97 protein-coding genes, 6 pseudogenes and 1 riboswitch (1 of these 104 cut by a window edge) are annotated in these 107,778 nt (G+C 59.2%); of the genes and pseudogenes, 44 read left to right on the forward strand and 59 right to left on the reverse strand.

The window, feature by feature from the left end; genetic code table 11:
- On the reverse strand, positions 1–1,112 hold the beginning of the coding sequence (locus A6V37_RS03110) for an efflux RND transporter permease subunit (RefSeq protein WP_064266137.1). It extends 2,062 nt beyond the left edge of the window; only the first 1,112 of its 3,174 coding nucleotides appear in the window; its start codon is at positions 1,110–1,112; its stop codon lies beyond the left edge, outside the window.
- Positions 1,109–2,173 (reverse strand): efflux RND transporter periplasmic adaptor subunit, encoded by a 1,065-nt coding sequence (locus A6V37_RS03115; RefSeq protein ID WP_242665739.1) that lies wholly within the window; start codon positions 2,171–2,173, stop codon positions 1,109–1,111. The genes A6V37_RS03110 and A6V37_RS03115 overlap by 4 nt, the downstream gene beginning before the upstream one ends.
- A 550-nt stretch (positions 2,174–2,723) precedes the next feature.
- Here A6V37_RS03115 and A6V37_RS03120 point away from each other — a divergent pair.
- The 3 genes from A6V37_RS03120 to A6V37_RS03125 all read left to right on the forward strand — a co-directional run bounded on the left by A6V37_RS03120 (position 2,724) and on the right by A6V37_RS03125 (position 4,377).
- A complete protein-coding gene (locus A6V37_RS03120) occupies positions 2,724–3,524 on the forward strand; it encodes a TetR/AcrR family transcriptional regulator (protein ID WP_064266139.1) in 801 nt (266 codons plus the stop codon).
- Between the two features lie 78 nt (positions 3,525–3,602).
- On the forward strand, positions 3,603–3,734 hold the full coding sequence (locus A6V37_RS42740) for a hypothetical protein (protein ID WP_278185264.1): 132 nt from the start codon (positions 3,603–3,605) through the stop codon (positions 3,732–3,734).
- A gap of 289 nt (positions 3,735–4,023) precedes the next feature.
- Entirely contained in the window at positions 4,024–4,377 is a 354-nt protein-coding gene (locus tag A6V37_RS03125; RefSeq protein WP_064266140.1) for a putative quinol monooxygenase, read from the forward strand.
- A 166-nt stretch (positions 4,378–4,543) separates the two neighbouring features.
- On the opposite strand, the gene A6V37_RS03130 is transcribed toward A6V37_RS03125, so the two are convergent.
- The 7 genes from A6V37_RS03130 to A6V37_RS03160 form a co-directional block, all read right to left on the reverse strand.
- A complete protein-coding gene (locus tag A6V37_RS03130; protein ID WP_064266141.1) occupies positions 4,544–6,049 on the reverse strand; it encodes an alginate export family protein in 1,506 nt (501 codons plus the stop codon).
- A 91-nt stretch (positions 6,050–6,140) separates the two neighbouring features.
- Positions 6,141–6,836, reverse strand: a complete 696-nt coding sequence (locus A6V37_RS03135; protein WP_064266142.1) for a YoaK family protein — start codon at positions 6,834–6,836, stop codon at positions 6,141–6,143.
- A complete protein-coding gene (locus tag A6V37_RS03140; RefSeq protein WP_064266143.1) occupies positions 6,833–7,747 on the reverse strand; it encodes a VOC family protein in 915 nt (304 codons plus the stop codon). Before A6V37_RS03140 ends, A6V37_RS03135 begins: the two co-directional genes overlap by 4 nt.
- 40 nt (positions 7,748–7,787) lie before the next feature.
- Positions 7,788–8,234: a DoxX family protein gene (locus A6V37_RS03145; RefSeq protein ID WP_064266144.1), complete on the reverse strand. Its 447-nt coding sequence runs from the start codon at positions 8,232–8,234 to the stop codon at positions 7,788–7,790.
- 1 nt (position 8,235) lies between these two features.
- On the reverse strand, positions 8,236–10,137 hold the full coding sequence (locus A6V37_RS03150; RefSeq protein WP_064285774.1) for an amidohydrolase: 1,902 nt from the start codon (positions 10,135–10,137) through the stop codon (positions 8,236–8,238).
- Positions 10,138–10,174: 37 nt separating this feature from the next.
- Positions 10,175–10,342, reverse strand: a complete 168-nt coding sequence (locus A6V37_RS03155) for a DUF1427 family protein (RefSeq protein WP_064266146.1) — start codon at positions 10,340–10,342, stop codon at positions 10,175–10,177.
- A gap of 201 nt (positions 10,343–10,543) precedes the next feature.
- The gene (locus A6V37_RS03160; RefSeq protein WP_064266147.1) at positions 10,544–11,230 is read right to left on the reverse strand and encodes a hydrolase; all 687 of its coding nucleotides are present in this window, start codon (positions 11,228–11,230) and stop codon (positions 10,544–10,546) included.
- Positions 11,231–11,511: 281 nt separating this feature from the next.
- Here A6V37_RS03160 and A6V37_RS03165 point away from each other — a divergent pair, with 281 nt between their 5' ends.
- Positions 11,512–11,787 (forward strand): XapX domain-containing protein, encoded by a 276-nt coding sequence (locus A6V37_RS03165; RefSeq protein ID WP_064266148.1) that lies wholly within the window; start codon positions 11,512–11,514, stop codon positions 11,785–11,787.
- A gap of 49 nt (positions 11,788–11,836) precedes the next feature.
- Complete coding sequence (locus A6V37_RS03170; RefSeq protein WP_064266149.1) at positions 11,837–13,417, forward strand: cation:proton antiporter; 1,581 nt, start codon at positions 11,837–11,839, stop codon at positions 13,415–13,417.
- A 160-nt stretch (positions 13,418–13,577) separates the two neighbouring features.
- Here A6V37_RS03170 and pcaQ read toward each other — a convergent pair whose 3' ends face one another.
- Positions 13,578–14,561, reverse strand: coding sequence for a pca operon transcription factor PcaQ (pcaQ, locus tag A6V37_RS03175; RefSeq protein ID WP_064266150.1), 984 nt, complete (start codon positions 14,559–14,561; stop codon positions 13,578–13,580).
- 108 nt (positions 14,562–14,669) lie between these two features.
- On the opposite strand from pcaQ, the gene pcaH reads away from it, so the two are divergent.
- On the forward strand, positions 14,670–15,374 hold the full coding sequence (gene pcaH / locus A6V37_RS03180; RefSeq protein ID WP_064266151.1) for a protocatechuate 3,4-dioxygenase subunit beta: 705 nt from the start codon (positions 14,670–14,672) through the stop codon (positions 15,372–15,374).
- Between the two features lie 3 nt (positions 15,375–15,377).
- Positions 15,378–15,965 (forward strand): protocatechuate 3,4-dioxygenase subunit alpha, encoded by a 588-nt coding sequence (gene pcaG / locus A6V37_RS03185; RefSeq protein ID WP_064266152.1) that lies wholly within the window; start codon positions 15,378–15,380, stop codon positions 15,963–15,965.
- A 181-nt stretch (positions 15,966–16,146) separates the two neighbouring features.
- On the opposite strand, the gene A6V37_RS03190 is transcribed toward pcaG, so the two are convergent.
- A complete protein-coding gene (locus tag A6V37_RS03190; RefSeq protein WP_064266153.1) occupies positions 16,147–16,410 on the reverse strand; it encodes an H-NS family nucleoid-associated regulatory protein in 264 nt (87 codons plus the stop codon).
- A gap of 362 nt (positions 16,411–16,772) precedes the next feature.
- On the opposite strand from A6V37_RS03190, the gene A6V37_RS03195 reads away from it, so the two are divergent.
- From A6V37_RS03195 to A6V37_RS03205, 3 genes are all read left to right on the forward strand, one after another.
- Complete coding sequence (locus tag A6V37_RS03195; protein WP_064285775.1) at positions 16,773–17,408, forward strand: LysE family translocator; 636 nt, start codon at positions 16,773–16,775, stop codon at positions 17,406–17,408.
- A gap of 297 nt (positions 17,409–17,705) precedes the next feature.
- Positions 17,706–17,909 carry a cold-shock protein gene (locus A6V37_RS03200; RefSeq protein WP_064266155.1) on the forward strand — a complete coding sequence of 68 codons (204 nt, stop codon included), beginning with the start codon at positions 17,706–17,708 and terminating at the stop codon, positions 17,907–17,909.
- 291 nt (positions 17,910–18,200) lie between these two features.
- Complete coding sequence (locus A6V37_RS03205; RefSeq protein WP_064266156.1) at positions 18,201–18,425, forward strand: hypothetical protein; 225 nt, start codon at positions 18,201–18,203, stop codon at positions 18,423–18,425.
- A 75-nt stretch (positions 18,426–18,500) separates the two neighbouring features.
- On the opposite strand, the gene A6V37_RS03210 is transcribed toward A6V37_RS03205, so the two are convergent.
- A complete protein-coding gene (locus A6V37_RS03210; protein ID WP_064266157.1) occupies positions 18,501–20,132 on the reverse strand; it encodes an acyl-CoA synthetase in 1,632 nt (543 codons plus the stop codon).
- Between the two features lie 168 nt (positions 20,133–20,300).
- Between A6V37_RS03210 and A6V37_RS03215 the strand changes: the two genes are divergently transcribed.
- Positions 20,301–21,047 carry a Crp/Fnr family transcriptional regulator gene (locus tag A6V37_RS03215; RefSeq protein ID WP_064266158.1) on the forward strand — a complete coding sequence of 249 codons (747 nt, stop codon included), beginning with the start codon at positions 20,301–20,303 and terminating at the stop codon, positions 21,045–21,047.
- Between the two features lie 18 nt (positions 21,048–21,065).
- Here A6V37_RS03215 and A6V37_RS03220 read toward each other — a convergent pair whose 3' ends face one another.
- From A6V37_RS03220 to gcvA, 3 genes are all read right to left on the reverse strand, one after another.
- Entirely contained in the window at positions 21,066–21,419 is a 354-nt protein-coding gene (locus tag A6V37_RS03220; RefSeq protein WP_064266159.1) for a transposase, read from the reverse strand.
- A 205-nt stretch (positions 21,420–21,624) separates the two neighbouring features.
- Positions 21,625–22,758, reverse strand: coding sequence for a porin (locus A6V37_RS03225; RefSeq protein WP_064266160.1), 1,134 nt, complete (start codon positions 22,756–22,758; stop codon positions 21,625–21,627).
- A 1,038-nt stretch (positions 22,759–23,796) separates the two neighbouring features.
- Positions 23,797–24,705, reverse strand: coding sequence for a transcriptional regulator GcvA (gcvA, locus tag A6V37_RS03230; protein ID WP_064266161.1), 909 nt, complete (start codon positions 24,703–24,705; stop codon positions 23,797–23,799).
- A gap of 184 nt (positions 24,706–24,889) precedes the next feature.
- Between gcvA and A6V37_RS03235 the strand changes: the two genes are divergently transcribed.
- Positions 24,890–25,669, forward strand: coding sequence for a hypothetical protein (locus tag A6V37_RS03235; protein WP_064266162.1), 780 nt, complete (start codon positions 24,890–24,892; stop codon positions 25,667–25,669).
- A gap of 26 nt (positions 25,670–25,695) precedes the next feature.
- Here A6V37_RS03235 and A6V37_RS03240 read toward each other — a convergent pair whose 3' ends face one another.
- From A6V37_RS03240 to A6V37_RS03255, 4 genes are all read right to left on the reverse strand, one after another.
- Entirely contained in the window at positions 25,696–26,019 is a 324-nt protein-coding gene (locus A6V37_RS03240; RefSeq protein ID WP_064266163.1) for a hypothetical protein, read from the reverse strand.
- Positions 26,020–26,030: 11 nt separating this feature from the next.
- A complete protein-coding gene (locus tag A6V37_RS03245) occupies positions 26,031–27,089 on the reverse strand; it encodes a sugar-transfer associated ATP-grasp domain-containing protein (RefSeq protein WP_064266164.1) in 1,059 nt (352 codons plus the stop codon).
- A 75-nt stretch (positions 27,090–27,164) separates the two neighbouring features.
- Entirely contained in the window at positions 27,165–28,547 is a 1,383-nt protein-coding gene (locus tag A6V37_RS03250; protein ID WP_064266227.1) for an undecaprenyl-phosphate glucose phosphotransferase, read from the reverse strand.
- A 40-nt stretch (positions 28,548–28,587) separates the two neighbouring features.
- Positions 28,588–30,102, reverse strand: a complete 1,515-nt coding sequence (locus A6V37_RS03255; RefSeq protein ID WP_064266165.1) for a mannose-1-phosphate guanylyltransferase/mannose-6-phosphate isomerase — start codon at positions 30,100–30,102, stop codon at positions 28,588–28,590.
- Between the two features lie 627 nt (positions 30,103–30,729).
- Between A6V37_RS03255 and A6V37_RS03260 the strand changes: the two genes are divergently transcribed.
- Positions 30,730–32,019, forward strand: a complete 1,290-nt coding sequence (locus A6V37_RS03260; protein ID WP_082902607.1) for an O-antigen ligase family protein — start codon at positions 30,730–30,732, stop codon at positions 32,017–32,019.
- Here A6V37_RS03260 and A6V37_RS03265 read toward each other — a convergent pair.
- The 6 genes from A6V37_RS03265 to A6V37_RS03290 all read right to left on the reverse strand — a co-directional run bounded on the left by A6V37_RS03265 (position 31,985) and on the right by A6V37_RS03290 (position 40,644).
- Positions 31,985–33,175 (reverse strand): glycosyltransferase family 4 protein, encoded by a 1,191-nt coding sequence (locus tag A6V37_RS03265; protein ID WP_064266166.1) that lies wholly within the window; start codon positions 33,173–33,175, stop codon positions 31,985–31,987. The genes A6V37_RS03260 and A6V37_RS03265 overlap by 35 nt on opposite strands.
- 53 nt (positions 33,176–33,228) lie before the next feature.
- Entirely contained in the window at positions 33,229–34,545 is a 1,317-nt protein-coding gene (locus tag A6V37_RS03270) for a lipopolysaccharide biosynthesis protein (protein WP_082902608.1), read from the reverse strand.
- Between the two features lie 28 nt (positions 34,546–34,573).
- Positions 34,574–35,584, reverse strand: a complete 1,011-nt coding sequence (locus tag A6V37_RS03275) for a glycosyltransferase family A protein (protein ID WP_064266168.1) — start codon at positions 35,582–35,584, stop codon at positions 34,574–34,576.
- A 120-nt stretch (positions 35,585–35,704) separates the two neighbouring features.
- Entirely contained in the window at positions 35,705–37,165 is a 1,461-nt protein-coding gene (locus tag A6V37_RS03280; RefSeq protein WP_064266169.1) for a hypothetical protein, read from the reverse strand.
- 3 nt (positions 37,166–37,168) lie between these two features.
- Positions 37,169–38,284: a glycosyltransferase family 4 protein gene (locus A6V37_RS03285; RefSeq protein WP_064266170.1), complete on the reverse strand. Its 1,116-nt coding sequence runs from the start codon at positions 38,282–38,284 to the stop codon at positions 37,169–37,171.
- Between the two features lie 23 nt (positions 38,285–38,307).
- Complete coding sequence (locus tag A6V37_RS03290) at positions 38,308–40,644, reverse strand: polysaccharide biosynthesis tyrosine autokinase (protein ID WP_242665741.1); 2,337 nt, start codon at positions 40,642–40,644, stop codon at positions 38,308–38,310.
- 1,076 nt (positions 40,645–41,720) lie between these two features.
- Between A6V37_RS03290 and A6V37_RS03295 the strand changes: the two genes are divergently transcribed.
- From A6V37_RS03295 to A6V37_RS03310, 4 genes are all read left to right on the forward strand, one after another.
- Positions 41,721–42,635 carry a helix-turn-helix domain-containing protein gene (locus tag A6V37_RS03295; protein ID WP_064266229.1) on the forward strand — a complete coding sequence of 305 codons (915 nt, stop codon included), beginning with the start codon at positions 41,721–41,723 and terminating at the stop codon, positions 42,633–42,635.
- Positions 42,636–42,689: 54 nt separating this feature from the next.
- Positions 42,690–43,697 (forward strand): ATP-grasp fold amidoligase family protein, encoded by a 1,008-nt coding sequence (locus A6V37_RS03300; RefSeq protein ID WP_064266171.1) that lies wholly within the window; start codon positions 42,690–42,692, stop codon positions 43,695–43,697.
- A gap of 69 nt (positions 43,698–43,766) precedes the next feature.
- The gene (locus tag A6V37_RS03305; protein WP_064266172.1) at positions 43,767–44,885 is read left to right on the forward strand and encodes a glycosyltransferase family protein; all 1,119 of its coding nucleotides are present in this window, start codon (positions 43,767–43,769) and stop codon (positions 44,883–44,885) included.
- A 94-nt stretch (positions 44,886–44,979) separates the two neighbouring features.
- Positions 44,980–45,921 carry a hypothetical protein gene (locus A6V37_RS03310; RefSeq protein ID WP_064266173.1) on the forward strand — a complete coding sequence of 314 codons (942 nt, stop codon included), beginning with the start codon at positions 44,980–44,982 and terminating at the stop codon, positions 45,919–45,921.
- Between the two features lie 130 nt (positions 45,922–46,051).
- Here A6V37_RS03310 and A6V37_RS03315 read toward each other — a convergent pair whose 3' ends face one another.
- The gene (locus tag A6V37_RS03315; RefSeq protein WP_064266174.1) at positions 46,052–47,611 is read right to left on the reverse strand and encodes a hypothetical protein; all 1,560 of its coding nucleotides are present in this window, start codon (positions 47,609–47,611) and stop codon (positions 46,052–46,054) included.
- A gap of 773 nt (positions 47,612–48,384) precedes the next feature.
- Here A6V37_RS03315 and A6V37_RS03320 point away from each other — a divergent pair.
- Positions 48,385–49,218, forward strand: coding sequence for a PAS domain S-box protein (locus tag A6V37_RS03320; RefSeq protein ID WP_242665742.1), 834 nt, complete (start codon positions 48,385–48,387; stop codon positions 49,216–49,218).
- A gap of 292 nt (positions 49,219–49,510) precedes the next feature.
- Here the strand turns inward: A6V37_RS03320 and A6V37_RS03325 are convergent, their stop codons facing one another.
- The 3 genes from A6V37_RS03325 to A6V37_RS03335 form a co-directional block, all read right to left on the reverse strand.
- The gene (locus A6V37_RS03325; protein WP_064266176.1) at positions 49,511–50,164 is read right to left on the reverse strand and encodes a response regulator transcription factor; all 654 of its coding nucleotides are present in this window, start codon (positions 50,162–50,164) and stop codon (positions 49,511–49,513) included.
- Between the two features lie 34 nt (positions 50,165–50,198).
- Positions 50,199–51,137 carry a S1C family serine protease gene (locus A6V37_RS03330; RefSeq protein WP_100249351.1) on the reverse strand — a complete coding sequence of 313 codons (939 nt, stop codon included), beginning with the start codon at positions 51,135–51,137 and terminating at the stop codon, positions 50,199–50,201.
- Between the two features lie 140 nt (positions 51,138–51,277).
- Positions 51,278–52,087 carry a mechanosensitive ion channel family protein gene (locus A6V37_RS03335; protein WP_064266177.1) on the reverse strand — a complete coding sequence of 270 codons (810 nt, stop codon included), beginning with the start codon at positions 52,085–52,087 and terminating at the stop codon, positions 51,278–51,280.
- A 229-nt stretch (positions 52,088–52,316) separates the two neighbouring features.
- Here A6V37_RS03335 and A6V37_RS03340 point away from each other — a divergent pair, with 229 nt between their 5' ends.
- From A6V37_RS03340 to A6V37_RS03355, 4 genes are all read left to right on the forward strand, one after another.
- Positions 52,317–53,093, forward strand: coding sequence for an SH3 domain-containing protein (locus A6V37_RS03340; protein ID WP_064266178.1), 777 nt, complete (start codon positions 52,317–52,319; stop codon positions 53,091–53,093).
- A gap of 702 nt (positions 53,094–53,795) precedes the next feature.
- Positions 53,796–54,506 (forward strand): SDR family NAD(P)-dependent oxidoreductase, encoded by a 711-nt coding sequence (locus A6V37_RS03345; protein WP_064266179.1) that lies wholly within the window; start codon positions 53,796–53,798, stop codon positions 54,504–54,506.
- Positions 54,507–54,912: 406 nt separating this feature from the next.
- Entirely contained in the window at positions 54,913–55,413 is a 501-nt protein-coding gene (locus tag A6V37_RS03350; protein ID WP_064266180.1) for an Ohr family peroxiredoxin, read from the forward strand.
- A gap of 632 nt (positions 55,414–56,045) precedes the next feature.
- Positions 56,046–57,083, forward strand: coding sequence for a LysR family transcriptional regulator (locus A6V37_RS03355; protein WP_064266181.1), 1,038 nt, complete (start codon positions 56,046–56,048; stop codon positions 57,081–57,083).
- 156 nt (positions 57,084–57,239) lie between these two features.
- On the opposite strand, the gene A6V37_RS38710 is transcribed toward A6V37_RS03355, so the two are convergent.
- The 15 genes and pseudogenes from A6V37_RS38710 to A6V37_RS03425 form a co-directional block, all read right to left on the reverse strand.
- Positions 57,240–57,638 carry a DUF3331 domain-containing protein gene (locus tag A6V37_RS38710; RefSeq protein WP_082902609.1) on the reverse strand — a complete coding sequence of 133 codons (399 nt, stop codon included), beginning with the start codon at positions 57,636–57,638 and terminating at the stop codon, positions 57,240–57,242.
- Between the two features lie 135 nt (positions 57,639–57,773).
- Positions 57,774–58,397 (reverse strand): TetR/AcrR family transcriptional regulator, encoded by a 624-nt coding sequence (locus A6V37_RS03360; protein WP_207547583.1) that lies wholly within the window; start codon positions 58,395–58,397, stop codon positions 57,774–57,776.
- A 282-nt stretch (positions 58,398–58,679) separates the two neighbouring features.
- Positions 58,680–58,943, reverse strand: a pseudogene (locus A6V37_RS42010) (LysR family transcriptional regulator); the annotation flags it as partial.
- Positions 58,944–59,122: 179 nt separating this feature from the next.
- Complete coding sequence (locus A6V37_RS03370) at positions 59,123–59,617, reverse strand: carboxymuconolactone decarboxylase family protein (protein ID WP_064266184.1); 495 nt, start codon at positions 59,615–59,617, stop codon at positions 59,123–59,125.
- 187 nt (positions 59,618–59,804) lie between these two features.
- Positions 59,805–60,686 (reverse strand): RNA polymerase sigma-70 factor, encoded by an 882-nt coding sequence (locus tag A6V37_RS03375; RefSeq protein ID WP_064266231.1) that lies wholly within the window; start codon positions 60,684–60,686, stop codon positions 59,805–59,807.
- Positions 60,687–60,716: 30 nt separating this feature from the next.
- Positions 60,717–61,721 (reverse strand): DedA family protein/thiosulfate sulfurtransferase GlpE, encoded by a 1,005-nt coding sequence (locus tag A6V37_RS03380; RefSeq protein WP_082902611.1) that lies wholly within the window; start codon positions 61,719–61,721, stop codon positions 60,717–60,719.
- A 43-nt stretch (positions 61,722–61,764) separates the two neighbouring features.
- Complete coding sequence (locus A6V37_RS03385) at positions 61,765–62,310, reverse strand: carboxymuconolactone decarboxylase family protein (RefSeq protein ID WP_064266185.1); 546 nt, start codon at positions 62,308–62,310, stop codon at positions 61,765–61,767.
- Between the two features lie 108 nt (positions 62,311–62,418).
- Positions 62,419–63,690 carry a patatin-like phospholipase family protein gene (locus A6V37_RS03390; protein WP_064266186.1) on the reverse strand — a complete coding sequence of 424 codons (1,272 nt, stop codon included), beginning with the start codon at positions 63,688–63,690 and terminating at the stop codon, positions 62,419–62,421.
- A gap of 10 nt (positions 63,691–63,700) precedes the next feature.
- A complete protein-coding gene (locus A6V37_RS03395) occupies positions 63,701–64,483 on the reverse strand; it encodes a 3-hydroxybutyrate dehydrogenase (protein ID WP_064266187.1) in 783 nt (260 codons plus the stop codon).
- Between the two features lie 17 nt (positions 64,484–64,500).
- Complete coding sequence (locus A6V37_RS03400) at positions 64,501–65,280, reverse strand: acetoacetate decarboxylase (RefSeq protein ID WP_064266188.1); 780 nt, start codon at positions 65,278–65,280, stop codon at positions 64,501–64,503.
- Between the two features lie 292 nt (positions 65,281–65,572).
- Complete coding sequence (locus A6V37_RS42015) at positions 65,573–66,076, reverse strand: hypothetical protein (RefSeq protein ID WP_242665743.1); 504 nt, start codon at positions 66,074–66,076, stop codon at positions 65,573–65,575.
- Between the two features lie 368 nt (positions 66,077–66,444).
- The gene (locus A6V37_RS03410; RefSeq protein WP_064266190.1) at positions 66,445–67,452 is read right to left on the reverse strand and encodes a bestrophin family protein; all 1,008 of its coding nucleotides are present in this window, start codon (positions 67,450–67,452) and stop codon (positions 66,445–66,447) included.
- A 95-nt stretch (positions 67,453–67,547) separates the two neighbouring features.
- Positions 67,548–69,101, reverse strand: coding sequence for a DHA2 family efflux MFS transporter permease subunit (locus A6V37_RS03415; protein WP_064266191.1), 1,554 nt, complete (start codon positions 69,099–69,101; stop codon positions 67,548–67,550).
- Positions 69,102–69,192: 91 nt separating this feature from the next.
- Positions 69,193–70,506 carry an HlyD/EmrA/EmrK family protein gene (locus A6V37_RS03420; RefSeq protein WP_064266192.1) on the reverse strand — a complete coding sequence of 438 codons (1,314 nt, stop codon included), beginning with the start codon at positions 70,504–70,506 and terminating at the stop codon, positions 69,193–69,195.
- A gap of 34 nt (positions 70,507–70,540) precedes the next feature.
- Complete coding sequence (locus tag A6V37_RS03425; protein ID WP_064266233.1) at positions 70,541–72,058, reverse strand: efflux transporter outer membrane subunit; 1,518 nt, start codon at positions 72,056–72,058, stop codon at positions 70,541–70,543.
- 383 nt (positions 72,059–72,441) lie between these two features.
- On the opposite strand from A6V37_RS03425, the gene A6V37_RS03430 reads away from it, so the two are divergent.
- From A6V37_RS03430 to A6V37_RS03445, 4 genes are all read left to right on the forward strand, one after another.
- A complete protein-coding gene (locus tag A6V37_RS03430; RefSeq protein WP_064266193.1) occupies positions 72,442–72,921 on the forward strand; it encodes a carboxymuconolactone decarboxylase family protein in 480 nt (159 codons plus the stop codon).
- A gap of 65 nt (positions 72,922–72,986) precedes the next feature.
- Complete coding sequence (locus A6V37_RS03435; RefSeq protein WP_064266194.1) at positions 72,987–73,394, forward strand: cupin domain-containing protein; 408 nt, start codon at positions 72,987–72,989, stop codon at positions 73,392–73,394.
- Between the two features lie 112 nt (positions 73,395–73,506).
- On the forward strand, positions 73,507–74,715 hold the full coding sequence (locus A6V37_RS03440) for an NAD(P)/FAD-dependent oxidoreductase (RefSeq protein WP_064266195.1): 1,209 nt from the start codon (positions 73,507–73,509) through the stop codon (positions 74,713–74,715).
- A 191-nt stretch (positions 74,716–74,906) separates the two neighbouring features.
- Positions 74,907–75,365 (forward strand): GNAT family N-acetyltransferase, encoded by a 459-nt coding sequence (locus A6V37_RS03445; protein ID WP_064266196.1) that lies wholly within the window; start codon positions 74,907–74,909, stop codon positions 75,363–75,365.
- A 49-nt stretch (positions 75,366–75,414) separates the two neighbouring features.
- On the opposite strand, the gene pdxR is transcribed toward A6V37_RS03445, so the two are convergent.
- On the reverse strand, positions 75,415–76,944 hold the full coding sequence (gene pdxR / locus A6V37_RS03450; RefSeq protein ID WP_064266197.1) for a MocR-like pyridoxine biosynthesis transcription factor PdxR: 1,530 nt from the start codon (positions 76,942–76,944) through the stop codon (positions 75,415–75,417).
- A 188-nt stretch (positions 76,945–77,132) separates the two neighbouring features.
- On the opposite strand from pdxR, the gene A6V37_RS03455 reads away from it, so the two are divergent.
- A complete protein-coding gene (locus A6V37_RS03455; RefSeq protein ID WP_064266198.1) occupies positions 77,133–77,885 on the forward strand; it encodes an SDR family oxidoreductase in 753 nt (250 codons plus the stop codon).
- A gap of 139 nt (positions 77,886–78,024) precedes the next feature.
- On the opposite strand, the gene A6V37_RS03460 is transcribed toward A6V37_RS03455, so the two are convergent.
- On the reverse strand, positions 78,025–78,669 hold the full coding sequence (locus tag A6V37_RS03460) for an EF-hand domain-containing protein (RefSeq protein WP_165614406.1): 645 nt from the start codon (positions 78,667–78,669) through the stop codon (positions 78,025–78,027).
- 420 nt (positions 78,670–79,089) lie between these two features.
- Here A6V37_RS03460 and A6V37_RS40415 point away from each other — a divergent pair, with 420 nt between their 5' ends.
- Together A6V37_RS40415 and flgE are read left to right on the forward strand one after the other, a co-directional pair.
- On the forward strand, positions 79,090–79,704 hold the full coding sequence (locus A6V37_RS40415) for a hypothetical protein (RefSeq protein WP_131799826.1): 615 nt from the start codon (positions 79,090–79,092) through the stop codon (positions 79,702–79,704).
- A gap of 3 nt (positions 79,705–79,707) precedes the next feature.
- On the forward strand, positions 79,708–80,940 hold the full coding sequence (flgE, locus tag A6V37_RS03465; RefSeq protein WP_064266200.1) for a flagellar hook protein FlgE: 1,233 nt from the start codon (positions 79,708–79,710) through the stop codon (positions 80,938–80,940).
- Positions 80,941–81,130: 190 nt separating this feature from the next.
- On the opposite strand, the gene A6V37_RS38720 is transcribed toward flgE, so the two are convergent.
- Positions 81,131–81,685: a YbhB/YbcL family Raf kinase inhibitor-like protein gene (locus A6V37_RS38720; protein ID WP_207547584.1), complete on the reverse strand. Its 555-nt coding sequence runs from the start codon at positions 81,683–81,685 to the stop codon at positions 81,131–81,133.
- 193 nt (positions 81,686–81,878) lie between these two features.
- Between A6V37_RS38720 and A6V37_RS43085 the strand changes: the two genes are divergently transcribed.
- The 9 genes from A6V37_RS43085 (at position 81,879) to atzF (ending at position 92,241) form a co-directional block, all read left to right on the forward strand.
- On the forward strand, positions 81,879–82,004 hold the full coding sequence (locus A6V37_RS43085) for an MEKHLA domain-containing protein (RefSeq protein ID WP_131799827.1): 126 nt from the start codon (positions 81,879–81,881) through the stop codon (positions 82,002–82,004).
- Positions 82,005–82,029: 25 nt separating this feature from the next.
- Positions 82,030–82,347, forward strand: coding sequence for a hypothetical protein (locus A6V37_RS41205; RefSeq protein ID WP_165614405.1), 318 nt, complete (start codon positions 82,030–82,032; stop codon positions 82,345–82,347).
- A gap of 49 nt (positions 82,348–82,396) precedes the next feature.
- Positions 82,397–82,496: riboswitch (guanidine-I (ykkC/yxkD leader) on the forward strand.
- Positions 82,497–82,554: 58 nt separating this feature from the next.
- Positions 82,555–83,625: a putative urea ABC transporter substrate-binding protein gene (locus A6V37_RS03470; protein WP_064266201.1), complete on the forward strand. Its 1,071-nt coding sequence runs from the start codon at positions 82,555–82,557 to the stop codon at positions 83,623–83,625.
- Between the two features lie 34 nt (positions 83,626–83,659).
- Positions 83,660–84,475: an ABC transporter permease gene (locus A6V37_RS03475; protein WP_064266202.1), complete on the forward strand. Its 816-nt coding sequence runs from the start codon at positions 83,660–83,662 to the stop codon at positions 84,473–84,475.
- Positions 84,472–85,263, forward strand: coding sequence for an ABC transporter ATP-binding protein (locus A6V37_RS03480; protein WP_064266203.1), 792 nt, complete (start codon positions 84,472–84,474; stop codon positions 85,261–85,263). Before A6V37_RS03475 ends, A6V37_RS03480 begins: the two co-directional genes overlap by 4 nt.
- 16 nt (positions 85,264–85,279) lie before the next feature.
- Complete coding sequence (locus tag A6V37_RS03485; protein WP_064266234.1) at positions 85,280–85,984, forward strand: urea amidolyase associated protein UAAP1; 705 nt, start codon at positions 85,280–85,282, stop codon at positions 85,982–85,984.
- A 15-nt stretch (positions 85,985–85,999) separates the two neighbouring features.
- Entirely contained in the window at positions 86,000–86,641 is a 642-nt protein-coding gene (locus tag A6V37_RS03490; protein WP_064266204.1) for an urea amidolyase associated protein UAAP2, read from the forward strand.
- Between the two features lie 175 nt (positions 86,642–86,816).
- The gene (uca, locus tag A6V37_RS03495) at positions 86,817–90,416 is read left to right on the forward strand and encodes an urea carboxylase (RefSeq protein WP_064266205.1); all 3,600 of its coding nucleotides are present in this window, start codon (positions 86,817–86,819) and stop codon (positions 90,414–90,416) included.
- Positions 90,417–90,435: 19 nt separating this feature from the next.
- The gene (atzF, locus tag A6V37_RS03500) at positions 90,436–92,241 is read left to right on the forward strand and encodes an allophanate hydrolase (RefSeq protein WP_064266206.1); all 1,806 of its coding nucleotides are present in this window, start codon (positions 90,436–90,438) and stop codon (positions 92,239–92,241) included.
- Between the two features lie 93 nt (positions 92,242–92,334).
- Here atzF and A6V37_RS40425 read toward each other — a convergent pair.
- Positions 92,335–92,454 (reverse strand): annotated as a pseudogene (locus A6V37_RS40425) (IS66 family transposase); the annotation flags it as partial.
- 1 nt (position 92,455) lies between these two features.
- Here A6V37_RS40425 and A6V37_RS43090 point away from each other — a divergent pair.
- A pseudogene (locus A6V37_RS43090) lies at positions 92,456–92,659 on the forward strand (integrase); the annotation flags it as partial.
- A 505-nt stretch (positions 92,660–93,164) separates the two neighbouring features.
- On the forward strand, positions 93,165–93,368 hold the full coding sequence (locus A6V37_RS03505; RefSeq protein ID WP_064266207.1) for a DUF2970 domain-containing protein: 204 nt from the start codon (positions 93,165–93,167) through the stop codon (positions 93,366–93,368).
- 93 nt (positions 93,369–93,461) lie between these two features.
- On the opposite strand, the gene A6V37_RS03510 is transcribed toward A6V37_RS03505, so the two are convergent.
- From A6V37_RS03510 to A6V37_RS03520, 3 genes and pseudogenes are all read right to left on the reverse strand, one after another.
- The gene (locus tag A6V37_RS03510; RefSeq protein ID WP_064266208.1) at positions 93,462–94,889 is read right to left on the reverse strand and encodes an aminotransferase-like domain-containing protein; all 1,428 of its coding nucleotides are present in this window, start codon (positions 94,887–94,889) and stop codon (positions 93,462–93,464) included.
- Between the two features lie 172 nt (positions 94,890–95,061).
- A pseudogene (locus tag A6V37_RS39855) lies at positions 95,062–95,300 on the reverse strand (transposase); the annotation flags it as partial.
- Positions 95,301–95,456: 156 nt separating this feature from the next.
- Positions 95,457–95,849 (reverse strand): annotated as a pseudogene (locus tag A6V37_RS03520) (RNA polymerase sigma factor region1.1 domain-containing protein); the annotation flags it as partial.
- A gap of 524 nt (positions 95,850–96,373) precedes the next feature.
- Between A6V37_RS03520 and A6V37_RS03525 the strand changes: the two are divergent.
- Complete coding sequence (locus A6V37_RS03525) at positions 96,374–96,676, forward strand: hypothetical protein (protein ID WP_064266211.1); 303 nt, start codon at positions 96,374–96,376, stop codon at positions 96,674–96,676.
- An 827-nt stretch (positions 96,677–97,503) separates the two neighbouring features.
- Here the strand turns inward: A6V37_RS03525 and A6V37_RS03530 are convergent.
- The 3 genes from A6V37_RS03530 to A6V37_RS38745 form a co-directional block, all read right to left on the reverse strand.
- Positions 97,504–97,704 (reverse strand): hypothetical protein, encoded by a 201-nt coding sequence (locus tag A6V37_RS03530; protein ID WP_064266212.1) that lies wholly within the window; start codon positions 97,702–97,704, stop codon positions 97,504–97,506.
- 842 nt (positions 97,705–98,546) lie between these two features.
- Positions 98,547–98,900 carry a BON domain-containing protein gene (locus tag A6V37_RS03540; RefSeq protein WP_064266214.1) on the reverse strand — a complete coding sequence of 118 codons (354 nt, stop codon included), beginning with the start codon at positions 98,898–98,900 and terminating at the stop codon, positions 98,547–98,549.
- Between the two features lie 492 nt (positions 98,901–99,392).
- Positions 99,393–99,851, reverse strand: a complete 459-nt coding sequence (locus A6V37_RS38745) for a universal stress protein (RefSeq protein ID WP_075643405.1) — start codon at positions 99,849–99,851, stop codon at positions 99,393–99,395.
- A 953-nt stretch (positions 99,852–100,804) separates the two neighbouring features.
- Here A6V37_RS38745 and A6V37_RS03550 point away from each other — a divergent pair.
- Positions 100,805–101,125: a DUF4148 domain-containing protein gene (locus A6V37_RS03550; RefSeq protein ID WP_064266216.1), complete on the forward strand. Its 321-nt coding sequence runs from the start codon at positions 100,805–100,807 to the stop codon at positions 101,123–101,125.
- Positions 101,126–101,281: 156 nt separating this feature from the next.
- Here A6V37_RS03550 and A6V37_RS03555 read toward each other — a convergent pair whose 3' ends face one another.
- Both A6V37_RS03555 and A6V37_RS03560 read right to left on the reverse strand, forming a co-directional pair.
- Complete coding sequence (locus A6V37_RS03555) at positions 101,282–101,512, reverse strand: hypothetical protein (protein WP_064266217.1); 231 nt, start codon at positions 101,510–101,512, stop codon at positions 101,282–101,284.
- Positions 101,513–101,666: 154 nt separating this feature from the next.
- Positions 101,667–101,993 (reverse strand): annotated as a pseudogene (locus tag A6V37_RS03560) (amidase); the annotation flags it as partial.
- 741 nt (positions 101,994–102,734) lie between these two features.
- On the opposite strand from A6V37_RS03560, the gene A6V37_RS03565 reads away from it, so the two are divergent.
- Together A6V37_RS03565 and A6V37_RS03570 are read left to right on the forward strand one after the other, a co-directional pair.
- A complete protein-coding gene (locus A6V37_RS03565; RefSeq protein WP_064266219.1) occupies positions 102,735–103,316 on the forward strand; it encodes a carbonic anhydrase in 582 nt (193 codons plus the stop codon).
- A gap of 348 nt (positions 103,317–103,664) precedes the next feature.
- The gene (locus A6V37_RS03570; protein WP_064266220.1) at positions 103,665–105,191 is read left to right on the forward strand and encodes a CoA-acylating methylmalonate-semialdehyde dehydrogenase; all 1,527 of its coding nucleotides are present in this window, start codon (positions 103,665–103,667) and stop codon (positions 105,189–105,191) included.
- 66 nt (positions 105,192–105,257) lie between these two features.
- On the opposite strand, the gene A6V37_RS03575 is transcribed toward A6V37_RS03570, so the two are convergent.
- The 3 genes from A6V37_RS03575 to A6V37_RS40440 form a co-directional block, all read right to left on the reverse strand.
- Entirely contained in the window at positions 105,258–105,782 is a 525-nt protein-coding gene (locus A6V37_RS03575; RefSeq protein ID WP_064266221.1) for a hypothetical protein, read from the reverse strand.
- 364 nt (positions 105,783–106,146) lie between these two features.
- Positions 106,147–107,400 (reverse strand): DUF3734 domain-containing protein, encoded by a 1,254-nt coding sequence (locus A6V37_RS03580; protein ID WP_064266222.1) that lies wholly within the window; start codon positions 107,398–107,400, stop codon positions 106,147–106,149.
- 10 nt (positions 107,401–107,410) lie between these two features.
- Positions 107,411–107,554 carry a hypothetical protein gene (locus A6V37_RS40440; protein ID WP_242665744.1) on the reverse strand — a complete coding sequence of 48 codons (144 nt, stop codon included), beginning with the start codon at positions 107,552–107,554 and terminating at the stop codon, positions 107,411–107,413.
- Positions 107,555–107,778: the final 224 nt, after the last annotated feature.

Raw genomic sequence — 107,778 nt, forward strand, 5'->3', positions numbered from 1 at the left:
ATTGCTACCGCTTCGGCGACCGACTTTACGAACTCGTCCACGGAGTGCTTGACCGCGTGAGGCATGCTCGAGACGGGAGCCAGCTTGAGTCCCGCCGGCATGGCCGCCTGCAGTTCGGCGGTTTTCGCGTCGAGCGCCTTGCCGAGGCTGATCACGTCGCCGCCCTTTTGCATCGTCGCGCCGATACCGAGCACTGCCTGTCCGCCGACCCGCATCTGGGTGGCGGGCGGATCGTCGTAGCCGCGTGTGATCTTCGCGATGTCACCGAGCCGGAAAGTCCGTTTGTTCACGGTGATGAGCGTGTCGGCGAGCGCCTGCACGTCCTTGAACGCGCCGCTCGGTCGCACGAACACCCGGTCGTCCGCCGTCGCAATGGTGCCAACGGGCGCAACGGTATTTTGTGCGTCAATTGCCTGGGCGAGCTGCTGCGGCGTGATAGAGAGCCCCATCAGCTCCGCATTCGATATCTCGACGAAAATGTGCTGGTCCGGGTCGCCAAAGTAGTCGACCTTGGCGACGCCGGGCACGCGCAGCAGGATGGTGCGCAACTGGTCCGCGTAGTCGCGCAGTTGCGCAGGCGTAAAGCCGTCGCCTTCAAGCGCATAGATGTTCGTGTAGACGTCACCAAACTCGTCGTTGAAAAACGGTCCAACCGTCCCCTTGGGGAGCGTCGCGGCGATGTCGCCCACTTTCTTGCGCACCTGGTACCAGGTTTCGGGGACTTCCTTGACCGGGGCCGAGTCCTTCATTGCAAAGAAGATCATCGACTCGCCGGGCCGCGAGTAACTCTTGATGTTGTCGACGTACGGCGCCGCCTGCAACTGACGGCCGATCCGGTCCGTGATCTGTTCCTGCACCTCGCGGGCGGTCGCGCCCGGCCAGTAAGTCTTGACCACCATGGTCCGGAAAGTGAACGGCGGGTCCTCCGACTGCGCAAGCTGCGTATAACCGATCACGCCGAACAGGGTTGCAAGCCCGATCAGAAAGATCACGAGCTGCTGATGGCGCAACGCCCACGCGGAGAGATTAAAGCCGCCTTCGCCATGTACCTCGGCGTCGGACGGGGTGACGGGCGCGCTGTCACACGCGGTTTCACGGTCGCGTGCGTTCATGACGAAAAATCCTCGGGATGCAACGGGGCCACCACCTGTACATGTTGGTCTGCGCTCACTGCGTGCACGCCCTGCATCACGACGCGGTCGCCGTCGTGCAGGCCGCCCGTGACGGAGACCGTGCGCTCGTCGTAGCGCGCGATGCTGACAGGGCGCAGCTCAAGGGTGTCGCTACCGGTGCGCACGACCCACACAGCGGGGTCCTCGCCCTTGTGAAAAAGCGCCGTTTCAGGCAGCGCGAACGAACGCGCCGCTGGCGCGTCGCCGACGGCGTCGAATGTGACATTTGCCGTCATGCCGAGGCGAACTTCGGGGCTCGGCGCGGCCAGCGTGAGCTTCACGCGCCAGGTGCGGCTTTGCGGGTCGGCAGCCGGTGACACCTCGCGCACGCGCGCCTCGAAGGTCTTACCAGGCAGCGCAGACAGGCTTACGCGCGCATTGCTGCCAACGGTCAATGCACCAAGCGTCCGCTCGGGCGCGTCGCAGACAACATCCACGTCTCCAGTCCAGTCGAGGTGATAGACGGCTTGATCTGCCTGAACGTTCTGGCCGGTGTCTGCGTCCTCCGACGTGATGACGCCGTCGTGGTCCGCCGTGAGCGTGGCGTAGCGCAGGTGATCCGTGGCGAGCGCCATTTGGGCGAGCGCCGAATCGCGCTGCGCGAGGGCGGAAGCGTAGGCGTCCTGGGTCTGCTCCAGCTGCGCCGTTGCGATCAGGTTTGCCTGCGCCTGAGCGCGGTCGCGGTCGAGCTGCTGTTTGGCGTACAAGAGACGATGTTCGGCGGCGTCGAGCTGCGCGCGCGCGTTGACCAGGTTATTGCGCAGATCGGTAGGGTCGAGCAGCGCAACGGTCTGTCCCGCCTTGACGGTATCGCCGATGCGCACCCGCCGTTCGGTGACCTTGCCTCCAACCCTGAACGAAAGAGGTGTCGAATACCGCGCCTGTATCTGAGCCGGCAACGAGGCGCTCGCTGTACGCCCGTCTGGATGAACCGTGACTGCGACGACGGGCTTGGGCTCGGGAGCGACGGTTTCGCGCTGGTGGCAGGCCGCTACCAGCATTGCGCCGCAAACCACAATCAGAAGACGTCCTCGGAGCGATGACCGGACAACGGACGGCAGGAAGGAACGCGCAAGCGTCTGCGCGCTAAGACCGAAAAGTTTCACGATGTTTACAAGGCAAATGATGGTCCAGCAATAAAATGGGCGAGGCATCGGAAGACACGGTGTGTCTGACAGCATGCTTTGCGAAGCGCGGGAGCGCTCGATCCGGCATGCCTGTAACTTAGTATTCCTACTCGCTGCGTCTGATACAAACCGCTTGCAACTCTTCATACTTCGTCAGCGCACGCGGCCACTCCCCACGAAACAGCTAGAGAACGAGCGTCAAAGAGATCCTCGTCGCGAGCCCGGCGCTCATGGATCGGAACGGCAGTGGACGACTCGTCTTCAGCGCTGTAACACCCTGTTCCAGGCACCGTCGCGACTCAATTCGTCTGTCCATGCGGTCGCTGATCCGCTCGCGACAGTGACATTACATCCCATAACTGATGATATTGTCAATCATGACGCAAAAATCTACAATACACCGCTACAGAAACCTGGACCCGAGATGCCTGATACCCCGAACTCCCGTGCAACTCGGCAGCGCACACGAAAGCTGCCAGCCCCTGCCGAGGCGACCCAGGGGCGCCAGCCGCGCGGCGTCCGCCGCAAGCGGGAGACTCGTACCCGCCTGCTCGACGCGACGCTCAGGCTAGTGGCTGAAAAAGGGATAGGTTCAGTGGCCATCAACGACATTACCGAGGCCGCCGACGTCGGTTTCGGCTCCTTCTACAACCACTTCGAATCGAAGGAAGGGATCTTCGCCGCGCTCGTCGAGTGGGTGTTCGAGGAGTTCGCCGATTCGCTTGACCGTCTGGCCAGCGGACTTTCCGACCCGGCCGAAGTGGTCGCGGTCTGTGTGCGCCATACGCTGATGCGCGCCCGCCGCGAGCCGGTGTGGGGACAGCTCCTGATCCGCGAAGGTTTTTCGGTGCATGCGCTGAACTGGGGTCTCGGTCAGCGACTGCTGCGCGATAGTCAAACTGGCATTTCCGCGCGACGCTTTGTCGTCCCGGATCACTTCCTGTGTCTCATTTCCGTTACGGGGATCATCTTCGCGGCGATCGCCGCTGAGTTGCACTTTTCCGCCTCCGTCACACCAGCGGTCCAGCGGCAGAAGGAGACTGGACTCGGAGAACAGAACTTCGCGGAGCGCGCTGCGACGGTCGTGCTACAGGCACTTGGAATCAAGCGCGCGGAGGCTGAGAGCATTGCGCGGTTGCCGTTACCGGGTAAGCCGGCATCTTTGTCGTCTGGCCGCCAGGATCGCATCCTGCTCGAAAGGTTCGAGTCCTCACTGAACTGCTGATCGAGCATTTCGGATAGTTGCCAGTTCTCGGACAAGCCCGCAGAAGAACAATGACTGCATCCCGGACGAATAACGGATGTGTCGAGCGTACTGCCGTTCGGTGCGTGCCATACAGTCGCGTCACGCACGCTCAACGAACTCGTGCGAGCTGACCTCGCACGCCATGCGCGCCTGCACCGTGAACTGCTCGACGCGTGGAAAGGTCAGTGACAAGGCGAGTAGGCGTAGTAACCGGAAACGTCCCTCATAACGTTTTCCGACGAAATATCGGCGGTTCCGGCTTACACGCCCACATCGTTTAGCCGCCTGCCAGATCGCACATATACTGAAACGACGCGCGGCCATGCGAAAACGGGTTGCGCAGTTCCAGTGCCAGCGGGCCTGAGCGCGAGCATCGCGGCCGCTACTCTTATTGGACTATGGTCCAATACCGCAGTTGGCAGTTGCGCCGGTTGTCTGCGTCGCGTGAGCCTTGAGGTACCGTACCATGGAGGCAGTGATGCAGAGCGAACAGGTGTACTGGGTTTTCACCGTTACCGTCGATCAGATGGACAAGTTCACGCCGCTGATACCAAAGCTTGTGGCCGAGACAGAGAAGGAGCCGGGCGCGCTGCAATTTGAGTTCAACATCGCGGACGACCAGAAGACGGTTGACATCTTCGAACGCTACTCGGATTCGAAGGCAGCGCTGTTCCACCAAGCGGAAAGCTTCGTCCCATTGTCGGAGGAGTTCTTCGCTGTGGCCAAGCTCACTCGCTGGGTGATCTATGGCACGCCCTCGGACGAGTTCAAGAAGGCGAACGCCGACTTCCATCCGATTTATATGACGCGAACCGATGGCTTTGTCAGGTGACGGGATCGGCTCCTGGGCTTAAGGTCGGGAGGGAGGTAGCGGGTATTAAACTGGCCCGTGTTACGTTCCGAGCGCAGCGGTAGCAATATCTCTTTAGGGTCTCGGCCGTGCATACTTGCAACGGTCAACCGCGGACTAGCCAGCTTACCCATTAAAATTGGGTGACCTACCACCCGTACTTGAGCTCGATGCCGGCGTAGTCGGCGTTGTGCCCGCCCGCCTGACGAATCGAATTCCCCACCTGGAAATGCACGGCTTCGATCGCACCGATGAGGTTCGCCGCAATCGTCCAGTCAGCGCGCAACTGCACATACATCCCCGTCCACAGGCTGCCCCTGCCCGCCGTGCCGGGTACAGCCTGATTCGCCTGCTGATACACGGCGTCGCCGGTAGTCTCGCGCCACTGGAAGCCGAGCGCGCCGAGCAGCGCGAGACTGGCCGTCGGCTTGAGCGTGATGGACGGTTTGATATGAATGAGGTTCGCATAGCCCGTATAGCCCGCGAGCGTGAAGTAGTAGCCGTTTGAAAACAGCGAGTTGAAGGTTTCGATTCTTCCGTCGTGCGGGTGCCGGTCGCCTGAAGCCGCGTCGACCTGCACGGCAACTTGCGGCGACCAGGGCATATCGAGCTTGTAGCCGGCGATCGAGCCGATCGCCCACGCGAATATCGTGTTGTCTCCCACCGTTCCGGTCTGCAGCATTCCTTCGAAGTCCCAATTGAAGCGACCTTGTGTGCCGGAGTAGCGCAAATCCCAGACATCGCGGCGCTCGGCGCCGCTTGCATCGAGGAATCGCGCGTTGCTGCGGTTGTAGCGGGACCAGTAGCCGGACAGATCGCCCGGTCCTACGGACTGGCGCTCGAAACGCACGCCGCTGAACGTGAGGCCGCGATTCGAGACGTCGTCGAACACGGTTGCGTCGCGGTACTGCACGGGCTGCGTCGCGTAGGCGATAAAGCGCCACTTCTGATATTCGTAGTCGGCCCAGACGGCATCGTACGCCTGGCGCACGTTCGGGCCGTCACGCACAGAAATGAAACGCTGCAGGTCGAACGCCATTTCCTGGCGGCCGACACGAAACTTGAAGGTGCCGCCGCCGAGCGCGCCGGTGTAGGTGACAAACGCCTGTTCGAGATCGAGCGGGTTCTTGTCCACCGGCGTGACCACGTTCTTGCCCCACGCGCGTGCATCCTCGATCTGCACAAAAAACTGCCAGTGCTCGCCGAGATGCGCGTCGGCATGAACCTCGACGCGCTGGATCAGATACGTATCCGACTGCGTGCCGATGCCGAACAGCGAAGCGTTATTGCTTTCGACGCGCTCGCGCATATTCACGCCGAGTGACAGATAAGATGCAGGGTCGCCGCCGAGCGGAATGTACTTGAGGCCGTCGAGCGGTTCGCGCGGCACGCACGGATTCGCGAGCACGGACCAGTCTTCCTGCCAGCGGTTGAACATGACGACGGGCCGCTTCGCAGTGCAGGCGCCTGCCGCTGTGCCACCGCTCGCAGGCGCTGCTGTATCGGCGGCATCCGCCGCGAGGCTCATTGCGGTTGCGGGTTGCGCGGCCGGATCCGCGAAGACCGCGTCCGCAGCCGTCAGCAAAAGACCCGTGAAGGCCACGACATGGGTGGCCTTTTCGAATCGATGCCCGCGCATTGCAGTCGACACCATGATTCCCCTCGCCATTGTCCGCGTGGGATTATCTCTATCCGCCGGTCACGACGGCGGGCGAAGCTGAGGCCGTTTCCGCTGGCCCGCCATATCAGGCGTGCCCTGGCGTGACGGCGCGCTCCTGTTCTCCAGTGGTCAATGCGAGCACGACAAGCGCGCACGCCGGCGCAATCAGCGCCCAAAATCCCGCGTAGCGGTAACCCAATGCACCAACCGCCGCGCCGATCGCGAATGCAACGATGGCGGGCATCATCGTCGCGAACCTTGCGCGCGCCGTTGCGCGCATGCTCTCGGTGGTGCCCGCCGAGAGCATGTCGACCACGTCCAGGATTGCTTGCGTGACGTTGCCCGTCATCACGGTACTGGGCACGCTGGAGCGCTTGATGAGCTTCGGATGCGCGTTCTGCATGCCCATCGCGAACGCGCCGACGATACCGGCCACCGTCACCGAAAGGCTTTCAGGCTGGCTGATTGGCGTCGCCCAGACGCCGGCGAGGCAGTAGCCGAACATGAGCACGGCCTGAACGGCATGAAGCAGGCGCGCGCCGTGGCGCGCATGCTGTTCGGACAACGACCGTATGAGCATGGCACTGACGACCACTCCGCCGATGAACGCGGGAAACACAATCAGCTTCAGGAGTACGCCGCGGCCAAAACCCGCAATGCCGGCGCCAATTAGCACGAAGTTTCCCGTCACGTGCGCGGTGAACAGCCCGAACAGCGCGACGAAACTCAGCGTATCGACAAAGCCGGCGATCGCGGCGAGGATCGTATCTTCGGATTTCATTGCGCCGATTTCGCGTGAATCTCGGCGATATAGCCGCCCGGGAACTCGACGATCGCGGCGTCGCGCCCGTCCGAAGTAAACGCCGGCACGAGCACCTGCACGCCCGCGGCCTTCGCCTTCTCCAGCGTTGCGGCAAGATTCGGCACTTCGTAGCCCGTCACTTCCCGCCCGAACGGATAGGGCAGACGGCCATCGGTCACGAGCACGGTCATCTTGCCGAAGCCCGATTCGATACGAACGCGGCGATATGTGTCGTTCGGCCGGCCAATCTCGATACCGGGCGCATTGGCGACATCGGACACAACCTTGCCGTGCGAGAACTTCACGAAAGCGTGAACCAGCTTGCGCATGTTTTGCGGCGACACATAGACACGGTTCTCGGGAATGGTTTGCAGCGCATCGTAATGTGGCGCCTGGGTATGCCAGTAGAGCTGCATCTTGAGGCCGCCTGGCCACGAGATGATGGCGTCGCGGCCGATCGGATCGGGGAACGTATCGACGATCACGTCCGCGCCGAGTGCGCTCGCGGACTTCATCGCCGCGTCCATGTCGGTCACGAGGTAGCCGGTGCGCTCCTCGCCGAAGGGATACGGAATGGGCGTCTTGAAGCCGAACACGGAAATCGTGCCCGACGGCGTAAACACGAGCTGCGAAATCGTCTGGCTCGGCGTTGGTGTAACCTGGAATACGCCCTGCTTCGACTTGCTGCCGCCAAACGTTGCCACGAAGCTGTCGGCGAAGCGATCAAAGTCGTCCGCCGCAACGTACACGTGCGTCGTATCGTATTGCGGACCGACTGCGACGTACGGCGGCAGGACCGCCTGCTTGGGTGGTGTCGCGAATGCAACTGGCGCGGCGACAAAACTGCTCGCGATCATCACGGCGAGCAGAGCAGAGCGAATCGTGTTCATGACCGTATTTCCTTGTTGTTTCATCGTGCTGTCTGATCAATCAGGTGTGGCTTTCGCCGGCCGCACCTTTGGCGTCGCCGAGCATGGTCGCGAGCACGAGCGCCGCGATCAATCCCAGATGCTCGAAAAAACTGTTGAGCGCCATGAAGCGCGCAGCGCCGGTCTGGTTCCAGAAGTCATTGGCGACCAGCATGGCGACGACCGTCAGCACGCCCAGGCCGCCCGCGCCAATCCACGTGAAGCGGCGAAATACGACGCATAGCGATCCGCCGATCTCGATCGCGACCGCGAGCGCCGCCCAGAGCGCGGGCGGGTGCAGGCCGAAATGCGCCTGCTCCGCGATGGCGCTGTCGAAATGCAGCGCCTTGTTAAAGCCGCCGACCAGCCACGCGGACACGAGCGCGAGGCGCACGAGCGGCCCGACCCATGGCTGCGCAAGCAGCGCGCGGACCCACGCCGGGTTGCTGCGGCCGGACCATGCCGTCATGTCAGATGGCCCAGCAGGAGCAACCGAGCGCGCCCCAGAAGCCCTTCGCGTCTACGGTCGGCAACGCGCGGTCCCATGCGAGCGCGTGCGCGTGGCCATGCAGATTGCAGGCGCTCGCGCACCCGCACAACGCCGTGGCAGCCGCACGCTGAAGCGGCGCGCCTTCGCTGCGCTGACTTGCGTCCCCGCGCCCCCAGCCGGCAAAGCCGCCGTACTTCCGCACCGGTGACCAGTCCGGCATCGCCGCCGGAATCGGCGCATCGTGCTGCGAGAACGGGCCCGCGCCCCAGACGATCTTGCCTCCCACCACTGTGAGCAACGCGGTGGTGCCGGCGATGTCGTCCTCGGCGCACGCGAAGTAGTCGCGGTCCGGCACCATCAGGTCCGCGAGCTGGCCGACCGCGATGCGGCCTTTCTTGCCTTCTTCGTTCGAGAACCAGGTGACGTACTCGGTCCACATGCGCAGGGCCGTCTCGCGATCGAGCAGGTTGCGCTGCGGATACATCCGCAGGCCCGCGACCGTCTTGCCGGTCACCAGCCACGCGAGCGACACCCAGGGGTTGTACGACGCAACGCGCGTCGCGTCGGTGCCGGCGGAGACCTTGATGCCCTTCTCCAGCATCTTCGCGACTGGCGGCGTGGCTTGCGCCGCCTCCGCGCCATAGCGCTCGACGAAGTACTCGCCCTGGTAAGCCATCCGGTGCTGCACCGCGATGCCGCCGCCGAGCGCCGCGATACGGTCCATCGAACGCTCGGAGACGGTTTCCGCATGATCGAAGAACCAGTTGAGGCCGGCGAGCGGAATGTCCTTGTTCACCTTCTCGAACACGTCGAGCGCGCGGCCGATGGTTTCGTCGTACGTAGCGTGCAACCGCCACGGCCAGCGATTCTGCGCGAGCACGCGCACCACACCTTCAAGTTCGCCCTCCATCTCGGGCGCCATGTCGGGTCGCGCCACGCGAAAGTCCTCGAAGTCGGCAGCCGAATAGACGAGCATCTCGCCCGCGCCGTTATGGCGGAAGTAGTCCGTGCCGTCGTGATAGCGGGACGTGCTGGTCCAATTCACGAAGTCTTCCTTCTCGGCCTTCGGCTTTTGCGTAAACAGGTTGTAGGCGACTCGCACCGTCATCTCGCCCGCTTCATGCAGCTTGCGGATAACCTCATAATCCTCCGGGAAGTTCTGCGAGCCGCCGCCCGCATCGATCGCGCCGGTCACGCCAAGGCGGTTGAGTTCGCGCATGAAATGGCGCGTCGAGTTGTACTGATACTCGGGCGGCAGCTTCGGCCCTTTGGCGAGCGTCGCGTAGAGAATCGATGCGTTCGGATTCGCAAGCAGGAGGCCGGTGGGATTGCCCGCGCCATCGCGCAGGATCTTGCCTCCCGGCGGCTCCGGCGTGTCCTTCGTATAGCCGACCACGCGCAGCGCGGCCGCGTTGAGCAGCGCCCGGTCGTACAAATGCAGGATGAACACGGGCGTATCGGGTGCGACCGCATTGAGTTCCTCGATGGTCGGCAGTCGCTTCTCCTCGAACTGATGCTCGGTAAAGCCGCCCACCACGCGCACCCATTGTGGCGCGGGCGTGATCGCGATCTGCTGCCTGAGCATTTCCATCGCCACGGCGAGCGAGCCCACGCCGTCCCAGCGCAGCTCCATGTTGAAGTTGAGGCCGCCGCGGATCAGATGCAGGTGATTGTCGATCAGGCCCGGCAGCGCGGCCCGGCCGCCCAGGTCGATGACCCGGGTCGAGCCGCCCGCAAGCGGCATCACGTCGGCATCGCTGCCGACCGCGACGAAGCGGCCATCGGCCATGGCCACCGCGGAGGCGACCGGGTTCGAACGGTCCAGCGTCGTGAACCGTCCGTTATGCAAAACTAGATCGGGTTGGGTGCCGGTAGCGCTCATGTGCGTTTCCTCCCTGTGCTCACTTTGCTCAGTTCAATCAGAAGCCCAACAACCGCCGCAGTGTCGGAATGGCCTGCACGCCGATCACCATGCCCAGCAAGCCGATGAGGGCAATGAGTGGCGGGGCGGGCGAACGGACCTTGATCACGCTGTAGATCACGCCTATCAGTACGCCCGCACCCAGTGACACCAGATACGGTTCCATATGATTACTCTCTGATAAATCCATAAGGGGAACAGGGCGGTTCAGTTGCTCGGCGAAGTCAGGATCTGTGACAGCGTGGCGCCTGCGTCAAAGCGCTCGAACTCCACGGCGTCGTGCTCCTGAATGCCCCAACGTCGTTCGGGCCGGGCTTAACGCACCGCGCGCGTCGCGGCGGTGCGCAATCTTCTCGACAGGCGCGTCTTACTTCGCCGGCACGGCCGGCAGCGCCTCATGCGGCGTAGCCGTGCGCTGCGGCGCCTTGTGGACCATCGTGTAGGCATAGTCGATGCCCATACCGTATGCGCCCGAGTGTTCTTTCGCGATGGCCATGACTTCGTCATAGGTCTCGCGGCGTGCCCAGTCGCGCTGCCATTCGAGCATGACCGGTTGCCACGTGACCGGCACGACGCCCGCCTGGATCATGCGCTGCATCGCGAAATCGTGAGCGTCCTTCGACGTGCCGCCCGACGCATCGGCCACCATGTAGATCTCGTAGCCGCCTTCGAGCATCGCGCTGAGCGAAAATGTCGCATTGCAGACTTCCGTCCACAGACCCGACACGATCACCTTCTTGCGCCCGTTCGCGGCCAGCGCGTCACGCACTTTCTGGTCGTCCCACGAGTTCATCGACGTGCGCTCGAGGAGCTTCATGCCCGGAAACACGTCGAGCAGTTCGGGATAGGTAAACCCCGAGAAGCTTTCCGATTCGACGGTCGTGATAATGGTCGGAATCTTGAACACCTTGGCCGCCTTGGCCAGCGCGACAACGTTGTTCTTCAGCACCTGGCGGTCGATCGACTGCACGCCCAAGGCCATCTGCGGCTGCTGATCAATGAAGATGAGTTGGCTGTTCTGCGGGGTGAGTACTTCAAGCTTCGGATTGCTCATGACGTGTATCTCCTTCAATGCGGAGAAAATGAAGGCCCCCTCGCCGGCGTGAGCGCGAGGAGTCCGAGATCCATTGCGCTGGGGCATACGTCAACCAGCCTTAATATTTAATACCAAAGCCGGCGAAAGAACACCCCAAAAATTGAGTACGATTCCGAGAATTGCACCTTTAAGTGAACTTAACTACTCTGCCCTTACTCGATCGGACCCGAAACACCTTTGAACCATCTGTTGCGCAGTGCCTGTCGCCGTCCGACCGTCAAGTCAGGGAGACTCGCATCATGAAACCGTATCTCTTCTCGTTCCTTGCCGGCATTCTTGCCGGCATCGTTTACAGCGCGATCGGCGTGCAGTCGCCAGCCCCGCCCACCGTCGCGCTGGCGGGCCTGCTCGGCATTCTGGCCGGCGAGCAGATTCTTCCCGTCGCACGTCGAATGCTATTGGGCGTCAAGCTCAAGGCGGCATGGAGCGAAGCGAAATGCAGCCAGCACATGTTCGGCCCACTGCCCGGCGGTCACGTTGCCGATGCAGCCGCCAAGGACAAGCACCCATCGTGACTCATCGTCCTGCACACCATTGCGCGCTGCGCAATCCGCCTGCACGCGCATGAACAACGTCGAACTCTTTCATTACCTGCTGTTGTTGATCTGCGGCGCGGGCGCGCTCACCTGGCTCGCCGAGCGCGTCGCGATCCCCCCCGCCGTCGTGTTGCTGCTCGGTGGCTGCGTAATCGCGGTCGCGGGCAAGCGCGCGCCCGACATGGACCCGAACCTGCTGCTCGCGGCCGTATTGCCGCCACTCCTTATGTCGAGCTCGTTCTACACCGCATGGAAGGAATTCCGCGCGGAGCTCGGCACGATCGTTTCCCTCGTGCTGGGCGCGGTCACGGTCACGACCGCCGCGGTCGCCGTTGCCGTGCATGCGTTCAACCCGGGCCTGCCATGGGCCGCCTGCTTCGCGCTGGGCGCGATCGTCTCGCCGCCCGATGCGGTGGCCGCGAAGGCGATCCTGCAGCGCCACCCGCTGCCGGCGAGGCTCGTCGCCGTGCTCGAAGGCGAGAGCCTCGTGAACGACGCGTCGGGCCTGCTGCTCTATCAGGTGGCGGTCTCGGCCGCGCTTGCCGCGACTATCACGGTCGCGAGCGCAACGGGCCTGTTTTTTTCGCTGACACTGATCGGCGTCGTGGTCGGCCTCGCGTGTGGGGAGGCGATGTGCTGGGTGCTGCAGCGCCTCTCCGATGCCATGCTCGGCATCGTCGTGACCTTCGTGATGGCCTGGGCGAGCTACGGGCTTGCAGATGCGGTCGGCGGCTCGGGTGTGCTGTCTGTCGTGACCTGCGGGCTCGTGTTAGGCATCCGCCAGCATCGCGTGTTCGATGCCGCCATGCGCATCAAGGCCAAGGCGACCTGGGAGGCGATCGTGTTCGCGCTCGACGCGCTCGTCTTTATCCTGATCGGCCTCGCGCTGCACGGCATCCTCGCGCGCGTGAATTATGAAGTCGCCGTCTTGATGGCCGGCTTGCGGGTCGCGCTGCCTGCCACAGTGGCTGCGATTGCAGTCCGCCTTCTGTGGGTGTTTGCCGCGATCTGGCTGCCGAGCCGCATGCTCGCGAAGCGTACGGGCAGCCAGCCGTGGTCGGCCGGCGAGGCCGTCGTGCTGGGATGGGCCGGCATGCGCGGCGTGGTAAGTCTCGCAGCCGCGCTCGCGTTGCCGGGCAATTTCCCGGGCCGCGACCTGATCGTCTTCAGCACCTTTCTGCTTATCATTGCGACGCTCGTCGTGCAGGGCGGCAGTCTTGCGCCGCTCATCCATCTGCTGAAGCTGCGCCCGCTCGCGCGGCAGACCATGTCCGAGCACGAGACGCGCGCGCGCACCTTCGGGGCTTCGCTCGCCGTACTCGAAGAGATGGACAAACAGGCGTCCGGTTTCGAGCGCGTGGCGCTCGAGCGCCTGCTCGCCGAATACCGGATCCGCGTCACAGCGAATGAAGACGCGTATGCGCTGGGAGCGGAACGGGTCGAAGGCCGCGCGCACTTTCTGCGTATCGAACTGAAGCTGGTCGGCACGTCACGCGAGGCGCTCCTTGGCCTGCATCGCGACGGCAAGGTCGATGATGGGGTCTTGCATCGCATCGAATCCGAACTCGATCTCGAAGAGCTTCGCCTGTTGCGCCTACTCGAACCGTAAAGGCTACGCGCCGGGCGCGTCACCTTCGGAGCTTCAATGCACGGACTGCTTCGACGCAGCCGTCGCCCGAAGCGCGCCGCGGCCAGGTTCATGGATTGAGCGGTCCGTGGGTCAGAATTCGGCGGAAATCAACACACCGCCCTTTGAAATACCAGACGCCCTACGTGCGGCTCCGTTTTCGCGACCCTTTGCCCTCGCGCTTCTCCGCGGCTGCCGCCATGCGCTGTCGTGCAACGTCGCGCACGGCTTCGATAAAGGCCCGGCCGACGGGCGACGGCTGCGTATCCGAGCGGCGGATCAACCCAACCGGTTCACCGGTTCCAGCAAACGGCAACGGCAAACGCACCAGCATGCCGTGCGCAAGCTCGTACTCCACGGCGCTCAGCGGCACGAACCACACCGCGCCGTTTTCCAGCGTCAACGCCCGGCCTGTGGAGACCGACAGCACTTCGACGAACGCCGACAGGGGCGGCACGCCCCACGCACTCAACAAGCTCTCCGCCGATTGCCGGATCAACGTGCCGAAGGGCGGCAGCACAACGGGAAAATCTTCCAGCGACGTGGCCGGCAAACCCGCACCGGACGCCAGCGGATGCCCCGCCCGCACCACCGCGATCAACGGCTCGCTGAACAGTTGCTCGAAACTGAGCCCGACCATCCGCTCCGGATCGGCCAGACGCCCGATTGCAAATTCGATCGCGCCCGCTTTCAGGCGCTCGAGCAATTCCGGGTTGGCGCCCGTCGCCAGACGCACAATCACGCGCGGCCAAAGCGCGGCGAACTGCTTCAGCGCCGGCGGCATCAACGCCGCCGCGACCGTTGGCAAGATGCCGATCTCCAGTGTGGCAGCGGCCGCGCCTTCCGCTCGCGCGAGCAGGTCGACGCCTTGCCGCAGCGCGCTCACGCAGGCACTGGCGTGCGGCATGAAGAGCTGCCCCTCGCGGGTCGGCACGGCGCCGTGGCGGCCGCGCTCGAACAGCTTCACGCCGAGAATGTCCTCGAGTTCGGTGACTGTCTTGGAGACGGCAGGCTGTGTGATCGACAGGCTGTCAGCCGCTCGCTGGACGCTGCCGAACTGCGCGACGGCCAGAAAGCACTGAAGATGACGGAATTTGACGCGGCTGTCCGCGAGGCTGCGTTGCATAACGGCAGGTTATACGAAAAGGGTGAAAACGTCATTTTTCATAACCTTCCGGGTTGGTTAAAGTCCTTCCATCACGTCGTACCCCACAATTCCTCGAAGGAGACACTGATGGACGATTCCCTTCTCAGCGCGCGCGACTTCGCGTCCCACCCGGCCTATATCTATCCCGGCTACGGTTCGTCGGTTAAACGCGGCCCCACGCGTCCGCTGATTCCGCTGAAGGAAAAGCTGCGCGACCAGCACGTGCCGGTCTATGGCACGGAAGATCTCGGCGAACTCGACCACGATCTCACGCGCAATGCGGTGCGCAACGGCGAGCCGCTTGGCGAACGCATCATCGTGACGGGCCGTGTGCTCGACGAGGGCGGCCGCCCGGTGCGCAATACGCTGGTCGAAATCTGGCAGGCGAACGCCGCCGGCCGCTATGTGCACAAGGCCGACCAGCACGACGCGCCGCTCGACCCGAACTTCCTCGGCGCGGGCCGCTGCATCACCGATAACGACGGCCGCTACCGCTTCCTGACGATCAAGCCAGGCGCGTATCCGTGGGGCAATCATCCGAATGCGTGGCGCCCGAACCATATCCACTTTTCGCTGTTCGGCGACCATTTCGGCTCACGCCTCGTCACGCAGATGTATTTCCCTGGCGACCCGCTGCTGGCCTTCGACCCGATTTTCCAGGGCACGCCGGAGCACGCACGCGACCGCCTGATCGCGAATTTTTCGCTGGACACCACGCAAGAGGCCTATGCGCTCGGCTACGACTTCGACATCGTGCTGCGCGGCCGCAACGAAACGCCGATGGAGCGCTAAGCCATGACCACTCTCAAGCAAACGCCTTCGCAAACCGTTGGGCCCTACTTCGCGTACGGTCTGTGCCCGCAGCAATACGACTTCGACTTCAAGAGCCTGTTCACGCCCGTTCTGGCCGACCGCGAGGCGGCCGGCGAACACATCACGATCGTCGGCCAGGTATTCGACGGCGACGGCAAGATAATTGGCGATGCGATGCTCGAAGTCTCGCAAGTGGACGCGAATGGCCACTACCCGGAATCGCGCGAGGAAGTCCTGAAGACAGGTTTTCGCGGCTTTGCGCGCGTCGGCACCGGTACGGATCCGCACAAGCGCTTTGTCGTGGAAACGGTGAAACCCGGCCGCGCCAGCCCGGACGAAGCACCGCATTTGAAGGTAACGCTGACGATGCGCGGCATGCTGCTGCACACCTTCACGCGCATTTATTTCGAAGACGAAGCTGCGGCCAACGAGAAAGACCCCGTGCTGGCAGCGGTTCCAGCGGACCGGCGCGGCACGCTGATCGCGCGCCGCGAACCGGATGTGGCCAACGTGTACCGCTTCGATATCCACATGCAGGGCGATAAGGAAACCGTATTCTTCGACCTGTGATGCGGTTTTTCTATACTTTCAGATAGCTTTCACCTACACTGGTCATGATCCGTCTTGCGACTGGATCGCGAAACTCCGAGTAGTTGAGCCCGCCTTGCGCGGGCTTTTTTTCGGCTTTTGTGTCTGCAGCAGCTCGCCCATCAGTTGGGACATCGAAGCAATCTGACGCCCCACTCCCCATTCAACAGCGGAAATGTTCGATGTTCTGTCCGGCGTACGTGGCGCGCTTAAGCCAGTCCGGCTTCTCGCCACGACCGTCCCACGTATTTCCGTAGGCGTCGCGGTACATGATCACCGGGACCGCGGCTGCGTCGGCTTCGATCGACTCGGCAAGCGCTTCCAGCGTAATGCCGTATTCGTCCATGCGGCGGCGGATCCAAACGACCAGACGCTCACGCGCATTCCCGTCGAAGTCGAACGACTGTTGTTCTTCTCGCTTTTTCATAACGTATCGGTATCGCGGCTACTCAAGCTCGCGTTGGAACCAACAAAGATATTGTTAAATAACTCGAAACCGAGGCTTAATTCAGACGGCTCGAATGCAAATCGGACTCACGACGCCTTTCCTGATGCGGAGCGAATCGCACCTGGAAACATGCTCAGTCAATCTTGGATAATGGGGATTCGCCGGCAACCGGTTCGAACAGCGCCCGTCGCTCGTGTTTCGCCCCGTGCCCCGAGGCTGCTGCAGCGTATGGAAAGTCATTCTAGCATTCAAGTTCTTTTGCTTGACGTAACGGATTGTTGTCTACAGTGCCGGGCTTTTCATTTAGCATTGGACGCATTAGCGCATAGGAGACCCACGACATGCCCGCTTCAACCGCCATTATCACCATCCTTGCCGCGCTCCTGCTGGGCGCCATGAGCCCAGGACCGAGCTTTGTCATCGTCGCGCGCAACTCGATCGGACTATCGCGCGGCGACGGCCTCGCCACCGCGCTCGCCATGGGCATTGGCGGCGTCTTCTTTAGCGGTATTGCGTTGCTCGGGCTCTATACGCTGCTGGCCACCGTCGAGTGGCTCTACATCGGCCTGAAAGTGGCGGGCGGTCTCTACCTGATCTATCTTGCGTCGAAAATCTGGCGCGGCGCCGCCAAACCACTCGCATTCGACGCGGCACAAGCCGCCACGACCAACGCACGCAAATCGTTCTGGATCGGTTTGAGCACTCAACTCAGCAACCCGAAGACAGCGGTCTACTACGGCAGTATCTTCGCGGCCCTGCTTCCGCAACATCCGCCGCTGTGGTGCTACTTTGCCTTGCCGCCGGCCATCTTCACTATCGAAGCGGGCTGGTACACGATCGTGGCGCTGTGCTTTTCGAGCAAGCGTCCCCGCGAAGTCTATCTGCAATGGAAAGCCTGGATCGATCGCGTCGCCGCGAGCGCAGTGACCGCGCTTGGATTGCGCCTGATCCTGACGGCGCATAAGGTGGGTATCTGAACTAGCGCTGCCGCCTGGCTGTCCGCTTGCCGCGTCGCGGCACGGCAAGCGGGCAACCAGGGCCTTACCGTCATGTGCCTGGCGCAGGAACTTCACGGCGCTTGAAAAAACAGTTACAAGTTATTGGTTGACGCCAACACACCGTGGCAGTTATCGTGTCGCCAGAGTTTCAAGAAGTCCGATAGCTGTTCATCAATGTCTCGCTCCCCCCAGCGGTATTCGTTGTCCTCTCCCTCCTTGACGCTTCTTCCGCTCGTTCACAGAGCACATCATTCTATTTTTACTCAAGGTTTCATCATGGATACCGGTACCGTTAAGTGGTTCAACGACAGCAAAGGCTTTGGCTTCATCACCCCGGACAAGGGCGGCGACGACCTGTTCGCGCACTTCTCCGAAATCGGCGGCAGTGGCTTCAAGACGCTGGCTGAGGGTCAAAAGGTGAGCTTCGAAACGAAGCAAGGCCCGAAGGGTCTGCAAGCGGCTAACATCACGCCGCTGTAAGTTTGAAGGGCTCGGTGTCCGGCAACGGACACCGGGTTGCAGCGACATCCTCGCGGAGCTTTGTCTCCCACAGTTGGCGCAATCGCTTTTTAGCCGCGTTTTATGCGAGCGGCTTGCCTAAGCGCCAAACGCCTCGTTGCACCTCATTCTCCCCTCCGGCTTCAACGCCCATTTTTCGCTTTTCCGACTGCGTCACGATTCGGCTCGCAATGGCTTGAATCTGCTTGTCCGCGTGACTCGTGCAAGGGTCCGCAAGGCAGCTGCGCACTCGAACACTATTAAAAAATTAAAATGCAAAACAAATCTGCTCACTACTACAACGGCTATGCCGTCAAACCCTCGGCGCATCGTTTGCCCGACGGTACTTTTTCATCCAACCTGCTGCTCGAACGCGCCAACAGTGCGCGCACCGATGGGCGCTACCAGTTCTATTCGCTCGACTACTTCACGAACGAAGAACAGGCCCTGCAGCATTCCGCACGTTGGGCCCGGCACTGGGTCGATACGCGCGGCTGAGCGCGCATTGCGCCGAATGACACGTCGGACGTTGCGCGCCATGCAGCGCGCCACGCCGTCACGCGCGCTGCGGCGCTACGATTTTCCTTCTGCCTTGAGCCGCGCGCGTAGTTCGAACTTCTGAATTTTTCCCGTCGACGTCTTCGGCAATTCGCCGAAGCGCACCGCTTTCGGCAGCTTGTATCCCGCAAGAAACTGCCGGCAATGCGCGATGATCTCTTCGGCGCTCACCTGGGCGCCTTCCCTGAGTTCGACGAAGGCGCAGGGCACCTCGCCCCATTTCGGATCGTCCATCGCCACCACAGCGGCCACCGACACCGCAGGGTGCCGGTACAGCGCGTCTTCGACCTCAATGCTCGAAATGTTCTCGCCGCCCGAAATGATGATGTCCTTGCTGCGATCGCGAATGCGGATATAGCCGTCGGGCATCCGCACGCCTAAATCGCCGGTATGAAACCAGCCGCCCGCGAAGGTGGCTTCCGTAGCGCGTGCGTTCTTCAGATACCCCTTCATGCAGATGTTGCCGCGGAACATGATCTCGCCGATCGTCTCGCCGTCGTCGGGCACGGGTGCGAGCGTGTCCGGGTCGAGCACGGTCACCGCTGCCTGAAGGTGATAGCGCACGCCTTGCCGCGCATTCAGCTCGGCGCGCGCGTTGTCGTCGAGCGCCTCCCACGCTTCCTGCTTCGCGCAGACGGCGGCGGGGCCGTAGGTCTCGGTGAGTCCGTATACATGAGTCAGGTCGAAACCGATCTCTTTCATCTTCGCGATCACCGCGGATGGCGGCGCCGCGCCGGCGACCATGGTCGACACGCGATGCGTGATGCCCTCGCGCCATTCGGCCGGCGCATTCGCGAGCGCGCTCTGCACAATCGGCGCACCGCAATAATGCGTGATGCCCTCGCGGCGAATCAGGTCGAACACGGTCTTCGCGTCGAATTTGCGCAGACAGACGTTGACGCCCGCACGCGCGGCAACCGTCCACGGAAAGCACCAGCCGTTGCAATGGAATAGCGGCAGGGTCCAGAGGTAGACCGCATGCTTGGGCATGTCCCATTCGAGGATGTTGCTGAGCGCATTCAGATACGCGCCGCGATGATGGTAGACCACGCCCTTCGGGTCGCCGGTCGTGCCCGAAGTGTAGTTCAGCGCAATGGCGTCCCACTCGTCGGCCGGCGTGGTCCATGCGAATTCGGGGTCGCCGGATTGCAAAAACGCTTCATAGTCCGTCGCGCGCGTAAATTGCGCGGCGTCGGCAGGCATGGCGTCCGCCACGCTGATCACGCGTAGCTCCGGGAATTCCAGCGTGGCGCGATGAGCGACCTCGCCGTATTCCGTATCGACGATCAGCGCCTTCGCCTCGCCATGCCGCAGCATGAACAATAGCGACGACACGTCGAGCCGCGTATTCAGCGTATTGAGCACCGCGCCGGCCATCGGCACGCCGAAGTGCGCTTCTATCATCGGAGGAATATTGGGCAGCAGGGCGGCGACCGTATCGCCGCGCTCGATGCCCGCCTCGCGCAACGCACTGGCCAGACGCCGCGCGCGCTCAAAGGTCTCGCGCCAGTTGCGGCGAATCTCCCCATGGACGACCGCCGGCCGCTCGCCGTAAACTTGCGCGGCACGCACGATGAAATCGATTGGCGTTAGCGGAATATAGTTGGCCTCACGGCGCTCGAGGCCCTCTTCGAACATGTGCTTCATCGCATCGTCTCCTAAGGCGCCGACCGCGCCGTCGATTATTCTGATTGATGAACTAGCCTACCAAGCGTCATGGTGAACTGTCTGTCATTCAAATGACAGAGTGGCGTGCCCGAACGCTTCGATGCGCGCCTGAACCCACCCACACCCCACTCGCCCTGCAAGCCGCTTATGACCGACGCACCGCTGACCGCCTCCGTAGACGCCCGCCCGCACCGGCCGGAACGCGTCGCGCACGCCGATCTGCCGCGGTTGTTCGGCACCTGCGCATGGTTTCGGGCACTTGCTGCCGAGCATCAGGCGATGGTGCTGGCGAGCGCGCACGCGGAGCATCTGGAAGGCGGGGCGTGGATCGCGCGCCGCCAGGAACCGTCGGACTACTGGATCGGTGTGCATTCCGGTCTCATCAAGCTTGCCATCTATAGCGCCTCGGGCCGCAGTTGCACGCTGTCCGGCGTGCCGCACGGCGGGTGGTTCGGCGAAGGCAGCGTGATCAAGCGCGAACTGCGCAAATACGACGTTGCGGCGATTCAGCCTTCCCTCGTCATGTTCGTGCCGTCAGACACGTTCCATGCTTTGCTCGAGTCGAGCCTGCCGTTCACCGGCTTCGTGATCCGGCAACTGAACAATCGGATGGGGGAATTCATCGCGTCGATTCAGAATAGCCGGTTGCTGGATGTGGACGCACGAGTCGCGCAGTCGCTCGCGCAACTGTTCAACCCGGATCTCTATCCGGACACGGGGCGCACCCTCACAATTTCCCAGGAAGAAGTCGGTCTGTTGGCAGGTGTATCGCGCCAGCGGATCAATCAGGCGCTGCAAAACCTCGAGCGGCTGCAGATTCTGCGCCTCTCGTACAACCAGATCGACGTGCTCGATCTCGAACGCTTAGGCGCGTTCGGCCGGGAGCAGATCTAGCCGTTCAGAATGAACGACCTAAACGGCGCGCGCATCGCTCCTGCGCGTGATGGGGCGCTCCAGCACCGCATCTGTGCCGAACAGCGCGAAGGCAATGCTGGCCAGCACGCCTGACTTCTTCCAGCGCAGGTAATAGCGGTGCGCCGTTTGATACGGCGCATATCGGTCGGGCATCGCGCTCCAGGGCGCGCGCGCGTGCAACACCCACATCACGCTATTCATCACCCAGCGGATATCGATGCTGGGGCGGCCGCGCCGCGGGCCGTGCTCCTGCATTTCGGGCAGTAGCGGCGCGATGCGATGCCATTGCTCATCGGTCAGATCCCGAATGGGCGGCGAGTGGGGCGAGGGATTCGAAGCGGGAATATTCATGCAGTGAACATGCACACTTGCCGCGCTCCTTGCTGGCAACGCGGCGAGACAGGGTCGATCAATCAATGAATTTCAGACTAACCCAAGCACGCTTTCGCGAAGGTTAACTCTTGTTAGAAGAAGTCTCCGCAGCGAAATCCGCGCGCATAAAAAAAGGTGCCGCGAGCGGCACCTTTTTTGCACTACAACCAGCTTCTGTTAAAGCTTAGAAGCGGTGACGCAGACCGACCGTAGCAGCCGTCTGGTTCTTCGACGACGACGGCAGTTGCGTCACGTCGCCGCTGTAGATCGAAGCGACACCGCCGTCGCCCATTGCGTGCTGGTACACGGCTTGAGCGTAGACGTCCGTGCGACGCGACAGCGCGTAGTCAGCCTGCAGGCCGATCTGGTGGTAGCGCACCGACTCCGAACCGCCGTTTGCGCCAACGCCGTAGCCCTTGCCGTCCGTGAACGTGTAAGCAACGCCCAGGCCCAGAGCCGGGGTCACGTTGTACTTGCCGTTGACTTCGTAGTTGTTGGCGCGCAGCGATTGATGGCCAACCGTGAAGTTGTCCGAACGCGATTGCGTCCATGCCAGACCGACGGTAGCCGGGCCGAATGCGTACGAACCAGCAGCGCCGAATTCACGCTGACGGAAGTTGCCGACGTTGCCAGCCAGCGCGTTGACGTACGAGCCGTCCGAAGCGCCGTTGTTAGCCGCGCCCGGGTTGTTTTGCTGTGCGTAAGCCGCGCCCAACTTCAGGCCTTGCCACTGGTATGCAGCACCGACGCTGTATTCGCGGTTGTTTGCGAATGCGCCAGCCTGGTTCGAGAAGCCGTACGTGCCGCCGAACTGGAAGCCAGCGTAGTTAGCGCTCGCGTACTTGATCGAGTTGTTGACTGCGTAGCCGCCGTTCGTGCTCAGGTTGTCGTTGTTGAACGGGTGCGCGAAGTACGTACCGCCCCAGCTGCCCGTTGCGGTCAGCGGTGCCAGGTAGTCTTGAGCTGCGTCGTATTGACGGCCCAGCGTGACCGTACCGAATTGCGCGCTCGACAGACCGACGAACGCTTGACGGTTGAACATGCCGTTGTTGTTAGCGAACTTGCCGTTGTTGATGTTGAAGCCGCTTTCCAACGTGAAGATTGCCTTCAGACCGCCGCCCAGATCTTCCGAACCGCGCAGGCCGAACATGCTCTGGTTGATGCCGCCGCTACCTGCTGCCCACTTTGCGTTGTGGTTGACGTTGCTCGTGTACGTCAGGCCCGCATCCAGCAGACCGTACAGGGTCACGCTGCTTTGTGCGTGTGCGACGGAAGCGAACGATGCGGCAACCGCAACGACGATGAGACTCTTTTTCATGCGTGGTACTCCTGTTCGATAAATTTACGCGGGGAGCGGGACTTGCCTCAGCAGCGCGTGCATCACACACTCAGCCGCCCTGATTGCTGAACCGCATCGGCTCAGCCGGGCACCCTCGAAACGAAGCGTGAGTGTAGGGGGACACCCTGGTACCAACGCCCGCAATTCACGCAACAGGATTTTTCGGAATTAGCAACAATCCTTGAGGCTTTGCTATTAAGCCTTTGTTTTTGCACCATTTATTGCAAGATACAGCGCATGCAGCACATGCTCTTAACACAAGTATTTTGCAACTTTTCAATATTGCGAGTTGTGTGCATGCAACAGTGTTTTAATATGCCCGACGTAATCGGGTCGGAACCACTAAAAATCAGAAGGCACTGATTGCTCGAAAATGAGGCAATTGCTGCGGTTCATTTCCGTGTGGAGTAAATTTATTTTAGAAATTCGGGAACTTAATCGGATATATATTGTCACGTTTTGCTGCGACATTAATCTTTCCCGGTACGTCGCCAATGGGCGTCCCTAATGGAATTCGGCCAATCAAGTCTTTCAAGGCGTGAATAACGTAATTGGTTCGCTTCAACTTCACGCGCCACAGCGGTCTGGCTCAACGGCACGTCTGCCTTGCGGATGCGGGCCACGACGGAATGCGTGTGACGACTCCCTCATTGCCGGGCACGCCGATATAAATTCCGCCGTCAGGCCGTCTGATGGAACGCACACAGCAGCCCAATTCCATTTGCGGCAGCGTGGCCAATTTCGTGCGCCATTAGGGGAAGCTTTCAGCACGGGCTTTGTCCGGTGGTGAACTGCGGCGCCGGCCGCCGCGTGACATGACTCGTGCTGAAAGCGGATGGCAATTAAATCAAACAGCCTTCCGTATTTAGATAACGGCGCGGTCATTCCTCTTTTCACACGGAGTTTCCCTAATATCCAGCGACCTCGGCCTTGCCCTTCGCCGCGCGATCGCCGGACCACCCGCTCGTTCCCGGTAGAAACGTCTGGCGTGGGCGGATCAGTTCGCGCCTACGGCGATCAACTTGTTTGAGCGAGGAACAGCCGGATTTCCTCGGTAAGCCATTCGCGCAGCGCACACACCTTAGGGTCGTTCCTGCTTCCAATGCGATAGACGAGGTCATGGCCGCGCTCGGCCTTGAGGCGAAACTGTGGGAACGGCGCTACCAGACGTCCGGCGGCAATGTCATCGGCGACGATCACGCTGCGCCCCAGCGCCACGCCTTCGCCGCGGATTGCCGCCTCGATGGCCATGCTCCCGTGACTGTAGGTCGGACCACGAGCGCTACGAATGCCATGCACTCCCGCCAGCGCAACCCATTGCTCCCAGTTGGCCAGCATGCGGTCCTCGTGCAGCAAGGTACAACCGGCGAGGCTCACCACGGACGACAAGCCGCCCATTTTCGCCCGGTACCCGGGACTGCAAACCGGGGTCACGGTCTCTTCCAGAATCCGCTCAGCAAGGACGCGCGGATACCGGCCGCTCCCGTAGCGGATGGCCACATCCACCTCGCCGTCGTTCAGATCGACATACGTGTCGGTCACGTCGAGGTGAACGTCGAGTTCAGGGTGAAGCGCCTTTAGCCGATGCAGTCGCGGGGCGAGCCACTTATTCGCAAAGGAAACGCTCGCGTTGATCTTCAGACGCGCCACCGGCTCGCGGGCACGAAGACGTTCGGACTCCTTTGTCAGTTCTCCCAGCACGCGGGTAACGGCCAGCAGAAACTCGGCGCCCGCTTCGGTCAGCACGATGCGCCGGGTCAGGCGCTGAAACAGCGCGACGCCAAGATGGCTCTCGAGCGTCTTGATGTGCCGGCTCACCGCGCCGTGGGTGACGTGCAGTTCCTCGGCAGCCAGCGTCATGCTCAACAGCCGTCCGGTAGCTTCGAAGGCACGCAGCGTTTGCAAAGGAGGGAGGCGGTCGAACACAGTCGAAACACGTGTGAGTTGTACTCACGCATTATATGACGACAAATGGTTTGTCAGCCGCGGCGGCAGCCGTCAAGATTTGCTGGCAGCCGCGAGGTGCCAGTCGCAGGAATGCGCGGGGTGGCGCTTCAATTATGTTTGCGGTGGGAATCTCATTGCCATTCTTATTGATGTTTCTCCGATCATGGATCTACTAATTTTCAAACTTGTCTTTACGCCGCTGTTGCTATTGGGTGCGAGCATCGCCGCGCGCCGCTGGGGCGAAGCGATCGGCGGGTTTCTGGTGGGGTTGCCGCTCACATCGGGGCCGATTTCGGTATTCCTGACACTGGAACATGGACCGGCGTTCGCCGCTCAGGCCACGGCGGGATCGCTTATCGCAACGATTGCGCAAGCGGCTTTCTGCTTTGCCTATTGCAGACTGGCGCCCCGCGGATGGTGGGTGGCTCTCGCTGGCAGCAGCGCGACGTTCGGCGTGGTCGCGAGCTTGCTTCAATGGAGCGAGCTATCGCAAGCGGGGCTCTTTCTCATTGCTGTCCTGGCCGCCGTGCTCGTGCTCAATCTCATTCCCAGCGGCACAACCAGAACCAGCAAACTCAATCCGCCGTGGTGGGACTTGCCTTCGCGCATGACGCTGATTGCCGGCCTCGTGATTGGCGTGACACTGATCGCGCCTTACGTGGGACCGGAAGCGAGTGGCGTATTCGCGTCGTTCCCGTTCATGGCAATCATTCTTGCGGTGTTTGCTCACCGCATGATCGGCCATGAAGCGGCGCAGCAGTTGATCCGCGGCATGCTGGCGGCACTTCCTGGCTTTGCGGCGTTTTTCTATGTGCTAAGCCTGACGTTGCCGCGGCTTCACGTGCTTGCCGCGTACGGCTGCGCGATTCTCTGCACGCTCGCAATACACGCCGTCTCCTTGTACCGGATGCGGCTCCCGGCCCCCTTGCCCGCAGCAGAGTAGCCATAGACAACAGACGCGCCCGGGCGTTATTTGCCACGTGCTACAGACACCAGCTTTTTCACGCGTCGCGCCATGTTCACGAATACGCCATCGGACTCGTGCACAGCCTGTCGTCTGTGCGGCATCTGCTGAACGTCATGCCAGTCTTCTTGCAGCGCGCGCGCGTGATCGGCGGGGTTGAATGGCCATTCGACCACCACCGCTCTCAAAACGGCCGCGCGCTGGCCCGTCTCGGCGCCGTCTATATAAGCGTTGATTGCCAGCGCCTCGCGCTCAGCCGCTCGCTGGGAATCGACCGCAATAAAGTCGTTGAGTCCTTCGATATGGACGCACCATAACTGTTCGCTCACGTCCTGTCTCCCTATATCACGCGTAGCCGCTCCCACTTCAGATCTGAAAAGCAGGGACCTTGCGTGGCTTCACTGAACTTCACGTCATTGTGTTCGCCGTTCCATTCCATGACCTGAACGTTTTCATCCGCGTCGACGGTCACATCCCATCCTATGCATCGTGCGAAAGGAATCTTCTGGTGCAGGTCGAGCACCATCGCAACACATTGAGAAAATGCGGGGATTTTCACGCCGGAGAAGCGGACTCCGGAATCGGGATGCATCTCGGTCGCACCCCAGTCATTCATATAACCCTGACGAGCCAGTTCACCGGTAGTCAGATCAACCGGCACACAGATATCGTGATCGCTCTGAACGTGGGTATCGTTCGCTCGTCCCAGCCGAAAAAAGCAGGCCCGGATAGAGATACGGCCGGCGTCGTCAACGACCGTCGTAAAGCGCAGCGTGGCTACCGGTTTTGAAGCAAAAGCATCGAACGCGTGGTGCTGCGCGATGAATTTTTGAATCACTCCGTTGCCAAGCGATCTGATGGTTTCGCGGTCGAAATTCCCTTTATCAAAGATGTGGACGCCCTTGCCCTGCCCCGAGCCGTCCAGCTTGAATACGATTCTGTCGCACTGCCCAAACACGAAGCTCTCGAACTCACGCGCTGGAATCACGATGCGTTCGTCCGTGAAAAACAGGCCATTGGCAAAATAGGCGATATCCGGAAACGCATCGCTGCCGAAGATCAGCCGCGACATCGACTTCAGGTCGGACAACTTGCCGTAAGACCCCTTCATGCTCGGCACTACCACGCTCCCGTAGTAGTTGTCCGGGATCCAGCCTTCCTTGAACGTTCCACTGAACACCGTATAGACGCGAAGCCACGGCGCGTAGATAGCGCTTCCGAACACATCGCGCGCGTAGGTATCGGCCAGCTTCAAGTTCTCCGGATCGGCCTTGCCGTTCTTCTTCTCCAGACATTGAAGGACTCGCCCGGCCTGGGCGCGATGATCCCGGTGAAACTTGAATTGTCCCGCCCTTTTTAGCGACCGCCTGACCGCGCGCTCAACATCGAATGACATCATCTCCACCCTGCGACTATGGCAGCAGATTCCAATGCGCTGCTCGCTGTACCGTAATACTGAGGCCTCGATCTAAGCTTAGTAAGCGTTAGGATGATGCAGCCCCTTGAATACGGTCGCTAATATGATTTTTACGTCGAGTCTGAATGACCAGTTCCTGAGGTAATAGAGATCATGCGCGACACGGCCCTCCATCTTCTCGATGCGATCGGTCTCGCCACGAAAGCCGTTGATCTGCGCCCACCCGGTAATGCCAGGCTTGATGCGGTAACGATGAATGTAGCCGGAGACAATGTTCTGATAGAGATCGTCGTGCTCAAGCGCATGAGGCCGAGGTCCCACCACCGACATGTCGCCGCGCAGCACGTTGAAGAACTGCGGCAGTTCATCAAGGCTCGTGCGGCGAAGGAATCCTCCCACTTTGGTGATACGCCGGTCGCCGCGTGTCGCCTGCTCGAGCACGCCGTGCTGCTGTTCATGCAGACGCATGGTGCGATACTTGTAGATCGTGAAGACGCGCCCATCCGCGCCTTTGCGGCGCTGCTTGAAAAATACCGGTCCGGGTGAGCTCAGCTTGACAGCAATCGCGCAAGCCAGCATGACAGGCGATACCGCGATCAAAGCGCCAAGTGCAAAAAGACGGTCAAACAATTCCTTCTGCACCAATGCATTGGGCGGCAACGGCGACGCCGCTAAATTGATGGCCGGTACACCCAGCAGGTCCGTGACACTTCCTTCAAACAGAGCCAGCGTACGCACGTCGGGCATAAAGCGTATGTTGATCAGATCATTGCGAAACTCGTTGACCAGCTTGAGTATCGTGCGCTCCTCGGTTAGCGGCAGCGCGAGCCACACTTCGCCAATGTGCTGTTCACGAACGTAACGGGCAAAGCTTGCATGCTCATCGAAGACACGCACCGCTGCCGTGGGAACAGCCGTGGTATCGGACCGCACCTTATACAGCGCGTTGGGGCGAAAGCCGGCGGCCGGATTCATCTCCATCTTGCGAATGATCTCATCGCAATGGTCTCCGCACGCCGCCATGGCCACCCGCTGCAAATTCAGGCCAGCGTTACGCGCCCGGCCGAGCAACACGTGCGTGGCCATGCGGCAGGCAATCATCAACCCGCCGGAAATACCTGTCCAATATACAAACCAGAGACGCGAAACGAAGTCGATACGATGCAGCGAGAACATCAGTGCCATCGCACAAGCCTGTACGATCAGCCAGCCGAGGGCGACTTGCCCCGTCAACACCCTTTTGGATCGTCCGCGCCAGGATTCGTACACGCCGACTGCCGGAAACACAGCCAACGAAAACGCTGCGGCGAAAGCCACGAACGCAAAATAGAACCCCCGTTGAGAAGCATCGTCGAAGCGAATCCTGGAGGCCACGAGTGCGCCAGCCAGGATCATCGTCACGTCGAACAGTCTTGCCATCAGGCCCGTAATCAATCGCATCGCAGCCCCCTGGAGCATGCACCGGTTAACCGGCGCTGATTTAGCCGCAACGTCCGTACTGATCGTCAAATCTGACGATGTCGTCTTCGCCGAGATACGTTCCCGACTGAACCTCGATAATCTGAAGCGGAACGCAGCCAGGATTTTCCAGCCGGTGACGTATGCCGAGCGGAATGTAGGTCGACTCGTTTTCACCGAGAAGGAATTGCTCTTCCCCACGCGTGACCATGGCTGTGCCGCTCACGACGACCCAATGCTCCGCGCGGTGGTGGTGCATCTGCAATGACAGGCGCGCGCCTGGCATCACGACGATTCGCTTCACCTGAAAGCGGTCACCATGATCGATCGAATCGTAGAAACCCCACGGCCTGCGGACTTTTCTATGCGCGTCGGCTTCCGGCGACTTCTCGCGCTTGATGCGCGAAACCAGTCCCTTGATGTCCTGCACGTGCGAACGGTCGACCACCAGCACGGCATCGTCGGTATCGACCACGATCGTGTTGTTCGTGCCGACACAGGCAACCAGCCGGCCCCCCTGCGAGCGTGCGTAAGTGGCGGTTGCGCCTTCGAACAATACGCGCCCGTTCGAAGCATTGCCGCACTCGTCCTTTTCCATCGCCTGCCAGACCGCATCCCACGACCCGAGATCCGACCAACCCGCTTCAAGCGGTACGACGATGGCGCTGAATGGCGGATCGGGCTTTCCTACCTGCTCCATCACCGCGTAATCGATCGAATCGGATGGCGAACGAAGGAAATCCGCGGCCTCGGGAATGACGCATTCATCCGTTTTCTTGGCGCCTCGATATGCTTCGACACACGCAGCGTGCATCTCCGGCTGGAACCGCTCGATCACGGCGAGCCAGACGGACGAACGAATCACGAACATGCCGCTGTTCCACCAGTAGTTGCCGGAACTGACATATTGCGCGGCGAGTTCCGCGGCAGGCTTCTCGACAAAACGCTCCATGCGACGCGCGCCATCCGGAAACGCCTCACCCAGGCGGATATAACCGAATCCCGTGTCGGCGTGATCGGGTGGAATGCCCAGCGTGGCGATCTCGCCCTTCAACGCATGACGTGCCGCAATTTCGATCGACCGATGAAGCGCCTCGAGATTCGCAATCGCGTGGTCCGCGGGCATGGCAACCAGGATGGCATCCTGCCCATCCTCGCATGCAGCGAGCGCGGCAAGCGTGAGCGCGGGCGCAGTGTCACGACGAGCGGGCTCGACGATGATGCGAGCATTCACCCCAATTTCGCGAGCCTGCTCGTAGGTCGCGAAGTAATGCTCCGCCCCGCATACGATGAGAGGATCCGCCGCGATCTCCCATGTCGTGCTGAAGCCCGCCATGCGTCCCATGGTGGCCTGTAGCAATGTCTGGTTGCCGATTACGTCGATCAGCTGTTTCGGAAACTGCTCGCGCGACACCGGCCACAGGCGAGTACCCGATCCGCCTGCAAGTATCACCTGCACGAGTGGGGGATAGTCCGCGACAACCTGATCCGCCACTTCGTTATCCGTCTGGTCAGCAACTACCGTAACCTTGCTCATTTAAAGCTCCTTTACATTGAATCCAGGCGGCGAACAAAAAACTCACGTCCGTGCACAATGCATTGCACTTTCAATTGCGCCGTCGGCTTCTTGTGTGATCAATGACAGGACAACCGTGTCAGGCGGGCAAAGCCCGCCATTCAGTTCACGGTGACTTAGGTGCACGCGCCGTGCCACCCATCAAGCTCGACGCGCAAAGCGTGGACAGCATCGCGGTTCGATCGCAGCGGCATCATGTTCAACAGCAACGACGCGCATCGACGTTCTACCGGCAAGCTGGTGCCACAGAGCAGTACTTGATGATCTCCATCATAGTCACGACTACGTTGCACCACAGCATTTCTGGCGCGAACCGTTGATGTTTTGGCTCTGATCGTTAGAGTTCCTTTTCTCAAGCGAACTAAACAGGCGTGATTTCGAGGCTTGATGAGATAAGCAGGTTGGAGATTCACCAATAACCGTGGTACCTTTCACGTGACCGAGTTGATGCTTTGCTTCGAAAAACAAAGCATCATTTTCTTCTGTTGTCCGTAATATGCTGGTTTTTGGCGTTCAGTTCCATGTTCCCCCTGCGAGCGTGGAAAGTTCTTCAACAAACTGTGCGCCATCCGCTTATCTGGAGCCGCAATGGCTTATATATCTCTATTCGCACTATTCCTGACGGTCACCAATCTGGTGCCAGTGAGTGCGGCTGGGTTGGTCCCTCTCGTCTTTCTTCCGTGGCGATTTTTTGGACGCACCTACCCCACGTTTATGACGCCGCTTGCCGCGTTCACCGTTTTTGTGGTGATTTCAACGCTGCTCTACGATCCCGGCTCGTTCCTGGAATTTGATTTCTATCGGCGCGACGGCAATTATTTCATCTCCTATGCGCCCATTTTTGCCGGTTGCCTGTACACGCACCGCTGGGATCTGAATAAAGTTCTTCGCACGTTCTTTGTGTTCGCGGTGCTGATCAACCTGCCGCCCTACGCGTATTACATCATCCACAACGGCCTATTCAGCATCTTCGCGCATGCCGACGACAGTTTCGGCAGCTATTTCATCGCGCGCAATGCGGCAGGTGGCTTCTTCGCCATGCTGTTCTGTTTGGGGGTCGCATGCTATCTGCAGAGGCGCAGCAAGTTGCTGCTGGCCCTGCTCGTCGTCAATGCGCTCATGCTGTTTTCCACCTATAGCCGAGGCTCACTGCTGGGCACGCTTGTCGTCCTGCCCTACCTCTACTTCGGCCGCAAGCGGTGGATACTGGCGACCCTGATCGCCTGCCTTCTGCTGGGCTCCATCGCGATGGCGATCTACCATACGGATCCGAGAGTGGACTATATGGGCTATCCCTTCACCATCGAGAATCAGAACGCCAAAGTCGCCAATCTGGACATCCGCTATGAATGGCTATGGCCGCGGGCCCTTGCGTACTTCCAGCAGAGCCCGGTCGTGGGCCTCGGTTTCGGCTCGTTCGACGATCACATCGGCAGCGTGACTTCCTACTTCAATCTGCTGGGCATCCCTTCGGACATGATCATCGAGCACAGCGACTCGCATGCCCACAATTCTTACCTGAACTTCCTTGCGGAGCTCGGTGTAACCGGTCTTGCCCTCATGCTGCTCTTCTACTGGAGGCTGATTGAATGGAGCAAACACGGCGCAGCCGCCGCTGCGCTATTTGGCGGCGGACAGAACTTCGCCGCGTTCAGGTTCGTTGAGATTTCGTCGGTTTGCCTGCTGGTCATGGCCGCGACCGAACATCGCCTGGTGTCGCCATCGAATGTGCTGATCCTTGCTCTCGTCATCTCCCTGCTGCTGGCAGCGCGGTCGGTCAACGCCGCCGCAATCGATTATCTCCAGCGAGGGGCAAACAATGGATCCGCCGGCGCATTTCCGCTCATGACTCGACGTCAGCGGGGTGACGCTGGTTAACGCGTAGCGGACCCATGGCAGGATAAGGAAGGAAGTGTTCGAGGCCGCCATAGGGAAGCCGCGAGTCGACAAAGTCCGTGAGCGCGGCGCGGAAATTCTCCGAGGAGAAGCGCTCCGCGTTTCTACGGCATGCGCGGGGGTCGAACAAGCCGACATTGCGCTCAAACCGGCTTACCGCGGCCAGCAAAGATTCCGGCGTCTGTTCACCAAAGAACACACCAGTTGGCCGCTCAAGCGGCAGTCCGACAACGGACTCAAGCGCACCGCCTCTGCCGAATGCAATGACCGGCGTTCCGCATGCCTGAGCTTCGACGACGGAGATACCGAAATCCTCCTCCGCGGCAAACACAAACGCACGAGCACGCCGCAAATGATCGATCAGCGCATCGAACGGCTGATGACCCAGGAGTGTCACGTTCTCGCCCGCCACAGCCTTGATCTTCTTCATCTCGGGACCATCGCCAATCACCACGAGCCGGCGCTCAGGCGTCTGTGAAAAAGCCCGTACGATCAGATCGATGCGTTTGTACGGCACCATGCGCGACGCCGTTACGTAGTAGTTGTCTTTCTGCACGCACATCGACATGTTTGCCAGATCGACGGGTGGGTAAATGACCGTTGCGTCACGCTGATAGGTCTTTCTGATCCGCCGGGCGATGAACTGCGAATTCGCCAGAAGGTGGTCCACGCCATTGGCCGAGCGCGAGTCCCATCCACGAATGTAGTGAAGCAGCACGCGCGCCATGAGGGACTTGATACCGGTGTTCAGATGGGCTTCGTTGAGATATTGATGCTGCAGGTCCCACGCATAGCGAATGGGGGAATGGACATAACTGATGTGGACCTGGTTCGGTCCGGTAAGCACACCCTTCGCAACCGCGTGCGAACTGGAAATCACCAGATCGTAGCCGGACAGATCGACTTGTTCGATCGCGAGCGGCATCAGCGGCAGGTATGCACGGTAGCGCTTGCGCGCCAAAGGCAACTTTTGAATAAAGGAGGTTTTGACGGATTTCCCCTTCACACAGTCACGGTCCTCCAGAAAATCGACCACCGAGAAGATGTCCGCTTTCGGGAAACATTCGATGATATTTTTCAGTACCTTCTCCGCGCCACCCGAAACCACCAGCCAATCGTGAACAATAGCGACCTTCACTTCGACCTCCCGTGAGATTTAAAGCTGACATCCTTCTTCTTCCACCATCCGGTTCACTCGCCCTTTGCAGAACGTGTCTCAGGCCGCAGCCCGCATGCCACCCGGACCATGCCCAGCGCTCGCGTGCCTCCCGGCACGAGGCTAATCAGTTCGAGCCGAATCACGACGCCCATCAGCATGACCGATAACATCGCCTCGCCAATCACCCGGGCTAGTGCAATTCCCGTGGCGCCGTATCGAGGCGCAAGAATGAGCGCTGCGACGAGATTGATCAGGCCCGAGGCGATGCCCACGACGGCCAGCTGGCGATCCTTCTTGCGCGGCACGAATACGTAACCCGCCACGAACTCGTTAAACGCCGCGAACGGAAACATCCACGCAAAAATCTGCAGAACGTGCGCGCTGGGTTCAAACGCGGCGCCAAGGATCAAGGGCAGCACGAAAGGCGACAGCGCCATCGCACCGCAGAAAATCAGCAGTCCGTACGCCATCAGCAGGGCCGCGCCGTGCCGGGTCGTTTGGTGCGCACCCTGCACGTCGCCCTGTGCGAGCTGCCGCGTGATGGTGGGAATGAACACCTGAGCGGCCGGCCCCATCAGCGCGAGCGCGATCGTCGCAAAGCGCTCAGCCGCGCCGAAATAGCCGACCTGTTCGGGCGTGGACAATAGGGTCAACAGATAGGTGGACGACGCCGTGAATACGACCGAGCCGGACGAGTAAAGGAAAAGCATCGTCGAGTTGCGCACGAGCGGAACGATGCCTGCCAACCTGAGACGCGGCCAACCCAGTTGATAGATCGTCAGACCGTAAGAGATGACCGAGGACGCCACTCCTGCAACCAGCAGGCTCGCAAGTACCCATACCGCGTCATCGGGTCCTTTTACGAGGGTCAGCACCAGCACGAGGCTCAGGAGAAAACCGAACACCTCAATGACAATAGGAGTTCGAAACTGGTGACGCCCCTGGAACATCCAACCGAGGTTCATGCCGGAGACGATGCCCAGCAGCGTAGCCAGCACGCCGATCAGCGGGCGTTGGGACAGGACCGGTGAACACATCGTAGCAATCAGGCCGATGCAGCCGCCCACCAGGCCATGCACGATGCGCGCGCTCACATGCAGCGAGAAAATGTCGTTGCACTCCTCCACCGATTGCGCTTTCGACACGTCGCGCATACCAACAGGGCTAAAGCCGTAGTTGACGAGCATCCATATCACGTTCATCAGCGACATCGACGCCAGCACGCGTCCGTAGCCGGCCACACCGAGCATCCTGCCGTAGAACGGCACCACGATGATGAGGTACACGTACCTCATCAAATAGCCGGCGTAGACAAATCCGACAATCCGAACGCTCTTTTTTCTATCCATGCAGTCCTCCGTGTACGCGTGCTGAACTTCAGCGCCCAGCCACGCGACGGCGGGCAAGCGGGTTGGCGATATAACGCACCACAAAGTCAGAAAGTGGCGAGTAAGGGACAAGACACATGCTTGAAAGCACAAGCGTGCCGAGTTTCTTCTTGAGGCTCCAGAATGGATTCGCCACGATGGTGTGTAGATAGTGACTGGAATCCCGCATCATCCACCGCCACCGTTCGATGAGCGTCGCCCGATACACACCCGAACAGAAGCGAGCCTTCTCGAGTGCAAAGTCGTGGAACGTTGGCGAAAGCTCCACCTGGAGCCGGGCTCTCGCGATGTTCCGCAGTATTGCCCATCGCTGGTTGACAGCTTCGGGCGCTCTATTGAGTTGCTCGGAGTTCGCGAACGCCACCGTCGCACCTCCCGCGTTGTGTACGCGATAGCCTCCCAACGACTGTCCAACCGCAGCGACACGGCCTACCAGCGCCACACCGTAGATCGCGTAGAAGTCCGCGCCGTAACGATTGATGTCCGCTTCCGGTACCGGAAAAATGCGTCTAAGCGCGCTCACGCTGTAGGCATTGCCCGAGGCAGGCGGCGACGGATACAGCCAGCCGCCCAGCAACAGCTTTCTGCAATCCGCGGGCGGTTCGTTGTGGGGCACATAGGCACCTGTAGGCGCGCCCGTGCCGTCCATGACGTCGAGGCGAAACTGGACCTTTGCACAGTCACCGGCTGCGAAGAACCGCATCACTTCTGAGACGGCACCTGGATACAGGACATCGTCGGAATCGAGAAAAATCACATATTCCGTATCAAGTATCTCGATCGCCTGGTTATAGGCGGAAACCTGGCCACCGTTATCCTTGAGCAGCGACGAGACGCGTGTGCCGAACTTCTCGATGATCGCGCGCGACCCGTCGGTCGAACCATCGTCGATCACCAAGACGTGCGTCGCCGGATAGTCTTGCGCGAGCGCCGACTCAATCGCAGTGGCCAGATATTGCGCGTAGTTGTAGTTGCAGATTACGACAGTGACGTGGTTCATGATATTTCGACGCCATCCAAAGATTCGATCATTCGCCTTTCGACGACGGTGAAACGACTCACACATGCTGCAAGCGTTCAAGCCACTGAGGCTGAACCTCGCCTTCATTGATTCCGTTTTCTACGCAACGCCGCGAATCACCAAGTAGGCAAGATGCTTGGGCGGTTTGTTGTCGGCTCCATTGACTCGATCCGGCACCCTGAAGCGGATCTTCAGCGCCTGGTCTTGCCACGCCAGAGCAACATCGTCGCGAGCGCTCGCCGTACCGGTGAGTGCGTCGACGAACTCCACCCTTGCATTGCGTGGAGACTGCAGCTTGATTCCCCCCACGCTGACGGTTTGCCAACCCGGATCGGCGCTCACCTGCATGACGACGTCGTGGCCCGAACGCAAGGCACTTCCGGAAGCCCCTGAATCGAACTGCAACGGCTTCGAAAAGCTCGCTAACGATCCGTTCGCAATCTGGTTCAGCACGACCAGGCTCCGCCCGGATGCGTTGTATGTCCGCCTCGGTGGACCGCGATGCGTCAGGCGGAAAGACTCATACCCATCCCAGTGGTACACCATCGATAGATACTTGTTCGGGTCGTCCCAGTTTCTATCGAGCGCCCACACCGCGAAGTCGAAAAAATAGCGTGGCAAATAGTGCGGATCCTTCATGTACGCGTCGCCGATTTCCGTTTGCCAGACACCCCGCGCCGGTCCGTTCCTGACGTACTGCTGATACAGCGAATCCAGCTCGGCAACCTGGAGGTAGTGCGTGTCGATGTAATCGACCCAATCCAGCATTCGCTCCTTCAGCGTCGGGCTCCTGTACTCAAGCCATTTCCTGAAGTTATCGAGGCCGCCCTGATCCGGCCAGCCACCGTAGACAACGTACGCGTGATATTTGCGAATGATGCGCGCCGCCGGAATATGAATGCGCTCGACGTAGTCCTGCATGGCATGCTCGTACGGTTTCGAGGTCTTCACGTTTCCGTCGGCGTCCGGGCCATTCCAGAAGGTCGCCTGAGCCAGTCCGCCCGACAACCTGCCCGCTGCCTCATTCCAGATCTGGAAATAGCGCAGGTTGTAAGGCGGCGCCGAATAGGTGCGAACCACTGCGTCGACATAGCGTTCCCATGCCTCCACGTCTACCGGCGCCGAATTGGAATCACCAGGCACACTCGCATTCCAGCCCGGCGTGTAGCCGAGTTGCAGGAGCGAGCCGATGCCATGGCGGTCATTCGCGATCAATGCGGGCGGCAAGTCACTGTCGAATGCGGAACTGGTCTTGTCGATGCGCATAACGTCTTGTGGGCCATCTGGCTGACCAGGACCTACCGAACCGCGCCCCCAGCTAATACCCATTGCGCGCCACATCTGAACATCGCCGGCGGCGCCCGCCCAGCCGTTCGCGCCGATCAACTCCGCTATCCTGCGGCCACGCCCGCCGGGAAAGCGGGACTCGGGCGTCAATGACGGCGCTGTCTTACTACGAGCGAGTGGAGTCCACGCTCCTGCGAGTGCCGCAAGTGCGCGCAACGCTCGCCGTCTGCCGGCGATGCTCGTGAATCTGTCCCTCCGCCTCACTCTAAACATGGATTAGCCCGTCGACGCGCTGGGTGCAAAGTTCGACAACTGATCGCCGGCACGGCCGTACAGGATCTGCAGTACTTTTCGCGCCGAGTACTCCCAGCGAAACGCACGCGCATGAACCACGCCCAGTGTTCGATAACGTTGCCGCAACTTCGCATCAGCCATCATCTCCGAGATCTTCGCCGCGATATCGTCCGCCGACGTCGCGTCGCAGTACATGGCGGCATCGCCGCACGCTTCCGGCATGGATGTCCGCGACGAAGCGATCACCGGGCATCCGCAGTACATCGCTTCGAGTGGTGGCAATCCAAATCCTTCGTACAACGATGGGAAAACGAGGCAGGCTGCATTCTCATACAGCGACTTCAACTCGCCATCCGGCACGAAACCCGCCCACACAATCTGGCTGGAATGAGCCCGTTGCTCCACTTCCTCGCTATTGAAAATACGCTTATTGCGGCCACCAACAACGACGAACTTCAGATCCCTCAAGTGCCCAAGCTTTTCGGTCGCGTCCAGAACACGCTGCAGATTCTTTCGCGGATCGAGGCTGCCGACGATCACGCAATACGAGTCCCTTTCCAGAGCCAAACGCTCGAGGACTGCTGGATTCGCTATGACCCGGTCCAGATGATCCGCGCCGGGCGTGATTACCGCGACACGTGACTCATCGATCTTCAGGTGATGGCAGATCCGCTTCTTCGAGTAATCCGAAACCGTCAGAATCAAAGGCTTCGTTCGACGCAGCATGGCGAAGCAAACGCGGTACCAAAGCCTGAACTTCCGCGAGAAGCCTTGAGGTACATCGTAGATCGCCATGTCGTGAACCATTACGACCTGTCCGCGCTTGAACATCGGATTGGTATTGCACAGATTGAGAAGCGTCATCCCTCTCGCAGCAATGGGCAGCGTGATCTGCTCCCAAAGCGTGCCGCGCAACCATGGATAGCACCGCTTGCGCTTAAGGTGTGCGCCCGGCTCAACAACGTTCTGCGGCACAAAGACGTCCAGTTCTCCTCCAGGCGCTGTGCTCATCTGCATCGCCCTGGCAAGTTCATACGCCACGCGTTGAACGCCGGTGACCGCCTGTGAGGTGAACTTTCCATTGATTGCAAAGGCCATCAGTTTTCTCCGTTCGACGGCCATCAATGCGTTGCTTCGGCATCGCCGAAATCGCTGGCATAGTTCGTCACGTAGCTGTAATTTCTCGTGCTTCTCAGGACAGGGATGCCATTGAAAACGGCACCGGCAATGCGCCCTTCGGCGCGCTCCATCTTCTTGATGGTGTCCGAGATTTCCTGCTCGCCTTGCATGCCCGAGCGCAACACGAGCAGGGACGAACCCGCTTCGCTCGCGATAATGGAGGCGTCAGTGACGGCGAGAAACGGCGGCGTATCGATGATCACCATGTCGTACTGGCCGGCGAGCCACGCCAATAGATCCTTGAAATAGGGGTTCATCAGCAACGCGGCGGGGTTCTCCGGCCGTACGCCGCACGACATGAATGTCAAACCATTGATGCCTGTCGAGCGTAATGCGTGACGTGCACCGAGCCGGCCCGACAGCACCTCGGAAAGCCCGCCACGGTTGCTTTCGCCGAACAACGAGGCGAGGTGGCCCCGGCGCATATCGGCGTCGATCAGGAGGACGCGCGAGCCGATCTCCGCGTGCAGCATCGCGAGGTTCGCCGCAACAAAGCTCTTTCCCGCGGCTGGCGTCGGTCCGATCACCATCAGAAGGTTGTTGCGCGCGTGCGCAAGATCGCGCGCCACTGCTGTGCGCACGTCACGAAGCGCCTCGACCGACGTGTCGTTCGGATATCGCGCGGCGAGAACCTTCGTGTGCTCGATCACACCGGGCTCTGCTACACCCGCGTCGGCAGCACGGTCAACGTTACGGATATCGTCCGCGCCGCGTGACAATGGCTGACTGGCACTCCCTCTCATGCCTGGCAGTGCTTTACGGACGGCGCCGAGACGGTCGAGCAGCGATTGCTGCTGACTGAACAGGATCTCCCCAAACACTGGCACGCTCATGCGACTTTCCACGTACCTCGGGTCGGTCACTCCGGTCATCACGTGGCGGCGCATAAAGACCAGCATGACGCCGGACAGAAGCCCAAGTACCAGGCCGCCCGTCAGCACGAGCGGGGGTTCTGGCTTAACCGGACGATGCGGCGTGACTGCGGCGTCGACGATATGCGCGCCGCCCGTCGTGCTCGCGCGCCGCACCTGCAATTGCTCGGCTTTCTGAACCATCCCGAGGTAAATCGTTTCCGCAACTTTCTGCGCGCGGAGGAGATCGACGCTCTGACGTTCGGACGACGGCATGCCATTGAAATGGCCGTCGAACTGCCCCTTCGCGGCCTTCAGTTGCGAGAGTTGCTGGTCGACTGTCTGCACCCAGCGGCTATCCGGCGTGTAGCGCTCCAGCAATTGCGTACGCTGTATCTGCAGGCTGGCGATCTGCTTGTCGAGGTCCAGCCCACCCTGGAGATAGGCTTGTGCTTCGCTCGTGGGCTGCATGGACTGCGCCGACCCACGGAACTGCTTCAACGCATCCTCAGCCTTCCTGAGATCCGCGAGCAAACGGGGGAGTTCGCCATTAATGAACGCCAGCGTGGTCGTATCATTGGCTTGCCGGGCCGCAATTGCATAAGCAAGGTACTGATCGCCCAATGCATTGGCGATCTCGGTAGCCTTCTCCCGACTCTTGTCCGTGTACTCTACTTGAATGAGGCCCGAGTCTTTCGTCTTGTCGCCGACCTTCACGAGGTTTCCAAAGCGCTTGACGGCATCGATCTCGTTCCAGCGAATGACCTCAAATTTCGTACCCGGCCGCGCGTCCAACTGCTTTACAAGCATCGAAACGCCGTTGTTCCGGACAGCTGTGCCCGCTACCCCTTTTACAAGCAGCTGATCTGACGGACCCCGCAATTCGTACGCGCCATTGCCGAGAGCGATCAGTGTCAGTTTCTCTTCCTCCAGATCCTGCGGCACATCCAGCGATCCGACCTGAACGTGCTCTCCGCCCCACGCGAACGACTTCAGTCCGAACCACGGCGCCGACGGCTGTCCTGGCGTTGCAAAATTGGCTGCGATGTCTCCCAGCAGCGGCACCGTGTGCGGCGTCACTGACACGTCCAGGCGATATTTCTGGATGACCGGCTCGAGCACCGCGCGGCTGCGGATCACAGCCATTTCAGTCGCCGTCTGTGGTGCGGGCGGCGGAAGGCTCTCCTGATTCTGCAGGGCGAGACCGAGCGCATTAGGTTCTGGCGGGTCGACACGCAACAGCACGTCGGCTGAGTATATCGGCGTGGCAATGAGCAGATAAGCCACCGCCAGGGTCAGCACGACGACCGCCGTACCGACGATCTCCCAAATGTGATCCCGCATCAGTGTAAGCATCGCGCCAGCACTGAGCTGACCACGATCCGTGCCAGAGGAGGGATAGAGCGAATTTGCAGGGTAGTAGTCCACTGGATTGATCCTTCCATATTCGATGAGCAGAACGGCGAACGGATACCGCTGCGCCACACCATCAGTTCGAGATCTGGCACCGCCGCCGACAGTGGATTCGACACGGCCTGCGGCACCTCGTAGTGACATGCAGGGTCAGGTTGGATGACTTCAGTGCATTCGTACTACTAATGTTTAATCGAGAAACCTAAAGCCCGGCTTCATTGCGGGCCGCGAACAATGCAGCCACGCTGCCTTGCCAACAGGCGCATATATACCAATCGAACTACCTGATATCGACAATGCCGGCATTCACATGCGCGGACATCTCTGAGAAGGCTTTGCCGGCCGATCACAGCTTCGTGCGATCGCGCATGCTGACCAGTCAAGGCCTTCGGCGGTTTTGGAGAACGGCAATTGGTATGTCCCTGCCCACAGCGGCCGGACAATGTCTTAAAGCAGATTACTCGACAAACAGAATAATTCAACCAACCAGCAGAGCAAACCCATCCATTCATGTTGCAGTGAAGCATAGAACAAAAAATCACGTCATATCGCGAACGGCATAAATTCGGGTATTAATGGCCGATTTAGTTGATCGTATTACAGATGGAATCGCTTCAGAAAGCGTTGTTGCGACCTGTAAGCGCTGTAACAGAGTTGTACAGATGAAGTGCGGCGCCGTGACAGAAGCTTAGCAACTGTCTCTCCCCGAGAACGCTCGTTCTACCCTGATCACCTTGCGCAAACCCTTGCCAGACCGGCCTTAACGACCCACCACCGGCATCAATCCGGTGCAAGGCCGCTCACTGGAAACGGAAAAAGTTTCGGGCCAGAAGTAGAATTAAAGCGCTTATTCATGGAATTTCAAGTAAGAATTCCACAAGCCATGACAATTACGCCAAAACACCCTGAAATTCCGGCCAAATTCGTCTCGCAATTCTCGCTGCACTAATCTCTTCACGTATTGTGATTGCGTATTTGGAGAAATTAGCCATATGACTTCCACCAGTAATTTCGCGTCGCGCATCAATGAGCGTCAGAATGGGTTGAAAGCGGCGAAACACATTGGCCTCCTGATCTTCCAGGATTGCTCCATGCTGAGCACCGGAGCCGTCAGCGATGCTTTCCGCCTTGCCAACGAGTTCGAAACCACGAGGGGTGACGAGCGTCCGTATCGGATCTCGGCGCTGTCAGACAAAGGCGGTCTGGTGACAAGTTCATCGAGCCTCCTGATCTGGACCCAGAGTCTCGAACGATTCAGCCTTGCCGATTTCCATGCGTTCTTTGTCGCTTGCCGTGACACCGCGGAGACCGCGGAGTCCAACGGGCGCTTTCTTTCATGGATCTCTCGCCACGGATCAATTGCATCGCGTGGTATTCAGCAAGGAGCGAGTCTTGCCGTTGTGTGCAAGAACCCGCTGCAATCGACAGTGCCCGTCTTTTTCTTCGATGACGGGGGCGGTGGCGCAAGCAGCGGCAGCAGCGCGACGCCCACTGACCTTGCACTTGCGCAGATCGAGCACGACCTGAATTCGGACATCGCGCGAAAGATTGCCCGAGCGCTGCAAACGATCTACGTCGAGCGGGACAAGCCGGAACTGGACGATGCGAGCATCATCACGACAGCCGACAAGATTCGCGAGTCAGCACGCTGGATCAAGGAAAACTACAGCAAGGCGATCTCAGTGGCCAAGGCGGCCGAATCCGCCGCCATGAGCAAGCGCAATTTTCAACGTCGTTTCAAATACGAGTTCGGTATAACCCCGCTCGAGTACCTGCTGCGCACGCGCTTTGAAGTTGCCTGCACGTTGCTCAGAGGTACCGATTTGCCGGTCGACAAGATCGCGCGACGGTGCGGAATGGGCGACGGCAATCGACTCGGCCGGCTGTTCAAGGAGCGATATGGCGTGTCGCCCACACAATTCCGCGCGCAGCAGCACATCGAGTCCGAGGAGCGACGGCTCACGCCTGAGGAGGTCTGGGTTACCTCGAGTGAGATCGAGCGATAAGCGCACTGAATGTCCGACCGCAGCTTCGCGGCTCCATCAGCCATGGATCGAGACATGACGACCAGCGACTCCGCGCAGTTCGACCTGGAGTCCACCTCATCCAAATTTCCGCGCAAGGAAGCACCACTGCCCGAAATGATCGTAGAGGAACAGGTGAGCCACCCGTCGAAGGATCTGCATCGGCCAACGCAGCAGTCGGTTTCCATGATCAGGCGGTTCAAGGAGGCCGGCAAATGCATGCTGCCCGATGCCGTGTTTCTGAGTCTGCTACATCACAAGTGTATTGGCCGATATCCGAATCTTTTGCACCCGGCCACTTTCAACGAAAAGATCCTGCAACGAAACCTCAGACCGGATCCCCGCTACATCGGTTTGGCCGACAAACTTTCGGTACGCGCATATGTAGCCGCCAAGATTGGGGAGAAGCATCTGATACCGCTGATTTCAACGCCAGATGTATTGACGCGGGAAGTCTTCGACGCGCTACCTGCTTCCTTTGTCATGAAGGCGAACCACGGCAGCAATTTCGTCGAGGTTGTGCGAAACAAGTCCGAGACCTCGTTCGAACAGTTGCAGCTTCTCGCTGAACGGTGGCTGTCTACTGACTTCTACTACATTGCACGTGAACGCCATTACCGCGAGATCAAGCCACGTATCTACTTTGAGCAGCTCCTTCTGGACCATTCCGGCCAGATACCGGCTGATTACAAAGTGCATTGTTTTGGCGGCCGGCCGGGACGTCCCATCATCTACATCCTGGTGATATCCGACCGGTTCGGCAACGCGACGCACGGCGATGTCTACGACGCCGACTGGAATCATCTCAACGTGGCGATCGGGCACTACAAACGGAGCACCGGACCCGCTCCGCGCCCGAAGAACCTGCAATCCGTGCTGGACATCGCAGCCACCCTATGTGAAGACTTTGACTATGTCCGCGTGGACCTGTACGCGCCGGACAACCAGGTTTTCTTCGGCGAACTTACCTTCACGCGGGGTGCAGGTGTGTTGCCTTTTACACCCGACAGTATCGACTACGAGTGGGGGCGATTGCTGAGCTGAGCAGGTATTGTTTTTGCGCGCGCTTCGGCCGATGTCTTTGCGCCTTTCAAATCAACCGGAGAAGCACCGATGACGCAAGCTGCCAGTAATGCACGCAATCCGATCGATGACACGGCGCCCGAAAGATCACGCCCGCGCGTGATGATGTGCCCTTTCACCAACCCCACGAATCGCTATATAAAGATCCAGAAGGATCTCTATAGCTCGATCGGTTACGACGTCGTGCCGCTTTCCATCAAGGGGTTGCTCAAAGGCGGTTTTCTACAACTGTTCAAACCAAGCAACATCCTTGCTTTTCATTGGCTTGAGTACCGGCCATTCAAGCGGGACAAAGGCACGGCCCGCCTGAGCTTGACGGGGACGCTGCTATTCGCGTTCTACTGCACACTCATGTTGATCGCGCGGGCGAAGGTCGTCTATTTCATACACGATCACGCTGTCCACGATACGGTTGGCTTCAACAGACGCTTATCGATGCGGATTATTGCGCTCGTTCGTCGCCTCGCGGACTTCCGCGTAGTCCATGCCCCGGATTTCCAGGCCCAGTACAACGCACAATATCTGCCGCACCCACTCTATTGGGACGTGCCGGGACAGGCGCCTGCCACACCGAAGGAACACGGTGCGAAGCCGCTGTTTTCATTGCTCGGCGTGATTCGCCCATACAAGCAGATTGACGCTCTGCTCGATGTCTGGCCGAGCGAGTGCGCGCTGTCTATCGCCGGGCACGGCACGCAAGCTTACCTTGCGACCCTGAACGAAATCATCGACAAACGAGCTCTCCGGAACGTCGTGCGACTGGACGCCAGGTTCCTGTCCGACGCGGAGTTCGCGCAAAGCATTGCCGATAGCGACGTGCTGATTCTGCCGCACACCGCCGACTCGATGCTGGTAAGCGGCGCGTTCTTCGAGGCCATCGGACGCGTGCCTTTGCTGATCTCGCGCGCGACACCGTTCATGGTGTCGGCAGCCAGGAAGTTCGACAACGTCGTGCTGTTCGACGACATCGCTGAGCTCCCCAGGGTTGTTCGATCGATTAGCAAATCGTGGCCGGCGATTGTGCGCAACTCAGGCAATCTGGCTATCGATGAGTTCGGCTGGAATGCCTGTCGACGCCGCTACGGGCAGTTCTTTGAAGCCGTTGAGGGTCACCGCCGCGATTCGGTCGAGAAACCGGTTGTTTGGTAAAGGCCCGGCAGACGTCGCGTGGCGACCGTCATCTCCGCAAAGTCACCCGAATTATTTCAGCCTCAGTAAAACTCTGCCCAGGAGAAAGACCTGCATGCCCACTTCACAACTGGTTCCGGTACGGCTCAAGGCTTTCCTGTATAGGTATGTCACCGAGCGTCCTACGGAAGATATCCTGTTCCATACACTTCGCCCAAAGTTTGTCTCAATGAAGATTCCGGGTGAATACCGCCCCTGTAATCCAACATTGTGTTTTGATGGAACTGGATATGCCATCGTTGTCAGATCGGTTAACTATGAGCTCATGGAGAGCGGCGGAGTGAAGCTGCATGGTGAAGGCTACGACACCATTAACTATATTGGCAATTTATCCACGAACCTGAATGTTCTGAACATGGCCTCTCTGGAAGACGCTGCTTTCAGGAATGTACCCGGTAGGTCGGGCGATGGATTCGAAGACTTGCGAACCTTCTTCTGGAAGGACGATTTGTGGAGTCTGGGCAGTGCGCGCAGCAACTCGGGCGACATCAACACAATGGCTCTTCAGAAGCTGTCTGGTCAACGCGTCGTGGAAAGTTACCTGATCGAGTCGCCAGTTGGTTCAAGCCGCGAGAAGAACTGGATGCCTTTCGTGTCCGACGGGAAACTCATGGCCGTACACACAATGAATCCATTGACGATTGTGGAGATCAGTGAGAATGGTGCGAAGGTGTCGCTTCGGAAGCCTTTGAAGGTACCGAAGGATTTGCTGGGATCATCCCAGTTAGTCGAATGGAAGAACGGCTGGCTGTGCGTCGTACACGAGCGGAGCCGAGGCAAGAAACATCTTTATAAGCACAGGTTTGTCTATTTTGACCCGATCTGGGATGCTGTGCTTTCTGAACCGTTTTACTGGAAGGAATATGGCGTCGAGTTCTGCTGCGGATTAGCAGTTCACGATGGAACCGTCGCGGTCGGGTTTGGCGTCAATGACTCGGAGGCGATCATCGCCCAGTTCAATGAGGCTGATATCGAGCGGATGTTGGAATGGAGTTGAAGGTTGAGCGCTTTAGGCGGCCACGCTTGAGATGCACAGCGCCGGTCTCCTCTTAGGCGTTAAAGAGGAGACCGGGTTCACAATCCAGTCAGACGCCTGCCGGCTCGATTGTGCGGCCCGGTTGTCCGGCTTAGTTATCCGGATTGCCGGAGGTGAAAGTCGTAAACGCACTGTACGACGGATTGATTGGCGAGCCGTTCATCATAATGCCGAAAGTATCGTTGCCACTATCAAGCACGTAGTACATCACCGACTGTATGTTGTGGGTCTTTCTCGCTTGATAGAACTGACCCAGTTGCGTCGTGATGTAATTTGCCCGATAGGTTTCGGCCTGTTCCGGGCCCGTATTCCACTCGGTAATGATGAAAGGCACGCCGTATCGGGCCTTGCAGTACGTTGGCAGATCGAAGCCCGGACCCGCGCCATCGGTGCCGATGTTGAAGATATCGCCGTAGACTTCGTAATTGTGCCAGGTCGTGACATCCCAGCGAACCTTGGAATAGCCGCTGCTTCCGTCAGGTTGCGTACCCTCCCACAACGCGTCGGCTGCGCCGACATCGTTCACGCAGAAGTTGATGCCGCACTTCGCTGAAGACTGAACCGATTTCACCCCGTCGATCATGCCGCGCATCACGCCCCGCATGACCGGCCAGTTTGTATTGTTGAAGTCGAGCGCCTTCGTTCCTGCGTTGGTGGAATCCAGAATGATGGCGCCATCGCGCGTCAGCTCGTTGCCGCACTCATAGATGCTCACGCCATATGACATCAACGCACCTGCAACCGCTGAGCCCGCCGAATAGCCGGCGCTGTAGGCGGCAGACTCACCGCTGAAGAGTTTGCCGCTGCTGTCGTAGAGCCCCTGGTTAATCAATACGAGCAGCTTGATTCCAGCCGACTGGAAAGCTTGTGCCAGCTTGGCGACTGCATTGATCTGGGTGGGATCGGACGTGCAGCCGACACGATAGCTGGTGCAGCCCATCGCCTTCAGAATCGTGACCAGTTGCGTCGGCGAGTAGGTATAGTCGTAGTGCCCGTTGATACCGTAGAAGCTACCGGTGGTCGGCGCAACGGCGATACGCGGATCGGAGCACGCCAGCCATTGGGCGGGGACCTCCGCATTCGCGTAGAACTGACCACTCGTGTTGCAGTGATAGACCTTGCCGCCGTACCAGAGTACGAGCGACACGTTGAAGTTGATGCCGACGACAGTGCCGTTCTTGTAAACGACGCCGTTCACGAGCGTCCATTTCGAGCCCGCTTTATCCAGAATGTACGGCGCTGAAGGCAGAGTGGTGCCGTCCGCGGAAACGCTGCCCTGTCGCGGATCGATGCAACTCACCCATGTCGAGTTGCTCCATTGGTAGAACTTACCCGCCGTGTTCTCGTGATAGATGCTGCCGTTGTACCACAGCACGAGCGCCACATTGTAGTTGTTGCCTGCTTGCGCTCCGTTCTGATACAGCACCCCGCCCGACACCGTCCATACGGCACCCGAGCTGTCAGTAATCGAAGCTGCCGGCGGTATTGTCGTGCCGCTGGCGGATGCGGCGCTTGCGCGTGCCGTCGCTTGTGCGGCAGCAGATCCAGGCGTCCCGTTGCTGCCACCTTCCGAGCCTCCACCGCAGGCGCTCAAAAGATAACTTCCCCCGAGGGCCGCCAGGCCACCAATAAATTGACGTCGTCTTACCATGGCAAATAATTTCCCGCTGTCGATAGAAAATACAGATATTGGGTTTTAAAGTCTTCGAGTGAGCACGCGCCTATAGACAACCCTGGTTGTTTTGCTATCCTAATTATTAGAAGAAGATCTTCTTCATATCCTGGATGCAGCTCAAAGCCTGATTAAATGGTGCGAGGTGAAACCTGATCTGATGTGACAGTCCTGCGGACGAGCGTTACCGATCGCGACCGCGAGCTGGTCTGCGCGTCCTACTGCTTTTAGCCGATGGGAAACAACGTGGCTGGGATGCCCACTGCTGCTCAAAGCGCTCTCACCACGTAATGCGCTAACGTTTCAGCAGACAAATAAACTTTCTGCCGCCACCCGCAATTTCTTCCGCGCACTCGTCGTGACCGGGGTAAATCGTACCCGGAATACCTGCTCTATCCCACAAGAAATAGTACTTTTCAGACAAATAGTAAGAATATTTCTAATAATTCGCCGCATCAACAAGATCCCCTCTTTCTCATGATGATCAGAGGATTGGATGATCGCCAACTTTCTTACTTCGACCCTAAGAAACGTTCGTATTTTGTGTGGCGAGTTCGAGGGCGCCAGCAAGTCGCGGACAATGCACCACTCACGAGAGCGTCGTCGCTTACGCTTCGATAACAACCGTGATAGAAAAGACGCAAATTTTTCCTGATGAGAGAACCGCCAGTTGAGAAGTTCAAGCAGCACTTTCACCAGAAATATTTACTTCGTATTGCAGAACAACTTTCTATTGCCCGACGCGACATCTCATGCTCAAGAATGAGCTGCAATCAAGCTGTCACAGTTCACAGGGGGCCAGACCGGGCGTTACGAATATATTCCGCATTCGTGTGGATCCGGGCATCCGGCAAGTAAAATTGACCGTTGTTTCGTATCGCGCTACGCTGCCGTTGCAGCTCAACCTGCTTCCAATCTCTGAAGCACTTACGCGGGGCGGCCTCGCAAGCACGATCCGCTTATGCAGGAATCGGTACCCGGCCATGAAAAGCGAACCCATCGAAAATCTTGTCATCACGGCCGCGGATTATTCGCCCGACGCAATCTTCCTCGTGAGTGAGCGGGGACGCATACGCCATGCCAGTGCCGCGTGCGAGGATATCTTCGGCTACGCACCGGGTGACTTCGTCGATCAGTTCATCATCGATTTCGTCGTACCGGCCGATCAGGACGCCACGCGCCTCGAAGCGAAAGAGGTATTGGCAGGGCGCAAGCGAGTAGGCTTTGAGAACCGGTATCGGCATAAAAATGGGAGCGACGTCTACGTCACGTGGTCAGCGCATTGGCTCGCGCACGAACGATTGCGCGTCGGCGTAGCCCGCGACGTGACCGAATTCCGTCGGCGAGAGGCCTCGCCCGCAGCACTGCTGTCCATCCTTGCCCCTCACGAACGCAAAGTGGTTGAACTGCTGCTGACCGAGGCCACTGAGAAACAGATCGCCGAGCGGCTCGGTCTCGCCGCGTCGACGACTCATTCCTATATCACCGGGATTTTCCGCAAATACGGCGTGCGGGGACGTGCAGGTTTGATGAGCCTTTGGCTCAAGCATCTTTCTGGCGGTATCGCCCAATCTGGCGACAGGTAGGCGCGACTGATTCCGCGCGGAAGGATCGCGCGCGCGAGGCGCACCCGCTAGCCACGCGAGTACGCCTTGTGGAATGTTTTTTCACGCAGAGCCCGTCGGTTTTTTACTCGTATTCCGGGCTTTTGTTGGGTTCTCTCAGGTTTCCGGCTATTTGAACTATCGCGGCCCGGCAAATCGCTTACGCCCTTGGCGACGCAGTCAAGCCCATATATTGAAACCGATGCTACCCGAAACAGCGCACGCAACGCACCCTACTAATCAGAGGGGTGATGAGCTGCCCACAGTGCCTGCGCTACATCATGATGAATCCGTGCCGCATGCCCAGCATGACTGCTTCCGTGCGGCTGGTTGCGCCCAGCTTGCCGAAAATCGAGGAGAGGTGGAATTTCACGGTGTTCTCGGAGATGACGAGTTGGCGCGCAATATCCTTATTGCCAAGCCCTTCGGCAAGCATTGTCAGTACTTCGATCTCGCGTGGCGTCAGGGCTTCGACGTGCACCGCGGATTCCATCGAGCGAGACGGCTTGTTCCCGGCCAGCAGCCTCGCAAACATCTCCGGTGGCAATACGCACAGACCCGCAACTGCGGCTTCGATCGCGGCGACAATTTCACCATCCGTCGCGTCGCGCGGCAGAATCGCCATGACGTTGCCCGGCAACGCCTCATGGGTCCAGTCGTTGTCCGCCTCGTCGGTCAACAGAACGAGCGCGGGCGGCGCTTGATCGGCATCGAATCCGCACCCGAGCGGCTCGCCCGCCTCCGGCTCCAGGTCGATCACGATCACATCGGGCAACGAACCAGCAAGGCAGCGGGCAAGCGTGTCACCGTCGGCCGCACTGCCTGCGATCCCGAGTGCCGGAGTCGCGTCGACAAGCGCTTGCAAGCGTGCGCGCACCTGCGGCGCATCGGCGATTACGGCGACCCGGATCGGGCTCGTGCGTGCCATCTGTCCACCCGACGCTTGACTGGTTACCCTAACCTCACCGGCACGCGTTCCGTTGCGGGCGTTCACCGAGAATAACGGCGCACTCCTGACGCTCCCCGCCGCGAATCAGCGTGATTTTCAACGGCTGTCCGACGCGCTCGGCACTCAGCACCGCGTGCAGGTCGTCGAAGTCCCGGCATGGTTCGTCATTCATTGCGATCAGCACGTCGCCAATCAGTATGCCGGCCTTTTCCGCTGGACCATTCGTTGCGAGCGAAACGATCAGCAAGCCGCGATCGGACGATAACGCCATTTTCTTGATCCACGCTTCCGACAGTTCCACGGGCTGCGTGCCGACGCCGAGGTAGCCGCGCGACACGTGTCCTTTGGTCAGCAGCTCGTCGGTGACGCGCGCCACGGTTGTTGCGGGAATCAGCATGCCGGCGCCACGCGCGAGCGCCGAGGTGCAGATGCCCACGACCTGTCCGCGCATATCCGCGAGCGCCGCACCCGAGAAACCCGGACGCAGGCCGCCGTCGAGCCGCACGAATGCATCCAGTTGCCCGCCCCGCCACGTGCGCCAGGGACCGCCGACGGCGCCGACCACGCCGAAGTCCGCACTGGCGCCGAGCCCATCAGCCCGCGCGACCGCGAGCACCAGATGGCCTGCCTTGAGCGAGCCGGCATCGCCGGACTCGACCGGATCGATCTCGATGCCGTCCAGTTTGAGCACGGCGAGGTCAGTACCCGTGTCCTGCCCCGCGAGAACCGCCGCGACGGTCCGGTTATCGGACAGCGTCACCTTGATCCCGTCTTCATGTCTGAGCGTGTGCGCCGCCGTCACGACGACGCCATGCCGCCAGATTACCCCACTCGAAGGAAGGCGACGGCGGCCGTGCACCGCGACGACGCGCTGCCCCACGCGCTCGACGATGCCCGCCAGGTTATCGGAAAGGTCCAGCAAAGGATTTCCGCTGGAGGTTGAGGTTTCCATGTGATTTCTCCTGCCAGTTGAAACGCGCGAGGTTTGTGCATCGCGTCCATGTGGTCGCGATGCTTCGCCAGCAAAGTGCCGGCAAGCGCATTCAGAATGACAGGATGACAACAGGCGCGCACCACCCGAACGGGTAGTCCCTAAGCCGCCACCGGACAACCGGCCTGTTCGAGCGCCGTCTGCGCGTGCTCGTGAAGGTCGTCGCTGGCAAGCGACGCATCCGGCGTACGCACCCATGCGGCGATGCGCAAAGTGGCGCCGCCGTTGTCCAGATAGTCCGCAACGGTGACGACAGGCGCGAGCGTCGAACCGCTGAGAACACGCGGCTCGTCGGCGACCATTTTCTTCAATTCTCCGATCGCCGCATCGACGTCCTTGCGCTGGGCGAGCCCGACTTCGACCTCGATGCGCTCGGTGCCGCCGCTGCTGTAGTTGATGACCGGATTGCTCCAGATCTGGCTGTTCGGTACGAACACGGCATTGCCGTCGCCACGTTCGATGCGCGTAGTGAAAAGACCCACTTCACGCACAATGCCCGCAGCCGCCCCGCTGCCCTCGATTACATCGCCGACGCGAAATGGCCGCAGCATCAGCAGCATCATGCCGGCCGCGATATTTTGCAACGTACCTTGCAAGGCGAGGCCGATCGCGAGGCCGGCCGCGCCGAGCACGGCCAACACACTCGCTGTCGCGATGCCGACTTCGCTGAGTGCCGCGACGAAGACCAGCACTCGCACGGCCCATGTACTCATTGCCGCCAGCATCGGTGCCAGCGTGGGATCGGCATGCGTGCGTGCAAGCGCTCTGGCGAACAGCCCGCCGACGCGATTCGAAACCCACCAGCCGACGATCAGGATCAGCGCAGCGAGCGCAATGTGAATGACGTCGTTCGTCAACGTAACGAGCAACGACGGCTGAAAGTGCAACAGACGGGCAAAGAGGTCGTTCATTGTTCGTATTCACTCCGTTGTGCGGGAACAGGTTCTCCTGGCACAAAGCAGCAGGATACGTTCCCGCCTTTTCGTGCCGTTGTGGCGGCACGTTACTTGCTGGCTTCATTGCATGTCGCAAGGAAAGGACCAGGCGACCGTACGAAGCAATGTCTGGCTCGACGCTGCGCACTAACTAGCGCCAAACCACGTCGAAGAAACGTCAGACACGTTCCGGTTGGGAGGAATCATGCAGAAGCACTTTGTCATCCGGGTCATCGCAGGAGGTGTCTGTCTGACAGCGTTCTCCGGCACGGCTTTCGCGCAGGTCCAGGCCTATACGAATGCGCCCGTGGACGTCTACGCCGGTCCCGCACCGGATTACCCGGTCGTAGCAGAGGTGCCGGAAGGCGTGTCCCTCTCGGTGATGGGCTGCGTCGAGGGCTACACCTGGTGCGACGTCGCGGCGCCCGATTTGCGCGGATGGGTCTACGGCGGGAGTCTCAGCTATCCGTATCAGGGCGCGAATGTTCCGGTCATGACCTACGGCGTGCAGATTGGGCTGCCTGTGGTCGTGTTTTCGATCGATTCCTACTGGGGCCACTATTATCGTGGCCGCCCGTGGTACCACGATGCGCCGCGCTGGGCGAATCACCCGCCACCCGTGCGTGAAGGCCCCCCGCCCGCTCGCGGCGACGCCGGTCGACCACCGCCGCCACCGCCCGGTCGTGAGCCTGCGTATGGACGCGCTCCGGAAACGCCCGCGGAGCGTGGCGGTGCTCCCCAGCCCGGCGTGAATCGTCCGATGGGGCAGCCACCGCAGCGCGGCGGTCTTCAGCAACAGGTTCCGCCTCAAGCCCGACCGCCGTCGCAACCTGGTTTTCAGCCAGGGCAAGGTCCGGCTCACGTGACGGAAGCACCGCCGCCACACGGTGGCAATCCACAGCCCCAGCAGCGCGGCGGAGAAGCACGCGGAGGAGAAGCACACGGCAGCAATGAACGCGAGAACCATCCGGACAACCATTAGGCTGTGCTGGTACGCGCTTGCATCGCTAACATAAGCAGTGCTTGGCATATTGATCACGTTTTTTCACAGGCCTTGCTGCGACCAAATCCGTCCGAACAATCGGGGATGTCAGCGGAAAGCGGGGGACTTCAAGAGAAGCTGAGGCGCCCGGAAATCCCAATTGGATTAGGGTTCAAGCGGTGCGAATGAAACGCTTAGGAAGATAGTGGAAGGATCCGCGTAACTATATCCAAGCACGTGCCGATATGACGCTGCACGATGATTTGAGAGGCTGACACCATCAGCGATAACGGAATGGGATATGACATGGACTAGTCGGCACGACAATTCTTGGCACTTATCGGTTAGCAGGGATTCTTTCAGAATAGTCCTACGCGATGGAGGCACGGCTGGCACTCTCACGCGATTCGACGTACGCCTTGCGCACCCGCGCGTTCGTAGTTTGTTTGGAACAAGTGACACAAAAATCGTCCCAAATGGTGGGCCGGATGCATCGGGTTGCGACCCGTCACTTTGCTCCGCGAAGCCGGGCCCGGACAAAGCGGCGCGCGGATGCGTCGATTCGGTCTCGACCAGTGGCTGGCGTGGGATAAAAAAGCTAATTGAGGTTTATGCAAAGCCTGAATCTACAAGCACGACTCTGCGTTCACCACCGCCATCACCCAGACTGGTGTTGATGGCGAACGAAAATTTTGGGAAGTTATGAACACGTCAAAGAAAGTTGTCGTTGTTACCGGCGCATCCCAAGGCATCGGCGCGGAAGTCGTCAGGGCATTTCGAAAGCTCGACTACCGAATTGTCGCGACGTCACGTTCAATCAAGCCGTCAGACGACGCAAATATTGTGACCATAGCGGGTGATATCGGTGACCCTTCAACTGCGAGGCGTGTTATCTCCGAAGGTATAGCGCGATTCGGCCGGATCGATACGCTAGTGAACAACGCCGGCATTTACATCGGTAAACCATTCACCGAACACACCGCGGAAGATTACGCTGCGGTGACGAATGTGAACATTGCCGGTTTCTATCACATTACGCAACTCGCCATCGCCGAAATGGAAAAGCATTCGAGTGGCCACGTGGTAAGCGTCACATCCGGCATCGACCAGAACGCGATCAGTGGTGTTTACTCGGTTCTAGCTGCTCTGACAAAAGGTGGACAGAATGCCGCCACAAAGTCGCTTGCCATTGAATACGCGAAGAAGGGCATTCGCGTGAATGCCGTCGCGCCGGGGATTATCAAAACGCCCATGCACGCGCCGGAAACTCACCAGGCCTTGGGGGCTTTTCATCCCATTGGACGTATGGGCGAGACAAGTGATATTGCCAACGCCATTCTGTACCTCGACTCGGCACCGTTCGTCACTGGAGAGATCCTGCACGTTGACGGCGGACAAAGTGCAGGTCGCTAAGATCTGTACCAGCAATGCTCCTCGCACTTCCGAGGCATGCTGTACGACGCAGGGTGCTTTCATCGGAGTGACATAGAAACGTGGCATCAGCCTCTCTTCGCTCTCATTAGAGGCTACCCCGATTTCATCCGTATACTGGGATTGGCGTCAAAATGGAAACATTACGAGTCTATCGACGGGTCTACCCTCCCGCTCCGCGCCCATCTACTATTGTTATCGACTCCGGGGTCCTCCGCCGTCTCATCATGAAACACCTTTGCAGGCTCACAGGTTCGAATAGATAACGCCACCTCGCCACCATTTGAGGCGGATGCTGTTCTGAACATTATCCAAACCCGGCAACGCAAGCTTCGACCAATGGATGACGGACAGTCGAAATGTGAGTCACAGATGTCGAGAATACATCATGGATAGCAAGAAACTGGAGCCGCCCCCGCTGTCTCTCCTCGACAAGTATCGCGGCCGGGAGTTCGATCCGCTGTACACAACGACTGTCGCCGTTTCCGGCGGCGAGACAGGGCACGGCCGTGCGTCAGGCGTAGTTCGATCAGATGACGGAAAACTTGTTCTGGATTTGAGATTGCCCAATGAACTCGGCGGACCGGGTACCGGGACCAACCCCGAGCAATTGTTCGCCGCAAGCTTTGCAGCCTGCTTTCACGGAGTGCTGAACCTGCTCGGACATCGCGCTGCGATGGAGATCAACGATGCGATTGTGGAAGTGCAGGTTTCATTCGGTCGTGATCCTATCGACGGAGGCTATGGGTTAGTCATTGAAGTTCGGGTTCGCATACCGGGAATTGAGCGACGCGTGGTTGAAGAGTTGGTTCGAAACGCAGAGCGCATATGTCCGTATGCAAAAATGGCCAAACATGGGGCTATCAGTATCGCGACCATTGTTGACTGACCACGCCCATTTCGCACCAACTCGATCGGATATGGCTGATCAACGCGGCATCAAATCGCCCTTCAACATGCTTTCCCTCACGCATCTATCCGTGGGACCTGCTTGCCTATCGCCATGGCTAACGCGGATTTTTGCCGCACGCAAACTGCCCGGAGCGCTGCTCCAGAATTCGAAGGAATACTACTGACAGCTCAAATCGATGTATGAGGACCTCGCCCATTCGTAGGTACAAAGCCAGTCATTTGTTAAATGTTCTTTCCCATACCCAAGGCATAAATTTGTAGTCACGCGAACATCTTGCCGTGCCCACCAGAATGGCCTCCTGTTTCACGTAATGCGTGGCATCCACCAGCAATGATTACGGTGGCGTATTTCCAACCGCTTTGCGGGACCTGTTGGAACAAAGGAGTGAGTTGGTGGAGGCGACCATGTCTGACAACGCTGAGATCGCGCATGCGTTGTAGCAGAGCAATGCGGCTCCAAAGACCTGGTTATGCAGAAAGAGCCAGCAGTCCTGCTTGTCGATTTCAGAATCAGTTGGAAGAAACACCTGGAACGCATGTGGCGGCACTAGGGATGCCGCAGTGAAACGGAACCCGAGTCGCCTTGGAATTCTCTTTTGGGATCGCAAAATGAATCAATCGGACACATCGGAACGCTGCTTTCGCCTCGGTTTGCCGAATCGCGCCGACGCGCTGTCCACAAGCATCGCCGCGAGCTACGCGGGCATCATGGCATTCATGGCGGTGGCGACCGAGGGGAGTTTCGCCAAGGCTGGCGAACGTCTGGGCGTGGGCAGATCGGCCGTGAGCCGGAACGTCCAGAAGCTGGAAATGCAATTGAGTACACGGCTGTTTCTGCGCACGACGCGCAGCACGCAGTTGACCCGCGAAGGCGAGCGGTTCTTCGAGAACTGTCATCAGGGTGTCACGCACATCGCTGAAGCCATGAACGATATGCTCGAGCTTCGCGAGGGGCCACCACGTGGCCTGGTCCGCATCAGCTCGACGGTGGGCTTCGGCAGGAAGGTGGTGGCGCCGTTGCTGGAAAAGTTCATGAGGGCCTTTCCCGATATCGCCGTCGATCTGCTGCTCGAAGACCGGCCGATGGACTTTGCCTCCGAGCAGATCGACGTGGCGTTCCGCTGTGGACGTATCGAGGATTCCAGCATCATCGCCAAGCAGTTGATTCCGATGCAGATGGCACTCTGCGCCGCACCATCCTACGTGGAAGCGCACGGCCTGCCGAATACGCTGGACGAACTGTGCCAGCACGACTGCATCAACTTTCGCTGCCCCAGCGGCCGGGTGTTCGAATGGGAGTTCAAGGTCGATGGCCGTGTGCGGAAATACCTGCCCACAGCCCGCCTCACCCTGAACGATGCCGACCTCGTTCTGCATGCGGTTCTACAAGGCTCCGGCATTGCGCAGTTGGCCGGCTATCAGATCCGCGATCACATTGCGGCCAAAGAACTCGTCGTGGCATTGGCAAGGCACGTGCCTGACGATGGTGGCCACTATATCTGCTACCTGAGCCGGCAGCACTTGCCGACGCGCATTCGCGTCTTCATCGACTTTATGACCGAGCAGATCCGCGCGCTCAATCTGAATTGCTTGACCGGATTCAACGCGGAGGCAGGCGGTTCGTTGGCAGCGGGGATGGTGGCATGATTCTGCGGCGGGACATCGAGGTGCCCCGCCCTATGCGTCTGTATGATTGGGGGGCTGACCGCATCAAGTCGTATCATCGTAAAAATTGTCTTGGCTTTACGCGAGGCCGCGCGATGCCAAGGCTAACTCAAACAGTGGCTACTATTCCGCCTTCGCTCAGTTTTCCATGAAAGTCTCCTGCACCACTACCGAAAGGATCATCGCCATCGCGTTAGCGGGTGTTGGCCGACGGGAAGGTTTGTATACTTCATCGCCGCGCCGGATCAATCTTCCGCTGATTGCGCATATGCCCTGGTGTCTCGCGATGCCGGCGCGCCACACTTGATCCCCATAGAAACAAAAGGTCGGATCGCTCCACGCGACTACGGCTGTAGTTGCTGTCGGACGGTCGATCACGCGGACTGACGCGCCGCGTAACAGATGCCCTGGCCCCGCCAATACACGAGCTGGCATACCAGTCGCAACTGGTCGTGTTAAGTGAGCCAAGCTATTTACATCCAGTGTTAGCAAACTGATTGTTTGTAACCACGGATCATCAGATCGAGTATGCATCATGAACCCACGTTTCTATAGGAGCGCCCCAGTCCATATCGCAACATGCCGCACTCTGTAGCACGGCACTGCGCGCCGTGGCGGCTGTCACCACTCCACTGATGGCAATCGCGATCAGCAGCGCGAGACAGGCGTAGCTCAATTGAGCCGCGCGCAGGTAGTGCTTTGTTCCAGCACGGCACTGGCCTCACGCATTTCAATCCCGCATGTGTCAGGGGGTGAATGTTCCAAAGCTACTGATGAAATATAAGAGCGGCACATCGTCACAAATTGCTCACGAAGACGCTGCATGAGGTGGTCGGACGCACGCTGCTCGAAGGCAAGCCGTATCGATCCGACTAACGTCGAGGTCAGCATGAACGCAACGACAGGCAATTGTTCAATCTCAAAGCGGCTCGAACTCCCCAGCATGGCGACTGTGGCCGACTCTATCCGCCGAAAAGTCTCATTCACAAGATCTCTGGTATCCAGCTCCGGCCAAATCAGGTAGAACGCCTTGGTCTCCAGATCCCGCCCTGTCGATGTCGTAAAGAACGAGTCGACAAAGCCGACCACCATTCGATCGAGCGAATTTTTATGAAGCCCGAAACACGCGGTTTCGACAGCACTTGCAACTCGCTGCAGATGTCGCTGAGCAAAAGCGTAAAGAAGCGACTCTTTGTTTGCGTAGTACTGGTAGAGGGTACCGACAGAAAATCCAGCGCGATCCGCCACTCGCGTAGTGGTCAGCCTCTTCGGCCCGTCCTGCAAAATGACCTGCATTGCCGCCTCTAACACCATGTCGAGCGTGCTTGCAGAGCGAGCCTGACTCGGTACCTTTCTTGGATGCGATACGCTCGCCTTTCTCCGACTCATCTGCCGTGCCTCTGGACACAATCAAACATCAACTCACTACTCAGAGCGACCTCCGCGCCGTGCCATTACTGGAAAATATAGCTCTTGCAGCGCGCTTTTTTCACGGGAAGACACGTCGCCCCGAATCCACGCCCGCGTCATTGGCGAGCATTCGCCCATTAGGCAAAAAAAGACTGCACTTTCAACACAGTCGTAGAGGAATTGTCCCTCACTCGTCAACGACATGCTCCGCTTCGTTCGTAGAAAGAGACGCGTGTCGAGCTGCGCCTCGAGTTTCTGCACGTTGCGGCTAACGGAGGAGCGACCAATTCCAAGTCGATCACCCGCCCGAGCAAAACTGCCCGCGTCGACAACAGCCAGAAAAGAGACAACACCGGCATAACTGCTCGCCAAACTCCCTGCGATCAGATCATGGGCGCCGCTCGCGGCGAAGCGTGGTAGGTAGTCTGTCATGGTGGCGCGAGTCGTGATGGTCATACTGATTAGACGTACAGGCGCTGCGATTCGTGACGGTGTCCACCATTCTTCCGCGGCAATGAACCGGTGCGCATCGCGCCTGAACTCTGACGATCATTCAGGTATGCAGATGGACCTGCCCATGCGCCGACTCAAGTAAAGGGGTCGCTGCCCACTCAGCTGAGACTTTCCTCCTCCGGACCAAATGCCTTGTCAAGACCAAAAGCCTTGTCGAACGAGCCGGGGACCGGCTTGAACGCGACGTTCGCGCGGTTCCATGCGTTAATGGCCATCACTTCGAACGTGAGGTCCGACAGTTCCTTCTCGGAAAACTGGGCACGCACGTTCTCGTAAATATCATCGGGCACACCATGCTCAGGAAGCTTGGTCAACACCTCCGCCCAGGCAAGCGCGGCGCGCTCTCGAGCTGTAAAGAGCGTGGACTCGCGCCACGCCACAAGATGATGGATGCGCAGCTCGCGCTCGCCGCGAATACGCGCTTCCTTCACATGCATATCCAGACAAAATCCACAGCCATTGAGCTGCGATGCGCGGATTAACACGAGGCCACGGATTGACTCTTCGATTGTGCTCTCCTTCAGTAGCTCGCCAAGCTCAACGAGTTTCTTGACCAATGGCAGTGACTGCTGAAAGTAATTGATGCGCTGCATGAAAACTTCTCCGGCCAACGATATGCGAACACCCGGATATGCAGGTGCGACTGGCGGCAATGAGCCGCATGAACTTATCGTAGATGCGTGCGGTGTATCACGGTAGATACGTGTGCGAACTCACAGTGTTGTCCTCGATGCACCAATTGCCGGACCTACGTCACCCGCCGAGTGGAGTGATTGGTGTTCAGCCCTTCAGAAGTGCCGCGGCGATGCGTGCAAGCTTGTCTGGGTTGCGCTGTACATGGATATGGACCATGTGCGCACCGTCCGTTTCGAACGATGTTGCCGATTCGAGTTTGTCTTCAATAAAACGCAGCAGAGCCCATTGACCGTTTAGCATCACCAATTTGACGCACTGTCTTCCGCGATAACGTAGCGACCACGCATAGAACAGTTGTGCGATACGCCGACCGCCCGCCATCGGTCTCGGCAAGCTAGGGACCCTACCACCGCCGTCCCCAACCAGCATTGCGTCTTCAGCCAGCAACGCGTTGATTGCGGGAAAGTCGCCTCGCTCCATTGCCTGGACGAACATACGAAGTAAGTGAAGATGCGTCTCGTGTGGTACCACTTGACGTGGCCGTTCGTCTCGTAGCTGCGCCTTCGCACGGCTTACCAGTTTGCGGCAAGCCGTCTCCGTCTTGCCGATCGCTCGTGCGACCTCATCATAGTCCGTATCGAATATCTCGCGCAGCAGGAATGCTGCCCGTGCTTCCGGCGTAAGCCGCTCGAGCAGCATCAAGAAGGCCACTGAAACATCATCGGAACGCTCCACGGCACCCTCTGGCGTCGCTCCGAATTCCGTCATTTGAGGTTCTGGCACCCATATGCTCGCGTAGCGTTCGCGTTGAATTTTCGCCTCACGCAGACGGTCAATCGAGATTCTCGTCGTAACCGAGACGAGCCACGCCTCTGGGTTATCGATTGCTTCACGGGCTGTCGTATGCCAACGCAACCAAACGTCCTGCACGATATCTTCCGCCTCGGCAACGGACCCTAGCATTCGATATGCAATTTTATGCAATCGCGGGCGAAGACAATTAAACGTACCTGCATCGTCGTCCATGAATAGACCTTCCCTCGTCGACGCTGCCAATTAATGTGCGAAGAACTGCATCCCTTCTCCACTTGCGGCAGCGTGATTCGCCGCTACCGCCGGATCGACGCCGAAGCCTGCCGCGCGCCATGCACCGATGCCACCAGAAAGCGGCAATGCAAGCTTGACGCCAGCCTGTCGCAACCGCTTGGCCATCCAGGCCGCAGACACGTCATTCGGGCATGAACAATAGATAACGAGTGTCCGATTCGTCCCATAATGCTCGACAATCTGCTGTATGTTCCGTTCGTCGGCAAGCACTGCGCCAGGAACGACAAATGGATCGAGTATTCTTCGCTCGGCTGAGCGGATATCGAACACGACAGGCCGCGAACTGCTCGCCAGCAGGGCATGCAACTCGCCCACGCTAATTCGCACCTTCTCGAGCGCTTTTTCCAACAGAACTCTCCGGCAACACCGATACAAAACGTAAAGCACTAGAGCGATGCCAATCGCAATCAAGGTACTCCAGCCAAAATGGGCGATCAGTGAGAAAACCACGTCGATCTGTGACGCAAATGTCGCACCGATAGCCAACCCTACTGACGCCCATAGCGCAACGCCGGCACAATCGCACAAGATAAAGGACCGCAACCTTACAGCCATTGCACCGCACAGCGGCACGGCAACGAGCGACAGACCGGGCAAGAACCGCGCAACGAGCAGCACGCGGACTCCCCAGCGTCCAAAGAACCGTTCTGTCTTCCTGACGCACGTGTCACGCGACAACGACAATTTGCAAACAATATGAAGAGTGCTTTCGCCGTACCGCTTACCGCCTTGAAACCAGACCATGTCGCCTGGAACCCCGCCAATCGTAGCGGCGCCTACTGTCGTTGCGAAATGCACCAACGTAAGCGACGAGCCATGTGTGGTAAGTGCGATGCCTGCGCCAACCGTAATCAATGTCGGTATAGCAGGCAATGGCAGACCAAGCGAAGAACCAACCACATTCAGGAATACGACCAACATTCCGTACCGCGCAATCATTTCATGCGACAACATGATGCTCTCCTGCTGGATTACGTGTAACCATCATGAAGATCGTTCATCGCTTCTCCCGAATCGAACTGACCGACACAGAGTCAGCACTGGTCGGCATCCCAACGGTGCAGCAACGAAGAACGTCATCGCCCGACCACAATTCATTGCCATTCCAGTACATAAACAAAGCGGCGATCTGTGCGTCGCTAAAGTAGTCTTGCAAGGCCAGCCACACCGCGTCCGGAACGGACAGCCGGAATACACCCGCAAGATGTTCCGCCCAGGACAGCACCGCTTCCTCACACGGAGAGAACACACCAGACCGGCGCCATGCTCCGACATGTTCCTCCTTCGCCATCGAAACCCCTACGGAACGGGCGCGGCACAGATAATGCCGGACGCACAGAAGACAGCCGTTGATCTGCGAGGCGCGCAAATCAAGAAGCGCGATGAGGTGCTCGTCAAGCGTGCTGCTTGCCCCTGCTTCGAAACACGCTACATTCACCAACGCCGCTGCGTGAGGAATCAGCCGAGCGAAGTCCTTATACGCCCGACATGAAGTGTATGAAGTTACCCTCTCGTACGCTTCACCGAATCTGACCGTTTCCATTCTGACTCGCATTAGCTCGGCGTTATGTGGTGGTCGAGGCAAGGATGATTGATTCACGTTTCCCTGACCAACCAAAATAGAATGACCCGTGGTGAGATTCTTTATGCGCTACTTCGCGCCCATCAGTTTTCCCTCTGACGCTCCTTTGGATTGCTGACTAGCATCTTTGTCCGGATCGTCCGTTTCGCTAAGCTCCTGCCGATAGCGGTGAACGTCCCGGGTAACGAAGCCAATCTCCCGGCTGGGAATATCGAACCATTCCGGGTGTTCAAACGAACGTCGGATATCCTCGAGGCCGCTCTCCCAATGCTCGCGCATCGTAGCTTTGCTGAACTCATAGTCCTTGTAATGTCCCTCGAATGTCTTGTTCTTGTAGATCAGGTGGACGACGTTTACAGCGCTCCCGTCCGCAACTTTCCGTGCCTCGCGAATTAACGGGTGGACGAACTGGATCTTTTCAGGAATGTGCTCGAGCAGCACCTTTATCATTTGCGCGTGTTTTTGCCTCTGTGACATGAAGGCAGTGATCGCCCTGGTACGGCTCGAATACTGAATATCTTTGGTTCGTTCACTGACGTCCAGAAGATCGCCTGGCAGTTTGCCTCGCGAACTCCACAGATCAACCTGGAAAACGAGCGTGTCCTTATGCTGACTCTCTCTGATAATCTCAGTAAGTGGAGTATTTGAAACCAGCCCGCCGTCCCAGTAGAACTCTCCATCGATCTCGACAGCTGGAAAACCTGGCGGCAGAGCACCCGATGCAATGAAATGCTCCGGAGCCAGCCGCATTGTCGAATTGTCGAAGTAGACGAGATTTCCCGTTCGCACATTGACTGCCCCAACGGACACACGAATGTCTCCGTTATTAACGCGATCGAAGTTTGCATACTTCAGGAGCGTTTCGCGTAATGCCGAGGTGTCGTAGTAGCTGACCTGATCGGGGCGTTCTTTTCCGTGCGTCGCGAATGACAATTGCATGCGTGGGGAAAAAAATCCTTCCTGACCTTCCAGCAAGGTACGCGTTGCAGACCATGCGCTCAACCATTTGCGCCCGATGTCTTCCACCTCAGGCCAAACCGGAATGCCCGCAGCAGTTTGCGAGAAGAAGGTCGCCGGCTGACTGATCGTATTCCAGAAGCCGCGCAGCGCATCGACACGGTCCGCAGGCGCGTTGCCTGCGATAATCGCCGTGTTCAATGCACCGATGGATATCCCGGAAATGCGGGTCGGTTCGATACCAGACTCTGCCAGCCCCTCATATACACCGGCCTGATATGAGCCCAACGCCCCTCCCCCCTGGAGCACTAATCCGATTTCGTCATATGAGGGGAGCTTCAGGTGCTGGGGCTTCTGCAGCTTGTTACGCCGGCTCGCATTCATTCTCGTCTCCTTACTGCATGAACCAGCCATGGCTGACTACGACGGATTGCCCGGTAAGCGCACTCGACTCGAAGCCTGCCAGGAATGCAACCGTGTTGGCAACGTCCGCAACCGAAGTGAATTCGCCATTGACGGTGTCCTTCAACATCACATCTTTCACAACCGCCTGCTCGGAAATTCCCAATGCTTTCGCCTGCTCGGGGATCTGTTTGTCAACCAGTGGCGTTCTGACGAATCCCGGACATACGACATTTGCCCGCACACCACGCGGACCGCCTTCCTTCGCGACAACACGGGCGAGGCCGAGAAGCCCGTGTTTGGCCGTCACATAGGCTGACTTGAGTTGCGACGCTTCGTGCGAGTGAACGGAGCCCATGTAGATCACCGCTCCACCTTTATTGGACGCGTACATATACTTGAGAGCGGCCTTGGTAGTGAGAAACGCACCGTCGAGATGAATTGCCAGCATCCTCTTCCAGTCCGCGAATGCATAATCTTCGATCCGGTTGACGATCTGAATGCCCGCATTCGAAACGAGAACGTCGATACCTCCTAGCCGGCTCACCGTTTCGGCGACACCTGCGTTGACTGTTTCTTCGCTGGTCACGTCCATCGCGACGGCAATTGCATTGCCACCGGCGGCGACGATATCTTCTGCGACCCTCTGGGCATTCGCCAGATTCAGATCTGCAATCACGACCATTGCGCCGTCTGTTGCGAGCTTGCGCGCACACTGTTCACCGATGCCGCTTGCCGCACCCGTAACAAGCGCGACCTTATCATTGAGTGACATAACCTCTCCGTATTGGCTTACTGGTTAACTGCGAGTTTCAACGACTCGGCCGAAACGAGGTAGTCATACACCACCTCGCCGACATCGAGTGTGAGATTTGCAATGACGTGACGCGCGCCAATAATCTTGCGAACAGGAAGATCCGCGACCGATGCAAGAGCGTGCGGATGCAGTTCGAGCGCTGCGGGACCTTCCCACGCCCCGATAACATCTACATCGCGTAGAAAGAAGCGGACCAGTTCGCAGATTCTCAAGGAGCCGTCGACATGCGGAATGACTTTGAGAAGGTAATTGGGCGTACCGGCCAGCTTGCGACATTCGGCGGTCGTGTCCAATGCACGATACTTGTAGCCCATCGTCCCGGTCGCGACACGATGCGTCCCGTAGTCGAGCGTGCCAAGCAGTGTGTCCTTGCCATCGACGCATAGCCTCGGCGAAGCAAGTTTCTTTGGAAACCCCCAGATTTCCCGTCCACCTGCGATGGGACCTTCATCGTCGAGATACATCGAATGCGTGAAATTGGCGTGATTTCCATCCGAATCCAGAACCGAGATGACCTGCCCGCTTTCCGTGTAGTCACCAAATCCCGAAGAATCAGGCATACGAATGAACTCGTAATGAACGATCGCCTTGTTGACCGTTAGTGGTTCTGGAACGACGGCCTTAAGTGCATCCATATCCGTCTCATACGAGATGATGAAATACTCCCGATTTATGAAACGAAAGGGCGGGCGCGGATAAGCAGGATTGTGCACCGGCATCGCAAAAGCGCTCTTGCGGATATCGTCTTCTGTCATGTATCAATTCCCGGTTGATAGGGCGCTGCGTAAGAAGCATCCCAATTTTTCCTCTGTCGCGGCCAACGAAGTTCGCGCGCGCAACAAGGTGAAGACTGCTATAGGATTTCGCAGGATTCTACGGTGTCGTGTCTTCTATCTTTGTCGCAGGTAGATTTAGCGGTCACCGTCAAGACATATCGTAGGCTTAGTCTTCGAACTGCAGTAGCCCTGCAGAGGAACTCAGCGTGTTGCCGGGGTAGCAACAATCAACGACGCAGGCAGATACGTTCGAATGGTTTGTCATTTTGTACTACTTCGACAAACGCAGCGCTTTCGAAAGCACCATGCCTCGCTGCGGGCTAATCAGCCATACCGCCGTGATAGCAACGTATAACCGGGAGGTTCTTGTCGTGATATCAGTCGGTTCGTCATCCGTAGGATCGCTATGATCGATCCGGTCGCTGAAATAGGGAGGCACCAGATTCCCCATAATGGCAATCGCGAAGTCTCCATTCGCTTCGGCGTACACCTCCGGTGAAAGAATCACGCGTCCGTGAACAGTGGTTTTCCTATTTTTTTTTGCATCGATTTCAATTATTTCGATATTCTGAATAAACCCCTTGGACCTCGCTTCTGGCGCGACGACAAGTCTTCGACCACTTGGTCCGCGAATCGTCTTTCGCAGGACGATACCTGCGGGATCGTCGCCGGACAGATCGACGTTTACCGTCAACTGGTGTTTCTCTGCGTTGTACCGTATCCCGTACGGGACGGCCACAACAAAAGTCAAATCTCGAGAGAGGTCAGCGCCCATCAAGTCGGAATCGGAGTTCCGTTGACTTGTAGGGCTATGTATCAGACCCAGGACACGGTCGCCTAGTGAAGGTGCGCCAGTAGGTGTGCTCCGATTTACCATCCGATCTCGGATAGAAACTGGGTCGTCACCCAAGAAAGGATGCGCTGACGAAGAATTTGCAACTTCAGAATCTTTAGTTTCCGCCGCACGGGTCACCACTGCCGCATTTGCCTGCGCTCCCGCTTCAGCCAGTATAAATACACATGCGATAGCGCACGTGGCTTTGGATAAGATTCGTTTTGGTTTTAGATGAAACACGAAAATACTCCTCGCACTCCAGCAGCGGCTCGCGCAAGACCGTTCTGGCTCGATTCGGATATTCCAGACTAAAGCACGACGATAGCCGCCTGGTCCGGCATAGGAGGCATTTCGGCATCACCAAGCATGTCCCGCAACTCGCGTTCGATAGTCCGGCAGAGCATTGAAATCGGCACATCGTTGGCACCCCCTTCAAACGGGTTCTCAGTGCTTTCCCCAACCTGCTCAAGCGAGGTGTACATCCACGAGACCATGACGCTAAAAGGGACGACGAGCCAAACCATGTTGCCGTGCATGAGACCCGTTACGCTGTCGTTCAGCTTATTGAATTCCTGCAGTAGGCCAAAAGGAAAAAGCAGGCAAAAGAACCGCACGAATAGCATATTAATTGTCGCGTACTGGCGCGGGTAAGGAAAGTTCTTGAGCCGCTCAGCGCTACCTTGCAGATCAATCAACTCCCGGAGTGTCCTTTCCAGTTCCATGTAGAAGCTGCCGTTAATCTTCCCGGAGGCGAGCAACCGGCTGATAGCCGCACCTTGCAAACTTAGAACCTGCGTGGGTTTGCTTAAACTCGAAAGCACCTGCGTGGCTTCCGTCGATGGCAGATACAAGGGCAGCAGATCCTGAAGCTCAATTTCGCGCTCAGGAATGCTATAGAAGCGTTGGTATTCGGCATTGAATGGTTTATCGGTGCTTTCCCAGATTCGCGGTTCCCTGAGCTCATAGCGTAAGGTCGTGAGCCACGCCAAATGGCGGTGCACCAGTTCTTTTGACACTTGCAGATCTACGGGGAAATCCCGGGCAACAATGCCCCAGAGCCGACTCGCACTCAGGATCGACGTCCAGATATGCTGCGCTTCCATTGCGCGATTGTATGTCTGGGCGTTTTTGAAGCCCACGATGAACGATGTAGCCGTTCCGAGCAGGACAACGACGGTGAGCGGCACGGATAGCCAGGTTAGACCCAGCGTTTTATAAAGAAAAACGGGCACCGATCCACAGATGAGAAGCCCGTAGATCTGCCTCCTGGTCCAGAACAGGAACTCGGAGAATTTGTATGATTTTCCTAGATGCATGACGAATATTCGCGCAAGAAAATTACTGGATTTAGCGTGATCAACCTTATTTAAATTTGAACCACTGCGAAGACAAGCGGCAGGCTACAAAGATCTCAATGCGCACCTGCCGCCGCACCAACTTCGCCTTTGTGAGGCTTGGTCATCCAGATCAGCGGAATGATCGCGATGAAGCTCATTGAAGAAAGCCAGAAGATATCGTTCAGTCCGAGCATCGCGGCCTGCATATTCAGAGAATGCTCGAAGAACACCACCGCCTGCTCTGTGCTGCCACCGAGCGTCGTATGAAGCGTCGCGATGGCGTTCGTATAGCTGGGGTTGTTCACGCCTGACTGTTCAGCGAGTTGCGCATGGTGCAGGATCGTCCGGTCGTTCCAGCCTGTCGTGATCAACGACGTGCCGACACCTCCCGCGAACACGCGCACGAAGTTGGACAAACCGGCGGCCGCCGGAATCCTGTCGGGTGACAAGCCCGACAGGATGATCGCGGTAAGCGGCGTAAAAAAGAGCGCCATGGGGATGCCTTGCAGCAACGTCGGCAGAATCAGCGTCCATTGATCGACGTCCGTCGTGTACCGCGAACGCATGAAGAACACGCCTGCAAAGCCGAGGAACGCGAGCGTCGCGAGCACACGTGCATCGGACTTCGGGATGATCTTTGCCATTACAGGCGCTAACAGGACGGCGAAGATACCCAGCGGCGCCGTCACGAGACCAGCGTCCACGGAACGATAGCCGAGATAGCCCTGAATCCACTGCGGCAGGACCACGAGGTTCGAAAAGAACACCGCATATGCGATCGAGATCGCAATTGTTCCGCCGCGGAAGTTGCGTTGTGCAAAAAGACGAAGATCAACGATTGGGTTCTTCTCCGTGAACTCCCAGATCAGGAAGAAAAAGAAGCTGATGGCGGCGATGGCGGTGAGCGTGCAGATTACGGGCGAGTTGAACCAGTCGAGATCCTTGCCCTTGTCCAGCATGATCTGTAGCGACGCAACCCAGACGATCAGCGACAGCAGCCCGACCTTGTCGATGGGGAGTTTGCGCGTTGCGGAATCGCGGTCGCGATAAATGATCCATGTCACACCGGCGGCAAACAGGCCCACTGGAATGTTGATGTAGAAAATCCACGACCAGCTATAACTGTCGGTAATCCAGCCACCTAGCGCAGGACCCGCAATCGGCCCAACCGTCGCCGTCATCGCCCACAGCGACAGCGCCGTCGAACTTTTTTCCTTCGGATACGAACCAAGCAGAATGGCCTGCGAGAGCGGAATCAGCGGACCCGCGACGGCGCCTTGCAGCACGCGTGCAGCGAGTAGCACGATCAGATTCGGCGCGACGCCACACAGCCACGACGAAAACACGAATAACAGGATCGCGGCCACGAACAGCCTGATCTGGCCGAGGCGCTGCGTAAGCCAGCCTGTCAGCGGTATGGCGACGGCATTTGCCGCCGAGAACAGTGTGATCACCCAGGTGCCTTCGTCAACGGATACGCCGAGGTTGCCTGAAATCGTTGGAATCGCAACGTTGGCAATGGATGAATCGAGCACATTCATGAACGTCGCGAGCGCGACTGCGAGTGTCGCGAGGACCAGCTTTCCACCGGTCAGCGGTGGCGGTGCAAGTTGCGTCGAGGAATTCATGTCTGTTCCACTCTGATGTTTTAGTCAGGCTCGGCGTATTTATCTGGTTCTCAGCATGCGCCCGGACGGTGCGCTTTCCCCGGATTGCGATCTAGCCTGCGCGCCGTTTAGTGTCGTTCTTATCGCTCGTGTCGCGCTTCGTGGAAGGCATCAACGATGCGACGCTTCCTGCGGGCTCCGCAAGCGAGGGGACGATATTCCGCGCGATGATATTCGCGATCTCGGCATCTGCCTGTGCCCCGTATTCCGCAAACACGTTCGTGTGATACGCCGTGTTTATGGCCGCGCCGAGCTGCGGTCCCGTGTTATCGCGCGTATCCACTTCGACTTCCATCGAAAGGCCGATACGCAGGGGATGTGCGTCGAGTTCTTTCTGATCGAGCTGGATACGAGCGGGCAACCGCTGCACGATCTTGATCCAGTTGCCCGTCGCGTTCTGCGCGGGCAACGTCGCGAACGCACTGCCTGTGCCCGCGGAAAAACCGACGACGCGACCGTGATACTTAACCTTGTCGCCGTATACATCGGCGGTGAGTTCAACGGGTTGGCCAATGCGCATGTTGCGCAACTGGCTTTCCTTGTAGTTCGCGTCGACCCACACGCCGTCGAGCGGTACGATTGCCATCAGCGGCGTGCCCGGCGATACACGCTGGCCGACTTGTACCGAGCGTTTCGCAACGTAGCCGGTGACGGGCGCGGGCAACGCATTGCGCGCGTACGCAAGATACGCATCACGCACCTTCGATGCGGCGGCAAGCACGTTTGGGTGCTGCTCGATCGTCGTGCGATCGGTCAACGCCCGGTTGGCTTCGGCCTGTTGACGCGCGGCGTTGAGCGCGGCCTGTGCGGCCATCACGGTATCGCGGGCATGCGCGATATCTTCTGCCGACACAGCGCCCGTCCCTGCGACGGCCTGGCGGCGACGCAGGTCGTCCTGCGCGCGAACCAGATCGGACTGCTTCTGCGCGACGTTCGCGGCATAGAAATCGTTGTTCACGTATAGACTGCTCACCTGCCGCACGGTCTGGCCCAAGGTCGCTTCAGCGTTGCCGAGCGCAACTTTCGCGTCGGCGTTGTCGAGCGTGACGACAGGGTCGCCGGCACGCACGATCTGAGTGTCGTCGGCATTCACGGCGACAACGGTACCGGTCACCTGTGGCGTCAGTTGCACGAGATTGCCGCTGACGTATGCGTCATCGGTTGATTCGTAGTAACGCCCATAAGTCATGTAGTACGCACCATAGCCGGCCGCCGACACGACGACAGCTACGCCGAGCAGCGCGAGCAGTGCTTTGCGCTTGTGTGTTTCGGGGGCGTTTTCAACAGATGCTGTTGTCGGTGTTGCGTCACGTTTTGCACTCGCCGCGTGGGCTCCCTGATGCTCTGTTGTGTCGATTTCGCTCACTTCAATTCTCCAGGCAGATTCGGTAGATAACAGCTCAGCGTGCGGCGACGACCGGCGTGCCAGTTGGGGACGCATCGGCGCGAGGTGCCACCGGGGAGCTCGCGCTCGACGCATCGATGAAACCGCCGCCCAGCGCCGAGGCCAGCGCAATCTGCTGATCGCGCCGATTCATGCGCAAATTCGCAACCGCCTGATCAGCGGAAAGCGCGCTGACGTCAGCGTTCAACACGGTCAGTTGATTCGTGAGGCCGGCCTTGTACTGCACGAGCGCAAGCTCGTCGGCTTTGCGAGCGGCGATCTGTGCGATCTGTGCATCGGCAAGCTGCGCATCCGTCGAACGCACTTCCGCGAGTTGCGTCGCAACTTCGCTCAGTGCAGTCACGAGCGTCTGGTTGTACGTCGCGACGGCATAATCGAACTCGGCGTAACGGCCCTTGAGCTGCGCACGCAATTCGCCTGCGTCGAAAATAGGCAGATGAATCGCCGGACCGATCGATGCCGTGCGGCTCGCCGCCGTCAAGAAGCGGCCGAAGCCGAAAGCGTCGAGCCCAATCGCCGCACTCAGGTTGATGTCGGGATAGAACTCTGCCTTAGCTTCCTTCACATCGTGCGTCATCGCGTCGACGCGCCAGCGCGCGGCGACGATTTCGGGACGGCGACTCACGAGATCGACGGGCAAGTTGTCAGGCAAGCGCACCTCGTCACCCGTCCCGAGTGTTGGGCGGGCGATCTGCAAACCACGGTCGGGGCCTGCGCCGAGCAGCGCGGCTATCTGATAGCGGATCGTGAGAATCTGTCCGTCGAGCAGCCTCAGGGACGAGCGGCTCGTCGCTAGATTGGCCTGAGCGACTTTGCGCTCGACCTCCGTATCCAGGCCTGTCGCAATCCGGCCTGCCGTAATGCGCTCGATCCGCTCACGCTGCGTGGTTTCCTCTTGCGCGATGTCGCGCAGTACGAACAGGCGCGCAAGCTGGTTGTACGTGCGTGCAATCGATGTGGTCAGCGTCAGCTTGATGAATTCCTCGTCGGCCTTGCTTGCCTGATACTGCGAAATTGCCGCTTTTAGCGTTTCGCGGTTCTTGCCCCACAGATCGAGATCATAAGAAGCACTCAATATGCCTTTGTTTTCCGTCAGCCATGCGCCACCGAACGGAGGCGGCACGAACGTTGTATTCGAGAATTGTTGACGCGTAAGCGAATAGCTCGCGTCAACACGCGGAATCGTGCTCGCTCTCGCCGCTTCGCTGTATGCCGAGGCAGCCACCACGCGGGCGCGCGCCTGGTCGAGCGTCGGGCTGCCCTTCAACGCTTCGTCGATCAGTGCTTTCAGTTGCGCATCGCCGAACTGGTCGGACCAATTGGTGGCAGGCCAATAACCTTGTTCGGCGGGAAGGCTTTGCTGTGCCGCGAACTGCTGCGGCTCGGCCGTTCTCGCGTCGTTGTGGATGCCGGCATAGTTCACGCACGCAGTCAGCGCCGCCGCGAACAACATCGGCACGCCTGGTTTCATCCCGCCGACTACACGGTATCGGGCATTGGACTTAATGCTCATTTTCGGCACCATCAAATAGTTGCGTAAATGGATTCAATGGTGCGGAATGATAGGTGCCGAACCCCTACCTCGGTAGATACTTATCAGGACACTCACCGTTTCCGCGCCGGCACCAGTAGGCGCAAACACAGCAATACCTGGTAAGTCAGCGGGGTGAGCCGATCTCTGCTCCGCGAAATGCAGCATCTTGCGAAGACAAAGAGCTATTTGACTGGCCCGCACGCGGCCGCTCGCTTCGATTGGTGCTAAAGGGGCAACACCGTGAGCCCGTTTGCGCCGCTACCGTGCCACGTTGCGTCGATCTACGATACCTTCATGCGGCCTGTTGCCGCTAACGGCTTCCGCTCAGTGCGGGTATTTACCGTCGTAGTCAGGAGATATTCATGACGCAGCGTATTAACTATATCCAGCAATCGCCGGAACTCTTCAAAAAGTTCGTTGAATTTGGCAACCAGCTGAAGGACTGTGCAATCGAAGAATCGATCCGCGATCTCGTTGCGCTTCGGGCTTCTCAACTCAATGGCTGCAGCTTTTGCGTCGACATGCATGTTAAGGAAGCACGCTTGCACGGCGAGCGCGAACTGCGGCTCCACCATGTCGCAGCCTGGCGCGAATCAACGCTCTTCTCGGCGCGTGAGCGCGCCGCACTTGTATGGACCGAATCCCTGACCAGGCTTACTGAGCATGGTGTTTCCGACGAGACCTACCAGCATGTGCGCACCCAATTCTCGGAGAAAGAGCTATCCGACCTGACATTCGAAGTAATGGCCATCAACGGCTGGAATCGCGCGAGCATCGCATTCAGGTCTGTGCCGGGTTCGGCTGACAAAGCATTCGGCCTCGACAAGGCGAACCTCGCCTGAATGGTCCGGATTTCCGTTCTTGTTCATCGTCCCGCTTGCGGGCCGCATTACCTGGAATGCACATCATGTTTTGCCTGAAGAACACCGCAATCGCATTATTTGCCGTCGCAGGCATGTTTGTCGGCACAGCTCGCGCCGCGGCTCCCGAAGCCGCCGTCACCCCGCTCTTCACACAGCCGCTTAACGATTATCCGGGCAAGGAAGCCCTGATGATCACCGTGACTTATCCGCCCGGTGCCGTCGACCCCGTCCATCGGCATCACGCGCACGCCTTTATTTATGTGCTGCAGGGTTCGATAGTGATGCAGGTAAAGGGCGGCAAGGAAGTTACGCTAACACCTGGACAGACGTTCTATGAGGGTCCGGACGACATACACACGGTCGGACGTAACGCAAGCCAGACCGAGCCTGCGAAGTTCATCGTGCTTCTTCTGAAGGACAAGGGTGCGCCTGTTCTCGTGCCTGAGACGTAAGCATATTTTTTCGGCAACGCTTTCGTCGCGTGGCGGCGCCGGCAGGGTGTCGTTTGTCGCGAATTCGGTATCTGTCGTCGAACTCTCAATTTACTAACAGAAGGCAACAATCATGTCGCAGAAGATCCTGATAGTGGGTGCCGGCTTTGCCGGGGTATGGGGTGCGCTAGGCGCAGCTCGCGTACTCGACGCTGCGAGCATATCGCCCAGCGACGTTGAAATCACCCTGATTTCACCGAAACCGGAGTTGCAGATCCGTCCGCGGCTATACGAAAGCGAGCCGCAGCGTATGGCCGCACCGCTGTTGCCACTGCTCGAAGCCGTTGGTGTGAAATATCTCGAGGGTATTGTTAGCGAGATTTCCGTTCATGACAAAAACGTGATCGTGGTGGGAGCAAATGGTCAACAGCGCACGCTCGCGTATGACCGGCTGCTGCTGACAAGCGGCAGCAAACTGAACAGACCGCCTGTTCCGGGACTCGTGGAATATGCCTTCTCTGTCGATTGCATTGAAGATGCCATCGTGCTCGAACGTCACCTGGAACAACTGACGAAACTGCCGGATTCGCGCGCACGCAACACGGTTGTCGTAGTGGGCTGTGGCTTTACCGGTATCGAGGTCGGAACAGAGTTGCCTCAGCGAATGCGCAAGATGTTTGGCCCCGATGCCGCAATCAGGGTCGTCGTAGTCGGCTCCCAGCCCGAAATCGGTCCCGATCTCGGACCTAATCCTCGTCCGTTCGTATCTCAAGCGTTCGACTCCCTGGGCGTCGAGGCGGTACTTGGATCTGGCGTGGTGTCGATCGATGCCGACGGGGTTCTGACTGCGTCGGGAGGCCGCATTGAAGCCAAGACGGTGATCTGGGCGGGAGGTATGCGTGCCAGCTCACTGGTTGCGCAAGTTTCCTCGCGTCTAGATCCACTGGGCCGCGTCGAAGCAGCATTGGATCTTCGCGTGGCAGAAGCACCCGGTGTATTCGTGGCGGGGGATGTGGCGCGAGCGCTGTGCGACGATAACGGGCGCTACGCATTGATGTCCTGTCAGCACGCAATCGTGATGGGGCAATTCGGCGGACACAACGTAGCCGCCGATCTGATCGGTGTTCCGACCTTGGAATATAAGCAGCCGTTCTACGCTACTTGCCTGGACCTTGGCGAATGGGGCGCCATCTATTCGGAAGGCTGGGATCGGCAGATCAAACTGACGAGCGCCGAAGGGAAAGCGCGTAAGCAGATTATCAACACGCAGTGGATCTATCCGCCGGCGCCGAATCGCACCGAGGCATTGGCGGCAGGCAACCCACAAGCTTCCTACGGCTAACCAGCGGGCACAGCCCGAGCGGCTGCACTGGCAGGATAAATCCGGCACGTGCGGCAGCGGCGGTAAACGTTTTCAACAGAAGATCGCGCGCTGCTGCCGCACTAAATGGCCCGGTCGATTCCCATTTTCTTGGCTCTGCCAACCTGACGGTGCACTGGGTATCGTGAACGTTGATCCTCGTGGAGACGCTCATGGTAACCTCGCTTCGCTTCGTTCATCTCGACACACCCGATTCGCTGTTGCCCGCATTCAACGTTATGCGGCAATTGCGCCCGCATCTGACGGACGCCCGCTCGTTTGCCGCTCAAGTGGCCACGCAGCAGGCTGAAGGCTATCGTCTGCTCTGCGCGTCCGGAGCGGACCGCGTCGTCGGCCTCGCCGGGTATCGAAAATTGACCAATCTGCTGTACGGCAGCTTCGTGTATGTCGACGATCTGGTTGTAGATAGCACGCTGCAGCGTGACGGCGTCGGCACGCAACTGCTCGACGCCGTTCGGCAGATTGCACGCGAAGCCGGTTGCTCGCAATTCGTGCTCGATACTGGCCTGCACATGCCACTTGCGCAACGTTTCTATTTTCGTAGTGGCCTTCTCGCTCGGGGCATGCATTTCGTAGAACAGATCGCCCCCGTTCAAATCCCCGTGAGCTAACGTCATGAACATTTTCCGACCAATGCAAAGCACGGCAGCGCCAAGCGCGTCAGCCGTCCAGACATTTGCGCAACGTTAGTGCGAGACGGCCTGCTTCACGCGCATCGGCGATGTTTGCGAAGCCGATCACGAGGCCGCGAAGCGTACGTCGCCCGTGAACATTCGCGTACCAGATCGAGAGTGGCAACACCGCGAGCCCCGCCTCACGGGCACGGGCGGCGACGGCAACGTCGTCGACCGGACCATCGGGTCCTTCGGTGAATTGCACCGCGAACTGGATTCCACCGGGCGGCAAATCGACAATCAGCCGTTCCCCAAACGCCTGCTCCAGCGCGTGTACGATCAACATGCGCCGCTCGGCGTACAACGTACGCATCCGCTTTAAATGCCGCGCAAAGTGTCCCTGCTCGATGAAATCCGCCACAGCAGCCTGCAGGAGAGTTGGCGAGCCGGCATTCATGCTGCACGCGACCCGTCCGACACGTTCGACGGCGCGTTCCGGCACCACAACATACGCAAGCCGCAACCCGGGAAACATTACCTTGCTGAACGTGCCGCAATAGATCACACGGTCGTACCGGTCGAGGCTTTTCAAAGCTGGAAGAGGCCGCCCAAGATAACGGAACTCGCTGTCGTAGTCGTCTTCGATGATCCAGCGGGATGCTTTCTCTGCCCAATCGAGCAGCGCCAAACGTCTTGCAAGGGACAACGTGTGCCCGAGCGGGCTCTGATGCGAGGGAGTGACTAGTGCGAAGCGCGCCTCCGGGTCCAGTTGTATGCCCCGCTCGACGTCGATCCCTTCGCTATCCACCGGCACCGGCACGAGCTGTATACCGGTCTCGGCCAGAAAGCTGCGCGCCAGCAGATAGCCGGGATCCTCGTACCACACGTGATCGTTCGGACGCGCAAGGCCACGCAACACCAGTTCGAGCGCCGCGCGATAGCCGCTGGTGACGAATACCTGTTCCGGCAAGCAGGCCACACCGCGCGACAGCCCGAGATACGTGGCGATGTGTTCTCGCAGCGGCAGGTAGCCCGCCGGATTCGGATACGCGAGCACCGCGCGTTCAGCGCCGCGTGCGCGATGTGACACGAGCCGGTTCCATACCTTGAGCGGAAACGCGTCGAGCGCCGGCAGACCCGGTTGCAACGGCCGCGGTTCGCCGCTCATGGCGACGGCAATAGCGAGCGGACGCGGCGCAGGTTGTCCGCTGCACGACGCGTCCGCCGTTTTCGGGCTACCCGCTTCGACAAACTTCGGCCGACCGTCCGTGTCCTGCAGACCTTGTCCCCGCGACGAGTGCGTCACTGATAACGGCAGCGACGCCGATACGAACGTGCCCGCCGCGCCGCGCATCTGCAAATAGCCCTCGTCAACGAGGATCGTGTAGGCCAGTTCGACTGTGCCGCGCGCCGTGTTCAGTTGCGTGGCGAGGCCGCGGAGCGCGGGCACACGATCGCCGGGCCGCAGATGCCCGGCGGCGATCGCCGTTCTGAAGCGCTCGCAGATTTGCAGGTAGATCGGCAACTGTTGCTGCCGGTCGATTTCGATGGTCAACGCGGGTGTCGATACGGGCATGGCGGGTTTACGGAATAGGGATCAGAACCAGCATGGCCTGGTAGGCTCGCCAGATCTTGGCACTTATCGATGGGACACGATTGCGCCACTATAGCCTCACGCGATGCGATGGATGCCAACAATTTCGCGCAATGCGACACCCGCCAGGCACCCGCACGTTCAACTTCTTTTCGTCTGGAGAATTTGCCATGAAGATCGTCGTAATCGGTGGTTCCGGCCTGATTGGCTCGCGTGTGGTCACACTGCTCAGCGAGGCGGGTCATGAGGCGCTAGCAGCATCGCCGCGTACCGGCGTGAACGCCGTGACGGGCGAGGGCCTGAGCAATGCGCTGATGGGCGCGGACGTCGTAGTGGATGTGGCAAACGCGCCGTCATGGGAGCCGCAGGCGGTGCTCGACTTCTTCCGCACCTCGGCGCGCAACCTCGGTAAGGCCGAAGTGGCCGCGGGGGTACGCCATCACGTCGCGCTATCAATCGTTGGCTGCGACCGCACGTCGGAGAATGCATACTTCGTGGCCAAGGTTGCGCAGGAAGACGCAATCGAAGCGGCGGGCGTTCCGTACACGATCGTCCGTGCGACTCAGTTCATGGAGTTCATTGGCGGCATCGCTGATTTCGGCACTGACAATGGCACCGTGCGCATCGGCGACGGGTTGTTTCAGCCGATCGCCGCGGACGACGTCGCGGCGCTCCTCGTGCAGGCCGCACTCGCGACTCCACTGAGTGCCACGGTCGACATTGCCGGACCGGATCGCGCGCCCTTTGCGGAAATCGTCGCGCGTTACCTGAAGTCGGTAGGCGACGCACGCCAGGTAGTAACGGATCGCGACGCACGGTATTACGGTGGCCAGGTCGAGCAACTGTCGCTTGTGCCGCTTGGCGACGCACGGATCGGCCGCGTCAGTCTCGATCAATGGCTGGCACGGGCCAACAAGGGTTGATCGCAGGTCTATGGTCGGGTTGACAATGTCAGAGTGGCCAAGCAACCCGGCCTGCAAACCATCGAAACGCCATCATCGCAAAAGCCTACAACCGGGCGTAGCTGTCTCGCATCCAGCACATATGGCTGCTAGATTTCGATTACCCGTTGCCTGAGTGTTGGCCACCAGAATCCAACTCCATCGCCAGACTGCCAAGGACGAGGGCCTGGTCTATCGGAACCGGTTGAAATTCAGGGGATTCGACAACGGTGCTTCCCTGCGGGCTCGCTTCCTTTTGGAACTGCTCCAGTCTCGCCTTCATCTGATCCGCAAATTCAGAAGTGGCAAAGGGATTTGGCAGGCTATCCTCGAATTCCTGCGCTGACACGGAACCATCTCCGTTCTCGTCCATAGCCTTGTACAGCGCTATCGCCTGCGCATTCGTCCCACCGCCGGCAACCACTTGTTGCTTAAGTTCGGAAAACGAAATTGTACCGTCGCCGTCTTTATCCGTCTCGACCATGACCTCATGCTTGTAGAGAGACACGTATGATCCGTACGTAAGTGTCATTCCTTTTTTTGCGAATTCGCTGGCAGCTGCCGCACTCTCTTTCACTATCTCGGCATCTGCTTGCGCATCTTTCGCTGACGCACTTTGCGCGTCCTTGATCACATTCATCCCAGCTCCGGCATTGGCCGACGGATGCCCGCTGCTCCCTGCCATCGAAAACTGCTGCTGTGTCTTCTTCGCTTCCTGATTGACGAAGTTTGAGTAAAACGACGACAACGGCGGCATGACGTTCATAGATTTCTCCAATAACTGGAAAATTAACAACGGCTTTTCCCACATCGACAGCTGCGTGCCAGCTTAGCGACGCTGTCCGGCCATGTCCACTGAAACCGCAGTGCATTAGCCATCCAGCAGCAGACAAAAGAAATTCCATTCACTTTCTTTTCCGTAAAGAACTCATCGGGAAGTCCCACCCGCCAAAGACGAGCGCGCGAGCGATTCTTGGGAATATGGGCTACCCGGTCAAACATTCAGGTTTTCAGCCGACTTAATGAACTCTCATCGGCTTTCGCTGTAATAGCATAGCGGCACACTGAGTTCAAACAAGCGGTTCGAACGTGAATGTATCCAAAGGCATCGCACAAGATCTGTGGCTGGCAAGGCTTAACAGTACTACGCAAACCAAATGGTTCGTCTTCACCGAACGAGAGATCCATGTGTGCAACTGAAAGCGCCGAGTTCATCGCGCAGTCGCGTGTCAGCGCTACCCATGCGGAACAAGGCATACGCGTGCAATTTTTCCCTGCTTCCGACAGTGAAGCCGATTCCAATTGGACCGTCGGCGGATCTCATCCCATCAAGCTCATCGGTTCGACATCTGCCACGTCCACATGGCACGGCTTCGACACACGTCCGATCAGCGTGGACCGATGGAACGTCGATTTCAGCGGTCCGTGCTTCGAGTCGGATACAGAGCCTGGCGACGGAATTATCGAGACACTCGTGGTATCTGTCACGACCATCGCACCGTCCAGTTATCCGATAAAGACAACCGGCTATCTATACGACGGACATAGCGGGTGCCATCTCGGGTTGCTGGACTTGAGATATTTCGGAATGGATTTGCCAAGGACTTTGAGTTTTTCTCTCGGCGAGCACCGCTTTCCGATGTCAACACAAATTGAAATCCGCTTTGGTGTCGATGGTGGTGGGTCACCACTTATTCTTCGCCCGCCAACAATAACTAGCGTCGGAATTCTTTTGACGGAACGCCGAAGCCGCTTGACAGAGTCTCCGCTAGACGAAGTTCCCCCTATTTTGATGAGGTGACCCATGAGCTATCAAACTGGTCTTAGCGGCCTTTCCGCAGCTTCGACGGACCTTGATGTAATCGGAAATAACATTGCCAATGCGAACACCGTTGGGTTCAAAAGCTCAACGGCACAGTTCGCGGACTTGTATGCGAACGCCGTCGTAGGTGCGGCAAACAATCAGGTTGGCATCGGCACTCGTCTATCCACCGTTCAACAGAACTTCAGCAACGGCACCTTCACGACGACTGATCAGCCGCTTGACATTGCAATAAACGGAAACGGGTTTTTTCAGCTTTCCAACAACGGCGCCCTGGTCTACTCACGCAATGGTGTATTCCATCTCGACAAAAGCGGCGCCATTGAGAATGCCCATGGACTGCAATTGATGGGCTATACAGCGGGGCCGAATGGAAAAATAAACACCGGCAGTGTGGGACCAATTACCATCCCGTCTGCTAACTTGCCGCCTACGGCAACAAAGACAATCTCTGCGGCGTTCAACCTTAACTCTCAGGATCCAGTTCCGGCGAATGCGTTCAATCCGTCGAATTCCACGAGTTATAGCTATAGCCAGCCAATGCAAATCTATGATTCGCTGGGTGGAACGCAATCCGTTACCGTTTACTTTGTAAAAAAAGCAACCGGTTCATACGATGTCTACGGAACCAGTGGAAATCCGCCCACACCTGTCGGCCCCAACCCTACGGGAAACATCGGCAACATAACGTTCGATTCGTCAGGCCGTTTGACATCACCGAATGCATCAGCTCTTGCGTTTACCATTCCCAACGCCGCGGATAACGGCGCTACAAGCCAGAATTTGACGCTGGACTTGACTGGCACAACACAATATGGCGACAAGAATGGGGTGACCGAGCTGCTACCGGACGGCAACAGCTCAGGGCAGTTGACTGCGTTCTCCGTCGGCCAGGACGGCACCTTGACCGGAACTTATTCTAACGGCGCCACGCTTGCCCTCGGTCAAGTTGTTCTCGCGACCTTCAGCAATCCAAACGGTCTCGCGAATATGGGAAACAACCTCTACGCTCAAACTGGGGATTCCGGATCGGCGCAGATATCAAGCCCTGGCTCGACCAATCACGGAGTTCTTCTTGGTGGAGAAACAGAAAACTCGAACGTCGACTTGACGCATCAGCTGGTCGATCTGATTACTGCGCAGCGAAACTACCAGGCGAACGCACAGACAATTAAGACCCAACAAACGGTAGATCAAACGCTCATTAACATTTAATTTACTGATCACCGAAGTCGTTGCTGCGTGAAGATGACCCGCTGCCAACACGGGTGGGTCACCTCCGCTACCAAGGCCTGAGTGGCATCTTCTTACGTTAACGGAACTATTGTTCCGTTGACGTAAGGGGCGGGCGACCTCGCTACCGAATGAGCGGCCATCGATAGCCGAGATCGCACCACCAACATGTTCAGTCTGCTGCACGACGGTACCTGGCCACATACTTCGCCTGTGCAATGATTTTTCCGTGCATCTGATAGGCGACGACCGCTGGACTTGCCGCCGGCGCCACATCGATTTGGGCTACGTCCAGGGCGGATGCCGTGACGATATATCGATGCAACTCCCCTTGAGGCGGACATGGTCCACCGTATCTGGATTCGCCAAAATCTGTCAATGCCTCGACCGCACCTGCTGGTAAAAGCTTCGGATTGCCAGATGCTCCCTTTTCTAGCGATGACTCTGAAGGTGGAATATTCGCGACCTGCCAATGGGTCCAACCGAGGCCACCGGTTGGTGCATCAGGGTCGAAAATCGTTACGACGATACTCTTGGTTCCGCGTGGGACGTGAGTCCATGAAATACGCGGTGAAACGTTGTTGCCGTGGCAGCCGAAGCCCCCATACACCTGCTCATTCGAAAAATGTCCCTGGTTCAGGTCATCGACTTTGATAGTGAACGGCTCCGCTCTAGCTACCGTTGGCACGATGACTAGCGCCACGGCATAGCAGAGCGCTGCCTGCATAAGTTTCTTTGAACTCACGGTGTACTCCGTTAGACGAGGGAAGGTTTGCTCAGCGCTATCAACGGTATCGATTTGCGACTCGACCCGGAAGGCATATTCACGAATCACCGCGTTGCCTTCGCTGCAACATCGGCGAAACGCCATCCTTTCTTATCGGTATGGGAGTAGCTATCCATCCGTCGTCACTCAATGAGTGACTAACGCCGACCCGGACTCCACGTTCACCTATGGAAACAAGGCGGCACAAAGGACGTTTGAATACACATGGCACGAGCAAGCCCGCATCGAAATAGACTGCCCTGACATCAACGCAGCCTGACGCATCATCCGGACACCTTGCATGGGTGAAGAATCATGTTGCCGACGGCAAGCCCATGCGCGGCGTGATTGTGGCGCGCGAGATTGGGCAAAAACTTGCGCTACGCGATGCTGGCTGCCCCGTTACCAACTTCTGTTCGTCGTCGATCAGCCCGCCACCATTGGCGCGCTGCCCGCGGCAGTTGCACGTGATGAAGGTGTTCTCGTGCCCGCGAAAAATTAATCGATGCACGGATAAGGTGCCCATTTGGAATATAGGAGTGCGCGCCATCACCGGAGCGGGGCGCAAATTCCGCTGGCAGCGCAGCAAAGTGACGACTTCGGTGTGGCACGTTTCTCGCTAGACAAGCAGGGCATGGAGCCGGCGCATCATCCGGTTTAGCACACAATCTGGAAATGGATGGCTAGGGTTCCGGCCTGCTTCACGCAGGTGCTGGTCCGAGAGCTGTCGACCTCAGGCGAGGTTACACGGCGGGACAAAAGCCCGGGAGAGAACGCGATGTTTGCGCTGCTCCCTGCCGTCGCTAACCGTCCCTTCCGAGGTCAACCTCATGCGCAAGCTCGTTCGCTTTCTTGGCATCGCCGCCGTCTCTCTCGCCACCTTCGCCTCCACTTCCGCGTTTGCCGCGGGCCGTACCGACTTCAAGGTTTGCTGGACCATCTACGCTGGCTGGATGCCGTGGGGGCAAGCCAAAACCCAGGGCATCGTCTCGAAGTGGGCCAAAAAATATGGCATTAACGTCGATGTCGTCCAACTGAACGACTACGTCGAATCCATCAATCAGTACACCGCCGGCAAGTTCGATGGCTGCGCGATGACCAATATGGACGCGCTGACCATTCCTGCTTCGGGCGGCGTGGATTCGACGGCGCTCATCGTCAGCGATTATTCGAACGGCAACGACGGCGTGCTCATCAAGGGCAAGGGCAAGCAGATCGCCGACCTGAAGGGCCAGCAGATCAATCTGGTCCAGTTCTCCGTATCGCACTACCTGCTGGCACGCGCCCTTGAAAGCGCGCATATGAGCGAGCGCGACCTCAAGGTGGTGAACACATCCGATGCCGATATCTCCGGTGCGTTCGCCACGCCTGCCGTCCACAACGCGGTGACGTGGAATCCGATGCTTGCCGATCTGAAAGCACAGCCGAACGTGACCGAGGTCTTCGACTCGAGCAAGATTCCTGGCGAAATCATGGACATGATGGTTGTCAACACCAAGACCCTGAACGACAACCCGGCACTTGGCAAGGCGCTGACGGGCGCATGGTTCGAGATGGTCGCGCTGATGCGGGCCAATAACGCCGACAGCACCGCAGCGCTCACAGCAATGGCGAAGGCGTCGGGCACGGATCTCGCCGGCTTCAAGGGCCAATTGTCGACCACCGCGCTGTTCTACACGCCGCAGGCCGCGCTCGAGTTCGTCACCGGCCCCGACATGCCGAAGATCATGACGCGCGTCGCCAAGTTCTCCTTCGATCACGGTCTGCTCGGTCAAGACGCAAAGAGCGCGGACGTGGTCGGCATGGCGTTCGACAAGGGTGTCGTGATCGGCAACCGGAGCAACGTCAAGCTGCGCTTCGATCCGACCTACGTGGGAATGGCCGCTGCCGGCAAGCTCTGATCTGGACAACCCGCATTTCATAAGGCAGGCATCCATGCGACTCATCAATCGATATCCCAGCCGCAGTGGCGGCTTGATGCTGCTGTTGCTGCCGTTCATTGTGCTGATGGCGGTGTATTTCACGGGATCGTCGCTGCGGCTCAAGGTCAATCCTGATGACAAGCTGCTGCCGAGTGCGACACAAATGAGCGCGGCCATCGAGAAGGTCGCTTTCAACGAGGACAAGCGCACGGGCGAGTATCTGCTATGGGCCGACACGGTATCGAGCTTGAGACGGCTCGGTATTGGCCTCGTGGTGAGTGCCGTGATTGCGCTGGTGGCGGCCATCGCGACGGGCTCGTTTCCGCTCGTCAGCGCAACCTTGTCACCGTTCATTACCGTGGTGTCGATGATTCCACCGCTCGCGGTGCTGCCTATCCTGTTTATCGTGTTCGGGCTCGACGAGCTTTCAAAGGTCGTGCTGATCGTGGTGGGTATTACGCCAATGATCATTCGCGATCTGCACTCGCGTGCCCGCGAGATTCCGGCCGAGTTGTGGATCAAGGCGCAGACGCTTGGCGCGACCAGCTGGACACTGATCCTGCGTCTCGTGCTGCCGCAATTGCTGCCGCGTCTGCTGGTGGCGATGCGTCTGTCGCTCGGCGCGGCGTGGCTGTTTCTGATCGCGGCGGAAGCCATCGCATCGACAGACGGCCTCGGCTATCGCATCTTTCTCGTGCGCCGCTACCTCGCGATGGACGTGATCCTGCCTTACGTAGCGTGGATCACACTGCTCGCGTGGCTCACCGACGAACTGCTGCGACGTCTTACGCAATGGTCGTTCCCGTGGTACGGCGGAGGCGCGCGATGATCGAGATTCGCAACGTCTGGAAGAAATACGGCGATCAGGTCGTGCTCGAGCGATTGAACCTGCGCGTCGAGGAAGGCGAGTTCTGTTCGATGATCGGCGCATCGGGGTGTGGCAAGTCCACCTTCCTGCGGCTGCTGCTCGGTCAGGAGCGCGCCACGCGGGGCGAGATTCTGCTCGATGGCAAGCCGTTCCCGGGCGAACCCGACGCGCATCGCGGCGTGGTGTTTCAACGCTATTCCGTGTTCGAGCACCTGAGTGTGACCGGCAACGTGATGCTTGGCCTTGAATTGCCTCGCGCGAAGTTCACGGGCCGCCTGTTCGGTGCGCAGCGACGTGCGGCGCGTGACGAAGCCGTTGCGATGCTTGAGCGTGTCGGACTCGGCGCGGCGTTGGACAAATATCCGCAGCAGCTTTCGGGTGGCATGCAGCAGCGGCTGGCGATCGCTCAGGCGCTCATGACGAAGCCACGCGTGTTGCTGCTCGATGAGCCGTTCGGCGCGCTCGACCCGGGCATCCGCAAGGAGATGCACGACCTGCTGCTGGGCCTGTGGCGCGAATCGAAACTGACGATCTTCATGGTCACGCATGACCTGAAGGAAGGCTTCACGCTCGGCAGCCGCGTCCTCGTATTCGACAAGGTCCGTGTCGATCCTCAAGCGCCAGGCGCCTATGGCGCGCGCATCACTTACAACATTCCGCTCGACCATAGCCGCGATTCCGCATCGTCCATCCATATGGCTCGAGCCGTGGTGGAAGGCGCGTCGCGTGTCGACGCGGTTTCAGCCTAACGGGAATCTGAACAACATGGATTTGCTACTCGAAGAAACCATCCCCGGCGGCGGCCATGCATCGCTTATCGTCAAGCGCGGCCAGTCGTTGCGTATCACCGACATCCGCGGCGGCGCAAACGTCAGTGTGATGCTGATCAACGCAGGCGAGAAGAGCGAACGGCTCAATCTCCCCGACACGCTGAAGTGCCAGCACACGGCGAAACTCACTGCCGGTCATTGCCTGTACTCCGACATGGGCCGCGTGCTCGCCGCGATCGTCGCGGACACCTGCGGCTGGCACGACAGCATCGGCGGCGTATCGAACGCGCAAGAAGTACACGAACGCTACGGCACGGGCCGCTATCAGGAACTGCGCAACGCGTTCTATCGCAATGGCACCGACAACCTGCTCGTCGAGATGGGCAAATGGGGGCTTGGCATATCGGATCTGCTGATGACGCTCAACCTGTTTAGCCGCGTTCAAGTCGCCGACACCGGCGAGTTGAGTTTCGTGCCCGGCAATTCAAAGGCCGGCGACTACGTCGACCTGTATGCGCCGATGAACACGCTCGTGGTACTCACCGCGATCCAGCATCCGCTTGATCCGAATCCTGAATACGCGCCCAAGCCGGTCAAGCTGGCATTGAGCCACGCGCAGCGCGACGTTGCCGACGTTTGCCTAACCTCGTGCGAGGAAAACGTGCGCGGTTTTATCAACACCGATCGTCTCTTTCTTTGAGCGGAGCCCGACACGATGACAACGACGCTTACCGTCAGCGATAAACGCCCCGAACACGCGATCTTTCGCGAGACACTCGCGGCCGGTGAACCGTGGCTGCACGAACTGAAATTCGGGCAGACGCTGCGCATTCTCGACCTGGAAGGCAATCAGGCCGTAGATACGCTGTTCTACAGCCTCGTAGACACGCGGGAGCGGTTCGACCCGCAACGCACATTGCGCCGCCAGAAAAGCCTGTATCTGACGACGGGCACCGTGCTGTATTCGAACCTCGGCAATCCGATGCTGACGATCGTCGCCGATACCTGCGGACGTCACGATACGCTCGGCGGCGCTTGCGCGCAGGAGAGCAACACCGTGCGCTACGCGCTGGAAAAGCGCTACATGCATAGCTGCCGCGACAACTACCTGCGTGCGTGTGCGCACGACGGACGTCTGTCCAAGCAGGATATTGGCGCGAACATCAACTTCTTCATGAACGTGCCGGTAACGCCCGAAGGAGGACTGACATTCGAAGATGGCATCTCGGCGGCGGGCAAGTATGTCGAATTGCGCGCGGAAATGGATGTGATCGTGCTGATCTCCAACTGCCCCCAGTTGAACAATCCGTGCAACGCCTATAACCCGACACCCGCGGAGCTGCTGATATGGAACTGAAGCGTATCCGCGACTGGTTTTACTTCGTCATGCTGGTTCGCTCCGGACGAATCTGCATCCGCACACACGAAGAATTGACCCACGCGGATCGCTGACACGGACCTCTGCCGCGGACGACCGCGGCATGCAATTCCCACGTGGCGGGACGACCCGCCCATGAATCCAGTCCCCTCTCATGTTCGAGAAAATCCTGATCGCCAATCGCGGCGCTATCGCGTGCCGCATCCTTAGAACGCTGCGTGAACTCGATGTGACCGGTGTTGCCGTCTATGCGGAAGCGGATCGCGCGAGCCTTCATGTGAGCGAGGCGCCCATCGCGCACGGTCTCGGCGAAGGTCCGGCCTCTGCCACCTACCTCGACACGGAAAAGATCCTCGAGATCGCCCACCGGGAAAACGTCCAGGCCATCCATCCGGGCTACGGGTTCCTCTCGGAGAACGCGGCTTTCGGCGAAGCGTGCGAAGCGGCGGGCATCGCGTTCATCGGTCCGACGCCCGCGCAATTGCGCGCTTTTGGCCTGAAGCACACGGCCCGTGAAATTGCGGCGCGCGAGGGCGTGCCGATGCTCACGGGCACGGGCTTGCTCGACGACCTCCCCGCAGCGCTCGATGCGGCGTCGTCGATCGGCTATCCGGTGATGCTGAAGAGCACGGCGGGCGGCGGCGGGATCGGCATGCGGGTGTGCTGGAACACTGAGGAGCTGAGCGCGCATTTCGAGGTGGTCAAGCGCCTCGGCCAGAACAACTTTAGCGATGCGGGCGTGTTCCTCGAAAAGTACATCGAGCGGGCGCGGCATCTGGAGGTGCAGGTCTTCGGCGACGGCCGCGGCGATGCGATCGCTCTCGGCGTGCGCGACTGCTCAGTGCAGCGGCGCAACCAGAAGGTGCTCGAAGAGACACCCGCACCCAATCTGCCGGACGGCATCCCGGCCGCCCTGTGCGACGCCGCGGTGAAGCTCGTGAAGGCGGTGAATTACCGCTCGGTCGGCACGGTGGAATTCGTCTACGATACCGCCGCGCAGCAGTTTTATTTCCTCGAGGTGAATACACGTCTTCAGGTCGAGCATGGTGTCACCGAGCAGGTCTGGGGCGTGGACCTGGTGCGCTGGATGATCGAACTGGCGGCGGGCACGCTCGCACCGTTGCAGGAACTCGCGGCGCAGCTCGAGCCTCAGGGGCACGCGATTCAGGCTCGCCTCTATGCCGAAGACCCAGGGCGCGATTTCAAGCCGAGCCCAGGCTTGCTGACCGATGTCGCGTTTGCGCACGCGGACGGCCGTGCGCTGCGCATCGATACGTGGATCGAAGCGGGCAGCGAAGTGCCGCCTTATTTCGACCCGATGCTGGCGAAGCTAATCGCATGGTCGCCGACACGTGACGCGGCGCGTCGGGCGCTCACCAATGCGTTGCAGGACACTCGCATCTATGGCGTGGAGACAAACCGCGACTACCTGTGCCAGGTGCTCGGCGATCACCCGTTTGCTTCAGGGGAGCCATGGACGCGCTGCCTCGAAGGTCTCAAGTATCGCGCAGGCACGGTCGAAGTCGTCAGCGGCGGTACCCTGACCACCGTGCAGGACTACCCTGGGCGCCTGGGCTACTGGGCGGTCGGCATACCGCCGTCCGGTCCAATGGACGACCGCGCGCTGCGTCTCGGCAACCGGCTTCTCGGTAGCGGTGCGGACGCTGCCGCGCTCGAATTGACGATGAGCGGCCCGACCTTGCGCTTTAACGCGGACGCCGTCGTCGCCGTGACGGGTGCGACACTGCCCGTGCTTCTCGACGGTATCGAACAGCCGTTGAACACGGCCCTCTTTGTCGCCGCCGGTTCGACACTTGCGCTCGGCACGATTCGCGGTGCCGGCGCGCGTGCCTACCTGTGTGTGCGCGGTGGCTTCGACGTGGCGTTGTATCTCGGCAGCCGCAGCACATTTACGCTTGGCCAGTTCGGCGGACATGGAGGGCGGGCACTGCGTGCGGGCGACGTGTTACATCTTCATCCGCTGGAAGACAGGCGTGTGGGTGCCATGATCGCCAACGTTCCCGCGCTGGAGAGCGTGCGTACGCTGCGTGTGATCTATGGGCCGCACGGCGCGCCGGAATACTTCAGCCCGCGCTATATCGAGCAGTTCTTCGACACCGAATGGGAGATCCATTTCAATTCGAGCCGCACCGGCGTGCGTCTGATCGGACCAAAACCGGAGTGGTCACGCGAGGACGGCGGCGAGGCCGGTCTGCATCCGTCGAACATTCACGACAACCCGTACGCGGTTGGTGCGGTTGACTTCACCGGCGACATGCCTGTCATACTTGGCCCCGATGGTCCGAGCCTTGGCGGCTTCGTTTGCCCAGTGACGGTCATCGAAGCGGATCTCTGGCAAATCGGGCAGTTGAAGGCCGGTGACAAGGTGCGATTCGTGCCGGTGCGGATCGATGAGGCGCGTGATGCGGCGCGCCAGCGTCTGCGTGAATTGCAGACGCTCGAATTCGAGGGGAGACCGGCATTGCCGAAGGCCGCGGCGCTCACCTCGCCAATCGTCCTCGATACCGGCACGGATCGTGAACGGCTCGTTGCGCGTGTGTCCGGCGACACGCATCTGCTGCTCGAAATCGGTCCTACGGAACTCGATCTGGTATTGCGTTTCCGCGGGCATGCGCTGATGCAGACGCTCGAAGCGATGGCGCTGCCCGGCGTGATCGACTTGACACCCGGCATCCGCTCGTTGCAGATCCACTATCAACCTGAAAGCCTGACGCTTCCGCAGTTGCTCGAGATAGTCGGGAGAGCATGGCAGGACGTTCTGCTGCAGAAGGATCTGCGCGCGCCCTCGCGGATCGTGCATCTGCCGCTGTCGTGGGACGATCCCGCGTGCCGGCTCGCGATCGACAAATACATGACCACGGTGCGCAAGGATGCGCCGTGGTGTCCGAGCAATCTCGAGTTTATCCGCCGCATCAACGACCTCGATTCGATCGACGCCGTCAAACAGATCGTGTTCGATGCCAGCTATCTCGTGATGGGGCTTGGCGATGTGTATCTCGGCGCGCCGGTCGCCACGCCGCTCGATCCGCGCCATCGGCTGGTGACGACCAAATACAATCCGGCCCGCACGTGGACGGCGGAGAACTCGGTCGGCATCGGCGGAGCGTATCTGTGCGTGTATGGGATGGAGGGGCCGGGTGGCTATCAATTCGTCGGCCGCACGCTGCAGATGTGGAACCGCTATCGCGAGGTCGCGGATTTTGCGGGGCGGCCATACCTGTTGCGCTTCTTCGATCAGATCCGCTTCTACGAAGTCCCCGCCGCCGAACTGCTGCGCATCCGTGCAAACTTTCCGCTCGGACGCTATCCGTTGAAGATCGAGGAGACCGAGTTGTCGCTGGCGGACTACGAGGCGTTTCTCACGCGCGAATCCGCCGGCATCCGGCAATTCCGCGCACGCCAGCAAGCCGCGTTTCAGGCCGAACGCGAGCGTTGGCGCGAAGCGGGTACGGCAGCGGAAAGCTTCGATGCGCCGCCCGCGGAGTGCACGGAACTTGCGCCGCTGAAAGACGGCGACGTAGCGGTAGACAGCGAGATTGCCGGCAGCCTCTGGCAAGTACGGGTGGCGTCTGGCGACACGGTCGCGGAGGGCGACGTACTGCTTATCATCGAGTCGATGAAAATGGAGATCTCCGTGTGCGCGCCGTGTGCGGGAACCGTCGGTGAAATTTACGTGGCGCCGGGTTCTCCCGTGCTCGCGGGGCAGCGTGTTGCCGTCATCGAACGTCTTTGATTGTCGAGGAAAGAACCCCATGTATTCATTCGATCTGCGCCTGCCGACGCTGCGCGCCGCTTACCGTGCCGGGGCGCTTACGCCGCGCAAGCTGATTGGCGAGTTGTTGGCGAAAGCCGCCGCACTGAATTCCGAGTTTCATCTGTTCATCCACCTTTTGAGCGAAACGGAACTTGCGCCGTATCTGGACTGGCTGGAAACACAGGATATCGAAGCACTGCCGCTCTACGGCATTCCGTTCGCGATCAAGGACAACATCGATCTGGCCGCTATTCCGACGACAGCTGCCTGTCCCGCGTTCGCCTATACGCCCACAGAGTCCGCGACGCTCGTCGCGCAGTTGATCGCGCTAGGCGCCGTGCCGCTCGGCAAGACCAATCTCGACCAGTTCGCCACTGGGCTGAACGGCACGCGTTCGCCGTACGGCAAGTGCCGCAACAGCGCGCATCCCGAGTATCCGTCGGGTGGCTCGAGTGCGGGGTCGTCGCTGGCCGTCGCGCTGGGTGTCGCGAGCTTTGCGCTGGGCACCGACACTGCGGGCTCCGGGCGCGTGCCGGCGGCGCTAAACAACCTCGTGGGACTCAAGCCGACCAAAGGTCTTCTGTCCACCGCCGGCGTCGTGCCGGCCTGCCGCACGCTCGATTGCGTGACGTACTTCACGGCGACCGCGCGCGAAGCCAGCGAACTGCTGGCGCTCACCGCGCAAGCCGATCCTCGCGATGCATACAGCCGCAAGAACCCGCAATGGAACGACGCACGTGCGTTCGGCACGCTGAGCAAATTCCGGTTCGGCGTGCCGTCGCAACTCGAATTCGCAGGCTGCGCGGAAAGTCCCATGTTGTTTTCGAATGCTCGCGCAATGCTCGAAGCGGCGGGCGGCGAGGCTGTCGAAATCGACTTCGCGCCATTCGTCGAGGCGGCGAAGCTGCTTTACGAAGGCCCTTGGGTCGCGGAGCGCTACAGCGTCGTGGGCGAACTGGTGGAGGCGAACCCGGCGGCCGTGTTGCCGGTCATTCGCGACGTGCTGGCGAAGGCGCCGGGCGCTACCGCCGTCGAACTCTTTCGCGCGCAATACCGCCTGCAGGCATTGAAGGCCACCTGCGACGCTGTGCTCGAATCGCTCGACTTCGTTCTCACGCCGACTTATCCGCGTCCCGTCACGCTCGCGGAGCTGGAGCGCGACCCCATTGGGCCGAACTCGTTGCTCGGCTACTACACCAACTTCATGAATCTGCTCGACTATGCAGCGGTTGCAACGCCGACCGCGTTCATGACGAATGGCTTGCCGTGGGGCGTGACCGTGTTTGGCCGCGCATTCACGGATCAGTATCTGCTGAGCGTAGCGGACGCGTTGCAACGGATGAGCGGAATCGAATGTGTCGGAGGCAGCAGGCTGGACGCGGGCGGCTCACCTTCGGCAGCTCATGATCGCGTACGCATCGCGGTATGCGGCGCGCACATGCAAGGTTTACTGCTCAATCGCGACCTGGTTTGCCGCGGCGCGCGTCTCGTAGAGGCGACGCAAACTGCGCTGCACTATCGCTTGTCTGCGCTGGCAGCTGCACCGGACGGCACGAGGCGGCCCGGCATGTGGCGGGTGTCCGGCGGCGGCACGGCGATCGCAGTCGAGGTCTGGGAGATGCCCAGTCTGGAACTGGGCTCGTTCATCACAACCGTTCCCTCGCCGCTAGCGCTGGGGAAGGTCCAACTGGCGAACGGCACGTGGGTGACCGGCTTTGTTTGCGAGCCGTATGGTCTGGAGGCCGGGACCGACATCACGAGGTTTGGCGGCTGGCGAGCATGGCTCGCTAGTGAGCACAATTGACGCGCACGTTGGCCAGATGCGCGAGCATGTGCAAGCGGCTTCCATGGCGTTCAAGAAGGCCCTGACATTGACACGGCCGTTGTGGTCTGGAAGCGTTCGGCGCGCGGCGTGTAGTTCGTAGAACTGTCGCCGGGCATGCGCGCAGCAGGCTGCTTCGGCTACCTGCACGGTTTCGTAAATCGCCAGGTATCCGCCGTAGGCATCGGCCTGCAGCTACCGTCGCCCGTACAACATGCAACACAGCTACGCGACGGCGAAGCTGATGGCGGGCATGACGCCGGCGTTCTGTGCAAGGCAATTCGGGCACAGCGTGGAGATGTTCCTCAACACGTGCTCGAAATGGATCGATGGGGGCAGAATGGCCTGGGAAATGGCACGGCTGGAAGCTTCGCTTACTTCCCCACAACGCCCCCCATAGAAGGGGAAACGCCGACAAGTCTATGATTTAGTGGGGACTTTTTGGTGGGCCGGGTGGGAGTCGAACCCACGGTGTCCTTTCGGAGGCGGATTATGAGTCCTCGCGAGAATACAAAAAAATCAATGGGTTACGCCACTTTCATTTCCTCAATCAGGCTGGTTTCACGCCTCGGAAAGCCTTGCAATTCAAGGAACGCGTATCGATTTGCGGAAATGCCATGACCCCACGCCGCAGCTTGCCCGGATAGCGCTCCGTCCGTCACATCCCGTCTCGCTGACGCCGTTCGAGATGCCCATGCGGGCATATCAATGGTGAGCGAGGAAACGGTAAGCATCCAATCTGCACCGTCGCGAATTACGTTGACGCGCGAGAGGATCGGCTGCATACAGAGCGGACCGCGACGAATTGCGGTCCGTGCTTACCACGCATTGCACGAATCTGCTGCTGTTTCCGATTCCTGGGTGGCCGGATGATGGGTGCATTCCAAACCAACAGGAGCAGCGCCATGGAATTCCTCCGACTCGTCCGCATCGTTCTTTCCAGCTTCTTCGGCGTGCGCAAGAGTGCGTCGCATGAGGCGGACTTCGCCAACGTGAACTTTGTCCTGCTGCCGTTCGTGGCCGTGTTCATGGCTGTAGTCATCGGCGCGATCATATTCGGCTTTGTGCACCTGGTCGCGGACTCGACGAGCGCAATGCAGGGCTTCTGATTCGCGGTTCGCTGCATTGGCCGTGCAACCCGGCTGCTATTGGTGTGTATGGCTTAAGAGCAACGGGCTCATCACGGTCGCACTGAACATAAATCAGATTGATGTGTGTACTGCCGGGTCATCGAGAATCTCGGCAAGGGCGCATATGGCCCCATCAATCTTGACGCTCCAGGGATGCCCAAAGTTGATCCGGACGCAATTCTGAAATGCGCGCCTGGCGGAAAAGATCGGACCGGGCGCGATGCTGATGCCACGGCCGATCGCGAGCCGGTGCAGCGCCATTGCATCGACCGCGTCCGGCAACTGCAGCCATAGGAAGTAACCGCCCGAGGGCGTCACCCATCGGACCTCACGCGGCAGGTAACGCCGCAAAGCCGCCTCCATGGCTGCACGTTGCGTCTGCATCGCAGCGTGCAGCTTGCGCAGATGGCGGTCGAACCCGCCGTGCTCCAGGTAGTCCGCAATGCCCGCCTGCGCAGGGGTGCTGGCCGAGAGCGTCGTCATCAGTTTGAGCCGCTGCACGCGATCCGCGAAGCGTCCAGCGGACACCCAACCGATACGATAACCCGGTGCAAGCGTCTTCGAAAACGAACTGCAGTGCATGACCAGTCCGTTGCTATCGAAGGCTTTCGCAGGTAGTGGCCGATCACGGCTGAAGTGCAGCTCCTGATAAACGTCGTCCTCGATCAGTGGTACGTCGCGCGCTGCAAGCATGTCAACGAGCGACTTCTTTTTTTCGTCGGAAAGGGTGACGCCGGTCGGATTCTGGAAATTGGTCATGAACCAGCATGCGCGAATCGGATGCTTGTCGAGCGCAGCGGCGAGCGCGGCGAGGTCTAGGCCTGTGACCGGATGGACCGGAATCTCGACCGCGCGCAGATCGAGCCGCTCAATGGCCTGCAAGGCCGCGTAGAAGCCCGGCGACTCGACCGCGACGACGTCGCCCGGACGCGTGACGGCCATCAGACACAGATTGAGCGCCTCCAGCGCGCCGTTGGTAACGACGATCTCCTCGGGGGGGATCGACACGCCGGTGGCCACATAGCGCAACGCGATCTGGCGGCGAAGATGGTCGTTGCCGGGCGGCAGATCCACGACCGTGCTCCATGGGCTGAGCGCGCGCGTGCCTTGGGTCAGCGATTTGAGCAGGCGAGCTGAAGGGAACAACAGTGGTGACGGGAACGCCGAGCCGAGCGGCACGATGTCTGGATGCTTCGTGGCATCGAGCACGGAAAACACCAGATCGCTGATGTCGACCTTCGTGGAATCGGCAAGGGGCATGTCCTGATGCGACGGCACCTGTTTGACCGCCGCACCGGGCGTCACGAAGTAGCCCGCGCGCTCTTCGGCGCGGATCAGCCCCCACTCTTCGAGCAGATAGTACGCGCGGAATACCGTCGACTGACTGACACCGCGCTGCGCGATGATCTGCCGGAGCGACGGCAGCCGGGAGCCGATCGGAATCTGCCCAGACCGGATGCCATCAGCGATGGAGTTGGCGAGAACCTCGTAGCGTTTCATGATGGGTTTTGTTCGAATGTTTATCCCATGTTAGGTCGCCGTCGCCGGACGTCGTGCAATGTTCTGTCGCATATGACGACCCGGCGAAGCTGTCAAAACGCTGTCAGTGGTAATGCAATTCGGCGTGGTCTGTTTTTCCCCGAAACACGCGATATCCGAGCAAAGTGTACGCGAGAGAGCCGCTGGTGAAGTTGCGATCATGCGCGTTGACTGCCTTGAACTTGCTGCCGTCAATGGCCACGCTCGCCTGAGCAAGCAGATCCAACCGGCGGCACAGCACCACAAACTGCCGGCAAACGTTGCGTATGGGCTGGCCGTTATCTCGTCTGAAGTCGGCACAATCTTGAAGTCAGGCGCCAGGCGTCCTGTCAGCCACATCAGTTCGATGTTGCGCTGACATTCCCGCTCAACGTGAAACGCAGCAACGCGGCAACGCGGGTCGTAGCAGTTCTCCTTGTCTCGATACTATACCGGTGGACTACTGATCGCCCTTCCCGGGCTTATCACCGGTGGCATAAGTCTGCGCATCGAATCGTCCAGAGTTCCTTACCGCGAAGGAACCTCTTCGGCCACCCCTTCCTCCTCGTCCGCCTGGTCGTCCGGTATGACAGCCGGCGCGGCGTCGTTCAGAAGCAGCGTCTCCGCGTCGGGAGCCTGCTCGTAGACGGCCACGCCCATGTCATTGAAGGTGCTGACAATGGTTTCGATGGCAGCGGTTTGCGCGAAGTTGTCCGGCAGGTGATCGTTGATTTCCGCGTGGGTCAGGAAACCGCGCTCCTTGCCCAACTGAATCAGGGCGCGCATCTGGCGCTGCCGTTCTTCATCCTGCAGTGCCGTCGATGCGGCGTCCATCAGCACGACGCCGGCCGCGGCGTTGCCCTTCGATGCGCGACGGGCCGGGGACTTGCGCGCGGATGCGGTCGTGTCTGGCCCTGAAGCGTCCCGATCAAAACTTGCCATACGTCCTCCTCAACAGGTTTGCGCGGCGATGGCGAGACAAGGCCACAGGCATGGCGGCCTGCGCGCCACGAACAGGATCACGGCTTGGGGCGCAGACGACTTGCAAGGATCGCAACGAGCAAAGAACGCGGCCCGCTCACACGGGCGGCCCGGTTCGAAACTGCGCACAAAACGCGCGACTTTTGATGCCAACAGAAATTGCTGCGTTGCACCAATGATCCGCCGCCTGTCCGCATTCCGCTCGATGACAGCGCCTTGTCGTGAGCCCTGAACAACCAGTTGACACCGTATCCGCTCCGGATCGGAACTCGCCGGTCGCAATCCGGCATGAAAATTGTGCTTGCTGCTTTGCACAAATTCGCCATACTGTTCAGCTACAGAACGAAGCGCGGTACGCAAAGCGCCCGGACGGCAGCATGGTGGAGACGGTTGCGGCCGCTGCCCGCTCGTCGATGGCGAGCTGTGTAGGCAGTGTGCCCGAAGAAGCGATGAACCTTGGTCGCTGAACCCCGGAGGCGGACGACATGCTGACTTTGGCCGAATTGCAAAGCACGCTGCAAATCGAGTACGAACTGCAGCTCGAAGCGATGGACGAGCAGGCGTTGCGTGCGCTGCTCGCGGATCCGATTGCACTGAACCCACTGGTGCCGGCATATATGAGCTTTGCGGAGGGGCGCCGGATAGCGGAAGCCACGCTTGAACAACTGCTCGCGCGCAAGCCGCCGAGCGGCGAACCAGTCATTCCGCATAAGGCCGAGCCCCTGTGGGCGCAGTGGTTCAAACCGTTCTGGACGCCGCTGCTCTTCGGGGGGCGCAAGGGCGAGTGAGGGCGCTCGCGCCGACGCAATCAATGGGCTAACGCGCTAACAGGCGCCGTTGCCGGCCGATCCGTTCTCGCACGCCGCGAACCGATAGCGCCCGAGATGATCGATGCCCGATTCCGATAGCCACACCTCGGCAAGCCGCCCCATCAGTCAACACTCAGATCTACTGCACTGGTCCCCCAACATTTATGGATCTCATCGAGCGCCAGGCGCGCGACTGGGTGTATCCGGCAAATATCCAAAAAATCGTCCTAGGTGTCAGAAAAAATTCATAGTCGCGTCTTTTCTAATACGCGCTCTGATGCTGATCTGTGTTTCGTATTGCAGGTACACGATGACAAAGATCCGCATGCGAAAGAAGGCAAGGTCCAGTGCCATCCAGTCCGCGTCAATTTGTGCAAGACCCCGTGACTCAAGTCGTCAGGTCCCTCTGCCCGCCAGGATCAGCAATCACCACGTCAAAATTTTCAGAATCTCGTGTATTTAGAAGGTCGAACAGATTTGCGATGCAAAGGCTGCCCGTCGGATAAGGATGCGCTGGAATCATCTCATCGCGCACGAAAGGTGCGCTTCGCCGCGCTCACCACACTCGCAGATCACGTTTTGCTCCCTTGACCGGGATCGATGTTACTCAGCGCACTTCTGTCGAAGTCACGTATGTTATTGGTGCCGGACAGACGTGAGCTGGTGCTGATGAATCTCGGTAGAATGACCAGGACACGCGTCGCGTGTGTCGAAAGTCAGTCACGTTGATCCGATGCTTCTCATCTGGCAAGAATAGGCGACCGGGGTGGTTTGCATGCCCTCACCGGATCCTGTTAAACGCCTGTCTACGCTTCAACAATGGTCACGTCATAGTCTTCATCGACGAAAGCGACAAGAAACTCTTCAGGCATCAGCCACGAATCAACGCTTACCGTCTTCGTATCAATATCAACGTTGACCTTCGCGTCGACGTCGACGGTCTTCATCGCATGTTCAATAGTTAAAATATCGTCAGAGCGAATTTCATCTTTCACTGCGAATTTCACTTGTCACTTCTCCAGTAGATAACGGTTGAATATCGGCTTCAACGCCGATCGGGCCGACGGCTCCGATATAGGCAAATGTAGGCGCATTGACTCAGGTTTCGAATACCCGCACTGGACAAACAGTCTTGCGCAGCGAGAACAAATCGAAAATCAGGCTGCAGGGCTTGCTGGGCCGCCTTGTGCAGCGGTCGTAGGTGGATCGGGGCCAGGAAAAGCGCGAGACCGGAAGGATGACCGCTCATTCTCACGACGTCGTGCCTGGAGCGTGGCTTCCTGGTGGGAAACGAATTCGTGATTTCATTCCAGTCAAAGACGACTGACCGCGAAGCGTTACTCACATCGGAGCAGATGTACTACGCTGTCTCGGGGCTATGGTCGAGCGGACCGACACAGAACCGCGTCATCCTCAGCCAGCGCCCTGGGTACGGCCTCGCGCAAGAAATCCATGAGGTCCGCTCGGAATCGACTACTTTCACATAGATACATCCCGTTAGGGAATTCGTTGACGCGGTACCTCGCCAACCTCTCTCGCTGTATGTTCGCAGACTCTGATGCACCGCGTTAACCTGGACTCTGCAACCAGAATGTTTGTGCGTCGAACACATTCACCCGGCCTACGGTGATCCTGGACCCGCCGTTCGAATGACGGGTTTGTGGGAGGGGCGAGCGGCTACAATTGGCCCGTCCGCCGCCTTTCGTGGCGTCAGCTCCTTTCTCATACCCGGACCCAGATGACTGACGTGCCCGCGCGTTCGGCAACAGTGACATATTCAATGTGCGACCGGCAACACCTTGCCTGGTAAGGCTTGACGGCGATCCGGTCGCCCGACGCGCTCGCGCGATTACTGGCCGCCCTCCGTGCGAATCGTCAAATGGTTGTCGACGGAAGTGACGCCCGCAACGCCCTTCGCGACGGTCGCTGCGTGATCAATCTGCGACGCGTCAGGCACGGTGCCTGCCAGCGACACAGCGCCGTTACGCGCGCGCACCGTCACATTGGCAACATCGATCCCCCCAGCCTTCGCGAGCGCGGCACGCACTTTCTTGCCCAAAGCGCGGTTTTCCGCCTTGACCGACTTCGCGGTCGGTGCGGCGGGCGCCATTGCGCCGGCTTCGCTGGACTGCGCATAGGCGTTGACTGAAGCCAGGACAATCAGCGCGCAGCTCGCTAACTTGATTGTTTTGATTGCGTCCATAAACGATCTCCTATGACGGCCTCTAATAAAGCCACTACTCCACATCGGTGCTGCCGGGTTTCCCGACATTCTGAGGAACTGTTCTGCGGTCGAAGCGATATGTTGGGCAGACTACGGGGATAGGGAGAAGCTCCTGGCAATCCTCACCGGTGTGCTGAACAATACGATACCTTGAAACGTGCGGCTGTGCACGGCAGCCCTAAGCGGGTTACCTCGACGTCCTGGCGAGGAAACTGGCTATGCGTTCTCGATCCGATGCACGTTGCCATGCCTGACTACGACATCATTTGTGCAGTTCGTTGCGGCTCGTAAATGATCGGGATGAGACGGACGCATTTGCGTGAACCACTGCGCGATCGAGTGCGTATCGTCAATCGCGGTCGTCAGCCTCTCGCTAACATGGCTCAGCGGCCCCCCGTCGCCGACTTAACGGGTCGCGCAAGCAGGTCCATTGAATGACATCGGCAGAGTCATGAGACCAGGGTCATGAGGTTAGTCCTTGTCCCGGGTTTCGATCAGTACCGCACAACGCGACCGCTCGATGACTTCTCCGCAGGTCGACGGGTTGGCCCAGCGGCGTAGCCGTGACAAATGGTGATGTCCCATCACAATGACCTCCGCAGTTAGCAGCCGGGCCTGTTCGATGACGACGTCGGCCGGAGGATTTCCCGCGCAGAGGTGCTGTTCCACCTTGAGATTCCGGTCGGCAAGCTGTGCGGCTGCGGCAGCCAGGACGGATTGTGCGAAAGATGTCTGCGCGTGTGCGGGCGGATAGGTTAGGCCATCGGGCGCGACACCGCTTTCGTCACCGGGAGGCAAAAAGTAGGATGGGTCGACAACGCATAGAAGGTGTACGGTTGCCGTACCTGGCGCCGCCACGCGGCTGGCCAGGTCGATGACGTGGACACTCTGGGGTGAGCCGTCCAGCGGAACGAGGAGGATATTGAACATGGTTGGAGATCCCCTTCGAAGATCGGATTGACATGCAGGCTGTCATCGTCGCCAGGAAGCGTGTCGGGCCGGTAGTTGCCGGGATCCTCAAACTGGTTCAGCCAACGGTAGAACTCTTGCACGACGCCGGTCGTCCCGAGGCGCGCCCCCACGACAAGCGCGGCCACCTGCGACTGCCCACCAAGCGCGTCATGCCACGCTTTGCGCAGCACGGAAAGCTTGTCCTCCCAGCCCACGAGCTCCATAAAAGGCTCTCGGTATCTGGCGAAAACGCAATATGTACATTGCAGAATGTGCAAGTGCCCTGTCAAGTACACGATCGAGTGAATCGGAAAAACTATGCATGTCGCCGGTTGAATTGAGCATTGGCTGAAACGCACGTGCCCGGGCAACGAGGACTACCAGGGTGTCACACTAGACCGTCTATCGCAGCACGTCGTCCGCTACGAGTTGCGCAGCGGTCCTGTTGTCAAACACCGGAAGCGGGTCGCCCCGGTACCGCCGATGAACCTTCGCCCGCAACAGTGCGCGTTGACTGATTGTTGGCAATCTGGGAGGCTGTGCCGAATGGCTGAATGTGGCGGTGATTCTGCTCGCTTCCCAGGCCCTTGGTGCAAAGACCCTTGGACAAGCGAGACAGGCGTGCGAAAGCAGGCGACTGGGCAAACGCCTGGTCTCCTCTGTGCAATGGATGGGGTTGCCATGCGCCCAGGGACCCGGCTCTGGCAAGCTGTCCATGTACCGCCTAACCGACCACCCGCCACCCGGGCAGCCTGACAAAAGCCCCGTCGTCGGGTCTGTGCTGACCTGCCATCACCCATTGGCAGGTTTTTGCTAACAGTGAATTTGAAAATTAGGTATTTACCCTGATTCCCGCTCTCTCTAGACTGTATTCAACGGCTGCAGACAAACGTGTTTGTAGCTCCGCAGAAAACAATCTGGAGGTAGTCATCATGAACTCGCTCATCAAAGCTGTTGCTGTTGCCCTCGTTATCGCCGCTCCGGTCGCTTCGTTCGCGCAGTCGAACCAACCCGTGACCCGTGCACAGGTACGTGCCGAACTCGTGCAACTGGAAAAGGCCGGTTATAACCCGTCTGCAAGTGACAACACAACCTACCCGGTGCAGCTTCAGGCTGCAGAGGCTCGCGTAGCTGCGCAAAACGGCACGGCGCAGGCTGCAACCAGTGACGTCGGTGGGGTCGCCAACGGCGCTTCACAGTCGGGTCGCCCTGAAGTCGCTGCGGGCGCGAAGTCGATTTACTTCGGTCGCTAAACCGTCAGGCTGGCGGTCCACCCGGCCTCGATGCATTGCAATGCGGACGCGCTGAACGCCGGCGCGCCGGCTCTTATCAAACTGCGTTGCCATCGGGATCACATCAACTGGCGGGCAGGTGTCACATCCGTCTTTCCGCCCCTCGGACTCTGACGGCTAGATCTGACCAGGCAGTTGTTGCTGTTGCCGCAACGCAGTGTAGAAATGGTCAAGGTCTGGCATTGCGGTATCGACGTTCTGTCTCCGGCGGTAGGCAACCATGATGTTTGTCACAGCCTTCCAGGAATAGAGCCAACCATGGTCGAGACGATTGTCGGTGTCGCTATAGGACTCCCGGTTCTGGTCGTTGCCGTTGTTTTTGCTGCCGGACTCTATCGACAGGAACATCTGCGCAATCGCGCGATCAGGTCGATAAGCGATCGTTTGTACGATCTCGCTCGATCCAGGGATTGAAGATGCGTCGGGTGGCCGTTGGCAAGTCCGCGCGACGTGCCCCGCCAAAGCCCTGCGGCCTGATCGCGCGGACTCTCTTCGCACCTGGCTATGTCATGGGATCGATCGGAGAGGGAGGCGTACCTTGTGCCTCTATCGCGTTGTCCGCCTGCAAACACAAATCTTCCCAGTGAGCGGCGACGATCTGTACGCCGACCGGGACTGAACCAACAAGGTTCGTAGAAACAGTCAATCCCGGCAATCCCATGGCCGGCAGTGCTCTCAACGTGAGTTGCGCTTCCCACACACGCTGGAAAGCCGCGTCGCCCTGCAAGTCAAGCCCGTCAGGGAAAGGCAGTTCAGCCGAAACCCGCAGCAACAGCACCGGATACCAGGCGAGGAATAGACGCCATTGACGCGTCAAGGTTGAAGGGCGTCTTTCGGCGTTCCTCTGTCGGCAAACGGAATTCGTTGGACTAGCGCACAGCTACCTAGACTCGAAAGCACAGAATTGACTGGACTGCCGGGAAAGCGCGGAAATCGAAGGACTGCCGCGCGGCGCAGTTGGCTCCCGGCAACGTGCCGATGAGGCTTTGTTCAGAGAGGGCGAGGGGGGCTTGACGACCGAGGCCGCGTGAAAACGCAAAAGCACTCAGTTTTCGGGTGTCGCTTTACTCTTCCCGAGTTGCCGCCAGGCCAATATGGCGCGATCTGAAGGGGCGAATTTTTAGAACGCCGCATCCAGCGCGCGTTTTCACACGGCGACCGTGAGCCGCCGTTCGGACTTTTGCCACAGCACCGACCGCTTCCGAAGTACAACGACCGTTCTTTCTTCTGTTTCGTGAGTCGGTCGGCCATTGCGGACAAGCTCGCCTGACGCATGGTTGACTGAAGGGAACAATTGAATTGCCACGGGCGATGATGTTTTCGCGTCAAAACTCGCCCAGAATTGAATACACCCCCGACGGCCCGCAAACAACCCTTGACGGACGAACGTCGCCTCGACCAAAGGACGGTTGCTCCCGAGGTTCAACGGACATTTGATCCGCCAATTCGGCTGCTCGAGCTTTTTCGAAAGTAGTCTTTTTGAACGGATGCCTTCGACAAGTTACGGATTCGAAAGTAACTTCCTGGGGCGATGTTCTATACCCTGGTTAAACGCCAACGGAGCAGGAAAATGGGCAAGTTCAGCGATTACGAGTACAGGAACCTACCCGGGTTCGATATGAAGACCTTCGAGGGAGCGAACCAGGCTATCCCGATGAAGACACTTGTGATCCACTGCCTTGACCCTCGGGCGGTCGAAATCCCACGGGCCGTCGCCGACTATTTTGGCGACGAGGTCTACCCGGGAGAAATCATCATCGACGAAAATGGCACTCGAGTTGGATCCACGCGAACACTGTTTGCCGCGACCAACGCGGGTGGACGCGCCACCTTCGCTCTAGCGTCCGTGGCGGCGATGGATTATCTATTTGATGTCAAAAGAGTCGTTGTAGTTCACCACTCGTTCTGCGGTACGACGACCCTGACGCCGGAGCTGATGATCGAGGAGTTTCATGATCATCATCACGCTGATATCTCGACGTTGTTTGATCGCGATAGCCTCGCCATCATGGATTTCGAGGAGTCGCTCAACTATGATATCAAGTTGCTTCGTTCGAGCCCGGCAGTGCCGAAGCACGTCAAGCTCTACGGCTTCTTCTACGAAATCAGTTCCGGCAAGTTGACCGAAGTGGTGCGGGACATTCCTGCATAGATCGCGGTGTGAACGAGTAAATGCGGCGGTGCGACGGGTCCTCGACGAAGCGGCCCTGTGCTTTCGGATCGACTGCGATCGCGCGGGTACATTCGTTGTACTGGCCATCTTTATTCTTATCATCGGCCCTCCCGGGGTTTTGCACAAGTTGACGCGGACTGGATGGCACTGAAGGGTAGCACCGGACGCGGCCAGTCACGTCGCAACGAATTCGGTTTTTCCGTTCATGCAACAACGAATCCCATTTTCGACCGCCGCTGCGCTCGACATGATGCGGCGCGGAGCCTACGCTGCGTGAGATGGATACATGGCGCCGGCGGCACCGCATCCCTCAATAGGAGCAACTGTATGAGCGACGCAAATCAAGGTGACACGCGCGTGCGCGAGCTAGGTCATTTCATCGACGGTCAACGCGTCGATGGCGTGAGCGGGCGGTTCGGCGACGTATTCGATCCGGTGCAAGGCCGGGTCGCGGCCCGCGTGCCATTCGCAAACGCGGCTGACGTTGCCGTCGCTGTCGCGGCTGCGAAAGCCGCGTTCCCGGCCTGGAGCGAGACCGCGCCGCTGAAGCGCGCGCGTCTGCTGTTCAGGTTCAAGCAGTTGCTTGACGAGCATCAGGACGAACTTGCCGAGCTCGTTGCGCGCGACCACGGCAAGTTGTTTTCGGACGCGAAGGGCGAGGTGCTGCGCGGTATCGAAGTCGTCGAATTCGCGTGCGGCATTCCGAACCTGCTTAAGACCGATTTCACCGATCAGATCGGCGGCGACATCGACAGCTGGAATTTGCGTCAGCCGCTCGGCGTGGCCGCGGGCGTCACGCCCTTCAATTTCCCGATGATGGTGCCGTGCTGGATGTTCGTGATGGCGGCCGCATGCGGTAACACGTTCGTGCTCAAGCCCTCTGAGCGCACACCGTCGCCATCGATCCGGTTGGCCGAACTGTTCATCGAGGCGGGCGTGCCCAAAGGTGTGTTCAATGTCGTGCATGGCAACAAGGACGCCGTGGATGCGCTGATCGAGCACCCCGATGTGGCCGCGATATCTGTCGTCGCTTCGACGCCGACGGCCGAATACATCTATGGCGAAGGCGCAAAGCGTGGCAAGCGCGTGCAGGCGCTGGGCAGCGCAAAGAACCATGCGATCGTCATGCCTGATGCCAACCTCGATCAAACCATCGATGCGTTGATTGGCTCGGCGTATGGCTCGGCAGGCGAGCGCTGCATGGCGACCTCAGTCGTGGTGGCGGTAGGACGTACTGGCGACGAGGTGGTCGAGCGTCTCATACCGCGCGTGCGCTCGCTCAGGATCGGTGGCAGCCTGGAGCCCGATCTGGACATGGGGCCGCTCGTCACTGCTGCGCATCGCGCCAAGGTGTTTGGCTATATCGATGCGGGTGTCGCAGCAGGTGCCCGGCTCGTCGTCGATGGTCGCGGGCATACCGTGTCCGGTCACGAGGAGGGTTTCTTTCTCGGCGGCTCGCTCTTTGACAATGTGAAGCCTGAGATGAGCATCTATCGGGAAGAGATTTTCGGGCCGGTGCTTTCGGTTGTTCGCGTGCCTGACCTTGCAAGTGCGATTGCACTCGTCAACGCGCACGAACTGGGGAACTGTGTATCGCTATTCACAACCGATGGCGGTTCGGCGCGCGTATTCTCCCGGCAGATTCGCGTGGGCATGGTGGGCATCAATGTGGCGGCGCCCGCGCCGTCGGCGTGGCATTCGTTCGGGGGCTGGAAGCGATCGCTGTTCGGCGATCATCACCAGTACGGCCAGGAAGCCGTGCGCTTTTTCACGCGCTACAAGAGCGTCATGCAGCGGTGGCCCGACAGCATCGCCAAAGGTGCGGAGTTCACGATGCCCGTGGCCGGGGCCTGATGGTTGCTGCGAGCACGCCGGTTGCGTGCTCGCCAACCGATGAAGGCGCGCCGCCATTCCCTTGCTTCAAGCGCCTGGAGTGGATCTGCACGGCGGCACCACGTGCTCCCGAAGGCATTGCAAAACTGGGTCATGAAATGCCCGGTAGATCACAAATGCCATCCACAGCGCCAGCACGCCGAAGCTCCACCATTGCAGAAATATTCCCCATCCCCAAATGAGCGTCCCAAACGCCGAAAGCGTTAGCCCGCGCTTGGCATCCAGGATGTCGCTCAAAACTTTACCAGGCTTGAATCCGGCGTCCTCCTTTGTGTCGGCGACAACCAGATCCGTCACGGTGTGTTCAATATAGCGGCGCGATGCTATCAAAAGGCCGATGATTGTTATTATCGATCCGGACCGTTCAAACAGATGCCAATTTGATGAGGTCTGCGCAAGGTAAGCGCATATGATCGCCGGACAAACTGTCAGCAAAATTATTGCGAGGCTGCGGACAATGAAGTCCCATGGCATCCGCGAGGTTCCCTGGTGAGTGTCGCACTTCGCGCAGGTCAAGGGCGCCTGCGCGCGCGGGTTGGTCGGCGGATTCATGTTGCGGCCTTTAGTCTGAAATCGAACTTCCTGCCAGTCATCGACATTTATCTGACATGTCTGATAATTGGGTTAAAAAAACCCCGCTTCCACCATTGAGCAGTTTGCAAGGGAGGCTGCTCAAGGGCCCGAAGTCAGACTTCAGTTCGTAGCGGGTGTGGCTACTATCTCCGCGCAGGCGACCAAGGTCCACACTGCCGTGGTTACAACACTTGTGACGGTCAGGAACAGTGCCTAACCTCAACTACGTGGCCACTTTTTCGTGCCTCCTGCATCAAGCTTCAGATGCCTGTGTTTGTTCCGATCACTACACTCTCGAATCGAATGTAGCCAAAGGGGACCGCTTGCGCCCGATCGGTCCCTTTCAAGCGGCGATTTTTTGTTCCACTCCAAGGGGCAAGACAGGCGTGTCACGATCAGATTGCAGCACGAAGCCAGGCCGGCGATGCACGTCATGCGTCACGAAACCCTCTTCGCGGCTCGGCACATCGAACCACTCCCGATGGGCAAACGAATCGCGGATGTCTTCGAGACCGCTTTCCCAATGCTCGTGCATCGTGTCGATGCTGAACTCGAAATCCTTGTAATGCCCTTCATACGGCTTGTTCTTGTAGATTAAGTGCACCACATTGATCGCGCTGCCGTCGGCCGCTTCTTCAGCGAGACGGAAAAGCGGATCGGTCCTGCGCAGATCGGGCGGAACATGCGCGAGCAGCTCATTGATGAACCGCGCATGTTTCTGACGATCCGCCAGCAAGCTGGTAATCGCCCGTGTGCGGCTTGAGTACTGGATGTCTTTGACACGTCCCGACACATCGAGGAAGTCCCCCGGCGCACGGCCTCTCGCGCTCCACAGGTCGACCTGAAACACTAGTGCATCCTTGTGCTCGGTGTCGCGAAGCACCTCGGTCAGCGGCGTATTGGAAACGAGGCCGCCGTCCCAGTAGTACTCGCCGTCGATCTCAACCGCCGGAAAGCCCGGCGGCAAGGCACCCGACGCCATGAAATGCTCCGGTTTCAGGCGCATTTTCGTGTTGTCGAAGTACACCAGATTGCCGGTCCGTACGTTCACCGCGCCTACGGAAACACGGATGTCCCCATCGTTGATCCGATCGAAATCGGCGAACTTCAACAGCGTTTGCTTCAGTACGGCCGTCTCGTAGTAACTGACCAGGTTGGGAGTTTGCTTGCCGAAACCTGCCATCGGCAAGGGAAAACGCGGCGAGAAAAAGCCCGGCTGGCCCTCAGTCAACGCGCGGCCGGCTGCCCAAAAGCTTGCCCACTTGCGTGACAGGTCGTGCATTCCAGGGCCCGGAAGCGTCCATGCACCCAGACCACCCACCCAGTCGCGCGGATGGCAGATCGAATTCCAGAATCCGCGTAACGCTTCCACGCGTTTCTCCGGCGCATTGCCGGCAATGATCGCCGTGTTCAGCGCGCCGATCGAAACGCCGGCGATCCAGTTCGGGTGCAATCCGGCCTCGGCCAGGCCCTCGTAGACGCCTGCCTGGTAAGACCCGAGCGCACCACCGCCCTGAAGCACCAGGGCAGTTTCGTCGTAGCGTGGCAGCACGAATGCATCCGGCTGCAGGTTAGTTTTGTTTGTGCTGTTACGCATATTTGACTCCTTATTGCATCGCCCAGCCGTGGCTGAGGATTACAGACTGGCCGGTAAAGTATTCCCGATTGATCAAGCGGTACGGCGGGCGGGGATAGGCTTGATTGTGAACACGCATTGCAAAGGCGTCGTCGCGGATCGAAGTGAGGTTCATATGGTTTCCTTTACAAGCATCGGCGCATGTCGCGTTGATCGAATAGTAGAGGCAATGTGCACGCGGCAGCAGGTGTTATTCCTCAACACACTGTTAGTCTTACTGTGTCACATAATTAGTTGCGCAGTTTGTTGCCGTACAGGAAGAGTGCCATCGTTGCATGAGCCGTTGTCCAAGCAGGATACGCAACGTTGTAATGGAATCAGGAACGTGGCGTTGTGCGC

Source organism: Paraburkholderia ginsengiterrae (assembly GCF_001645125.1).
GTDB classification, from domain to species: Bacteria; Pseudomonadota; Gammaproteobacteria; order Burkholderiales; family Burkholderiaceae; genus Paraburkholderia; species Paraburkholderia ginsengiterrae.

What these genes read in the sequence shown, in the direction of transcription:
- A6V37_RS03250 (WP_064266227.1), bottom strand. Translation starts at nt 28,547, where the DNA reads ATGCGATTGATTACGGGCCTGATGGCAAGACTGTTCGACGTGACGATG.
- A6V37_RS03275 (WP_064266168.1), bottom strand. Translation starts at nt 35,584, where the DNA reads ATGAACCACGTCACTGTCGTAATCTGCAACTACAACTACGCGCAATAT.
- A6V37_RS03125 (WP_064266140.1), top strand. Translation starts at nt 4,024, where the DNA reads ATGCAGAGCGAACAGGTGTACTGGGTTTTCACCGTTACCGTCGATCAG.
- A6V37_RS03280 (WP_064266169.1), bottom strand. Translation starts at nt 37,165, where the DNA reads ATGTTTAGAGTGAGGCGGAGGGACAGATTCACGAGCATCGCCGGCAGA.
- A6V37_RS03480 (WP_064266203.1), top strand. Translation starts at nt 84,472, where the DNA reads ATGATCGAGATTCGCAACGTCTGGAAGAAATACGGCGATCAGGTCGTG.
- A6V37_RS03570 (WP_064266220.1), top strand. Translation starts at nt 103,665, where the DNA reads ATGAGCGACGCAAATCAAGGTGACACGCGCGTGCGCGAGCTAGGTCAT.
- A6V37_RS03380 (WP_082902611.1), bottom strand. Translation starts at nt 61,721, where the DNA reads ATGTTGTCGCATGAAATGATTGCGCGGTACGGAATGTTGGTCGTATTC.
- A6V37_RS03165 (WP_064266148.1), top strand. Translation starts at nt 11,512, where the DNA reads ATGAAACCGTATCTCTTCTCGTTCCTTGCCGGCATTCTTGCCGGCATC.
- pdxR (WP_064266197.1), bottom strand. Translation starts at nt 76,944, where the DNA reads ATGCCCGTATCGACACCCGCGTTGACCATCGAAATCGACCGGCAGCAA.
- A6V37_RS03300 (WP_064266171.1), top strand. Translation starts at nt 42,690, where the DNA reads ATGACGACCAGCGACTCCGCGCAGTTCGACCTGGAGTCCACCTCATCC.
- A6V37_RS03340 (WP_064266178.1), top strand. Translation starts at nt 52,317, where the DNA reads ATGCAGAAGCACTTTGTCATCCGGGTCATCGCAGGAGGTGTCTGTCTG.
- A6V37_RS03485 (WP_064266234.1), top strand. Translation starts at nt 85,280, where the DNA reads ATGGATTTGCTACTCGAAGAAACCATCCCCGGCGGCGGCCATGCATCG.
- A6V37_RS03410 (WP_064266190.1), bottom strand. Translation starts at nt 67,452, where the DNA reads ATGCATCTAGGAAAATCATACAAATTCTCCGAGTTCCTGTTCTGGACC.
- A6V37_RS03440 (WP_064266195.1), top strand. Translation starts at nt 73,507, where the DNA reads ATGTCGCAGAAGATCCTGATAGTGGGTGCCGGCTTTGCCGGGGTATGG.
- A6V37_RS03320 (WP_242665742.1), top strand. Translation starts at nt 48,385, where the DNA reads ATGCTCAAGAATGAGCTGCAATCAAGCTGTCACAGTTCACAGGGGGCC.
- A6V37_RS03400 (WP_064266188.1), bottom strand. Translation starts at nt 65,280, where the DNA reads ATGACAGAAGACGATATCCGCAAGAGCGCTTTTGCGATGCCGGTGCAC.
- A6V37_RS03350 (WP_064266180.1), top strand. Translation starts at nt 54,913, where the DNA reads ATGGATAGCAAGAAACTGGAGCCGCCCCCGCTGTCTCTCCTCGACAAG.
- A6V37_RS03200 (WP_064266155.1), top strand. Translation starts at nt 17,706, where the DNA reads ATGGATACCGGTACCGTTAAGTGGTTCAACGACAGCAAAGGCTTTGGC.
- A6V37_RS03510 (WP_064266208.1), bottom strand. Translation starts at nt 94,889, where the DNA reads ATGAAACGCTACGAGGTTCTCGCCAACTCCATCGCTGATGGCATCCGG.
- A6V37_RS03335 (WP_064266177.1), bottom strand. Translation starts at nt 52,087, where the DNA reads ATGAACGACCTCTTTGCCCGTCTGTTGCACTTTCAGCCGTCGTTGCTC.
- A6V37_RS40415 (WP_131799826.1), top strand. Translation starts at nt 79,090, where the DNA reads ATGTGTGCAACTGAAAGCGCCGAGTTCATCGCGCAGTCGCGTGTCAGC.
- A6V37_RS03415 (WP_064266191.1), bottom strand. Translation starts at nt 69,101, where the DNA reads ATGAATTCCTCGACGCAACTTGCACCGCCACCGCTGACCGGTGGAAAG.
- A6V37_RS03210 (WP_064266157.1), bottom strand. Translation starts at nt 20,132, where the DNA reads ATGAAGCACATGTTCGAAGAGGGCCTCGAGCGCCGTGAGGCCAACTAT.
- A6V37_RS03525 (WP_064266211.1), top strand. Translation starts at nt 96,374, where the DNA reads ATGCTGACTTTGGCCGAATTGCAAAGCACGCTGCAAATCGAGTACGAA.
- A6V37_RS03310 (WP_064266173.1), top strand. Translation starts at nt 44,980, where the DNA reads ATGCCCACTTCACAACTGGTTCCGGTACGGCTCAAGGCTTTCCTGTAT.
- A6V37_RS03305 (WP_064266172.1), top strand. Translation starts at nt 43,767, where the DNA reads ATGACGCAAGCTGCCAGTAATGCACGCAATCCGATCGATGACACGGCG.
- flgE (WP_064266200.1), top strand. Translation starts at nt 79,708, where the DNA reads ATGAGCTATCAAACTGGTCTTAGCGGCCTTTCCGCAGCTTCGACGGAC.
- A6V37_RS03315 (WP_064266174.1), bottom strand. Translation starts at nt 47,611, where the DNA reads ATGGTAAGACGACGTCAATTTATTGGTGGCCTGGCGGCCCTCGGGGGA.
- A6V37_RS03120 (WP_064266139.1), top strand. Translation starts at nt 2,724, where the DNA reads ATGCCTGATACCCCGAACTCCCGTGCAACTCGGCAGCGCACACGAAAG.
- A6V37_RS03115 (WP_242665739.1), bottom strand. Translation starts at nt 2,173, where the DNA reads ATGCTGGTAGCGGCCTGCCACCAGCGCGAAACCGTCGCTCCCGAGCCC.
- A6V37_RS03325 (WP_064266176.1), bottom strand. Translation starts at nt 50,164, where the DNA reads ATGGCACGCACGAGCCCGATCCGGGTCGCCGTAATCGCCGATGCGCCG.
- A6V37_RS03160 (WP_064266147.1), bottom strand. Translation starts at nt 11,230, where the DNA reads ATGAGCAATCCGAAGCTTGAAGTACTCACCCCGCAGAACAGCCAACTC.
- A6V37_RS03205 (WP_064266156.1), top strand. Translation starts at nt 18,201, where the DNA reads ATGCAAAACAAATCTGCTCACTACTACAACGGCTATGCCGTCAAACCC.
- A6V37_RS03580 (WP_064266222.1), bottom strand. Translation starts at nt 107,400, where the DNA reads ATGCGTAACAGCACAAACAAAACTAACCTGCAGCCGGATGCATTCGTG.
- A6V37_RS03555 (WP_064266217.1), bottom strand. Translation starts at nt 101,512, where the DNA reads ATGTTCCTGTCGATAGAGTCCGGCAGCAAAAACAACGGCAACGACCAG.
- A6V37_RS03150 (WP_064285774.1), bottom strand. Translation starts at nt 10,137, where the DNA reads ATGAGCGCTACCGGCACCCAACCCGATCTAGTTTTGCATAACGGACGG.
- A6V37_RS03455 (WP_064266198.1), top strand. Translation starts at nt 77,133, where the DNA reads ATGAAGATCGTCGTAATCGGTGGTTCCGGCCTGATTGGCTCGCGTGTG.
- pcaG (WP_064266152.1), top strand. Translation starts at nt 15,378, where the DNA reads ATGACCACTCTCAAGCAAACGCCTTCGCAAACCGTTGGGCCCTACTTC.
- A6V37_RS03575 (WP_064266221.1), bottom strand. Translation starts at nt 105,782, where the DNA reads ATGAATCCGCCGACCAACCCGCGCGCGCAGGCGCCCTTGACCTGCGCG.
- A6V37_RS03285 (WP_064266170.1), bottom strand. Translation starts at nt 38,284, where the DNA reads ATGGCCTTTGCAATCAATGGAAAGTTCACCTCACAGGCGGTCACCGGC.
- A6V37_RS40440 (WP_242665744.1), bottom strand. Translation starts at nt 107,554, where the DNA reads ATGAACCTCACTTCGATCCGCGACGACGCCTTTGCAATGCGTGTTCAC.
- A6V37_RS03225 (WP_064266160.1), bottom strand. Translation starts at nt 22,758, where the DNA reads ATGAAAAAGAGTCTCATCGTCGTTGCGGTTGCCGCATCGTTCGCTTCC.
- A6V37_RS03190 (WP_064266153.1), bottom strand. Translation starts at nt 16,410, where the DNA reads ATGAAAAAGCGAGAAGAACAACAGTCGTTCGACTTCGACGGGAATGCG.
- A6V37_RS03435 (WP_064266194.1), top strand. Translation starts at nt 72,987, where the DNA reads ATGTTTTGCCTGAAGAACACCGCAATCGCATTATTTGCCGTCGCAGGC.
- A6V37_RS03140 (WP_064266143.1), bottom strand. Translation starts at nt 7,747, where the DNA reads ATGAACACGATTCGCTCTGCTCTGCTCGCCGTGATGATCGCGAGCAGT.
- A6V37_RS03390 (WP_064266186.1), bottom strand. Translation starts at nt 63,690, where the DNA reads ATGAATGCGAGCCGGCGTAACAAGCTGCAGAAGCCCCAGCACCTGAAG.
- A6V37_RS03445 (WP_064266196.1), top strand. Translation starts at nt 74,907, where the DNA reads ATGGTAACCTCGCTTCGCTTCGTTCATCTCGACACACCCGATTCGCTG.
- A6V37_RS03245 (WP_064266164.1), bottom strand. Translation starts at nt 27,089, where the DNA reads ATGATGTCATTCGATGTTGAGCGCGCGGTCAGGCGGTCGCTAAAAAGG.
- A6V37_RS03130 (WP_064266141.1), bottom strand. Translation starts at nt 6,049, where the DNA reads ATGGTGTCGACTGCAATGCGCGGGCATCGATTCGAAAAGGCCACCCAT.
- A6V37_RS38710 (WP_082902609.1), bottom strand. Translation starts at nt 57,638, where the DNA reads ATGATGCATACTCGATCTGATGATCCGTGGTTACAAACAATCAGTTTG.
- A6V37_RS03470 (WP_064266201.1), top strand. Translation starts at nt 82,555, where the DNA reads ATGCGCAAGCTCGTTCGCTTTCTTGGCATCGCCGCCGTCTCTCTCGCC.
- A6V37_RS03540 (WP_064266214.1), bottom strand. Translation starts at nt 98,900, where the DNA reads ATGGACGCAATCAAAACAATCAAGTTAGCGAGCTGCGCGCTGATTGTC.
- A6V37_RS03425 (WP_064266233.1), bottom strand. Translation starts at nt 72,058, where the DNA reads ATGAGCATTAAGTCCAATGCCCGATACCGTGTAGTCGGCGGGATGAAA.
- pcaH (WP_064266151.1), top strand. Translation starts at nt 14,670, where the DNA reads ATGGACGATTCCCTTCTCAGCGCGCGCGACTTCGCGTCCCACCCGGCC.
- pcaQ (WP_064266150.1), bottom strand. Translation starts at nt 14,561, where the DNA reads ATGCAACGCAGCCTCGCGGACAGCCGCGTCAAATTCCGTCATCTTCAG.
- A6V37_RS03475 (WP_064266202.1), top strand. Translation starts at nt 83,660, where the DNA reads ATGCGACTCATCAATCGATATCCCAGCCGCAGTGGCGGCTTGATGCTG.
- A6V37_RS03385 (WP_064266185.1), bottom strand. Translation starts at nt 62,310, where the DNA reads ATGGAAACGGTCAGATTCGGTGAAGCGTACGAGAGGGTAACTTCATAC.
- A6V37_RS03145 (WP_064266144.1), bottom strand. Translation starts at nt 8,234, where the DNA reads ATGACGGCATGGTCCGGCCGCAGCAACCCGGCGTGGGTCCGCGCGCTG.
- A6V37_RS03220 (WP_064266159.1), bottom strand. Translation starts at nt 21,419, where the DNA reads ATGAATATTCCCGCTTCGAATCCCTCGCCCCACTCGCCGCCCATTCGG.
- A6V37_RS38720 (WP_207547584.1), bottom strand. Translation starts at nt 81,685, where the DNA reads ATGCAGGCAGCGCTCTGCTATGCCGTGGCGCTAGTCATCGTGCCAACG.
- A6V37_RS42015 (WP_242665743.1), bottom strand. Translation starts at nt 66,076, where the DNA reads ATGGGCGCTGACCTCTCTCGAGATTTGACTTTTGTTGTGGCCGTCCCG.
- A6V37_RS03260 (WP_082902607.1), top strand. Translation starts at nt 30,730, where the DNA reads ATGGCTTATATATCTCTATTCGCACTATTCCTGACGGTCACCAATCTG.
- A6V37_RS03215 (WP_064266158.1), top strand. Translation starts at nt 20,301, where the DNA reads ATGACCGACGCACCGCTGACCGCCTCCGTAGACGCCCGCCCGCACCGG.
- A6V37_RS38745 (WP_075643405.1), bottom strand. Translation starts at nt 99,851, where the DNA reads ATGTTCAATATCCTCCTCGTTCCGCTGGACGGCTCACCCCAGAGTGTC.
- A6V37_RS03490 (WP_064266204.1), top strand. Translation starts at nt 86,000, where the DNA reads ATGACAACGACGCTTACCGTCAGCGATAAACGCCCCGAACACGCGATC.
- A6V37_RS03355 (WP_064266181.1), top strand. Translation starts at nt 56,046, where the DNA reads ATGAATCAATCGGACACATCGGAACGCTGCTTTCGCCTCGGTTTGCCG.
- A6V37_RS03255 (WP_064266165.1), bottom strand. Translation starts at nt 30,102, where the DNA reads ATGAGCAAGGTTACGGTAGTTGCTGACCAGACGGATAACGAAGTGGCG.
- A6V37_RS03565 (WP_064266219.1), top strand. Translation starts at nt 102,735, where the DNA reads ATGGGCAAGTTCAGCGATTACGAGTACAGGAACCTACCCGGGTTCGAT.
- A6V37_RS03270 (WP_082902608.1), bottom strand. Translation starts at nt 34,545, where the DNA reads ATGGATAGAAAAAAGAGCGTTCGGATTGTCGGATTTGTCTACGCCGGC.
- A6V37_RS03460 (WP_165614406.1), bottom strand. Translation starts at nt 78,669, where the DNA reads ATGAACGTCATGCCGCCGTTGTCGTCGTTTTACTCAAACTTCGTCAAT.
- A6V37_RS03505 (WP_064266207.1), top strand. Translation starts at nt 93,165, where the DNA reads ATGGAATTCCTCCGACTCGTCCGCATCGTTCTTTCCAGCTTCTTCGGC.
- A6V37_RS03135 (WP_064266142.1), bottom strand. Translation starts at nt 6,836, where the DNA reads ATGAAATCCGAAGATACGATCCTCGCCGCGATCGCCGGCTTTGTCGAT.
- A6V37_RS03155 (WP_064266146.1), bottom strand. Translation starts at nt 10,342, where the DNA reads ATGGAACCGTATCTGGTGTCACTGGGTGCGGGCGTACTGATAGGCGTG.
- A6V37_RS03395 (WP_064266187.1), bottom strand. Translation starts at nt 64,483, where the DNA reads ATGTCACTCAATGATAAGGTCGCGCTTGTTACGGGTGCGGCAAGCGGC.
- A6V37_RS03550 (WP_064266216.1), top strand. Translation starts at nt 100,805, where the DNA reads ATGAACTCGCTCATCAAAGCTGTTGCTGTTGCCCTCGTTATCGCCGCT.
- A6V37_RS03370 (WP_064266184.1), bottom strand. Translation starts at nt 59,617, where the DNA reads ATGCAGCGCATCAATTACTTTCAGCAGTCACTGCCATTGGTCAAGAAA.
- uca (WP_064266205.1), top strand. Translation starts at nt 86,817, where the DNA reads ATGTTCGAGAAAATCCTGATCGCCAATCGCGGCGCTATCGCGTGCCGC.
- A6V37_RS03295 (WP_064266229.1), top strand. Translation starts at nt 41,721, where the DNA reads ATGCTGAGCACCGGAGCCGTCAGCGATGCTTTCCGCCTTGCCAACGAG.
- A6V37_RS03195 (WP_064285775.1), top strand. Translation starts at nt 16,773, where the DNA reads ATGCCCGCTTCAACCGCCATTATCACCATCCTTGCCGCGCTCCTGCTG.
- A6V37_RS03430 (WP_064266193.1), top strand. Translation starts at nt 72,442, where the DNA reads ATGACGCAGCGTATTAACTATATCCAGCAATCGCCGGAACTCTTCAAA.
- A6V37_RS03170 (WP_064266149.1), top strand. Translation starts at nt 11,837, where the DNA reads ATGAACAACGTCGAACTCTTTCATTACCTGCTGTTGTTGATCTGCGGC.
- A6V37_RS03235 (WP_064266162.1), top strand. Translation starts at nt 24,890, where the DNA reads ATGGATCTACTAATTTTCAAACTTGTCTTTACGCCGCTGTTGCTATTG.
- atzF (WP_064266206.1), top strand. Translation starts at nt 90,436, where the DNA reads ATGTATTCATTCGATCTGCGCCTGCCGACGCTGCGCGCCGCTTACCGT.
- A6V37_RS03345 (WP_064266179.1), top strand. Translation starts at nt 53,796, where the DNA reads ATGAACACGTCAAAGAAAGTTGTCGTTGTTACCGGCGCATCCCAAGGC.
- A6V37_RS03330 (WP_100249351.1), bottom strand. Translation starts at nt 51,137, where the DNA reads ATGGAAACCTCAACCTCCAGCGGAAATCCTTTGCTGGACCTTTCCGAT.
- A6V37_RS03360 (WP_207547583.1), bottom strand. Translation starts at nt 58,397, where the DNA reads ATGCAGGTCATTTTGCAGGACGGGCCGAAGAGGCTGACCACTACGCGA.
- A6V37_RS03375 (WP_064266231.1), bottom strand. Translation starts at nt 60,686, where the DNA reads ATGGACGACGATGCAGGTACGTTTAATTGTCTTCGCCCGCGATTGCAT.